The 115,343-nt window shown below is 66.6% G+C and carries 69 protein-coding genes (2 of these 69 cut by a window edge); 14 read left to right on the top strand and 55 right to left on the bottom strand.

Annotated features, from left to right (window positions below):
- From QX010_RS16395 to QX010_RS16275, 25 genes are all read right to left on the bottom strand, one after another.
- On the bottom strand, positions 1–898 hold the 5' portion of the coding sequence (locus tag QX010_RS16395; protein WP_316180569.1) for a xanthine dehydrogenase family protein molybdopterin-binding subunit. It extends 677 nt beyond the left edge of the window; only the first 898 of its 1,575 coding nucleotides appear in the window; its start codon is at positions 896–898; the stop codon falls past the left edge of the window.
- 12 nt (positions 899–910) lie between these two features.
- Positions 911–1,390, bottom strand: a complete 480-nt coding sequence (locus QX010_RS16390; protein ID WP_316180567.1) for a (2Fe-2S)-binding protein — start codon at positions 1,388–1,390, stop codon at positions 911–913.
- A 3-nt stretch (positions 1,391–1,393) separates the two neighbouring features.
- Positions 1,394–2,215 (bottom strand): FAD binding domain-containing protein, encoded by an 822-nt coding sequence (locus tag QX010_RS16385; RefSeq protein WP_316180565.1) that lies wholly within the window; start codon positions 2,213–2,215, stop codon positions 1,394–1,396.
- A gap of 15 nt (positions 2,216–2,230) precedes the next feature.
- The gene (locus QX010_RS16380; protein WP_315802954.1) at positions 2,231–2,674 is read right to left on the bottom strand and encodes an SRPBCC family protein; all 444 of its coding nucleotides are present in this window, start codon (positions 2,672–2,674) and stop codon (positions 2,231–2,233) included.
- A gap of 4 nt (positions 2,675–2,678) precedes the next feature.
- Positions 2,679–3,116 (bottom strand): SRPBCC family protein, encoded by a 438-nt coding sequence (locus QX010_RS16375; protein WP_315802953.1) that lies wholly within the window; start codon positions 3,114–3,116, stop codon positions 2,679–2,681.
- 6 nt (positions 3,117–3,122) lie between these two features.
- Entirely contained in the window at positions 3,123–6,020 is a 2,898-nt protein-coding gene (locus QX010_RS16370) for a flotillin family protein (RefSeq protein ID WP_316180563.1), read from the bottom strand.
- A 74-nt stretch (positions 6,021–6,094) separates the two neighbouring features.
- Positions 6,095–6,940: a phosphoenolpyruvate hydrolase family protein gene (locus QX010_RS16365; RefSeq protein WP_315802951.1), complete on the bottom strand. Its 846-nt coding sequence runs from the start codon at positions 6,938–6,940 to the stop codon at positions 6,095–6,097.
- A gap of 5 nt (positions 6,941–6,945) precedes the next feature.
- Positions 6,946–9,165: an ABC transporter permease gene (locus QX010_RS16360; RefSeq protein ID WP_316180561.1), complete on the bottom strand. Its 2,220-nt coding sequence runs from the start codon at positions 9,163–9,165 to the stop codon at positions 6,946–6,948.
- Positions 9,158–9,940: an ABC transporter ATP-binding protein gene (locus tag QX010_RS16355; protein WP_315717437.1), complete on the bottom strand. Its 783-nt coding sequence runs from the start codon at positions 9,938–9,940 to the stop codon at positions 9,158–9,160. Before QX010_RS16355 ends, QX010_RS16360 begins: the two co-directional genes overlap by 8 nt.
- The gene (locus QX010_RS16350; protein ID WP_409997935.1) at positions 9,933–11,021 is read right to left on the bottom strand and encodes a branched-chain amino acid ABC transporter permease; all 1,089 of its coding nucleotides are present in this window, start codon (positions 11,019–11,021) and stop codon (positions 9,933–9,935) included. Before QX010_RS16350 ends, QX010_RS16355 begins: the two co-directional genes overlap by 8 nt.
- Before the next feature lies 1 nt (position 11,022).
- The gene (locus QX010_RS16345) at positions 11,023–12,033 is read right to left on the bottom strand and encodes a branched-chain amino acid ABC transporter permease (RefSeq protein WP_315802949.1); all 1,011 of its coding nucleotides are present in this window, start codon (positions 12,031–12,033) and stop codon (positions 11,023–11,025) included.
- A gap of 199 nt (positions 12,034–12,232) precedes the next feature.
- Positions 12,233–13,057: an AraC family transcriptional regulator gene (locus tag QX010_RS16340; protein ID WP_316180560.1), complete on the bottom strand. Its 825-nt coding sequence runs from the start codon at positions 13,055–13,057 to the stop codon at positions 12,233–12,235.
- 120 nt (positions 13,058–13,177) lie between these two features.
- The gene (locus tag QX010_RS16335) at positions 13,178–14,428 is read right to left on the bottom strand and encodes an ABC transporter substrate-binding protein (RefSeq protein ID WP_316180558.1); all 1,251 of its coding nucleotides are present in this window, start codon (positions 14,426–14,428) and stop codon (positions 13,178–13,180) included.
- A 317-nt stretch (positions 14,429–14,745) separates the two neighbouring features.
- Positions 14,746–15,099: a hypothetical protein gene (locus tag QX010_RS16330; RefSeq protein ID WP_315803163.1), complete on the bottom strand. Its 354-nt coding sequence runs from the start codon at positions 15,097–15,099 to the stop codon at positions 14,746–14,748.
- Between the two features lie 182 nt (positions 15,100–15,281).
- Entirely contained in the window at positions 15,282–16,613 is a 1,332-nt protein-coding gene (locus QX010_RS16325) for a lysine N(6)-hydroxylase/L-ornithine N(5)-oxygenase family protein (protein WP_316180556.1), read from the bottom strand.
- Positions 16,614–16,631: 18 nt separating this feature from the next.
- Positions 16,632–17,693, bottom strand: coding sequence for a GNAT family N-acetyltransferase (locus tag QX010_RS16320; RefSeq protein WP_410051417.1), 1,062 nt, complete (start codon positions 17,691–17,693; stop codon positions 16,632–16,634).
- A gap of 133 nt (positions 17,694–17,826) precedes the next feature.
- The gene (locus QX010_RS16315; RefSeq protein WP_316180553.1) at positions 17,827–19,560 is read right to left on the bottom strand and encodes a cyclic peptide export ABC transporter; all 1,734 of its coding nucleotides are present in this window, start codon (positions 19,558–19,560) and stop codon (positions 17,827–17,829) included.
- Positions 19,557–20,540 (bottom strand): alpha/beta hydrolase, encoded by a 984-nt coding sequence (locus tag QX010_RS16310; RefSeq protein ID WP_316180551.1) that lies wholly within the window; start codon positions 20,538–20,540, stop codon positions 19,557–19,559. Before QX010_RS16310 ends, QX010_RS16315 begins: the two co-directional genes overlap by 4 nt.
- Before the next feature lie 7 nt (positions 20,541–20,547).
- Entirely contained in the window at positions 20,548–36,945 is a 16,398-nt protein-coding gene (locus tag QX010_RS16305; protein ID WP_316180549.1) for a non-ribosomal peptide synthase/polyketide synthase, read from the bottom strand.
- Complete coding sequence (locus QX010_RS16300; RefSeq protein ID WP_316180547.1) at positions 36,938–43,516, bottom strand: non-ribosomal peptide synthetase; 6,579 nt, start codon at positions 43,514–43,516, stop codon at positions 36,938–36,940. The genes QX010_RS16305 and QX010_RS16300 overlap by 8 nt, the downstream gene beginning before the upstream one ends.
- Positions 43,513–53,232, bottom strand: a complete 9,720-nt coding sequence (locus tag QX010_RS16295) for a non-ribosomal peptide synthetase (protein WP_316180545.1) — start codon at positions 53,230–53,232, stop codon at positions 43,513–43,515. Before QX010_RS16295 ends, QX010_RS16300 begins: the two co-directional genes overlap by 4 nt.
- A gap of 42 nt (positions 53,233–53,274) precedes the next feature.
- Positions 53,275–54,201: a TauD/TfdA family dioxygenase gene (locus tag QX010_RS16290; protein ID WP_316180544.1), complete on the bottom strand. Its 927-nt coding sequence runs from the start codon at positions 54,199–54,201 to the stop codon at positions 53,275–53,277.
- Positions 54,202–54,323: 122 nt separating this feature from the next.
- Positions 54,324–55,052 carry a thioesterase II family protein gene (locus QX010_RS16285; protein ID WP_316180543.1) on the bottom strand — a complete coding sequence of 243 codons (729 nt, stop codon included), beginning with the start codon at positions 55,050–55,052 and terminating at the stop codon, positions 54,324–54,326.
- 20 nt (positions 55,053–55,072) lie between these two features.
- Positions 55,073–55,303: an MbtH family protein gene (locus QX010_RS16280; protein ID WP_315802938.1), complete on the bottom strand. Its 231-nt coding sequence runs from the start codon at positions 55,301–55,303 to the stop codon at positions 55,073–55,075.
- Between the two features lie 355 nt (positions 55,304–55,658).
- The gene (locus QX010_RS16275) at positions 55,659–57,953 is read right to left on the bottom strand and encodes a TonB-dependent siderophore receptor (protein ID WP_316180541.1); all 2,295 of its coding nucleotides are present in this window, start codon (positions 57,951–57,953) and stop codon (positions 55,659–55,661) included.
- Positions 57,954–58,205: 252 nt separating this feature from the next.
- Between QX010_RS16275 and QX010_RS16270 the strand changes: the two genes are divergently transcribed.
- Entirely contained in the window at positions 58,206–58,550 is a 345-nt protein-coding gene (locus QX010_RS16270; protein WP_316180539.1) for a hypothetical protein, read from the top strand.
- A gap of 67 nt (positions 58,551–58,617) precedes the next feature.
- Here QX010_RS16270 and QX010_RS16265 read toward each other — a convergent pair whose 3' ends face one another.
- From QX010_RS16265 to QX010_RS16235, 7 genes are all read right to left on the bottom strand, one after another.
- The gene (locus QX010_RS16265; protein ID WP_316180537.1) at positions 58,618–58,887 is read right to left on the bottom strand and encodes a hypothetical protein; all 270 of its coding nucleotides are present in this window, start codon (positions 58,885–58,887) and stop codon (positions 58,618–58,620) included.
- Positions 58,884–60,014, bottom strand: coding sequence for a PepSY-associated TM helix domain-containing protein (locus QX010_RS16260; protein ID WP_316180733.1), 1,131 nt, complete (start codon positions 60,012–60,014; stop codon positions 58,884–58,886). The genes QX010_RS16265 and QX010_RS16260 overlap by 4 nt, the downstream gene beginning before the upstream one ends.
- Positions 60,015–60,360: 346 nt before the next feature.
- Positions 60,361–61,812, bottom strand: a complete 1,452-nt coding sequence (locus QX010_RS16255) for an aldehyde dehydrogenase (RefSeq protein ID WP_316180536.1) — start codon at positions 61,810–61,812, stop codon at positions 60,361–60,363.
- Complete coding sequence (locus QX010_RS16250; protein ID WP_316180534.1) at positions 61,809–62,567, bottom strand: ABC transporter ATP-binding protein; 759 nt, start codon at positions 62,565–62,567, stop codon at positions 61,809–61,811. The genes QX010_RS16255 and QX010_RS16250 overlap by 4 nt, the downstream gene beginning before the upstream one ends.
- Positions 62,560–64,227, bottom strand: a complete 1,668-nt coding sequence (locus QX010_RS16245) for a branched-chain amino acid ABC transporter ATP-binding protein/permease (RefSeq protein WP_316180533.1) — start codon at positions 64,225–64,227, stop codon at positions 62,560–62,562. The genes QX010_RS16250 and QX010_RS16245 overlap by 8 nt, the downstream gene beginning before the upstream one ends.
- Complete coding sequence (locus QX010_RS16240) at positions 64,224–65,099, bottom strand: branched-chain amino acid ABC transporter permease (protein ID WP_316180531.1); 876 nt, start codon at positions 65,097–65,099, stop codon at positions 64,224–64,226. Before QX010_RS16240 ends, QX010_RS16245 begins: the two co-directional genes overlap by 4 nt.
- A 75-nt stretch (positions 65,100–65,174) precedes the next feature.
- A complete protein-coding gene (locus QX010_RS16235) occupies positions 65,175–66,395 on the bottom strand; it encodes an amino acid ABC transporter substrate-binding protein (protein ID WP_315802931.1) in 1,221 nt (406 codons plus the stop codon).
- A gap of 219 nt (positions 66,396–66,614) precedes the next feature.
- Here QX010_RS16235 and QX010_RS16230 point away from each other — a divergent pair, with 219 nt between their 5' ends.
- Both QX010_RS16230 and QX010_RS16225 read left to right on the top strand, forming a co-directional pair.
- Complete coding sequence (locus tag QX010_RS16230) at positions 66,615–67,508, top strand: helix-turn-helix domain-containing protein (RefSeq protein ID WP_316180529.1); 894 nt, start codon at positions 66,615–66,617, stop codon at positions 67,506–67,508.
- Between the two features lie 1,069 nt (positions 67,509–68,577).
- The gene (locus QX010_RS16225; protein WP_316180527.1) at positions 68,578–71,643 is read left to right on the top strand and encodes an ATP-binding protein; all 3,066 of its coding nucleotides are present in this window, start codon (positions 68,578–68,580) and stop codon (positions 71,641–71,643) included.
- A gap of 8 nt (positions 71,644–71,651) precedes the next feature.
- Here QX010_RS16225 and QX010_RS16220 read toward each other — a convergent pair whose 3' ends face one another.
- The 3 genes from QX010_RS16220 to QX010_RS16210 all read right to left on the bottom strand — a co-directional run bounded on the left by QX010_RS16220 (position 71,652) and on the right by QX010_RS16210 (position 77,239).
- A complete protein-coding gene (locus QX010_RS16220) occupies positions 71,652–74,777 on the bottom strand; it encodes an NAD(P)-binding protein (RefSeq protein ID WP_316180525.1) in 3,126 nt (1,041 codons plus the stop codon).
- Positions 74,778–75,137: 360 nt separating this feature from the next.
- Positions 75,138–76,514, bottom strand: a complete 1,377-nt coding sequence (locus tag QX010_RS16215) for an ATP-binding protein (protein WP_316180523.1) — start codon at positions 76,512–76,514, stop codon at positions 75,138–75,140.
- Between the two features lie 2 nt (positions 76,515–76,516).
- Positions 76,517–77,239 (bottom strand): response regulator transcription factor, encoded by a 723-nt coding sequence (locus tag QX010_RS16210; RefSeq protein WP_316180520.1) that lies wholly within the window; start codon positions 77,237–77,239, stop codon positions 76,517–76,519.
- A 322-nt stretch (positions 77,240–77,561) separates the two neighbouring features.
- On the opposite strand from QX010_RS16210, the gene QX010_RS16205 reads away from it, so the two are divergent.
- Entirely contained in the window at positions 77,562–79,925 is a 2,364-nt protein-coding gene (locus QX010_RS16205; protein WP_410051958.1) for a polysaccharide biosynthesis tyrosine autokinase, read from the top strand.
- A 66-nt stretch (positions 79,926–79,991) separates the two neighbouring features.
- On the opposite strand, the gene QX010_RS16200 is transcribed toward QX010_RS16205, so the two are convergent.
- The 3 genes from QX010_RS16200 to QX010_RS16190 all read right to left on the bottom strand — a co-directional run bounded on the left by QX010_RS16200 (position 79,992) and on the right by QX010_RS16190 (position 82,606).
- Entirely contained in the window at positions 79,992–80,252 is a 261-nt protein-coding gene (locus tag QX010_RS16200) for a hypothetical protein (protein WP_316180516.1), read from the bottom strand.
- Between the two features lie 119 nt (positions 80,253–80,371).
- The gene (gene opgC / locus QX010_RS16195; RefSeq protein WP_316180515.1) at positions 80,372–81,406 is read right to left on the bottom strand and encodes an OpgC domain-containing protein; all 1,035 of its coding nucleotides are present in this window, start codon (positions 81,404–81,406) and stop codon (positions 80,372–80,374) included.
- 168 nt (positions 81,407–81,574) lie between these two features.
- Positions 81,575–82,606, bottom strand: a complete 1,032-nt coding sequence (locus tag QX010_RS16190; protein WP_316180514.1) for a WecB/TagA/CpsF family glycosyltransferase — start codon at positions 82,604–82,606, stop codon at positions 81,575–81,577.
- Positions 82,607–83,079: 473 nt separating this feature from the next.
- Between QX010_RS16190 and QX010_RS16185 the strand changes: the two genes are divergently transcribed.
- Complete coding sequence (locus QX010_RS16185; protein ID WP_316180513.1) at positions 83,080–84,471, top strand: O-antigen ligase family protein; 1,392 nt, start codon at positions 83,080–83,082, stop codon at positions 84,469–84,471.
- 30 nt (positions 84,472–84,501) lie between these two features.
- Here the strand turns inward: QX010_RS16185 and QX010_RS16180 are convergent, their stop codons facing one another.
- Positions 84,502–86,553, bottom strand: a complete 2,052-nt coding sequence (locus tag QX010_RS16180) for a glycosyl hydrolase family 28-related protein (RefSeq protein ID WP_316180512.1) — start codon at positions 86,551–86,553, stop codon at positions 84,502–84,504.
- A 180-nt stretch (positions 86,554–86,733) separates the two neighbouring features.
- Here QX010_RS16180 and QX010_RS16175 point away from each other — a divergent pair, with 180 nt between their 5' ends.
- From QX010_RS16175 to QX010_RS16165, 3 genes are all read left to right on the top strand, one after another.
- The gene (locus QX010_RS16175) at positions 86,734–87,684 is read left to right on the top strand and encodes a glycosyltransferase (protein WP_315802920.1); all 951 of its coding nucleotides are present in this window, start codon (positions 86,734–86,736) and stop codon (positions 87,682–87,684) included.
- A gap of 76 nt (positions 87,685–87,760) precedes the next feature.
- Complete coding sequence (locus QX010_RS16170; protein ID WP_316180510.1) at positions 87,761–89,032, top strand: acyltransferase; 1,272 nt, start codon at positions 87,761–87,763, stop codon at positions 89,030–89,032.
- Between the two features lie 206 nt (positions 89,033–89,238).
- The gene (locus tag QX010_RS16165; protein WP_315802918.1) at positions 89,239–90,015 is read left to right on the top strand and encodes an SDR family NAD(P)-dependent oxidoreductase; all 777 of its coding nucleotides are present in this window, start codon (positions 89,239–89,241) and stop codon (positions 90,013–90,015) included.
- A gap of 46 nt (positions 90,016–90,061) precedes the next feature.
- On the opposite strand, the gene asnB is transcribed toward QX010_RS16165, so the two are convergent.
- From asnB to QX010_RS16110, 11 genes are all read right to left on the bottom strand, one after another.
- Positions 90,062–92,002, bottom strand: coding sequence for an asparagine synthase (glutamine-hydrolyzing) (gene asnB, locus QX010_RS16160; RefSeq protein ID WP_316180508.1), 1,941 nt, complete (start codon positions 92,000–92,002; stop codon positions 90,062–90,064).
- A 113-nt stretch (positions 92,003–92,115) separates the two neighbouring features.
- Positions 92,116–93,147: an NAD(P)-dependent oxidoreductase gene (locus tag QX010_RS16155; RefSeq protein WP_316180506.1), complete on the bottom strand. Its 1,032-nt coding sequence runs from the start codon at positions 93,145–93,147 to the stop codon at positions 92,116–92,118.
- Entirely contained in the window at positions 93,144–94,202 is a 1,059-nt protein-coding gene (locus tag QX010_RS16150; protein ID WP_316180502.1) for a Gfo/Idh/MocA family oxidoreductase, read from the bottom strand. The genes QX010_RS16155 and QX010_RS16150 overlap by 4 nt, the downstream gene beginning before the upstream one ends.
- A complete protein-coding gene (locus QX010_RS16145) occupies positions 94,202–95,500 on the bottom strand; it encodes a glycosyltransferase family 4 protein (protein ID WP_316180501.1) in 1,299 nt (432 codons plus the stop codon). The genes QX010_RS16150 and QX010_RS16145 overlap by 1 nt, the downstream gene beginning before the upstream one ends.
- Positions 95,501–95,638: 138 nt before the next feature.
- Complete coding sequence (locus QX010_RS16140) at positions 95,639–97,138, bottom strand: lipopolysaccharide biosynthesis protein (protein ID WP_315802913.1); 1,500 nt, start codon at positions 97,136–97,138, stop codon at positions 95,639–95,641.
- Between the two features lie 175 nt (positions 97,139–97,313).
- Positions 97,314–98,471: a glycosyltransferase gene (locus tag QX010_RS16135; protein WP_316180499.1), complete on the bottom strand. Its 1,158-nt coding sequence runs from the start codon at positions 98,469–98,471 to the stop codon at positions 97,314–97,316.
- A 58-nt stretch (positions 98,472–98,529) separates the two neighbouring features.
- A complete protein-coding gene (locus QX010_RS16130; protein WP_316180498.1) occupies positions 98,530–99,849 on the bottom strand; it encodes a DUF4910 domain-containing protein in 1,320 nt (439 codons plus the stop codon).
- Between the two features lie 24 nt (positions 99,850–99,873).
- Positions 99,874–100,842, bottom strand: a complete 969-nt coding sequence (locus QX010_RS16125) for a phytanoyl-CoA dioxygenase family protein (protein WP_316180496.1) — start codon at positions 100,840–100,842, stop codon at positions 99,874–99,876.
- Positions 100,843–100,945: 103 nt separating this feature from the next.
- Entirely contained in the window at positions 100,946–101,488 is a 543-nt protein-coding gene (locus QX010_RS16120) for a dTDP-4-dehydrorhamnose 3,5-epimerase (RefSeq protein WP_316180494.1), read from the bottom strand.
- Between the two features lie 42 nt (positions 101,489–101,530).
- The gene (locus QX010_RS16115) at positions 101,531–102,793 is read right to left on the bottom strand and encodes a class I SAM-dependent methyltransferase (protein WP_316180492.1); all 1,263 of its coding nucleotides are present in this window, start codon (positions 102,791–102,793) and stop codon (positions 101,531–101,533) included.
- A gap of 61 nt (positions 102,794–102,854) precedes the next feature.
- On the bottom strand, positions 102,855–103,892 hold the full coding sequence (locus tag QX010_RS16110) for an SDR family oxidoreductase (RefSeq protein ID WP_315802907.1): 1,038 nt from the start codon (positions 103,890–103,892) through the stop codon (positions 102,855–102,857).
- A 390-nt stretch (positions 103,893–104,282) separates the two neighbouring features.
- On the opposite strand from QX010_RS16110, the gene QX010_RS16105 reads away from it, so the two are divergent.
- On the top strand, positions 104,283–105,383 hold the full coding sequence (locus QX010_RS16105; protein WP_316180490.1) for a hypothetical protein: 1,101 nt from the start codon (positions 104,283–104,285) through the stop codon (positions 105,381–105,383).
- Positions 105,384–105,492: 109 nt separating this feature from the next.
- Here QX010_RS16105 and QX010_RS16100 read toward each other — a convergent pair whose 3' ends face one another.
- Positions 105,493–106,146, bottom strand: a complete 654-nt coding sequence (locus QX010_RS16100; protein ID WP_316180488.1) for a PIG-L deacetylase family protein — start codon at positions 106,144–106,146, stop codon at positions 105,493–105,495.
- Positions 106,143–106,940, bottom strand: coding sequence for a glucose-1-phosphate cytidylyltransferase (locus tag QX010_RS16095; RefSeq protein WP_315802904.1), 798 nt, complete (start codon positions 106,938–106,940; stop codon positions 106,143–106,145). The genes QX010_RS16100 and QX010_RS16095 overlap by 4 nt, the downstream gene beginning before the upstream one ends.
- Positions 106,941–107,427: 487 nt before the next feature.
- Here QX010_RS16095 and QX010_RS16090 point away from each other — a divergent pair, with 487 nt between their 5' ends.
- Positions 107,428–108,900 carry an undecaprenyl-phosphate glucose phosphotransferase gene (locus tag QX010_RS16090; RefSeq protein ID WP_315802903.1) on the top strand — a complete coding sequence of 491 codons (1,473 nt, stop codon included), beginning with the start codon at positions 107,428–107,430 and terminating at the stop codon, positions 108,898–108,900.
- A gap of 209 nt (positions 108,901–109,109) precedes the next feature.
- On the opposite strand, the gene QX010_RS16085 is transcribed toward QX010_RS16090, so the two are convergent.
- The 3 genes from QX010_RS16085 to QX010_RS16075 form a co-directional block, all read right to left on the bottom strand.
- The gene (locus QX010_RS16085) at positions 109,110–109,496 is read right to left on the bottom strand and encodes an H-NS histone family protein (RefSeq protein WP_315802902.1); all 387 of its coding nucleotides are present in this window, start codon (positions 109,494–109,496) and stop codon (positions 109,110–109,112) included.
- Between the two features lie 988 nt (positions 109,497–110,484).
- Positions 110,485–110,829 (bottom strand): hypothetical protein, encoded by a 345-nt coding sequence (locus QX010_RS16080; protein ID WP_316180485.1) that lies wholly within the window; start codon positions 110,827–110,829, stop codon positions 110,485–110,487.
- A gap of 487 nt (positions 110,830–111,316) precedes the next feature.
- Complete coding sequence (locus QX010_RS16075; RefSeq protein ID WP_316180484.1) at positions 111,317–111,643, bottom strand: hypothetical protein; 327 nt, start codon at positions 111,641–111,643, stop codon at positions 111,317–111,319.
- 669 nt (positions 111,644–112,312) lie between these two features.
- Between QX010_RS16075 and QX010_RS16070 the strand changes: the two genes are divergently transcribed.
- The 4 genes from QX010_RS16070 to QX010_RS16055 form a co-directional block, all read left to right on the top strand.
- A complete protein-coding gene (locus QX010_RS16070; RefSeq protein ID WP_316180482.1) occupies positions 112,313–113,422 on the top strand; it encodes a polysaccharide biosynthesis/export family protein in 1,110 nt (369 codons plus the stop codon).
- Between the two features lie 237 nt (positions 113,423–113,659).
- Positions 113,660–113,962: a hypothetical protein gene (locus QX010_RS16065; protein WP_315717381.1), complete on the top strand. Its 303-nt coding sequence runs from the start codon at positions 113,660–113,662 to the stop codon at positions 113,960–113,962.
- Between the two features lie 117 nt (positions 113,963–114,079).
- Positions 114,080–114,961: a sterol desaturase family protein gene (locus tag QX010_RS16060; RefSeq protein WP_316180480.1), complete on the top strand. Its 882-nt coding sequence runs from the start codon at positions 114,080–114,082 to the stop codon at positions 114,959–114,961.
- Positions 114,958–115,343, top strand: partial view of an alpha/beta hydrolase family esterase gene (locus QX010_RS16055; RefSeq protein ID WP_315802898.1) — the 5' end (the start) only. Its footprint extends 508 nt past the window's final position; 386 of the gene's 894 nt are visible here — the first part of the coding sequence; its start codon is at positions 114,958–114,960; the stop codon falls past the right edge of the window. The genes QX010_RS16060 and QX010_RS16055 overlap by 4 nt, the downstream gene beginning before the upstream one ends.

Raw genomic sequence — 115,343 nt, 5'->3', positions numbered from 1 at the left:
CGAACTGCATCTCCTCCTCTCGCCCGAGCACGTAGCGCACCGGGCGCCCCGTCAACATCGCAGCGAGAATGGCGAGCGGCTCGGTCAGCGTGTCGACCTTGCCACCAAAGCCGCCACCGACCGTGCCGCCGATGAAGTGGAATGTGTTCGACGGCAGATCGAGGATCTTGGCGCAGGTGTCGAGCGAGAAGAACAGCGCCTGGGTCGAGGTATAGACCACGTAGCGGCCGTTGGTGTCGGGCGCGGCTATCGAGCCGTTGGTCTCGACCGGCGCATGCTCGATCGGAGACATCTGGTAGCGCTGTTCCAAGACATGATCGGCGCCGGAGAAGCCACGCTCGACGTCGCCGAAGCGCAGCTTCTGATGATCGTAGCGCTCGTGATAGGTGAATGTGTTCTTCGGATAGGACTCGTTGACGACGGGCGCCCCCGGCTTTAGCGCCTCCTCGACGTCGAACACCGCCGGCAAGGTCTCATAGTCGACGCGTACCCTGGCCGCCGCCTCGGCCGCCGCGCGCGGCGTCTCGGCGACCACGGCGACGATCGGCTCGCCGCGGTACCGCACCTTGTCGACGGCGAGCGTCGGTTCGTCGTCCTTGCCGAAATTGATCAGGCTGAGCAGCGTATTCAGATTGCGCGGCACGTCGGCGCCGCGGATGATCCGCCGCACGCCCTCGCTCCGCTCGGCCTCGCTGGTGTCGATGCGGCGCAGCCGCGCATGCGGCTGCGTGGATCTGACGACCTTCAGATGCAGCATGCCCTGCAGCTTGTGATCGTTGAAATAGGTCGAGGTTCCCGTGACATGGCCCAGCATGTCCTGGCGCTGGGTGCCCTTGCCGACCTCGTTGAGATTGTCGTCGCGCTCGTCGGCGAAGATGTCCTTGCGCAATTCCAGCATGGCGATCTCTCCTCACGCGCTCGCGCGCAGCGACGCGGCCGCCGCCAACACCGCATTGATGATCGGCTCGTATCCGGTGCAGCGGCAGATATTGCCGGAGATGGCCTCAACGACCTGCTCGCGGCTCGGCTGCGGGGTCTTGTCGAGCAGGGCCTTGGCCGCCATGATCATGCCTGGCGTGCAATAGCCGCATTGCGCGGCGAAGCCGTCGGCGAACGCCCGCTGCAGTGGATGCAGGTTCGGCCCGGCCTTGATGCCGTCGAGCGTTTCGACCGCACGGCCCTCGACGGACTCCGCCAGGGTCAGGCACGCGAGATGAGCATCGCCATCGATCAGCACCGTGCAGGCACCGCAGCCGCCCTGGCCGCAGCCGAATTTCGGCGTGACGTCGCCGATCATCTCGCGTAGCACGACCAGGAGGTTGGTGCCACCTTCGACGAACAGCGCGACGTCGCGGCCGTTGTGCCGGAATTGAAGGGGAGTCTTTGTCATGGCCTAGCTCTCCTGCCCCGACAACAGCCGCCGCAGATGCACGCCCGCGACCTCGCGGCGGTACCACGCGCTGGCCAGCGAATTGTCCGTGGGAGCCGTCCCCTCGCCCGCCGCCGCAGCCGCCGCGCTGATCGCGGTCGCATCGAGCGGCCGGCCTTCGAGCGCGCGCTCGGCCGCCTTGGCGCGGATGGCGGTCGGGGCCATCGATCCCAGCGCGATCCGGGCCCCCGTCACGCGACCGCCGCCGAGGGGAACATGCGCCGCGATCGTGATCACAGATCCGCCCTTCGGCTTGATGCGGGCGATCTTGCGATACCGGAACGCATCCACCGATGCCGGCCGAATGCAGGAGACCGCGACGACCAGCGCACCAGCCTGGCGATCGCGCGACTGCAGAAACTCTTCCAGCGGCATGTCCCTGACGCCGAAGCCGCCCTGCACCGAGACCGTGCCGTCCAGCGCCAGCAGCGCCACGGTGAAATCGCCGAATGGCGCAGGCGCGAACAAATTGCCGCCGACGGTGCCCATGTTGCGGACCGCCGGCCCGCCAATCGAGCGCGCCGCCGGATGCAGGAACGCAAGCTCGCGCTCGGCCAGCACGCGGGCAAAAGTGACCGCGGCGCCGATGCGGATGCGCGCGCCCGCCGCATCGATGCTCTGCAGCGCGCGGTCGGTCGCGCGGACCACGGTCGCAATCGAGACGTCGCCTTCGTTCAGATCGCGCATCACCAGCGTGCCGCCGCCGAGATAGCGGGCTGCGCGATCGGACGACAGCGCCGACGCCGCGTCGCTCGCGGCCTGAAACGTCTTCACCGTGACCGGCATCGGTTCACCTCTTGCTCATGCCGCCTGCTTCAGATGCGATCGGATCGCCTCGAAGCCGGCCTGGTAGATGTCTTCCGCCACCATGCGCGTCAGAGCCTCGGCCTGCTCGGGCCGCGTCGTGAAGCGGCTCTCCCAGTGCCAGAAGGTGCGATCACCATCGGTGACCGGCAGCAGCCGGACATGGGCGACGTAGTTGAACAGCTGGATCGGCGTGTCGAGCAGGCAGTAGCTGAAGCTCTGTTCGAGATCGGACAGCGCCAGCAGTTGCTCGCGCAACTCCGACCCGTCCTTGAGCCGGAAGCGCCTGACGCAGCCGATCTTGTCGGACGTCTGCGAGCGCTCGATCGCCGAGGTCGCCACCGCCGGGTGCCAGCGATCATGACCGTTGAAGTCGCGCAGCACCTCCCACACCCGGTCAGTCGGCGCGTCGATGATGGTGCTCTTGACGACGTGCGGCACGGCGTCAGCCTCCGAACGCCCGCTTGAGCGCATCGAAGCCGCCCTGGAACACGCCGCCGCCGATCGAGCCGGCCAGGTCGGCCTCGCGCTCCGGGGCGCAGTCGAACTCGGCGGTCCATTCCAAGAAGGTCTTGTCGCCGTCGGTAACCGGCGTCAGGCGCAAGGTCGCGACGTAGTTCGACACGCCCATCGGCGATTCCAAAATCGAATAGGTGCAGAACATGTCGTAGTCGGACAGGCCGAGCAGCTTCTCGCGGATGCGGTCGCCATTGCGCAGCCTGAAATCCCTGACACAGCCGATCTTGTCGGCGGGCTCGCCGCCCTCGATGCGGCTCTCGGCAATCGCCGGATGCCAGTTCGGCAGGCCGTTGAAATCGCGCACCCGCGCCCACACCCGGTCGTTGCGGGCATTGACGACGGTGGAGACGTAGACTCTCGCCATGGTGCCTCACCCCTTCTTGCGCGGACCGCGGTCGGCTGGCGGCTCCGATGGGCTGGCATCATTTGCTCCACCTCCGCCGCCTGCATCCTTGCGCGCGGACGTCTCTTTCCGGATGCCCTGCATGTCCCTGGCTTCGCGGATCAGGCCGGGCATCTTGGCGAGGCTGCCGCCCTCGACTCCGATGTCGGAGAGGATGGAGTCGATCAGCGGCGCCTGCACGCGGTAGCGCAGCGCGGAGTCGATCACCTCGTCGGTCGCGCTGCGGCCGCCATTGCCGTTGCCGCCATTGCCGTTCAAGCCGTCGACCTGCAGGATGCGGATGCCCTCGATCTTCTCCATCGGCTTGACGCTCTCGCGCACGATGCCCTCGATGCGGTCGAGCAGCTTGCGCCGGAACAGCGAGTAGCGCGCCTGATCGGTCAGGACGTTCTCGGCCTCGTTGAGCAGCTTCTGCGCTTCGGCTTCGACCGCGGCACGAACCCGCTCGGCCTCGGCCGCGATCCGCGTCTCTTCGGCCTGCTTCTCGGCGAGCAGCACCTCGACGGTCTTACGGCGGCGGGCGATCTCGCTCTCGCGCGCGGTGACCACTTTCTCTGCCGCTTCCGTTGCGCGCGTGCGCGCCTCCTCGGCCGCGACCTTGGCTGCGGATTCCTCCAGCGACTTCTGATACAGCGCGATCGCCTTCTCCATCAGCGCAGTCTCGACGTCCTTCTCGCGATTGACTTCGAGCTTGCGCAGCTCGCGCTCGCGGCCGATGCGGGCCTCGTCGAGACCGCGATCGGAGGCGATGCGGGCGCGTTCGACCTCCTCACGGGCCGCGATCTCGGCCTCCTGCAGCGACTGGACGCGCGCGACCTCGAGCTGCTCGATCGCCCGGCGACGCTCCAGCCGGACGGCCTCCAGCGCCTGCTCGCGCGAGATATCGGCGGTCTCGACCTGCTTGCGCGCGACGATCTCGGCTTCCTTGACCTGGCGATCCGCATCGATGCGCTCGGCGCGCTTGGCAGCGAGCTCGATCACGCGGGTTTCGTCGGCGAGCTCGATCGCCTTCTTCTGGTCGATGTTGAGCACCTCGCGCGTCCGCGACGAGGCGATGCGCTCGGCCTCCAGCGCCAGCTCGACCTCGATGCGACGCCGCTCGACCGCCTCCCGACGCTTCAGATCGGCGGCCTCGACGGCCTCCGTGCGCTCGATCTCCAGGCTGCGCGTCTCCTTCTCCGACTGGATCCGCTTGGCTGTTACAGCCAGCTCCTGGGCGATGCGGGCCGCTTCGATCGCCTCGCGCGAGGCGATGTCGGCCTCCTCGATGGTCCGGATGCGCGCGATCTCCAGCGCACGCACCCGCTCCTCCTGCGCGATGCGGCTGGCTTCCGTCGCCTCGCGCGCGGCGATGCCGGCGATCTCGACGCCCTGGTTGCGCTCGATCTCCAGCTTGCGCGTGGCGTGCTCGGCAGCGATCCGTTCTGCCGACAATGCCTGCTCGCGCGCGATCCGGGCGGCCTCGACCGCCTTCTGCGCCTCGATCTCGGCCTCCTGGATGTTGCGCACCTGGGCAATCTCGGTGGCGCGGGTGCGCTCGTCGGAGCTGATGCGCTCCAGATTGACGGTCATGGTCTGCGCGATGCGCGCCTTCTCGGTCGCCTCGCGCGCGGCGATCTCCGCCTGCTCGACCGCGCGGGTGCGTTCGATCTCGCGGCGGCGTGTCTCCTCGTCATTGGCGATGCGCGCATCGGAGACGACGCGATCCTGCTGGATCCGCGCCTTCTCGACCGCCTCGCGCGCCGCGATCTCTGCTTCCTCGATGGTGCGGGTCCGCTCAATATCGCGTTGGCGCACCTCGCGCTCGGATTCGATCCGCGCGGCATCGATGGCCCGCTGATTGGCGATACGAGCCTTCTCGATATCCTCGCGCGCCAGCAGCTCCCTCTCTTCGACGGCACGCGTCCGCTCGATCTCGCGCTGCCGCGTGTCGCGCTCGGCCGCGATTCGGGCCTCGGCAATCGTCAGCTCGTTCGCGATCCGCGCCTTCTCGATCGCCTCGCGCGCCATGATCTGTGCCTGCTCGGCCTCGGTCTCGCGCAGCGCCCGCTCGCGCGCCACTTCCGTCCGCTGCAGGGCGCGGCGGATCTCGATGTCGCGCTCCTGCTCCAGCCGCGCCGTCTCGCTCTCGCGCTCGATATCGAGCGCCTCGCGCTCGGCTTCGAGGTTGCGGGTGCGAATCTTGATCATCGAGTCCTGCTCGATGTCGTTGCGCAGCTTGCGCTTGCTCTCGATGTCCTCCATCAGCCGCGTCAGGCCCTCGGCATCGAACCGGTTCGAGGGGTTGAAGAATTCGAGGTCGGTCTGGTCGAGATCGGTGATCGCGACCGATTCCAGCTCCAGGCCATTCTGCGCCAGCGCCTCGGAGGCGGCCGCCTTCACGCGGGACACGTAGTCGCCGCGCTCCTCGTGCATCTGCTCCATCGTCATCTCGGCCGCGACCGCGCGCAGGGCGGAGATGAACTTGCCGGAGAGCAACGCGTGCAGTTTTTCCGGTTCGAGCGTGCGCCGGCCGAGCGTCGCGGCCGCAATCGACACCGCTTCCCTGGTCGGCTGCACACGCACGTAGAAGTCGGCTTCGACGTCGACCCGCATGCGGTCACGCGTGATCACGGCGTCCTGCTTCGCGCGCGTGATTCCCATCGGCAGCACGTTCATGTTGACCGGCGTATAGTCGTGAATGAACGGCATCACGAAGGCGCCGCCATTGATGACGACGCGCTCACCCATGAAACCGGTTCGGACGAAGGAGACCTCCTTCGACGAACGATGATACAGCCAGTTGACGATGTAGACTGCGACCACGATGACGATGATCGCGATGATCAGCCAAAGGATCAGCTCACCGATCAGAACCCCGGACATCTCATTCCTCCCTCAGTCTCCGTCCGGCGAGCGTGGCGCCAGGCGCCAGGGCTGCCGGATCTCGTGTTGTCACCTCAGACGCGGCGTGGCCGCGCGCTGATTGCCTTGAAATGTCGTACCTGCTCCGTCAGCGCCCGCTCCACCGGCAGCCGCTCCATTGAGGAGGCGCCGTAGAAGCCGTGGCAGTTCTTGGTGTGCTTCATGATGAAGTCGGCGTCGGACGGCTCCGCGATCGGGCCGCCATGGGCCAGAACCAGAATCTCCGGGTTGACGCTGAGCGCGGCCGAGGCCCAGCTGTCGATCAGGCCGGGGCAGTCTTCGAGCTTGGGCGCGGTCTGCGCGCCGATCGAGCCGCCGGTTGTCAGACCGAGATGGCAGACGATGATGTCCGCGCCCGCGATCGCCATGCCCGCGGCCTGGGCTTCATTGAAGACGTAAGGCGTCGTCAGCAGGTCCTTGTCGTGCGCGCGCCCGATCATGTCGATCTCCAGCGCGTAGGAAATGCCCGTCTCCTCGAGGTTGGCGCGGAAAGTGCCGTCGATCAGGCCGACGGTTGGGAAGTTCTGCACACCGGAGAAGCCGAGCGACTTCAGCTCGTCGAGGAACACATCCATGTCGCGGAACGGGTCGGTGCCGTTGACGCCCGCGAGCACCGGGGTCGACTTCACCACCGGCAGCACCTCGCTGGCCATCTCGACCACGATGGCATTGGCGTCGCCATAGGCCATCAGGCCGGCGAGCGAGCCGCGGCCGGCCATGCGATAGCGGCCGGAATTGTAGATCACGATCAGGTCGATGCCGCCGGCCTCCTCGCATTTGGCAGACAGGCCGGTGCCGGCGCCGCCGCCGATGATCGGCACGCCACGGCGCACCATGTCGCGAAACTTCTTCAGCAGCGGTGCGCGCTCATATCTCGGCATCACCATCACCTCGCCTGTCTGCGCCGCGCCGGCAGCCGCCCGAGCAACGGCCTTACGGCACCGACGATCGCTGCTGCGAACTCATTGTCGATGATGTGATGCGGCACGCGGATCAGGCGCCGGCTCGACGTCTGCCGCACCGTCTGTTCGAGGCTGCGAAACAGCGCCTCGTCCGCCTCGCGATCGAAGAACGGCTGTCCCTGTGCATCGAGGGCCGACACGCCCTTCTCGGGCAGGAAGAACCTGACCGGCCCGTCCATGCGGTTGAGCCGCTCGCCGATCCAGCGCCCCATCTGCGCGTTCTCCGCCGCCATCGTCCGCATCAGCGTGACCTGCGGGTTGTGGACGTGAAACTTGCGGCCGCGATAGCGCTCCGGAATGGTCTCGGGCGCGCCGAAATTCACCATGTCGAGCGCGCCGACCGAGCCGACATAGGGCACGCGGGTGCGGATGACCGCGCCGAAGCGATCCTCGGTCGCCGGAAACACGCCGCCCATCAGCAGGTCGCAGACCTCAGTCGTGGTGAGATCGATGACGCCGGCGAGCATGCCGGAATCGACCAGCTTCTCCATCGAGCGGCCGCCGACGCCGGTGGCGTGGAAGACGAGGCACTCGTAGTCGTCGCGCAGCTCGGCGGTGAGCTTCTGCACCGCCGGCGTGGTCACGCCGAACATGGTGATACCGATCGCGGGACGTTGCGGTCGGGTGCGATCAGCGACAGCGGACCGTTGCTCGCGCGCCATCACCATGCCGGCAAGCGCATGCGCGCCATTGCTCAGCACCATCAGCGAAATCGAATTGAGTCCTTGGACGTCGGTGACCGAGTACATCATCGCGATGTCGGCCGGCCCGACATAGGCGCCGACGTCTCCCGAGGCGACCGAGGAGATGATCAGCTTGGGCACGCCGACGGGGAGCTCGCGCATGCCAGGTGCGACCAGCGACGTTCCACCGGAGCCGCCCGCCGAGATGATACCTGCGACATTGTCCTGCCGGCGCAGCCAGCGCGCGAACGCGTCGGCCATCGCGGTGACGGATGCACCGCGATCGGTGCCGAACACGGCGGAGCCGCCGCGCGGATGATTGAGCGCGATCTCCTGGGCCGAGACGTCGCAGCTCGTATGGCGTCCGCTGGTGGAGACGTCGACCAGCCGGGTGCGCAGCCCGTGGCTCGCGACGAGATCGCGAATGAAGCGCAGTTCGTCACCCTTGGTGTCGAGCGTGCCGGCGACGATCACCGCGGGCGGACCTGACGCGATCGGCACGGCGCGCTCACGGCCCTGGCGCGCGGCCTCGTCAAGCCGGCTGACGCTGGTGGAGAGCGTGCGCGCCTTGGCCTCGATCTGCGCGATCGGCACCGGCTGCGACCAGCGCGTCGGCAGCACGGGATTGGAGACGTAAACCTTGACGGGCGCAGCTTTCGGCGTCGTTGGCACCGCCGCACGTGCGGCGGGCGCGTCGCCGTCCTGCCCCGTGCCGAGATCCGTCTCGTCGCCGGCATGCTGGCCGACGCCGAGCAGGCGCTGCTGCAGCTCGCGGTCGGCGGCGAGCCGGGCCGAGTCGATGATGCGGTTGATGCGGCCATTGACCATGATCGCGACGCGGGCCGAGATTGCGGTTGCAACGCCGATGTTCTGCTCGATCACGAGCACCGCCATGTCGCCGTCCTGGCCGAGCCGGATCAGCATCTCCTCGACCTGGGCGACGATCACCGGCGCCAAGCCCTCCGTCGGCTCATCCATGATCAGCAGCTGCGGATTGGTCAGCAGCGCGCGCGAAATCGCCAGCATCTGCTGCTCGCCGCCGGACAACTGCCCGCCGCCATTGTTGCGGCGCTCGGCGAGCCGCGGAAACGTCTCGTAGACGCGCTCGACAGTCCAGGCGCCGCGGCGCTGGCCGGCCGCGAGCCGCAGATGCTCGTCGACGCTGAGCGAGCGCCACAGACGCCGCCCCTGCGGCACGTAGCCTACGCCGAGCCGCGCGATGCGCGCGGGATTGAGGCCCGTGATATCCTCTCCCCGCAGCCGCACCGTCCCTCCGGACGGCCGCAGCAGGCCCATGATGGCCTTGCACAGCGTCGTCTTGCCCATGCCGTTGCGGCCGACCAGCGAGAACACTCCGCTGTCGAGCCGGAGGTCGACGCCCTGCAGCGCATGCGAATGGCCGTAGTAGACGTCGAGGCCGCGGACCTCGAGCGCAGGCGCGGAGCGGCGGATATCATTCATGGCCTCCTCCGAGATAGAGCTCCTGCACCTCCGGATCGGATTCGATCTCCTGCGGTGCGCCCTCCTTGAAGATGCGGCCGTTGTGCATCATCGTCACGCTCTCGACGACGCGCAGCGCCACGTCCATGTCGTGCTCGATGATGATGTAACCGATGTGCGGCGGCAGCGACGTCAGGATCTCGACCAGCTCGCGCCGTTCGGTCGGCGACAGACCCGCCGCCGGCTCGTCGAACAGGATGAATCGGGGCGCACCGGCCAGCGCCAGCGCGATCTCGAGCTGCCGCTGCTGGCCATGGGCGAGCTCCGAAACCAGTTGATCGCGCACGGACGTCAGATGCACGGCCTCGATCAGGCGCTCGGCCGCCTGCATCAGGGCGTCATTGGCGCTGGGACGCAGCATCGAGAAGCGCGCGCGCGAGACGCCACGGCATGCCAGATAGACATTGTCGCGAACCGACAGACCGAGGAACAGTGCCGAGATCTGGTAGGTGCGGCGCAGCCCGCGGCGGATCCGCTCGTAGGGCGGAAAGGCGGTGATGTCCTCGCCGAAGAAGCGGATCGTGCCTGACGTCGGCAGGAAGTCGCCGGTCACGCAGTTGAACAAGGTGGTCTTGCCGGCGCCGTTCGAGCCGAGCACCGCGCGCCGCTCGCCAGGCCGCACCGTGATCGTGATGTCGGTCAGCGCGGCGAGCGCACCGAACATCCGCGTCACGCCGCGCAATTCGAGGGCTGCGGTCGAGCCGAGCGCTGAGAGCCGGTCCGCGACCCTATCCATGGCCGTGACCTCCCGGACGGGGCCGCTCCTCCGTGCGCTGGCCGCGTTTGCGCCACCGCTCATAGAGACCGATGACGCCGTCGGAGGACCAGAACACGATGGCGAGGAAGCCGAGCCCGATCAGCAGCCGGAACCGGTTGCCGTCGAGCCCGACCTTGACCAGGAAGTCGAGCGCGAAGGTGCGCAGGATGACGAAGATGAACGCGCCGATATACGGCCCGACCGGCCGGGTGATTCCGCCGACGACGGCAACGATGAGAATGTCGATGCAGCGCTCGACCGCGACCGATCCGGGCGAGATCTGCCGATAGTTCCAGACCTGCAGCACGCCCCCCATGCCGGCGATCAGGGCCGCGAACGCATAGGCGGCGATGCGATGCGCATTGACGTTGAAGCCGAGCGCGGCCATGCGCCTGGGATTGTCGCGCACGCCCTGCAGCGCCAGGCCGAACGGCGCGCGCGACAGATAGAGCACCGCGAAATAGCACAGCGCGGCCACCGCAAGCGTCAGGTAATAGAACGCGATATCCGTGCGCCAATCGACGCCGAGAACATGCGGCGTGGCGATCGTGTTGATGCCGGTGTGGCCGTTGAAGATCGCCCAGTTCTGGTTGGTGAAATAATAGAACGCCGCGCCGATCGCGAGCGTGATCATGATGGTGTAGATGCCCTCGGTGCGCACCGCCAGCGCACCACCCAGCGTGCCGAACAGCACCGCGAGCACCAGCGCCACCGGCGTCGCCAACCACCACGGCCAGCCGAGGCTGATATTGGCGTTGCCGCTGACGCCGAACACGGCAACCATGTAGCCGGCAAAGCCCGCGATCGTCAGCTGCATCAGACTGACCATGCCGCCATAGCCGGCGAGGAACATCAGGCTCAGCGCGATGGTGCCGAGGATCAGGGTCGTGCCGAAGATCTCGATCAGGAAGAAGCCGTTGGCGATCAGCGGCATGATCAGCAGCAGCGCGGCGACCGCCCAGGCCCAGGGCTGCTCGGTGGCCGACCATGCGACCGGCTGCCGTGCGGCGCCGCCTGCCAGCATGCTCTCCCGCGCGCGTGCCTCCTGGATCAGCGACATCTCATCGCCTCGCCAGCAGGCCCTGGGGCCGCAGCGCGAGCACCAGCACCATGATCAGGAAGGTCACGACGATCGCATAGGTTGGGATGTAGACCGAGCCGAGCTGCTCGGCGAGCCCAATGATCAGCGCGCCGAGCGCGGCTCCCGGGATCGATCCCATGCCGCCGACGATGACGACGACCAGCGAGGCCAGCAGAAAGCGCGTGTCCTCGCCGGGTGAGATGGACTGGAAGGTTCCGCCGACCACGCCGGCAATGCCGGCCAGCCCCGCGCCCAGTGCGAACACCAACACGAAGACGAGCTGGATCTGCACGCCGGTTGCCGCCAGTATCTCGCGATCATCCACGCCGGCCCGCACGATCATGCCGACGCGGGTGCGGTTGAGCGCGAGCCACATCGCAATGCCGATCACGACCGAGCCGCAGAAGATCACCAGCCGCACCAGCGGATATTGCAGGAACACAGCCTCGCCCGACGATTTCATCGCCGTCATCAGCGGCAGCTGCACCGGCCCGATCAGCCAGGCCGGCGTCTGGATCTGATAGAAGTCGCCGCCGAACGCCCACAGCATCAGATCGGCGAACACAATCGAGAGGCCGATCGTCACCATGGTCTGGCGCAGGTCCTGCCCCTCCATGCGGCGGAAGACAAGCAGTTGCAGGAGAACACCGATGGCCGCGACGACGATGAAGGCGGCGACGAAGGCGAGGATCCACGACCCCGTCGCGGCGGACACGCCGTAGCCCACATAGCCGCCAAGCAGATAGAGCGAGCCGTGCGCAAGATTGACGTTGCGCATCAGGCCGAAGATCAACGTGAATCCGCTCGCGACAAGGAAATACAGTCCACCCAGCGTGATGCCGTTGAAAACCGCACTCAGGAACACCTTCTTGCGGCCGATCGCCTCCTCGAGCCCCGGCGGCCACACGGCGAAGATCAGCCACGCCAGCAGCGCCAAGGCGAGGAGAATGATGAGGGACCAGATCGGGTGACGCTCGATGAAGCGGCTCATCACCCCTCCCTCAGGATACGAGGGACGGATCCGTCGTCACAGCGGAAAGGCGCATTCAGCCGAAGATCGCCGGGTCTGCCGGCCATCGCTCGTCCTCCCTCGTCGGATCCTTTTGCGGATCACGTTGCCCAGAGTGTAGCGGCAGACGAGAGTGCGCACTTGATCGACAGTCTCTTTTCGCGCAACGCGCAGCAGCAGGTCAGGCGCGCAGAACTTTTGCAGCGCGGCGATAGTCTGTCGGCGCCATGCCGACATTGCCGGCGAAGAACCGCGTGAAGCCGCTCTGCGAGGTGAATCCGAGATCGAAGCCGATATCGGCGATCGGCGCTTCCGTTGCCACGACGGCATCGAGCGCTCGCTCCATCAGCAGCGTATTCAGATAGAGATTGGGCGTCACACCGGTCTGGCTGCGGAACAGCCGATAGAAATGAGGCCGTGACAGTCCTGATTCGCGGGCGATGTGATCGAGCTCGATCTCGGCGCACGGACTGTCCGACATCAGCTTGATGCACTTGCGAACACGAAAGTCCGTCACTTCCGCGCATGGCCGTTCGGGCATCTGCTCCGAGACGCGCCAGCTTTCCTCGTAGCAACTGTCGATGAGCTGCCTCAGCTCGCCATCGAGACAGCCGAGCGATGGCGCGCCACATACCAACGCTGCGGTGCGGCGAATACAGCGATCGAGCGCGGCAGTCCGCCGGAAGCAGGTACGGCCAAACCGCAGGCCCTGCTCGCGCGCAGCCGAGGGCGCGAACCACTCCGCATTGACGTAGAGCACAAAAAAGATGGCGCCGTTGTCGATGTCGTTCGGCAGGAAATTGTGCGGTTCCCACGGATTGACCGCGACGATCCAGTCCTCACCGATCTGATAGTGCTGGTCGGAGACATCGATATCGGCCGGCGTCCCGCCGACGTGAAAGATCAGATGTCCCTCGCGATGGGCATGCACATTGAACGGCCGATTGAGCTGATAAACCGTCGCACGGCCGAAGCGAGCATGAAAGACGGCGAGCGCCCTACTCATCACTTCCTCACCGAAATGGTTCTTATTATTCGTCAAGGTCGATCATTGCTTGGCAGAAAGCAAGGGACGCGACGACGCGGCCCGAGCCCGCTCGAGCCGCGTCGCTCCCGGCAGAAAAGGTCAATACTTCTTACATTCAGGCACGGTTCGGCTCGGCAGGCCGATCTTGGCGAAGGTGGCAGCATCATATCCCAGCGTCTGGTTGACGTCGGGGATCACCTTCACGACCTTGCTGAACAGCGCGCCCTTGCCGTCGTCGACCACTTCGGTCACGAAGTTGGTGCCGATGGCCTGGCGGTTGGCGTCGAGCTTGATCTTGCCGTTGGGCGCGTCGATCTCGATCTTCGCCAAGGCCTCCTTCAACTTGGCCTGGTTGTTCGACAGATCGCCATTGACCTCGCGCAGCGCCAGGATCAACGCCATGGTGGAGCCATAGTAGTTGGTCGCCAGCAGCGACGGGCTCGGGAAGCGCTTCTCCGGCGGGAACGAGTCCTGATAGGCCTTCACAAACTTCTGCCAGCGCGGATCCTCCCAGGTATCGGCCTGGCCGGATGCCGCGATCGTTCCGATCAGGGCGTTCTTGGCATTGCCCTTGGACGACAGGATGGTCTGGTCGATCATGATCGAGCCGCCCATCAAATGCGCCTTGCCGCCCGCCTGTTGATACTGGTTGAGGAAGTTGACGGCATCGGCGCCGCCGAGACCGAGATAGATCGCATCGACATCATCGGGCAGCGCCGCGATCACCGACGCGAAATCCTTGGTGCCGAGCGGGACCCATTGCCGGCTGGTGATCTTGCCGCCCAGGCCGCAGAACTCCAGCGCCAGGCCGAACACCTGGGTGTAGATGAAGGAATAGTCCTCGCCGACGGTCGCGATCTTGCGGTAGCCCTTGGTCTCATAGGCGTATTTGCCGAGGCCGACCTGCCATTGGGCACCATCCATGTTGAAGCGGAAGAAGTTCGGCGCAGGATCGACATAGGTGGTCTCCTGCGCACCGGACGCGGCGTTGACGAAGGTCAGCTCGGGGTGCGTCTTGGCGAAGTTCTTGACGGCGATGCCCTCGTCGCCCGACAGCGGCGACAGCAGGATCTGCACCTTGTCCTGCTCGATCAGCTTGCGCACGGCACGGACGGCCGAGTCCGGCGTGGCGTCGGTCGACGCGACGACGAATTCCAGCTCCTTGTCGCCGACCTTCTTACCCAACACGTTCAGCGCGGTGACATGTCCGCGCATTCCGTCCTCGCCGAGCACGGTATAGGTGCCCTCCAGCGTCGCGGTGACGCCGACCTTGATCTTCTCCTGCGCGAACGCTGTGCTGGACAGCAAAAGCGCCGTGAACACGGCGATACCTACACTTCGCATGTGCATCGAACTCCTCCCTTGTCGCCCATTGCTGGGGCACACGAGCGTGTGCCGGCCACTGTTTTCTTGGCCATGTTGGCAGTGGCCCTTCCCGTCGCCTCGCGTCATCTCTGACGAGCGACGGTGAGCCCCCATCGACCGCGGAGGCTAGCGGATGAGCCGAGCCCCCGCGCAACCCGCCCCGCCTCGACCTTGACGACGAGTCTCATTTTCCATGATGCGACGCGATAACGCCCGCGGTGCATTCCGTGTGCATCGCGGTCCCGTCAGTGCCTCGATGGGAGTCTCCGGTGGGCTCGCCGCTCAGGCAGAGCCCGAGCCGTTCAGCCGCCTCGGCCTGGCTCCCTGGGGAGCGTCCTGCCGTTCAATCGTCGCGTTCGTACCGCCACCCGGGAGCGCCGGACACGCCGCTTCCGAAACTCCAATCCGCACATGACGATATCGATGCTTTCATTCGGACGCCGCAAACGGCGCCCATGGAACGCGAGCCATTTCTCGACCTGCCGCACGACCACGCGGCCGAGGTCCAGCCGCCGCACCAACTCGTCGCGCGTATGCAGCGAGGCGATGTCGACGATGTAGTCGAGCCGTTCCGACATGGTCCGCCCCACGAGCCGCGCGTATTCACTCGACACCAGCAAGGTTACGGCCCGCTCAGGCAGATGCGGCTCACCCATTTCCATTCCTGCACTCCACCGCGCCCGCCGGCCGACCCGAGATGTCGGCAATCCAGCAATTGCAGGCACGGCGCCCTCCGATGACAATTCGACCGAGACACGCCAGGGAAGGCCCGATCGTTTCGTCTCATTTCATGACGCCGCGCGCGGCGCGCTCCTCGCGGCTTGCATTCGGCCGTCCATCACGAATACACGCGCTCAGCCTGGTCGTGAGACGGCGCCGCGTCCTGTTCTCTCGCTGTTGCCGACACCAGCGACTGTGTGATCTCCTGTGCCCGCATCGGCAGCACCGACAAGAGTGTGTCGCTGAGGCCGTGCGAGGTTTCGGCGCAGCCCTGCACGTAGACCTGCGGACGAAACGCCGGGCTCGTCTGCAGACGATAGTCGCGGTCGAGCGACGCCGATTCGATGTAGCGGCTGATCGGACCAAGACACGCCGGGATCGGAGATCGCTCGTAGCCGGTGGCGAGCACGACAGCATCGTACGCGGCCCGGCGGCGAACCTCTTCGTCCTTGTTGACGATCTCGAGCGCCATCCCCTCAGGGGAGGCATAGGCTGCGACGATCTCGCTGCGCGGATGGAGAGCCAGTTTCCGAGCGCCGGCAACCCGCTGCTGGTACGTCATCCGGTAGAGCTGATCGAGCAGATCGGGGTCGACCACCGCATAATTGGTATTGCGGAAGCTGCGGACGATCGTCTCGCGCTGCCGATCGGACCGCGAATGAAAATAATCGGTGTAGTCCGGATTGAAGATCTCGTTCACGAACGGGCTGCTGTCCGCCGGCTTGAGCGCGTGCCCACGGAAGACCAGATCAATCTGGGCGTCCGGAAGCCGCTCGCTCAGATCGAGCGTGACCTCAGCCGCACTTTGCCCACCGCCGATGACTGCCACCCGCGGCGACCGGCCATCCGATCCTGCCGCAAGCGAGGAACTCAGATAGCCGCTGGTGTGCACGACCCGCGGATCCCCCGCGATCGGTTGAAATATGGAAGGGATGTGCGGCACACCGCCGACGGCCGCCACGAGGTGACGCGTCACGCGTGATCGCTCCTTTCCGTCAGCCATGCGCGTGAGCACACGAAGCGCGGTGACGGATTGACCGCTATGCACGGGCTCGACAGACTCGACCGTTTCTCCGTAGGCAACCGTGGTGCTGAACTGGCCTGCGACCCATCGGAGATAGTCGTTGAACTCGATCCGGCTCGGATAGAACGTCTTGCAGTTGGTGAAGTCGAGCAGCCGGCCGGATTTATGCAGGTAGTTGACGAAGGTGAACGGACTGGTCGGATCGCGCAGCGATACCAGGTCCTTGAGGAAGGAGATCTGCATGTTGCTGCCGGGCAGCAGCATTCCGCCATGCCATTTGAAGTCCCGCTGCTTTTCCAGGAACAAGGACCGGCATTTCAGACGCTGCTGTCTGAAGCAATCGTCGAGCGCGATCGCCAATGCGAGGTTCGATGGCCCGAAGCCGACGCCGACGACATCATAGTCAGGGGCAGGATGATACGACATGGTGATGCTCCGTCCGCGCTAGGCTTCTGTGGGTGCTTCCTTGGCCGCCGGCTGCCACAGCCGATCGCCGAAGAAGCGTTCTCGCAGCAACATGACGAGGGTTGCCCGCTTGTGGGGGAAATCGAAATTCTTGATCCGGGCAAACCCCGCCAGATCCAGGTTGCGAAGCTGCTGGGAATGTGCCGCCGCCGGCTCGCCGACGACACGTTCGGTGCGACAGTCGTCGAGGAACATGTAGTGCATGAGTGAGGGAAGCCAGGCCGTGATGAAGCGGCGGCCCCGGAAGCCGTCCTCGCCGACGATCACGTGCCATCCACGATCATAGTCCGCCGCATCATAGAACGGCGCGATACGATTTTCCTTCGCCCAGTAGAGCTCGAAATAGCCGAACGGCCGATCCCCGAAGCAGCCGATCAGCGGCACCATGTGCGGGTCCGACATGATCCGTGACAGATATTGCCGGTGCTTGTCGATGTCCCCCGCTTCGTTCCAGAACGAGTCCACCCGCGGATCGTTGAGCCAGCGGTGGACCAACGGGAGATCGTGAGCGATGTCGATGACGCGAAAGCTGACGACGTCGGACAGCCAGGGAATGAAACGGGCGTAGACGGTGCCGACCGGCTTGGGCGGCCGCCGCGGATGGCGCCTGCCGTCGGTCATCGCGTAGGACTGTGGAAACGCCGGGCGCGCGGCGTCCGTCAGCCAGTTCTCGCGAAACTGCATCACCATGTCCGGATACAGCGCCAGCCTGCCGTCGGTCACCACCGCGAGGCCATCGTTCGCAAGGGCCGATGCTGCTGCCGGGTTGTCGTCGAGTGCAAGGTCGAGCCTCTGCAGCGACGGCGTCCAGGCAAAGACCGCTTCGGCCATTGCCGCGGCTCCGCGCGACAGCCGGCGCCAATCATCGACCCCGTCGTGCACGATCAGACGCGTCAGTTCGCCATCCGGCCGAAGCGCCAGCAGTGGCGCGCCGTCCGCGATCACCCGAAGCCCGTCATCGTCGCGAACGACCGACATTGTCGCGTCGGTTGCGACAGGGAATGTCCGGATACTGCCCGTAACGCTCGCGGTCGCGCTCATGCGAACTCCCTCCCTCTCATTGATCTGCACGGGCGCCATCTCTGTCCACTCCCGCTCAGGATGTAGATCGGCCGGCACGACGAAGACAACAAAGTCCGTAGCGCTGTTTTTAGATTAACTACAAAGATGCGGCTCACGGCTTCGATGCTCCAAGCGATGCAGCGGGTTCATGCAGAACAGTCGTAAGCGTGCGCTGCCTTTGTGCCGGCTCGCGGCGTTCCGCGGCGTCGCTGGCGTCAATCCGACCGTCGCGCAGACGCACGATCCGATCGGCGCAGTGGAAGTAGCGATCGTCGTGCGAGATCACAATGATCGTCTTGCCGAGACGTTTGAGGTCGGCGAGCAGCTCGGTGTAGAAGATTTGGCGGAACGCTGGATCCTGATCGGCCGCCCATTCGTCGAACACCAGCACCGGCCGTCCCTCGATCCAGGCATCGATCAGGGCGAGCCGCTTGCGCTGGCCCGTCGACAGGTCGGTGGTGGAGAACGCGCCGCCATCGATCGAGACCTTGTGAGCGAGCTCGAGTCGATCGAGATAGCGATGTGCGAGGTCAGGCGGCTGGTTGCTCTGCTGCGCCAGGGTGTCGAACAGGAAATAGTCCGAGAATATCGTGGTGAAGAGCTGCCGATAGTCATCGCGGGTCTCGCTGACGACGGGATTGCCGTCGCGCAGCAGCACGCCGCGGTCCGGCACATAGAGTCCAAGCAGCAGCTTGATCAGCGTCGTCTTGCCGCTGCCGTTCTCACCGACGATGAAGACGATCTCGCCGCGGCGAATGCGAAGGTCGATCGGTCCGATGACAAAAGGGCGTTCGGATGACGACGCAGGGAATGCGTAGGAGACGCCGCGCAGCTCGATGGATTCGATCTGCTCAGCGGTCCGATCCTGGGGATCATCGAGCAGTTCAGCCTCTGCGGCGGTGAAACGCTCCGACAACTCGGCGATCCGGCGCATCGCAACCTGGGCGCGGCCGAGCGACGGCAGCATGCCGATCAACTGGTCGATCGGTCCGCGCATGAACAGCAGCACCAGCACGAAGCCGCTGGACACCGAGGCCGGGCTGTCGGGCCACAGCAGTGGACGCAGCACCAGCGCGGTCCCGATCACCAGAAACAGCAGAACCGTCCCGAGCGCACGCGCCGTCACCAGCAGATTGATCGCCTTGATCTGCACGTCGCCGATCCGGTCGACCGTCCGTCCGATCAGATCGACATGGACATGGCGCCGGCGCTGGCGATGAAGACGGAGCTCCTTGGCACCGTCGGAGATCGCGCGGTAGTGCTTCTGCAGATCGTCTTCGTATTGGCGCGCGAGATTGAAGCCCGTCATTCCGCGCTTGCGGGCGAGGTAATGGACGAACGACCCGAGCGCGATCAAGATTGCCGTGACCAGGAACAACGGCCACGACAGCACCGCGAGGTAGATCAGGCAGCCGGCGACGATGACGCCGGACACCAGGAAGGCGGGAAAGAAGAAGGCGAAATCGCTGATGGCATCGACGTCCTTGGTCAGGACCGGGATGAGGCGGTGCGACCGATAGGCTTCGAGCTGGTCGATCGGCGCCATCAGGATCTTGGCGGCCAGCGACTTGCGCAACGAGGCCACGATCCGCTGCCCGACGATATTGGCGCTGATGTCAGAGCCAACCGACCCAATCACGATCAGGATGCAGAGACCCGCGAACGAGGCAATCAGGCCGCCGACGTCGCCTGCGCCTGCGTAAAGGCCGCGGTTCACCACGGCGAGCAGACCCGCAACGCTGGCGCCGCCGAGCAGGCCGAGCAGGATGGCTGCCGCCAGCAGCAGCCAATACGGCCGCAGCAGGCTTCCGACGTTGGCAATTGCCGGATTGGATGGCGTCATCATCGGCCGCCGGCTCCCATTCGTGTGGCGAAGACAGCGGCGAGCTTGTCGCCGATGTCGGCGCGGGCCTGGAGGGCGTCGGGCACGACGTTGCCCATGCGCAGGAACTCGTGGACCATGCCGGGATAGACCTTCAAGTCCACAGCGACGCCGGCCTCGCGCAAGCGTGCGGCATAGGCCTGCCCCTCGTCGACCAGCGGATCGAACTCGGGCAGCACGATCAGCGCGGGCGCGACGCGCGTGAGGTCGGAGGCCGCCAGCGGCGCAAATCGCCAGTCGTGGCGATCAGTGCCTTCGGGCAGATAGTGGTCGAAGAACCAGTCGACGGTCTCGCGCTCGAGCAGATAGCCCGAGCCGTAGTTCTCGTAGGAGTCCGAGATCTGCTGCGGGCTGAGCCCGGGATAAGCGAGGACCTGAAGGATCGGCTGCGGCAAGGCCCGGTCGTCACGCGCGGCGATTGCCAGCGCCGCGGCCAGCGTTCCGCCCGCGCTGTCGCCGCCGATCGCGACTCGCCGCGGGTCGAAGCCAAGCGCCGGCCCCTCGCGCCCGATCCAGGTGAGCGCATCGACGCAATCCTCGAACGCCGTCGGAAACCGATGCTCCGGCGCCAGCCGATAGTCGATCGACAGCACCGCCGCGCCGCTGTCATCCGCGAGGCCGCGGCACAGCGGCTGGTGCGAGTCGAGGCTGCCGACGACGAAGCCGCCGCCATGCATGTAGAGCAGCACGGGCATCGGATCGGCGACATCCAACGGCCGCGCTGCATAGAGCCGCCCTGCAATCTCCGTCCCGTCGCGCATCGGCAGCGCAAGCTGCCTCTCGAACGCGAGCGGCGGTGGATCGACATCCAGCAGCGGCGAGGAGGCGTCGAAATCGGCGCGCGCCTGCGCCGGCGTGAGTTGCGGAAACGGGATGCGCGCGCCGGTTTCGGTTCCGAGCTGGATCATCTCGAGCAACGCGGCGATATCAGGGTGAAGGCTCATGACCACCTCATTCAGCCGGTTCGGACTGCAGCGCCGGCGATGTCTGCGCCGCCTCGTCCGGCTCCAGCCACGCGCCGAGCGCCGTCAGGAAGGATTCGTTGCTCAGGATCGCGAAGTGATCGTCGCCGATCACGCCGAGGTCTGCCGCCTGCGGCAGCCGCGCCGCGAGCCGATCGCGCTGTCGAAGCCGGCCCGAGGTCCACCAGCAGCCGGGCGCGACAGCGAGATCAGCCGGCCATTCGGCCGTTTGCGCCAGTTGCGCGAGATGGCGTCCGACCCTGAAGGCCGCGACGATGTCGTCGATGCCGAGAAGGCCGTCGCGCGGCTGCAGCGGTGCCATGCCGATCGCATCGGCGACGAGGCCCCGGATCACCTCGTCCGTCGCCGGCGCATCGGCGGAGCGGATCGCCGTCACCTGCGACGCGATCGCTGACAATTGCACGCCCGGCGCCGTGACCGAGAGCAGCGCGAGCAAATCATCGGTCCAATGCCGCGACGGCTGCTGGCCACCATGCGGAACGAAGCTGTCGATCAGCGCCAGGCGCTCGACCCGCGCGCCGCGCCTTTGCAGTTCGGCGGCAACCAGACCCGCGAGCAGCCCGCCGAGTGACCAGCCGATCAGACAATACGGCCCTTTGCTCTGCGTCCGTACGATCTCGTCGGTATAGTCCACGGCCATCGCCGCCAGCGAGCGATCGATGAAGGATGGCTCGATCAGCGTCCGGCACTGCAGACCGATCAGTTGCCGTTCTCCCTCCATGCGCCGCGCCAGCGGCGCATAGTCGAACACCGTGCCGAAGCCGCCGTGAAGGCAGAACACCGGCGCCGCGCCGTCGACCGGCGAACTCAGGGGCAGCAGCGCCGACGGCCGCGCGGATGCTGCGGCAGTGCCAAGCAAGGCGCGAATGGTCGGCTTCTGCAAGAGATCCCGCAGCTTGATCTCGCCGTCGAGGACCGGGTCGCGGCGAAGCCGCGCGATCACCTTGAGGCTGAGAATCGAGTTGCCGCCGAGCTCGAAGAAGTTGTCGGTGACGCCGACTTGCGCGACGCCGAGAACCTCCGCCCACAGCTTTGCCATCCCGACCTCGGCCGGACTTGCCGGCGCGACGAATGCACGTTCGGCTGCAATGTCGGGCGCGGGCAACGCCTTGCGATCGACCTTGCCGCTCGACAGCGTGGGCAGGCGCTCGAGCACGATGATGCGGGCCGGCACCATGTAGGCCGGCAATGTCCGGCGCAGCGCGGCGGTCAGCGCCGCCGACAGGCGCTCGGCCGCTGCAGCGGCGGCGTCACCCGGCGCCCGTGGCGCCACATAGGCCACGAGCTGACTTCCTCCCGCACCCGCCACCGCGAGCACGGCAGCCTGTGCGACTGCGGGGTCGCTCAGCAGAGCCGATTGGATTTCGCCAAGCTCGATCCGGAAGCCGCTGACCTTGACCTGGTCGTCGCTGCGCCCGAGATACTCGATCGTGCCGCTCGCATCCCATCGGGCCAGGTCGCCGGTGCGATAGAGACGTGCGCCCTCCTCCGTCGAAAATGGATCCGGCACGAAGCGTTCCGCCGTCATGCCTGGCTTGGCGAGGTAGCCGCGCGCGAGCCCGAAGCCGCCGACATAGAGCTCGCCGGCTGCGCCTGCCGGAACGAGATTCAGCGCGCCATCGAGGATGTAGGCGGTGCGGCGCCCGACGGGAATGCCGATCGGCGCATAGGCCTTGTCGCATGCCGTGTTGCCATCGACCTTCCACACCAGCGGTGTTACGACGGTCTCGGTCGGACCATAGCCGTTGATCAGGATCCGCGGCTTCAGCTCCCGCCTCACCTTGTCGAAGCCGGTCTTCGGCATGGCCTCGCCACCGAACGAATACAACCGCACCGGCGGCGGATTGCCGGTCTGCTCCACCCATTCGGCGACCTGCTGCAGGTAGGCCGGCGGCAGGCCGATATGCGTCACGCGCTGCGCATGAAGCTCGGCGACCGTCTGCTCCGGCGTCCACAGCTCCGCATCGCGCATGACCAGCCGTGCGCCCTGCGACAGCACCGTGAGCCACCGTTCATGCGCGCCGTCGAAGGCCAGCGACAGGAAATGCAGCTCGGTTGCGTGCTCGTCGAGCTCGTAGAGCGCAGCGGTCGCCCGGCAATGCATCGCCAGCGGTCCATGCGCGACCGCGACGCCTTTCGGCCGCCCGGTCGAGCCGGACGTGTAGATCACATAAGCCAGATTCTCCGGATGCAGGCCCGGATCCGGCGCATGGTGCGGACCGCTGTCGAAATCGAACGAGGCCAGATCGACGGCCTGGACGCCTTCGGTGGCGGCGATCTCATGCGCGCCGGACAGCAGCATGCTCATCCCGGAATCGCGCATCAGATGGGCGATGCGGTCCGGCGGCAGCTCGGGATCGAGCGGCACATAGGCTCCGCCGGCCTTCAGCACGGCGAGCAGCGCGGCCATCGTCACTTCGTTGCGCTCGACGACGACGCCGACGCGCTGGTCTGGCTGGAGCCCGGCGCCGACGAGGCGGAGCGCGAGCCGATTGGCGCGACGATCGAGCTCGCCGTAGGACACGTTCCTGCCGCCGATCGTGAGGGCGACACGTTCCGGGTCACGCTGGGCATGACCGCTGATCATCTCGTGCACGAGCGGACGCGTCGCGGAAGACGCCGCCCGGCCATTGCAGGCGTCAGCGCGCTGCACATCCAGAGCGGTAGCCGCATCGATTGCGCCGAGCGCGGCTTCCGGACTTCGCATGATAGCCGCGAGCAGATGTTCGAATTGCGCCCTCACCTGCTCCGCCTGATCCGGCGTGAAGTGGCTCGGCATATAGGTGAACTCGACCTGCAGCGTATCCTCGACCATGATGGACAGGTCCATCGGATAGTTGGTGACGTCGACATTGCGCAGCTCGCCGAATTGAAGCGAGCCGTCGCCCTGCAGCAGGCCCCGGTCGACGGGATAGTTCTCGAACACGATGATACTGTCGAACATGCTCTCGCCAGCACGGCCGGCCCAGCTCTGGATGTCGTAGAGCGGCGTCTGCTCGAAATTGCGCATCGCCGCGTTACGGTCCTGCATGGCACGCAGCCAGTCGCCGATCGTGGTGGCCGGCGACGGCGTCTCGATCACCGGCAGCGTATTGATGAACAGGCCGATCATCTGCTCGGCCCCGTCGAGACCAGCCGGACGGCCGGCGACGGTGACACCGAAGGTGACGGTCTGCTGGCCGGTGTAGCGTTGCAGCAGCAGCGCCCAGACGCCCTGGATGAGCGTGTTCAGGGTGATGCGCTCGCGCCGAGCAAACGCCTTCAAGGCCGCGGTCGCGTCTTCGTCGAGCCGCGTGTAGCAGCGCTGGTGCCCGTGCGCATCGTGGCGCCGTGCTCCGAAGGCATCGGCCAGTTGCGTCGGCTGGTGGAAGGCCGTGAGCTGTCCGCGCCAGAAGCGCTCGGCGGCCTGCGCGTCCTGGGCGAGCAGCCAGGCAACATAGTCGCGATAGAGCGCCGAGTGAGAGACGAGCGCACGCCCGGAATAGCGCTGCAGGATTTCGCCGATGAAGCGGGCCGAGCTCCAGCCGTCCATCAGGATGTGATGGTAGGTCCAGATCAGGCGATGACGATCCTGGTCGAGGCGCACCAGGCGGACACGCTGCAGCGGCGGCACCGCGAGATCGAACTCGACGTCACGCTCCGCGGCCAGCGCCGACGACAGAAGCGCTTCATCGACGGCCTGCCCGCGCCAGTCTTCCGTCGCGAACGGCACGCTCGCTACACGATGGACGGCCTGCAGCGGTGCGCCGGACAGCTCGCGCCAGAGAAATCCGGTGCGCAGCATCGGATGGCAAGCGGAGACCTCCTGCCACGCGCCGCGCAGCCGCTCGACGTCAAGGCCGCGGATCTCGACGCTGATCTGGTTGACATAGGCACCACTGCCGGCATCGCGCAGGCTGTGGAACAGCATGCCCTGCTGCATCGGCGAGAGTGGGTAGACGTCCTCGATGCGATCCCAGTCGACCCCGAGCCGGGCGACCTCCTCGCTCGTCAGCCCAGACAATGCGCCGCGCGCGAGCGCAATCGCGGGCTGATCTTTCCGCGCCACTCGGCAGGCCGGCGCGAGCAGCTCGATCGTCTGCAGCCGGAAAACGTCTCTCGGCTCCAGTTCGAGACCGGCGCGGCGTGCGCGACTGACCATCTGCAGCGAGATGATCGAGTCGCCGCCGAGCTCGAAGAAATTGTCGGTGACGCCGACGTTCGGCTGGTGCAGCAGCTCGGCCCAGATCGCCGCGAGTGCGGCCTCGGTCGGATTGCGTGGCGCGATGCGCGGTCCCTGCCCGGGCCGGCTATCGGGCAATGGCAAGGCCTTTCGATCGATCTTGCCGTTCGGCGTCAGCGGCAGAAGCGGCAGCACCATCACGCGCGACGGCACCATGTAGTCCGGCAGCGCCGACGCGAGCGTCGCGCGCAGCTCAGCTCCGTCGAGCCCATCGTCGCCGCTGACATAGCCGACGAGCTGCCGCCCGCCGCCGAGCTCTTGCGCCACCACGACGCTGTCGCGGACGCCGGGCTGCGTGCGCAGCCGCGCCTCGATCTCGCCGAGCTCGATGCGGTGGCCGCGGATCTTCACCTGATGGTCCGCACGGCCGACATAGTCGAGCAATCCATCGGCCCGCCACCGCGCCAGATCGCCGGTCCGGTACAGCCGCGCACCGGGATCGCCGAATGGATCGGGAACGAAGCGCTCGGCGCTGAGCGCCGCCCGGCGCCAATAGCCGCGGGCCAGGCCTTCGCCGCCGATGAAGAGCTCGCCCGTCACGCCGACAGGGGCGCGGTTGAGATCGCCGTCGAGCACGTGGAGCGTGGTGCTGCCGATCGGGCCGCCGAGGACGGGTGCGGGATCGCGCGCATCGAGCCGATGACGTGCCGACCACACCGTGGTTTCAGTCGGCCCGAACAGGTTCCATACCTCGCCGCCGAGCGCGAGCAGCCGGAGCGCCAGATCGGGCGCCAGCGCCTCGCCGCCGCTCAGCAGGCGGCAGCCTTGAGGCAGCCATCCATGCGCGCCGTCGTCATGGTCGAGCAGCATGCGCCAGCTCGACGGCGTGGCTTGGATCATTGTCGCGCCGTGACGGGCCACGATCGCTTTCAACGCCGCGGGATCATGGGCCGAGGCGCGGTCCGCCAGCACGATCTGCGCGCCATGAGTCAGCGGCAACCAGAGTTCGAGCACCGCGATGTCGAACGACAGCGAGGTCAAACCGAGCACGCGGTCATCGCGCGCAATGCCCGGCTGCTCAGCCATGGTCGCCAGGAAATTCGTCACCGCGCCATGGCGCACCATCACCCCCTTGGGCAGGCCGGTCGAGCCCGAGGTGTAGATGACGTAAGCCAGGTTTTCAGGATGGACGGCGACATCGAGATTGCCGACGTCGGCAACTTCCTCTCCAGGCGCCTCGTCCAGCAGCCAGACCTCGGCGTGGCCGTCCGCCAGCACCGGCGCGAGCCGGTCGTGGAGCGCCGCCTGCGTCAGCAGCAGCTTGGCGCCGCTGTCGGCCAGCATGTGCGCGAGACGCTCAGCCGGGTAGTCCGGATCGAGCGGCAGATAGGCCCCGCCCGCCTTGAGCACCGCGAGCAGCGCCACCATCATCGTGACACCGCGCTCCAGCGCCAGTCCTACCACCACGTCGGGACCGACGCCGTGCTCCCTGAGCCGATAGCCCAGCCGGTTCGAGCGCGCGTTCAGCGCGGCGTAGCTGAGCGTCTCCTCACTGTGCACGAGCGCGATCGCATCGGGTGCGCGCTCCGCCTGCGCCTCGAATTGAGCGACGACACCGGGCGATATCACGGCGGCCGCCGTCGCGTTCACCCGTGCCAGCAGCGCGATATCAGCGGGATCATCAGCCGCAATGCAGCCGACCGCCTGCTCCGCATCGCGAGCGATGGCCGCGAGCAGTTGCACGAACGCCATCTGCAGCCGACGGATCTGGACGTCGTCGAAATGTTGCTGCTGGAAATTGAACACCAGCCGTAGCTCGCTTTCGAGACCGACACTCACGAACAGCGGGTAGTTGCTGGTTTCGAGGATCCTCGTCCGGCTGGCGCTCAGACGGCCATCTCGGGTCTTCAAGGCCGCGTCCACCGGATAGTTCTCGAACACGAGGATGCTGTCAAACAGCGGACGCCCGGCCCGGCCGGCGATCCGCTGGATGTCGGCCAGCGGCATCCAGCCGTGATCCCGCAGGGCGAGATTGCGATCCTGCAGGTTCCGCAGCCACGCGCCGACGCGCTGCTCCGGATCCGCGGTGTCGACCACCGGCAAGGTGTTGATGAACAGGCCGACCATCTCTTCGGCGCCGGCGAGCCCGGCGGGCCGGTCCGATACCGTCACGCCGAAGCAGACCATAGGTTGGCCGGTGAACCGACGGAGCAAATGCGCCCATGCCGCCTGCACCACCGTGTTCAGCGTGACCCGTTCGCGGGTCGCGAAGCGTTGCAGCCGCTCGCTGAGATCGGCGTCCACCGCCATGGCGAGCGAGCCATGGCCGACGCGAGCGCCGGCCGCAGGCTGCGACAGCAGGCTCGGCTCGTCGAGTCCAGCCAACGCCGCTCGCCAGAACTCGACCGCCGCACCGTGGTCCTGCGCCTGCAGCCATCCGATGTAGTCGCGGAAGCGCGGCGGCGGTCCCTGCAGCGCCCCCTGCCCCTCTTGCTGGATCACCTCGGCAATGAAGCGGGCCGAGCTCCAGCCGTCCATCAGAATGTGATGATGGGTCCAGATCAGCCAGTGCCGGTCATCGGCGATCCGGACCAGCCGCACGCGCTGCAGCGGCGGCCGCGAGAGATCGAAGCCGTCGGCGCGCTCGCGATCTGCAACTGCCATGAGCTCAGCCTCCAGCGCCGCCGGAGTAAGCCCCGCCGCACGTTCCCGCCAATCCTCCGCGACGAAGGCAACGTCGGCATTGCGATAAACGACCTGCTGCGGTGGTCCGGGCAATTCACGCCAGAGGAAGCCGGTGCGAAGCACGGCATGGCGATGGCTGACCGCCTGCCAAGCGGCTTGCAGCTTGCCGGCGTCGAGGCCGCGGATCTCTGCTGCAACCTGGTTGACGTAGACCCCGGTGCCGTCGTCGTGCAGCGCGTGAAACAACATACCTTGCTGCATCGGCGACAGCGGATAGATATCCTCGACCTCGCGCCAATCCAGCGCCAGCGCATCGAGCTCGGCCTGGCTCAGCTTCGACAGCGGCACATCGGACGGCGTCAGGCTATGGACACCGCTCGTGCAGTGGTCGACCAGCTCACGCAGCGCCGCTCCGAAACAATCGGCGACGCGGGTCACGGTCTCGCGTCGATAGCGCTTCCTGCTGAAGCCGAACGACAACTGCAGACGGCCGTCGAGCACCCTCGCATTGATCGCGATATGGTGGCGGAGCGGGCTCGACGCCGCACGCGAAGGTCCTGCGCTCTCGGGCGCGATCGAGAACAGCGCCGTCTCGTCCGCGCTGCCATCGACCTGACCGAGATAGTTGAACCCGATGCGCGGCTGCACGCCCGTCCTCAGCGCCGCACGCTGGGCATCAGACCCCAGGTAGCGCAGCACGCCGTAGCCAAGTCCCCGGTTGGGGACGGACCGCAGCATCTCCTTGGTCGCCTTGATCAGCTCGGCGGGCGGCTGCGATCCAGCCGTCAATTGCACCGGAAAGGCGGTTGTGAACCAGCCGATGGTTCGCGACAGATCGAGCCCGTCGCCGAGATCCTCGCGGCCGTGGCCTTCGAGCTCGATCGCCATGATCTCGCGGCCCAACCACTGCCACAACGCACGCGCCAGCGCCGACAGCAGCAGATCATTGACCTGGGTTCGGTACGCGCCGTGCGCCGCGCCCAGCAGGCGCGCGGTCAGCTCCGCGTCGATCGCGAGCAGCACGTCGTCAGCGTCGGCGCTCGTATCCCGATCCGCATGATCGACATCGCACGGCAGGTCATCCGTCTGCCGGAGACCGGACCAATGATCGAGCTCGGCAGCCAGCACATCCGAGCACGCGTGCGCGTGCAGTGCTGCGCCCCATTGGGCATAGGCGTGCGTCTTGGGCGGCAGCGTCGCCTCCTGCCCACGCATGAGCTGATCATAGGCCGCCGCGAGATCCTCCAGCAGCACACGCCACGACACGCCGTCGATCACGAGGTGATGGATCACGATCAGGAGGCGCTGCCCGCCGTCCGGCAGATCGATGCCGACCATCTGCACCAGACGACCCTGCGCGAGCGAGAGGCTCGCCTGGACCTCAGCGGCCAGCGCGGTGACCGCCTCGCCGTCGGCCAGCTCGCACGATCGGAACAGACCGGAGGCGGCCGGCGCCGACGCGTGCTCGGCGCGCCAAGTGCCGTCGATGCGTTGGAAGCGCAGCCTCAGCGCATCATGATGGGTGACGACGGCCACCGCCGCGCGCCGCAGCACGTCCCAGTCGAGCCGCTGCTGCGGCCGCAGCAGCAAGGCCTGGTTCCAGTGATCGGGCGCGTCCAGCTCCTGCTCGAAGAAGCGGAGCTGAATCGGCAACAACGGCAGTGGCCCGGAGACGAGGCCCTGCTCCGCCGTCGTCTCCAGCCGAGCGATCTGCCGCGCGTCGCGCGCCAGGGCTTCCAGTGTCTGATGCTTGAAGACGTCGCGCGGATCGATCAGAAGGCCGGCTCGCCGCGCGCGACTGACCATCTGCAGCGAGATGATGGAATCGCCGCCGAGCTCGAAGAAATTGTCGGTCATGCCGACATCGGGCTGATGCAGCAGCTCGGCCCAGATGGCCGCCAGCGCAGCCTCGGCCGCCGTCCGCGGCGCAATCCGCGTGACTGATGCGGGCGCCTCCGGCGCTGGCAGCGCATTGCGATCGACCTTGCCATTCACCATCAGCGGCAGACGATCGAGCACCACGATCCACGCCGGCACCATGTAGTCCGGCAGCGTCGCGGACAAGGCGTCGCGCAGCACCGCAGCATCGAGCGTGCCGTCACCGCAGACATAGCCGATCAGTTGGCGGCCTGCCCCGAATTCCCTGGCGATGACGACGGCCGCAGTGACCGATGGCTGCTGCCGAAGCCGCGCCTCGATCTCGCCGAGCTCGATGCGGAAGCCGCGAACCTTCACCTGATGATCGGTGCGGCCGACATAGTCGATGGCGCCGTCGCTGCGCCAGCGCGCCAGATCGCCGCTCCGGTACAGCCGCGCGCCGGGAGGTCCGAACGGATCGGGAATGAAGCGCTCGGCCGTCAGCGCCGCGCGACCGAGATAGCCGCGCGCCAGCCCGTCGCCGCCGATATGGAGCTCGCCCGTCGTACCCTCGGCCACCGGATTGAGGTCGGCATCGAGAATGCGCAGGATCGTGCCCGGGATCGGCACGCCGATCGGCACGCGTGGCCCGCTCGCCTCGCGGCAGCTCCAGAAGCTGGCATTGATGAGCGCTTCGGTCGGTCCATAGCGGTTGTCGAACCGGATCGCTGGAAATACCGCGTAGACTTGGTCCCTCAGCTGGACCGGCAGAGCCTCGCCGCCAGAGAACAGGCGTTTCAGGCTCACGCATCGGCGCGCCTCGGGCTCGGCCACGAATTGCGCGAGCATCTGGGGCACGAAATGCAGCGTCGTGACGCCATGCGCAATGACCGCATCGATCAGCCGCTTCGGCTCGCGATGGGCGCCCGGCGCTGCGATCGCAAGCCGCGCGCCGACCGTCAACGGCCACAGGATTTCCCACACCGCGACGTCGAAGCTGAACGGCGTCTTCTGCAACAGCGTTTCGCTAGGAACGATCCCGTACTCCCGCTGCATCCACCCCAGCCGTGCCGCCAGCGCGCCACGCGTGCAGGCCACGCCCTTCGGCATGCCGGTCGAGCCGGACGTGTAGATCACGTAAGCGAGGCTCTCGGCGTGGATCGGACTGCGGAGATCCGAACTGCCGGCATCGATCCCGTGCGAAGCGCGGCTGTCGTCGACGGCCATCAGCTCGGCGCCCGCCCCTGCCATGATCTCCATCAGCCGATCGCGCAACTGCGGCTGCGTCAGCACCAGTCGCGCGCCGCTGTCGCCCAGCATCGCGGCGAGCCGCCCGCTCGGATAATCCGGATCGAGCGGCAGGTAGCCGGCCCCCGCCTTCAGCACCGCCAGCACGGCCACGACCAGATCGGCGCTACGCTCGAATGCGAGGGCGACGGGAGCATCAAGAGCGACGCCGGCCTGCCTGATCTGTCGCGCCAGTCGGTTGGCCCGCGCGTTCAGTTCGGCGTAGCTGATCCCCTCCTGATCAGAGATCAGGGCGACGGCCGCGGGCGACCGTGCGACCTGCTGTTCGATCTGCGTCATGACGTCGACGAAGCCGTCTTTCGCCGTCGGCGCGGCGCGTCCCGAGCTCCAGCGGAGCACCCGTTGCAAAGCGTCGGCGTCGAGGCCGTGCAGCTCCGCGACCGGGCGGCTGCTGTCGTCGGCGATGCGCGCGAGCAGACAGGCGAACGCCGCCTGCATCCGCTCGATCTGCGGCCGGTCGAACCGGCTGCGATCGTAACGGAATCCGAGCCGGATGCCGGCGTCGGTCGCGAACACCGCGACCGTCAGCGCATAGTTGGTGATCGAGATCTGCTCGGCGCGGCTGGCGCGCGGCCCCTCGCCGGCCTGATCGCGCAGCGCCGCGTCGACCGGATAGTTCTCGAACACGAAGATGGAGTCGAACAGCGGCCGGCCGGCCCGGCCGGCAAGACGCTGGATCTCGTGCAACGGCATCCACCCGTGCTCGCGCAGGTCGACGTTGCGGTCCTGCAGGCTGCGCAGCCAGTCGCCCACCAGCGTTTGCGGTCGCGCGTCCTCGAGCACGGGAACGGTGTTGATGAACAGGCCGACCGTCTCCTCCACGCCCGCGATCTCGGGCGGCCGGCCGGAAATCGTGGCGCCGAAGCAGACGACATCCTGCCCGGTCAAGCGCCGCAGCAGCTGGCCCCAGGCCCCCTGCAGCAGCGTGTTCAAGGTCACCCGCTCGCGCCGTGCCACGAGCTGCAGCCGCTCGGTTTTCGCTGCATCGATGACGAGGTCGATCGAGGCATGGCCTTCGGCTGGTGCGGCCGGCCCGCCAAGCGCATCGGCCAGCAGGCTCGGCTCGCCGAGCGTCGAGAGCGAGCGCGACCAGAACGCAATCGACGCCTCGCGATCCTGTCGCTGCAGCCAGGCAATGTAATCGCGATAGCGGCCGCGCGGTGCGCCCAGCGACGCGCCGCCGACATGCTGCATGATCTCCCCGATCAGCCTCGCCGCGCTCCAGCCGTCGAGCAGGATGTGATGATGGGTCCAGATCAGGCGGCAAACGCCGCCGCCGAGATCGATGAGACGGACCCGCTGCAGCGGCGGCCGTGACAGGTCGAAGCCGGCGCGCCATTCGGCCGCCGCCACCTCGGCCAGCGCCGCGCCACGCGTGGCTCGATCCATCGAGTCCGCACGGTCGCGCCAATCCTCCTCGACGAAGGGAACAGGAACCTGCCGATGGACGACCTGCTGCGGCGCGCTCGATAATTCCCTCCACACGAACGCGGTCCGCAGCACCGCGTGTCGTGCCGTCACCGCCTGCCACGCCGCGCGCAGGCGCGCCGCGTCCGCGCCTTCGACGTCGACGGCGATCTGGCTGACATAGTTGCCGCTCTCGCCGTCGCGCAGCGCGTGGAACAGCATGCCCTGCTGCATCGGCGACAGCGGATAGATATCCTCGACATCGCGCCAATCACGCGTCGCGCCGAGCAAATCGAGCTCCGGCTGGCCGAGGCGCGACAGCGGAACGTCGGACGGCGTGAGGCCGTGTGCGCCACCGGTGCAATGCGCGACCAGCTCGCGCAACGCCAGGGAATAACACGCGGCCAGCCGCTCGATCGTCGCGCGGCGATAGCGGCGGCGGCCAAAGCTGAATGTCAGCTTCAGCCGGCCGTCGAGCACCTGGCCGTTGATGCTGAGCCAGCGGCCGAGCGGCGCGCTGGCGCTGCGCGACGGCCCCGCGCCTTCCGGCGCGAGCGCGAAGGCAAGGTCGGAGCCGGCGCCAAACTGGCCGAGATAGTTGAAGACGATCCGCGGCTCGGCTCCATCCGCCAGGGCGGCGCGCTGCTCGGAGCTGCCGCAATACCGCAGCACGCCGTAGCCGAGCCCGCGCGCCGGGATGGCCCGCAATTCCTCCTTAATCGACCTGATGAGGGTGGCGTCGTCGCTCGCGCCAGCGGAGAGCCGAACCGGAAATGCTGTCGTGAACCAGCCGACCGTGCGCGACAGGTCGATGCCTTCGAACAGATCCTCGCGTCCATGGCCCTCGAGCTCGACCAGGCATTCACCGAGTCCGCACCAGCGGCTGACCGCGCGGGCCAGCGCCGCCAGCAGCAGATCATTGACCTGGGTCCTGTAGGCGGCGGGCGCCTGCTTGAGCAGTTGCCCGGTCACGTCGGCATCGAACGACACGGCGACGTCTTCGCCGTCGGCGACGCGATCGGTCTCCCCGTGATCGTCGTCGCACGGCAGATCGTCAGCGACGCTGCGCTGTCTCCAATAGACGAGCTGGTCGGCCAGCTCCTTGCTCGCGGCGTAGTCTTCGAGCCTCTTGCCCCACGACGCCACGGACTGGCTCTTGGGAGGCAAAACAATCGCGGCCGCGCCCTGCGCCGCCTGTCGATACGCCGCGGCGATGTCCTCGAGTAGGACGCGCCACGACACGCCATCAACGACGAGATGATGCACGACGATCAGAAGCCGCTGGCTGCCGTCCGCAACGTCCATGCCGACGAGGCGCAGCAACGGCCCCTGCAAGGACAGGCTCGCCTGCGCGGCCGCCGCAACCGAGGTGATCTCCGCCGCGTCCTGAACAGTGCGGATCCAGAGCAGATCGGCGCTCGCCGGCATCTTGCCGTATCTCGCGTGCCACGTGCCGTCGCCTTGCTCGAATTGCAGCCGCAGGGCATCGTGATGCGCCACCACGGCATCGACCGCCCGCGCCATCACGCGCCAGTCGAACCGCGCCGAGGGTACGAGCATCAAGGCCTGGTTCCAGTGATGCCGTTCGCCCGCGTCCTCGGCAAAGAAGCGGCGCTGGATCGGCAACAGCGGCACCGGATCGCCGTCGCGCGCGCCGGGCTCAGCGGAGACAATGACCGCCCGATCGCGGCGCGCGACCCGCGCCAGCTCCTGCAGCGTCTGATGCCGGAACAGATCGCGCGGCTCGATTGACAGGCCACGCTGCCGCGCCCGTCCGACCACCTGCAGTGAGATGATGGAATCGCCGCCGAGCTCGAAGAAATTGTCGGTGAGCCCGATCCGCGAATGGCCGAGCAGTTCGGCCCAGATCGCCGCCAGCTCCAATTCCACGGCCGATTGCGGCGCGACATAGTCTGTCTCGGCACACAATGACTCGGGCACCGGCAGGGCGTCGCGATCGACCTTGCCATGCGCCGTGAGCGGCATCTGCGACATCGGCACGATGCGGGCCGGAACCATGTAGTCCGGCAGCTCCTCCGTCAGCGCCGCGCGCAGCGTTGCCTCGTCGAGGCCATCCTCGCCGCAGACATAGCCGATCAGCTGCTGGCGTCCGCCGATCTCGCGTGCCACCACCACCGCCGACTGAACGCCCGTCTGCCGCGTCAGCCGTGCCTCGACCTCGCCCGGCTCGATGCGGAAGCCACGGATCTTGAGCTGATGATCGGACCGTCCGACATAGTCGATGACGCCGTCGGCACGCCAGCGCGCCAGATCGCCCGTGCGATACAGCCGCGCACCGGGTGCGCCGAACGGATCGGGAATGAAGCGCTCCGCCGTCAGCGCCGGCCGATTCCAATAGCCGGCCGCGAGCCCCTCGCCGCCGATATGAAGCTCGCCGATGACGCCGACCGGAACGATGTTCAGATCGCCGTCGAGAACATAGGCCGAGCGCCGGCCGACCGGACGGCCGATCGGCGCATAGGCGCAGTCGATCTCGGCATCGGCGTCGACCTTCCAGACCAGCGGCGTGACCACCGTCTCCGTCGGACCGTAGCCGTTGATCAGCTTGCGCGGCCGCAGCGCCTGCCTGACCTTGTCGAAGCCCGATTTGGGCATCGCCTCGCCGCCGAACGAATACAGCGACACGGGCGGCGGATCGCCGCGCCACGCCGCGAATTCGGCGAGCTGCTGCAGGTAGGCCGGCGGAAAGCCGGCATTGGTCACGCGCTCCGCGCGCATCACCTCGAGCGTCTTCTCCGCCGACCAGAGATCGGCGTCGCGCATCACCAAGGCCGCGCCGCAGCTCAGCGCGGTCCACAACCGCTCATGCGCGCCGTCGAAGGTGAAAGAAAGGAAGTGCAGTTCGCGCGACTGCTGGTCCATCTCGTAGAGACCGGCCGTGGCGTCGCAATGCATCGCGAACGGTCCATGCGCGACCGCGACGCCCTTCGGTACACCGGTGGAGCCGGACGTATAGATCACGTAGGCGAAGCTCGCGGGATGGACATCGACCGCGGGATCAATCTCCGTCGTCTCGGCCGGGATCACGCCGAGATCGACGACTGCGATGCCCGGCATCGGCGGCCATTGCGATCGTCCCGCCGCATCGACCAGCACGACGCGCGCGCCGGCATCGCGAACGGTTGCAGCAAGCCGCGCTGGTGGATGATCGGGATCGAGCGGCAGATAGGCGGCGCCGGCCTTGAGGACGGCAACGAAACCGGCGACGAGATTGGGCGAACGCTGCATCGAGAGCGCGACGAGCTCGCCGGGTCGAACGCCGAGCGCCAGCAGATGCTGCGCGATGGCATTGGCGCGGCGATCGAGCGCCTGATAGCTGATCGTCTCGGCTCCGAACACCAGGGCTGTCGCGCCCGGCGTGTCCTTGGCGTGCCGCGCGAACATCCGGTGCACCGACTGGAAGGCCGCGCGCGCGGGCGCGCAGGCATTCCACTGCCTGACGTCGTCGCGCTGCCGGTCCGACAACAGCTCCAGCGCCGCGATCCGGCGCGTGGGATCTGCGACCATTTCCTGCAGGATCGTCAGCCAATGGCCGGCGAGCCGCGTGATGGTCGACCGCTCGAACAACGCGGTGGCAAAGGAAAACAGCGCCGAGACGTCCCCCGACGGCAATTCCTCGCTGTCGAGCGCGAGGTCGAATTTCACCGTCTCAATCTCGGCCGCGATCGTCTCGATCTGCAATTCAGAGCTAGCCGGCGCATGCGCCGGCCCGCGCCGATGCTGATGGTTGTAGAGCACCTGGAACAGCGGCGTCTGGCTCAGGCTGCGCTGTGGCTGCAACACGTCGAGCAGCCGTTCGAACGGAAGGTCCTGGTGATCCCTGGCCTCGAGCGAAGCCGCGCGCAGCGTTTCGACGACGTCGGCGATCGTCCCCAGGCTGTCGATCCGCGTCCGCAGCACCTGGGTGTTGACCAACAGTCCGATCAGGCGCCGCGTTTCCGGCCGATCGCGATTGGCGAGGGGAACACCGATGCTGATGTCGTCCTGGCCGCTGTAGCGATAGAGCACCAGCTTCAGTGCCGCGAGCAGCACGACGAACAGCGTCGTGTGATGTTGCCGCGCAAGCTCGCGCAGACGATCGGAAAGCTCGGCGCCGAGTGACAGGCGTATGGCACCGCCGGATTGGTCGGTCTGGGCCGAACGCGGCCGATCGAACGGCAGTTGCAGCATCGCCGTGTCGTGCAGCCGGCCGGTCCAGTAGCGGAGCTGCCGCTCCTCCTCCACCGCGCCGAGCCACAGCCGCTGCCAGGCGGAGAAATCGGCGTAGTCGATCTCGAGCGCCGGCAGCGAGGCGGTCTCGCCGCGGACGGCTGCGCGATAGAGCTGCCAGAACTCGTCGGTGAGGACCTGCATCGACCAGCCATCGGCGACGATGTGGTGCAGCGTCACCGAGAGAACATGGTCGTGCTCGTCGAGCCTCAGCAGCGCCGCGCGCAGCAGCGGTCCGGATTCGAGATCGAACGGCAGCGCCGCTTCCTCACGCAGCAGCCGGCGCGCCTGCTGCTCGCAATCATCGCCGGCAATCTCGATGCGGCGAAGCGCGACCGGCGCCGGCGGCCCCACGATCTGCTCCGGCTCGCCGCCGTCCTGCCGGAACGTGGTGCGGAGCGCGGCATGGCGCATGACCAGCTCGTCGAGCGCCCGTTGAAGCGCGGCGGCATCGAGCCGGCCCCGCAGCCGGATCGCGACCGGCATGTTGTAGGCGGAGCCGTCCGGATCCATCCGCCACAGGAACCAGAGGCGGGCCTGCGCGAACGACAACGGCGCGCGCTGCAGCTGCTGCCGGGCGATCGGCAGAATCGAAAGATCGATGCCCTTGGCCGCCAACTGCGTCAGGAAGGCGCGCTGCTTTGGCGTATCGAGACGCGTCAACCGGCGCGCGATCTCGCTGAGCTGCTGGGCCTGAAGTCCGGACTGATCATTCATTGGCGAACTCGACTTCTTCAAGCAGATCGAACATGGCGGCGATGTCGTCGCTGCGCCTCGGCGGCGGGTCCGCGGCGAGCGCGGATGCCATGGTCTCGACCGTGGTCAGTTCGAACAGCCGCTTCAACGGCAGCTCCCGCGCGAGATCGCGCTTGATGCGGCCGACGAGCTGGACGGCCACCAGCGAGTCGCCGCCGAGCTCGAAGAAATCATCGGTGACGCCGACCGCCGGCCTGTGCAGCAGCTCGGCCCAGATCGTCGCGAGCGCAGCCTCGGTCGGATTGCGCGGATCGACGCGCCGCGCCCCCGGCGGCGTCGCATCCGGCCGCGGCAGCGCCTTGCGGTCGATCTTGCCGTTCGGGGTCAGCGGCAGCTCCGGCAGCACGATGACGCGCGAGGGCACCATGTAGTCCGGCAGCGCCGTTGCGAGCGCGGCGCGCAGCTCACTGCCATCGAGCGGGGCCTCGCCGCCGACATAACCGACCAACTGACGGCTGCCGCCGAGCTCGTGCGCGACGACGACGCTGTCGCGCACGCCCGGCTGCTCCCGCAGCCGCGCCTCGATCTCGCCGAGCTCGATCCGATGCCCGCGGATCTTCACCTGATGATCGGCGCGGCCGACATGGTCGAGCACGCCATCGGCCCGCCAGCGCGCGAGGTCCCCGGTCCGGTACAGCCGCGCGCCGTCGTCGCCGAACGGATCCGGAATGAAGCGCTCGGCACTCAGCGCCGCGCGTTTCCAATAGCCGCGCGCGAGCCCGTCACCACCGATGAAGAGCTCGCCGGTGACGCCGACCGGCGCGAGGTTGAGCTCGCCGTCGAGCACGTACAGTGCGGTGTTGCCGATCGGGCTGCCGAGCAGCGGCACCGGATTCGCGCCATCGAGGCGGTGGCGCGCCGACCACACCGTGGTCTCGGTCGGCCCATACAGATTCCAGACCGCGCTGCTCTCTGCGTTCAGCCGCCGCGCCAGATCCGAGGCCAGCGCCTCCCCGCCGCTCAGCAGGCGGCAGCCCTTCGGCAGCCATGGATCAGGATTGGCCGCGTCGTGATCGAGCAGCATGCGCCAGCTCGATGGCGTCGCCTGGATCATGGTCACGCCGTGCCGTGCGACCATCGCCTTGAGGGCCTCGGGATCATGGGCCGCGGCACGGTCGGCGAGCACGACCTGGGCGCCATTTGTGAGTGGCAACCACAGCTCCAGAACGGCGATGTCGAAGGACAACGACGTCAGCGCGAGCACGCGGTCGCCGGCCGCGATGCCCGGCTGTTCGGCCATCGTCGCCAGGAAGTTCGTCAGCGCGGCATGGCGCACCATCACGCCCTTCGGCAGCCCGGTCGAGCCGGAGGTGTAGATGACGTAGGCGAGGTTCTCGGGGTGCACGTCGAGGGAAAGATTGTCGGTCTGGCCGAGGCCATCGCCGGCCGCGACCTCGAGCAGCCAAGCCTCGGCCTCGCTCCGCTCCAGCACCGGCGCGAACCGGTCGTGCAGCGTGGCCTGTGTCAGCAGCAGCTTGGCACCGCTGTCGTTCAGCATGTGCGCGAGACGCTCGGCGGGATAGTCCGGATCGAGCGGCAGATAGGCCGCGCCCGCCTTGAGCACCGCGAGCAGCGCCACCATCATCGCGACGCCGCGCTCCAGCGCGAGCCCGACCACCACATCGGGGCCGACGCCGCGATCCCGCAGCCGCCGCGCCAGCCGGTTCGCCCGCGCATTCAGCGCACCGTAGCTGATCGTCTCCGGTCCATGCACCAGCGCGACCGCATCGGGCGTTCGCGCCGCATGCGCCTCGAACTGTCGATACACGCAGGGCGCATTCGCAGCGTTGGTCGCCGTCGCATTCCAGGCCTGCAGCAGCCGCGCGCGATCATCGTCCGGAACGACGTCGATCCGGCGCACCGGCGTATGGGGCGCCTCTTCCAGTGCCAACGCGAGTTGATCGAGCGATTGCTGCATCATCGCGCCGACCCGCTCGGGCGCGACCGGCGCCGCGACCTGGACCGTCAGGTGAAGCCCATGGCCGTCATCGTCCACCGCCAGCATCAGCGGATAGTTGGTGCGCTCCTCGCCGCCGAGCCATTCGACGCCTTGCGGGAGCTCAGCATCCACCTGCGCATCCTGTCTCCGGCCGTGCCGATAGTTCAGGATCGCGGAAAACAGCGGCGTCGGCGGCGCGACACCGCTGCAGCGCTGGGCCATCGCCAGCGAGGCATGCTCATGCGCCATCAGCTCCGCCAGCCGCGCATGCGCCGCGCGAACGCTGTCCTCCACCGACGTGCCGTCGAGATCGAGCCGCACCGGCAGCGTGTTGATGAACAGGCCCAGGCTGCGGCCGGTATCGTGACCGGCCTGCATGCGGCCGAGCAGCACGGTGCCGAACACGACCTGCTCGCGCCCGCTGCTGCGCGCCAGCACCTGCCCCCAGGCGACATGACAGAGGCTGGCGAGGCTCGCGCCAAGGCGCCGCGCCTGTGCACGCAGCCGCGCGTCGAGCGCGGCCGGCAGGGGCAGCCTTGCCTCGCGCACGCCGTCGCCGTCGCTGCGCACCTCCATCAATCCGAACGGTGCCGTGGGCGCATCGATGTCGGCGAGCATGCCGCGGAAGAAACGCTGCTGCGCATCCTGCCCGGCGGGCTTGCGCGTTTCGGCGACAAGATTGCGGAATGGAATCGGCGGAGGCAGATCAGCGCGGCGCCCCGACAGAATCAGCTGCACCTCCTCATGCAACGCCTGCAGCGTGGTATGGTCGCCGACCATGTGATGCAGCAGGACCAGCAGCAGCAGGCGATCATTTTCCTCGTCACGGGCGACAACCAGACGCAGCAACGGCGCCCGGGTCAGATCGAGCCGGCAGGATCCCGGATCGAAGCGGCGGGCCAGCTCGACCTGAGCCGGCGCGTGACCTTCGAGCGCGACTTCGGTGACGCTCAGCGGTGCGTGGCGCCAGACCACCTGCGCCGGAACCGACAACCCATCCCAGAGGAACGACGTCCGCAGCACGTCGTGCCGGTCGATCACGTCCTGAACCGCGGCGAGATAACGATCCAGCAGATCGCGGCCCGCGAATGCCATCTGTGCGACCAGCACGTAAGGATCGCCCTCGGTCGCCAGCAGATGATGGAACAGGATGCCTTCCTGCAACGGCGACAGCGCGTAGATGTCCTGGACGTTGGCGACGCCGCCCGGCACCTGGGCGACCACGCGGTCGATCTCGGGCTGGCTCAGCGCGATCAGCGGCAGCATGTCCGGCGTGATGGCCGCGCTCTCCGGCGTGATCAGGTTGGCGGGGATCGCAATCTCCTCGCCGGGCCGCAGGCTGGCCGCGAGATCGCGCAGCACCGGCCTGGCGAACACCATGTGCGCATCGACCGTCAGTGCATGGCGCCTCAGCCGGTCCAGCATGCGGACGACGAGCAGCGAATGGCCGCCGAGCTCGAAGAAATGATCGTTGCGGCCGACGCGCTCGATGCCCAGCAGCTCGCGCCAGATGGCCGCGAGGGCCTGTTCGATTTCGCCCCGAGGTGGATCATAGGCGCCGCGGCCGAACGCTTCGTCGTCCGGCGCCGGCAGCGCCTGCCGATCGACCTTGCCGTTGGGTGTCAGCGGAAACGCATCGAGGCGGACGATCGCCGAGGGAACCATGTAATCCGGCAGGCACGCCTGCAATTGCCCGCGCAGCTGCGCGGCCCATGCGGCGGCGTCATCGGTGTCGTCTGCCGGCACCACATAGGCGACGAGCCTGAGATCGCCCTGCGCATCGCGCCGCGCCAGCACCGCCGAGTCCCGCACGCCGGCTTGCGCATTCAGCCGATGCTCGATCTCACCGAGCTCGATACGGAAGCCGCGGATCTTCACCTGATGGTCGTTGCGGCCAAGAAATTCGATATTGCCGTCGGCCAGATGGCGGCCGAGGTCACCGGTTCGATACATCCGCGCGTCGGCCGACAGCCCGAAGGGATCGGCAGCAAAGCGCTGCGCCGACAGATCCGGACGGTTGAGATAGCCGCGCGCAACCCCTGCCCCGCCGATCCAGATCTCACCCACGGCACCGCGCGGCACCGGCATGCCCTGGGCGTCGAGCAGATAGATGCGCGCATTGGCGATCGGGCGCCCGATCGGGACGATACCGCCGGCAAAGCCGGCTGGACGACGCCACGCGGTGGCGCAGACGGTCGCTTCCGTCGGGCCGTAGGCGTTGAAGACCGCAATCTCCGACGGCAAAACCTCGAACAGCTCCGACTTCGGCAACTCGCCGGCAAGAACCAGCACCTCGAGCCCGGAGAGCCGCGCGAGGTCCGAGCGGCCCTGCAGCATCGCGGGCGGCAGGGTGGCGTGGGTGATGCGATGGTCGGCGAGATAGTTCAACAGCTCGGCTGCGTCGCGATGCTCGCGGCTTCCGAGCAGATGCAGCTCGGCGCCGGCGCAGAGCGCCATGACGATGTCCCACACGCTTGCGTCGAAACTGAAGGAGGCGAACTGCGCGACCCGGCTGTCCGGACCGGTGTCGAACAGCCCGATCTGGGCCTGCGCGAGATTGACCAGGCCATGGTGCTCGATCATCACCCCCTTCGGCCGCCCGGTGGAGCCCGAGGTGTAGATGACATAAGCGAGATTGCGCGGCGTCACGCCGCGGGCATCAACATCCGGCGCGCTGTCCGGCAGCCCGCTCCAGGCCGGTGCATCGCTTTCCACATCGACCACGGGGCATGCCACGTCGCCGAGCGCACCGGCGCTCTCGCGGTCACGGAGCAGCAGCATCGGCTGGGCATCGGCCACGATCTCGCGCAGCCGTTGCGGCGGATAGGTCGGATCCAGCGGCAGATAGGCGGCGCCGGCTTTGAGGACCGCGAGCACGCTGACGATCGTATCGACGCCGCGCTGCTGGCAGATCGCGATCAGCCGGTCCGGACCGGCGCCCAGCGCGACGAGGTGATGCGCGAGGCGATTGGCGCGCAGCTCGAGCTCCCGATAGGTCAGTCTGACCTCGTCATGGACCAGCGCCACCGCTGACGGCCGGCGGCGTGCCTGCTCGGCAATGAGATCCTGGATGCAGCAGTCGGCCGGCGTGAACGATCGGGTGCAATTCCAGCTGTCCAGCAGCAGCGCACGTTCCTCGGCCGGTAGCAGCTCGATGCGGTCGACCGGCTGGCTGGTGTCAGCGACCATGGCGCGCAGCGTAGCCAGCAGATAGCCGCGATAGCGCCGCACGGTCTCGGCGTCGAACAGCGCCGTCGCGTAGTTGATCTTGCCGGAGATACGGCCATCGCTCTCACTGAGATCGAGCTCGAGATCGAACTTGACCTTGTGCTGCTCGGTCGCAAGGCGCTCGACCGCAAGGCCGGGCAGCGCCAATGAGCCGAATTCATTGCTCTGCCAGGCGAACACAACCTGGAACACGGGCGTGTATTCCGGATGCCGCGGCGGCTGGAGCGCCTCGACAAGATGCTCGAATGGCAGGTCCTGATGATCCTGCGCCGCAAGAACGGCCGTCTTCACTCGCTCGATCAGTTCGGCCACAGCGTGACCGCGCGAGAGGTCGAGCCGCAACGCCAGCATATTGACGAAGAAGCCGGCCAGGCCTTCGAGCTCCGACCGCATCCGATTTGCTGTCGGCGTGCCGATGACGAGATCCTGCTGGCCGGCCAGCCGCGACAGCACGATGGCCCAGGCGGCCAGCACGACGACGAACGGGGTGGCGCCGAGCGCGATGCTCAACTCCCTGATATCGGCCGTAAGACCGTCGTCGATCTCGACAGCCACAGCAGCGCCGGCGTCGGACCGCGGCGCGGGACGCGGACGGTCCGTCGGCAATGCCAGCACGGATGGCGCGTCCCGCAGCACGGTCGTCCAATGATCGAGCTGCCGCTTTAGTCGGTCCGCCGTCAGCGCGTCGCGCTGCCATGCCGCATAGTCCGGATACTGAATCGCCAGCGGTGGCAAAGGATCGTCGCCGCCTCCGGCGAAGGCGCCATACAGCGCCGAGAGCTCGCGGACGATGACGCCCATCGACCATCCGTCGGAGATGATGTGGTGCTGGCTGAGCAGAAAGACGTGATCATCGTCGCCCAGACCGATCAGATGGCCGCGGATCAACGGACCCCGAGCGAGATCGAACGGCGCGCGCGTCCACGCATTCAGCAGGTCGGCCAGCCGCGTCTCGCGGTCCGGCCGGCTGCGAAGATCGTGCATCTCCAGCGGCAGGCCGGTATCCGGCGGCAACAGCATGGCTCGCGGCTCGCCCTGCTCGGCAACGAAGACCGTCCGCAGCGCCTCGTGGCGGGAGAACAGCCGATCGAGGCTGCGGCGCCATGCGCCGATGTCGAGCCGGCCCCGCAGCCGCAGCGCGACGTCGATGTGATAGTTCGTGCCTCCGCCCTCGAGCTGTGCCAGCAGCCAGAGCTGCTGCTGCGCGAAGGAGAGCGGTAGCCGACCCCCGCGATCGATGCTTGGGATGGTGTTGACGTCGCGTCTGCCGGCGTTGCGGCCGCGCTGCCGTGCGCGCGAAGCCAGCTGGCGCAATGCGTCCGGATCGAGGTCGCGCAGTCGAGGCTGTCCTGATTGTCCGCTCATGATAGCTCCGCCGTCATCAGGTCCTCGAGCTCACCTTCGGCGAACTCCTGCTCGATCAGCCTGATCGAGAGGACGCGCGCGAGCTCCGCCAATTCGGGATGAGCGAACAGCTCGGACAATGGCATCGACGTGCCGAACTCCTGCGCGACGCGGCTGAGCAGCCGTACCGCCAGCAGAGAGTGGCCGCCGAGCTTGAAGAAGTGATCCGCCCGCCCGACACGGTCGAGACCGAGCAGCTCCGCCCAGATGCCGGCCAGCGTGCTCTCGATCTCGCCGACCGGAGCCTGATGGTCGTCCCGCGCCTCGCCTTGCGACATCGTCGGCAGCGCCTTGCGGTCGATCTTGCCGTTCGGCGTCAGCGGCAGCCGCGGCAGCACGACGACGCGCAACGGCACCATGTAGTCCGGCAGCACGGCCGCGAGCGCCGCGCGAAGCTCGCCGCCATCCAGCATGCTCTCGCTGCTGACATAGCCGACCAGGGTCCTGCCGCCGCCGAACTCCTGCGCGACCACGACGCTGTCGCGGACGCCGGGCAGCGCGCGCAGCCGCGCCTCGATCTCGCCGAGCTCGATGCGATGTCCGCGTATCTTCACCTGGTGATCGGCGCGGCCGACATAGTCGAGCGCGCCATCGGCACGCCAGCGCGCCAGATCGCCGGTCCGGTACAGCCGCGCACCGGGGCGGCCGAACGGATCCGGAATGAAGCGCTCCGCGCTGAGCCCGGCGCGCCTCCAATAACCGCGGGCCAATCCCTCGCCGCCGATGAACAGCTCGCCGGCCACCCCGGGCGGCAGCAGATTGAGATTGGCGTCCAGCACGTAAAGCGTGGTGTTGCCGATCGGACCGCCGAGCACCGGCGTTGGATCATCGGAGTCCAGCCGGTGACGCGCGGACCACACCGTGGTCTCGGTCGGCCCATACAGGTTCCACACCTCGCCGCTCAGCGCGACGAGCCGCCGCGCCAGATCGGGAGCCAGCGCCTCGCCGCCGCTGAGCGCGCGACAGCCAGGCGGCAGCCTCGCGGCCCCGTCATGATCGAGCAGCATGCGCCAGCTCGACGGCGTCGCCTGGATCAAGGTCACGCCGTGCCTGGCCACGATCGCCTTCAGCGCCGCCGGATCCTGCGCCGACGCCCGGTCGGCCAGCACGATGCGTGCGCCCCGTGTCAGCGGCAGCCACAGCTCCAGCACCGCGATGTCGAACGACAACGAGGTCAGGGCCAGCACGCGGTCGTCGGACGTGATCCCCGGCTGCTCGGCCATGGTCGCCAGGAAGTTCGTCAATGCGCCGTGGCGTACCATCACGCCCTTGGGCAAGCCCGTCGAGCCCGAGGTATAGATGACGTAGGCAAGGCTCTCAGGATGAATGGAAAGGTCGAGATTGTCGGTGTCGCCGCCCTCGTCGGCACGATCCAGCAGCCAGGCCTCCACTCCGCCGTCGGCCAGCGCGCGCGTGAACCGATCCTGTAGCGGGGCCTGCGTCAGCAGCAAGTTCGCGCCGCTATCACGGAGCATGTGGGCGAGGCGCTCGGCGGGATAGTCCGGATCGAGCGGCAGGTAGGCGGCGCCGGCCTTCAGCACGGCGAGCAGCGCCACGATCATCTCGGCGTCGCGCTCCAGCGCCAGTCCGACCAGGACATCGGCGCCGATCCCGCGCGCGCGCAGTCGCCGCGCCAGCCGGTTGGCGCGTGCGTTCAACTCGCCGTAGCTGATCCGGCGGTCGCCGCTGACGATCGCAACCGCGTCCGGGATGGCCTTCGCGCGCGTCTCGATCTGCGCCACAAGGCCGGGCACCAAATCGCTGAACGGCGGCCGGCATGAGGTCTCGCCGACCGCTGCTCCGCTCCAGCGCAGGACGCACGCCAGTGTCTCACCGTCGACCATTCGAAGGCTGCCGACCGGACGGGTGGCATCCGCCGATATCTGCGTCAGCCAGTCCCGCAACGACGCGCTCACCTGGCGGACCGCATGGTCGTCCAATTGCGCGCGATCGTAGTTGAAGTCGAGGCGCAGGCCCTCGGGTCCTTCGAACACGATGACCGCGATCGGATAGCTGGTCGGTGTCACGTGTTCGACGCGCCCGATCTGCGGCCCGGCCCGGTCGCGCGCGGTGAGCGCCCGATCGATCGGATAGTTCTCGAACACCATCAGGCTGTCGAACAGCGGCTGCCCGGCCCTGTCGGCCAGGCGCTGGATCTCGTGCAGCGGCAGCCACTCATAGTCGCGCGCCGCGACGCTCTGCGCCTGTAGGGCGCGCAGCCAGTCACCGGTCGCGATGTGCGGAGGCGCATGGTCGATCAGCGGCAGCGTGTTGATGAACAGGCCGACCATGTGCTCGGCGCCGGCCAGCTCGGCCGGACGGCCCGAGACGGTCACGCCGAAGCAGACCGCGCTTTGCCCGGTATACTGCCGCAGCAATTGCGCCCAGGTCCCCTGCAGCAGCGTGTTCATCGTGATGCGCTGCTGTGTCGCGAACCGCCGCAGGCGGACCGCGAGATCGCCGTCCACGCGCAAAGTCAGCCGGCCATGGCCGCTCGCAGCGTCGATCACGCGGCTGGCGCGCAAGGCACCGGCCAGCGGCGTGGGCTCGAAATCGCGCAAGGTCTCGCGCCAGAAGTCCGCGGCTGCCGCCTGGTCGCGCGTCTGCAGCCAGGCGATGTAGTCACGATAGCTGGCTTGCGCCGCCGACGACGCATGGCCGCCGATCTGCTGAAGGACGTCGGCAAGCAGCCGCGCCGAGCTCCAGCCGTCGAGCACGAGGTGATGATGCGTCCAGATCAGCCACAGCCTGTCATCACCGAGCCGGACCAGCCGCAGCCGCTGCAGCGGCGGCCGCGTGATGTCGAAGCCGGGCTCGCGCTCGTGCATCGCCGCCTCCGCAAGCGCCGCATCGATCTCCGCCGCCGCGGCCCCATCCGCGATACGGCCACGCCAATCCTCCTCGACGACGGGCACGTCGAGCTGGCGGTACACGATCTGCTGGGCCGCGCCGGACAATTGCTGCCAGACAAACCCCGTCCGCAGCGCCGCATGCCGCGCGCTCGCCGCCTGCCATGCCGCACGCACCTGCGCCGGCGTCACCCCGCGGAGCTCGATCGAGAGCTGGTTGACATAGACATCATCTGCGCCGTAGCGCAGCGCATGGAACAGCAAGCCCTGCTGCATCGGCGACAGCGGATAGATGTCCTCGACGGAGCGACTGTCGATCGTCGCGCAGAGCCTGTCCAACGCCGCCTGATCGAGCCCCGCGAGCGGAACGTCGGACGGGGTCAGACCGCCGGCAGCGCCGAGGCAGTGATCGACGAGACCATGCAGCGCCGCGCGATAGAGCTCCGCGAGCCGTTCGACGGTGGCGCGCCGATAGCGCCGGCTGCCATAGCGGAAGCCGAGACGCAGCTGTCCTTCGCGCACCTCGCCATTGATGGTGAGCCAGGCCCGCAACGGCGTGTCTGCGGCCCGCATCGGTCCCGGATTCTCCGGCGCGATCCGGTACGGCGCCGACGCGCCGAGCTGCCCATCGAAGCGGCCGAGATAGTTGAAGACGATGCGCGGGCTTGGCGTCTGCGATAGCGCCTCACGCTGCTCCTTCGCGCCGAGATAGCGCAGGACGCCATAGCCGAGCCCACGGTCGGGCACGGCGCGCAAGCTCTCCTTGACGCGGGCGATGAGCGCACGGTCGGTCTCGCTGCCGCCGTCGAGACAGACCGGAAATGCGGTGGTGAACCAGCCCACCGTCCGCGTGAGATCGACGTCCGCAAAGACATCCTCGCGGCCGTGGCCCTCGAGCTCGATCGCGACGCCATCGATCCCGCTCCAATTCCAGAGCGCACGCGCCAGCGCCGCCAGCAGCAGGTCATTGACCTGCGTGCGATAGGCCGCAGGCGCGGCATCGAGCAGCTGTTCGGTCAGCTCCGCCTCGACGTTGAGCACGACCTCCTCGGCCTCGGCCTCGACATCGGCGCCGCCATGATCGTCGTCACAGGGCAGCTCGCTGCCGCGCGAGGACGCCAGCCAGAAGGCCATCTCGCCGGCCAGCCGATCGGACGCCGCATGCGCGCGCAGCCGCTGCACCCATGACGACGGAACGGAGCTCGTGGACGGCAGGGTGACGGCGGCCGCCTGCCCTGCCAGTTGCTCATAGGCCATCGCGATGTCTTCGAGCAGGATCCGCCATGACACGCCGTCGACGGCGAGGTGATGAATCGCGATCAGCAGCCGCTGGCTGCCGTCGGCCATGTCGAACCCGACCGCGCGCAGCAGCGATCCCGCCGCCAATGACAGGCTCGCCTGCGCCGCCGCCGCGATCGCATCGATGTCGGCCGGCTGGACCGCCGTGCGGATCCAAAGCAGCTCAGCCTCGGCAGGCAGGTCGGCCGGCGCCGCCTGCCATTCGCCCGCGACCTGACGATACGTCACGCGAAGCGCGTCGTGATGCCTCACCACGGCATCGAGCGCCCGCTGCAGCACGCTCCAGTCGATCCGGTCCCGCGGGATCAGCAGCACCGCCTGGTTGAAGTGATCGCGGTTGGGAATGTCGTCGGCAAAGAAGCGCAATTGGATCGGCAGCAGCTCCGCAGCGCAGGCGTTCATTGCGTTGCGTGCTGCTGCCGGCGGCGTCATGGCCGGTGCGGAGGTGGTCGCAACCACACCGGCCAGCGCCGCTATCGTCTGCTGCGCGAACATCTGCTTCGGCGTCAGCCTGACGCCGCGCTTGCGCAGCCGCGCGATGATCTGGAGGCTCAGAATGGAGTCGCCGCCGAGCTCGAAGAAATTGTCATTGCGGCCGATCCGCTCGCGGCCGAGCACGTCCTGCCAGACCTCCGCGATCGCCTGCTCCACCGCGCCGACAGGGGCGGCATAGGACAGCACGACGTCCTCGTCCGGCTGCGGCAGCGCCGCGCGGTCGAGCTTGCCGTTGGCGGTCAGCGGCAGCCGCTCGAGCACGACGAAGCGCGAGGGCACCATGTAGTCCGGCAGCATCGCCGAGAGCTGGTGCCGCAGCGCCTCCGGCTGCAACACGACGTTTGTCGCGGCAACACAATAGGCCACGAGCTCCTGGCGTTCCCGCTCCGCGTCGACGGCGCGGACCACGACGGCGGCATCGGCGACGCCATTCAACGAGCAGACGGCGCGGCCGATCTCGGCGGGCTCGACGCGGTAGCCGCGCAGCTTCACCTGATCGTCGCGCCGGCCCACGAACACGACCCGACCCGCCTGATCACAGCGCACCAAATCGCCGGTGCGGTAGAGGCGTTCGCCTGAGACTCCGAACGGATCGGGGACGAAGCGCTCGGCCGTCTGTCCAGGCGCGCCGCGATAGCCGCGCGCCAGCCCGGCGCCACCGATGTAGAGCTCACCAGCGACACCGGCCGGCACGATATTCAACGCATCGTCGAGAACGTAGGCGCGCAGGTTCGCAAGCGGCAATCCGACCGGCACCACACCTTCGGCGTCGGCGTCCGTCCACTCATGGGTCATCACGCCGACCGTCGTCTCGGTCGGGCCGTAGTGATTGACGATCCGGCAGTGCGGCCGCAGCCGACGGACCTCTGCGATCAGGCCGGGATCGCAGGCCTCGCCGCCGAGGATCAGCACGTCGCGTGGCAGGATGTCGGCCGAGCGCCGCGCCCGCAACAGGCCGCGCAGATGGCTCGGCACGATCTTGAGGACGCCGATCTCGCCATCGCGCATCGCTTGCGCAAACGCATCCGCATCGAACGCAGCATCGGCCGGCAGCAGGTTCAAGGTCACACCGCTCGCGAGCGCGCCGAACAGCACGGTGTGGCCGAGATCGGCGGCGACCGTCGAGACCATCGCCATGCCGCCGCCGGCAGGCGGCTGCAGTCGGGACAGCAGCGCCTGCACGTAGTTGGCGAGCGCGCCGTGCGAGACGGCAACTCCCTTGGGCGCGCCGGTCGAACCCGAGGTGTAGATGATGTAGGCGGTCTGCGCCGGATGGGGCCGCGGGGCATCGAACGCGGACGCATCGCCGCGCTCAGTGCCGTCGAGTGTACGACAGGCCAGCGCCCTCGCCGCAGCCAGATGCTCGCCGGTTGCGATCAGGATGCCAATCTCGCCGTCCCGAAGGATGCGCGCAACGCGCGCCACCGGCCAGGCCGGATCGAGCGGCACGACGGCGCCGCCCGCCTTGAGGACGCCGAGCAGCGCCGCGACGAAGGCCGGCGACCGCTCGATCCACAACGCCACCGGCGTCTCGCGCGTGACGCCGGCCGCGACGAGCGCGCCCGCGATGTGGTCCGACCAGCGCGCCAGCCCGGCTGCGCTGACAGTGTCCTGTCCCTGACGCAGCGCGACCCGGTCGTCGCGGCCCGCAAACGCAGTGCCGATCAGATCGAGGATATCCGTCGCGGGGAAGCTCTTCGCCTCCGCTGCGACGGTCTGCCTGACGTCCCGCGCGATCGCGAAGTCGCGCAGCGGCCGGTCGGGACCGGCCGCGATCTGCCGCAGAAAATCGACGAGCTGGCCGCCGATCCGCTCGACCGTGGCCGCATCGAACAGATCCGTCGCGAAATTCAGGCTCGCATTCATGCCCGTCGGGCCGTCGGCAATGTCGAGCGCGAGATCAAAATGCGAGCCGGCGAGATCGACGATCCGCGTCTCGGCGCGCAGGCCGTCGCCGAGCGCAAGTCCGGCCGGCGCGGCCATGTAGTTGAACTTGACCTGGAACAGCGGATTGTGGCCGCCGGAGCGGGCCGGCTTGAGCGCATCGACGAGACGGTCGAACGGCAGATCCTGATGCGCGAGCCCGGTGATGACCTCCTCTTTCGCCTGCGCCAGCAGTTCGGCGAAGCTCATGCCGTCGGCCACGTCGGCCCGCAACACCAGCGTATTGACGAAGCAGCCGATCAACGATGCCAGCTCGGCCTGCCGGCGTCCGGCGACGGGCACGCCGACGCGCAGGTCGGAGCGGCCGGAGTAGCGGAACAGCAGCAACTGATAGGCGGCGAGCAAAAGCATGAACATGCTGACGCGATGCTCCCTGGCGAGCGCGCGCAGCTTCAGCGCCAGATCGGGCGGGATCGCGAGGTGGATGGTGTCGCCGCGATAGCTCGGCACCGCCGGTCGCGGCCGGTCGAACGGCAAGGCGAGCGGCGTATCCGCATCGCCGAGCCGCCCGCGCCAATAGGCGAGCTGCTGCGCGGCCTCGGGGCCGGCGAGCCACTCCCGCTGCCAGGCGGCGTAGTCGGCATATTGGATGGCGGATGGCGGCGGCAGCGCGACTGCTCCGCGCCGGAGCCCGTCATAAAGCGTAGCGATCTCAGCCAGCAGCACGTCGAGCGAGAGGCCATCGGCGACGATGTGATGCGCCGACAAAAGCAGTTCGTGGCGATCGTCCGCGAGCTGCATCAGCACCGCGCGCAGCAGCGGGCCATCGACGAGATCGAACGGCCGCGCCAGCTCCTCGCGTGTCCGCGCCGCGGCCCGCGACGCGCGCTCCGCTGCCGGCCTGCGCCGTAGATCCTCGACCGCGACGGGAATCTCGGTTGCCGCATGGATCACCTGCACGACACGACCGTCCGGCGCGGCAAAGCTGGTGCGCAGCGTCTCGTGTCGCGCAATGATCTCGGTCAGCGCCTGCACCAGCAGCGCCTGATCGAGCGCGCCGTCGAAGCGGAGCGTGCAGGCGATGGTGTAGGCCGTGCTGGCCGGGTCCATGCTCCAGAGGAACCACAGCCGCTCCTGCGCGGGCGACAGCAGTTCGCGCACGCCCGCCGGGGCCGGCTGCAGAGGCGCCAGCGCTCTTGCATCGATGCCGGCCGCATCGACCAGCGCCGCAAGCGCTGCGAGCGTCGGCGCATCGAAGAAGCTGCGCAGCGCGAGCTCGATTCCGAACTGCTCGCGCACCATCGCCGCGACCTGGGCGGCTGCGACCGAATTGCCGCCGAGCATGAAGAAGTCGTCGCCGCAGCCGACGGCCGTGACCCGGAGCACATCCCGCCAGATCAGCGCAAGACGGCGTTCGGTTTCCGTTGCAAGCTCCGAGGACGGCGACCGGTCCGCCGCCTCACGACGCCGCTCGAACACCCTAAAACTGTCGAGCGTGCCGTGCGCCCACCCGGCGCGGCAGGCGGAGCGCTGCAGCTTGCCGCTGGTGGTCAACGGCATGCCCTGCGGGTTCAGCAGCACGACCACCGCCGGATAATCTTGCGTCTGCCGCATGACCGCATCGCCGATCGCCTTGATCAGCACATCGGCCGGCGTCCGCCGCAGCACCGCCCTGCTGAACTCGGCCGCCACGCCGATGCCTTCGGCGCCATCGATCTCGACCGGGAAGGCCGCGACGCGCCCCTTCCGGACCGAGGCCACGTCGGACTCGACGGCCTGCTCCAGGTCGAATGGATAGATGTTCTGGCCGCGAACGATCAGCAAATCCTTGAGCCTGCCGGTGACGACGAGCTCGCCGTCGCGGACGAAGCCGAGGTCGCCGGTCCGCAGCCAGCGCGCGCCGTCACGCGCGACGAAGGTCTGCCGCGTCGCCTCCGGATTGTTCCAATAGCCCTGCGCGACGCTCGGACCCGCGACCCAGATCTCTCCGACTTCGTTCGCCTCGGCCTGGGCGGACGCATCGGTTCTCATGATGCGGACGGCGTGACCGTCGGCCACGGTGCCGCAGACCATCAGGTCCGTCCCTGCGTCGGTATCGGCAACACGGCCGCCGGCGAGTGCTGCGGAATCGAGCGTATGACAAGCCGCCAGGCTCGCGCTGTCGCCTGCGGTCACCAGCAAGGTCGCCTCGGCAAGGCCGTAGCAAGGCGTCAGAACGCGAGGATCGAGGCCCGCAGGCCGGAAGCGCGCGGCAAAGCGATCCAGCGTCGCGCGCCGCACGAACTCCGAGCCGGAGAACGCGAAGCGCCAGCGGCTAAGGTCCAGGTGCGCGATCGCCGCATCCGAGATCCGGTCCGCGCAGAGCGCGAATGCGAAGTCCGGCCCGCCGCTGCAGGTGCCGCCGTGGCGATCGATGGCCTCGAGCCATCGCCGCGGCTGCTCGAGGAAATTGCGCGGCGTCATCAGCACCGCGGCGAAACCCGTGAACAGCGGATTGAGCAATCCGCCCATCAATCCCATGTCGTGATAGAGCGGCAGCCAGCTGACGAACACGTCATCCCGGGTGCCGCCGAGCACCGCCTCGATCGCAATCTCATTGGCGACGAGGTTTCGGTGGGTGACGCAGACGCCCTTCGGCTGCGACGTCGAACCCGACGTATATTGGAGGAACGCGATCGCATCGCCGTTCAGCTCCGTCTCGCGCCAGGAGACGGCCGCGCCGACCGGCACCTCGTCGACGGCAACGACATCGGCCCGGGTCTGGCCCACACAGGCCGTGACGGCGTCGCGAAGCCGCGCCTGGGTGAGAATGAGCCGTGGCGCCGCATCGCGCAGGATGCCGTCGAGGCGGCTGGCGTAGCGCTCCTTACCGGCCTCCGGCGGATAGGCCGGCACGGCAATGACCCCGGCATAGAGACAGGCGTAGAACGCAACCGCATAGTCGGGCCCGTTCGGCAGCAGGATCACGGCACGTTCGCCGGCACGCGCGCGCTCCTGCAGATGCGCGGCAAGAGCGCGGATGCGCAGGTCCAGCGCCGCGAATGACAGCTCGTCGACGACGTCGTCACCTTCGATGAAGCGCAACGCCGGATGGTCGGCGCGCGAGGCGGCATGCTCACGGAGTCGTTCGACGAGGGTCTGTGGCGGCATCTTGCGGAGGTCCGATCGCGGCTGGTGGTCGATTGCGCGGCTTCAGTTCACGCGATGGGCTTGCGCCATCGCGACGATCACCCTGCGCGGCCCCTTGAACGGCTCGCGCGCGTGCGCCGTCAGCATGTTGTCGAGCATGACGACGTCGCCGGTCTGCCACGGGAAGACGATCTTGTGCCGGTCGAGCACGCGGCGGACCGTGGCCAGCGTCTCATCCTCGATCGGCGCACCATCGCCGTAGAACGCATTGCGCGGCAGCTCGAGCGGATCGCCGACGATGTCGAGAAGACTCTCCCGAACCTCGGGCGCGAGGCTGGAGACGTGGAACAGATGCGCCTGATTGAACCACACCATGTCCCCGGTCACGGGATGCACCGCGGTCCCCTGGCAGACCTGCCGTGTCCGCAGTTCGTCGCCATCCTTCCATTCGCAGGCGATGGCATGCGCGGCGCAATAGGCCTCGACCTCCGCCTTCGACTCCGTGCCGAACACCTGCCGCCAGTCGACGTCGAGACCGCTGCCATAGTTGCGGACATACATGACGCCGCGCTCGGCGAAACGGTTGCGGATCGCGGCAGGCATGTCGCGGTGAATGAGCCGGCTGTCGGCGACCGGCGTTTCGCCACCCTGCTGCGCCGCCTGCTCGCAATAGAACCAGATCTTCATCGGCCAGTCGCGCGTATAGGCCTGCTCGTTGTGCAGCGGGATGCTCTGGTGCGGCGGATATTCGGTCGATGTGTAGACGCCGGCGCTGACCTTCGATCGCGGCGTCGAGCCGAATTCGTAGGACAGCAGCGGATGGCCGAAGCTCGCGGCAAAGCTCCTGAACGCCTCGGCGCCATCGAGATGGAAGCCACGGAAGAGAATTCCGCCGCAGGCGTAGAGCTGGCGCTCGATCATGTCGCGGACGTCGCTGACGGCCTCCATCAGCGGCTGCTGCTCGCGGCTGGCCCGCAGAAGGAACGGCAACGAATCTTGTTCTACTTTAGATTGTATTGCGAACATGACCTCTCCCCGTCTCCCGTCGATTTCAGCATCGAAGTCTCATCACCAGACGGCTCGCCGGCTGGGCCACGCTTTCGGCACGCCGCTCAAGGCCCCGCGCGAGCAACGGCGAGTTCCGGCCGGGCCGCGCGTGCCAGCAATGCGGCAAGGAGATTCAGCAGATCCGCCTGCCGGCTATGGATGAAGAAATGGTCGCCCGGCAACGTGTCGCGGCCGAACGCGCCGGAGGTCTCGGCCCGCCACGCCTCCAGCGCCTCGGCGCGCGTCTCGTCGAGATCGCCGCCGAACACGTGCAGCGGACAGGGCAACGGCTGGCGCCGCTGATAGACGTAGTTCCCGCACATCAGGAAGTCGGCCCGCAGGATCGGCAGCGCGCTGCGCATGATCTCCATGCTTTCGAACGCCTCCGGCGGTGTGCCGTTCAGCCTGAGAAGCTCGTCGCGCAACGCGTCGTCGCCGAGCGGCTCGCGCCAGCGGCTGCCGTCGCGCACGGCCGGCGCTTCCGTTCCGGACACGAGCAACATCTGCGGCCGCGGCGCACCGCGCGCGAGCAGCCGGTGCGCGAGCTCGAAGGCGAGCAAGCCGCCAAGACTGTGCCCGAACAGAGCGTAGGGCTGCGCCAACGGCGCCCCGATCAGTTCGGACGCGAGCTGATCGGCCAGCACGGCCGCATCCGTCTGCAGCGGCTCGTCCATCCGCGCCCCGCGTCCTGGCAGCTCCAGCGGCAGGACCTCGATCCAGGACGGAAGACCTCTCCTCCAGCGCGCGTAGACCATGGCGCTGCCGCCGGCATGGGGCAAACAGATCAGCCGCATGGCAGCCATCCTCCCTCGCTTCAGGATTCGGCAGAGGCCTGCGTGTTCTCCTGCATGAATTTCCGCAGCGAGAGCGGCCGCATGTCGGTCCACACCTGTTCGATATGGTCCAGACATTCCTTCTTGTTCCCGGTGACGCCTATGGCCGTCCACCCGTTCGGAATGTCCTTGAATGTCGGCCAGATCGAATATTGCTCTTCGTGATTCACGACGACGGTGAAGGTGACGTCGTCCCTGTCGAAGACCATCATGAGCGGCTACTCCCTACTAACAAGCGACGTTGATGAACTACGAGTAATGCAGTTGATAATGACAGTCAAAAGGATACCGCCGATCGAAGTTTTTAATCTCTCCAAGGTGACACGCAGGTGACGACTCAACATCTGGATGCATCGGCTTCAAGTCGGCGATTCCGGCGGCTCTACAGCAATTGCCGTGTAGTTCGGTGTTGAATCACGCTCCATTCGCTTGCCCGCCTTGGCATGCGCGCCACGGACCGCACGCTCTCCGTCGCTTGGACATGCAACTCTACGCGTCGCTCCAACTAACCAAGCCGCCGCACATCTGCCGTGCGGCGGCCTGGTCGCCCTCATGCACGTCGACGCTTCAGAAGTTGAACGTCGTGGAAACGAGGTAGGTGCGCGGCGCGCCCAGCGTGATCACGCCACTATAGGCGGACGCCCAATAGGTCTTGTCGAACACGTTCTCGACGCTGGCGCGAACGATGATCGGCTTGCCGTTCCACGGCGAGGTGAACTTGTAGCGCGCGCCCAGGTCCACTCGCGTCCAATCTGGCAACGAGAGCGTATTGGTTGCGTTGACATATTGCGCGGCCGTGTAGACGACCCGGCCCGTCAGGGTCAGGTCGCGTGCGAACGGCGTGTCCCATTCGGCGCCGAGATTGACCGTCAGTTCGGGCACACCGATGGCGCGCTTGCCGTCCGTCGTGCCGCCTTGCGTCTTCTCCTGCACGCCGTGGGTGTAGGCCGCGCCTCCGAGCAGGCGCAGCTCCGGCGTGATCTCGCCGAACACGTTGAACTCAGCTCCGGTATTTCGCTGCAAGCCGTTGAGCACCTGGGCGGGCAATGCCACCCCTGCCGTTGCGACGCTGATGATGCTCGGGCGCGAGATGTCGAAGGCGCTGAGCGTCGTCGTGATGCGGCCGAAATCGACCTTGATTCCGGTCTCCACCTGCTTGGTCTGCCCCGGAGGGAACACCGTGCCGACATTGCTGAAATTGCCGGTGACGACGGCCGGGGTCTGCAAACCCTCGATATAGTTGGCGTAGAGCGCGACCTGCTGGACCGGCTTGACGACGAGCGCATAGGCCGGCGTCCAAACCGAGGTGTCCGCGAACGGCCTGCTCGACCCCGGCGCGACGAAATTCGTTATCTCGGTCCCCGCGGTCTGGCGGCGCGCACCGACGGTCAGTTGGATCCTCTTGTCGAGAATGGACATCGTGTCGGAGACGCCGACGCTCCAGAGATTCGCGCCGACGATCTGATTGGCTGCCAGCGTCGACGAGAATCCCGGCAGCGCGATGTTCGAGGGATCACGATAGAGATTCCAAGGCGTCGCCGCCGACAGCGTCCCCGTGACCACACGCTGGGTATAGGTGCGATCGGTGACGGAGTAGCCGACATTGATGGCGTGGTTGACGGGCCCGGTGTCGGCGGTCAGCCGAAGGCCGGCTTCGCCCGCCAACGTCTCATAGGTCTCGCTCCCCGTAAGCGGGGTTCCGGTGAGAACGCCGTTATTGCCGAGAACCGGCGACGTATAGCGATAGTTGATGTTGCTGTCGTGATAGCCGAACCCTGCGTAGGCCGTGATGTGATCGCTGAGATCGACCTCGCCCTTGACCGTCGAGAAGAAATCGGTCGGCGCATAATAGGCCCACGGCATCTGGAAGTTGGTGCCGGACGGCGGCGGCGACGCGATGCTGGTCGTGGTCGGGCCGACCGTGAAGAAGCGAAGCGGCGGATTCAGCTTGTCCGCCTGATAGCCGATATCGGCATCGACGCGGACGTTCTCGCCGTGATAGTCGACCGCGAGGTGAGCATTTCCGAACTCGTCGGTCTGGCGGTCCCACGGCGTATTGCCGTTGGAATACTTGCTGTTGAGACGGACGCCCCACTCCTTGTGCTCGCCGTAGCGGCGGCTGACATCGACCTCCTCGCCGAACTGCGATCGCGACGCGAAGGTCGCCGTGAGTTGCGTGATGTCGGTGTCGGGCGCGTGCTTGGTGATGAGATTGACGCTGCCACCGACCGCACCGCCGCTCGAGGCGCCGGTGCCGCCGACCGTCATGCCGTTGAGCAGAGCCGCCGGCCCCTTGAGCAGCTCGACCCGCTCGATGAAATTGGCGCCCGTCGAATAATACGGCGCAATGCCGGCGAGGCCGTTCAAGGCGTAGTCGCCGCTGTCATAGTAGAAGCCGCGGATGAACAGGCTGTCGGCGCCGCCGCCGGCCGCCTGGATCGTCCGCACCGAGGGATCATTGATCAGCACGTCGCGAATCGTGCGGGCCTGCTGGTTCTGGATGAGCTGCGAGGTGAAGCTCGTCTGGTTGAAGGGCGTGTTCATGATGCCGCGGTTGCCGAGGAGTCCGAGGCCGCCGCCGCTGGCGACCTGGCCGCCGGCATAGGGCGACGGCGGCGCGCCGACTGTTCCCGTCGACGGCGTCACGTAGGCCACCGGGGCGGTCGGCGGCAGGTTGCGCGGGGCGACGCGGCGCTGCTGAGCGGTTCGCGTCGCGGTCGCCTGCGGTCTCGAGGCGGTCTGCCGGACTTTCGGCTTCGGCGCGTCGACGGTCACGTCGGGGAGCTTGGTCTGCGCGAAGGCCGGTTGAACGCCTCCGACATTCAGCGTGAGCGCCAATGAGCTCACAAGTCCCAACGACATCGTCAATCCAACGTCTTTATCCAAAATGCGACAAACCATCCTGACACCCCGATCATTCCAAGTTCCAACTCGGCTCGTCGGTGGTCCTAACACACAGGTATTTGAGGATGGCGTCGCGCGACGTAGAACCCGTCTAACGAGCGACAGTCTCGCCGAATCGGTCAGCTCAACAGATTGCCGCTACTACGAGATTTTTTTCCCGCCGCTTCTTTGAAGCCTTCCAAAGAAGCGCATGTCGCGCGGAAGGCCGACGTGATCGTGTCGGCTGATACAACTCAGGACACCAATCGTCTCGAACTCATCGAAATCATTTCGATCAATCGTACGATGATAACTAATCACATTGCCACTTTTGAATCAATCTTTGCGTTCAAATGCGCCGCATCTCCGCCGCGCCGCGCGCAGATCGGAGAGAGCATCGTGACCGTTGTATCTGTTTGTTTCCGGGGCGGAGAGACGCCGCTCGCGGCGGCGCTCACTGCGCGAGACCGATCACGCGCCGCCGACGCAGCGTGCGGCCATCGCGATGACGCGGCGCGCGAGAGAAGACGCGTAAGAGAAGAGATGCGTGGGATCGTTGGCCGGCCGAGCGCGTAGTCCCGCGGCCCGGATCGAGGTCAATGATGCGGGGCGTCTTCCGCCGACCGGCGGCGGACGTCAGCGCTCAGAGCGGCCCATCCTGCGTTCCGGCCTGAGCGCCCTGCGTTCCGGCCTTCGCGCCGCGGCTCCGTCTCGTGCCGTAGGCGAGCGACAACAGGATCGGAATCGACAGCCCGAGCCAGCACAGGCCATCCCACAGGCCGTCGCCGAACAGTCCGAAGGCGAGCCCGGCTGCGGCGACGAGGCCGATCAGCAGCGGCGCACGAAACACCTGCCAGGTCGAGAGTTGCGCGACGCGGGAGGACGGCGTCGCCGAGGCAGCGGAGGAGCTCATGTCGACACCACTGCCGGCGCGGCCGATGCCACGACACCTGACGCCTTCCTGCGGAAGCCCCAGCGCTTGGCGGCCCACAGATAGAGTCCACTGCACAGCACGATGATCGTGATCACGTCGAGAGCGGCCCAGATGATCTTCAGCGGCAAGCCGCCGTAGTCACCGAAGTGCAGCGGCCGCGATACCTGCAACGCGGTGAGGTACCAGGCGAGCTCGGGCACGACCATCTTGCTGCTGTCCTGGGCGTCGACCAGGACCGGCTTGAACATGCGCGCGGTGAACGGCGTGCGGCCCTTGGTCCAGATCATCAGGTGCTGCGGGCTGCCGAACCGCGTCGTCGTCGGCAGGGTGATGGACGTCACCAGCCGGTCCGGGAATGCGGTGCGGACGGCGCCGACGGCGGCCTCGATCGACTTTGCTTCCGCCAGCGGCTTGCCCTGATAGGGCGCGAGCAGCGCCGGCATGGTCTTTGCGCGCCAGAGGTCGAACAGCGGCACCGCCAGCGTGTTGATGGTGCCGGTCAGACCGACCGCGAGCGCCCAGCTCACCGTGACGATGCCGAGCAGATTGTGCAGGTCGAGCCATTTCAGCCGCGCCGAGCGATCCCGCACCGTGCCGAACTGCAGGCGCCGCATGAAGGGCCAGTAGACGACGACGCCCGAGACGATGGACGCCGCGAACACCAGTCCCATCAGTCCGAGAAAGAGCTCGCCCGGCAGGCCGGTGAACATGTCGCGGTGGATGCGCAGGATCACGTCCATGACGTCCTGATGCGGCGCCTCCTCGCCGAGCACGACGCCGGTGCGCGCATCAACGGTGAGCCGATGAAACTGCCCGGGCACCGGAATGGCGGTCGGCGACATCGCGACCACGATCAGCGGCTCCGCCTGCTTCAGGCTCACGAACAGCGCATGCTGCTGCGGCAACTGCTGCTTGGCCGCCGCGATCAGGCGGTCGAGCGGCAGCAGCGGCGTGTCGGCCGGCATCGCCGGCGCGGCGATCTCGTCCTCGAACAGATGATCGATTTCCTCATGGAAGATCAGCGGAAGCCCGGTCAGGCACAGCATCAGCAGGAAGATCATGCTGATCAGCGACGTCCACGTATGAACCTGAACCCACAGCCGCATGCGCTCGAACCCACCCTTCGTCATCGACGTTGCACGTGTTGAGCCGAACGTCCGGCAAGAGAAGGGCCGCAGCAAACTGAATCGATCTAAAGCCGTTGGAATTTCTTTAAAGTAGCGCGCCTGTCTGCCGCAACCAGCGGAGCCGCAACGTGAATTTCGATCGCACCTCGCACCATCGATGCCCGGCGGGGGCGCGTCTCACCGCCGCGACGTCGCGCGCCGACGTCGCTGCTGCCGATGTCTCGGACACAGTTCGAATCGTTTCCGCGCATGGCCGCGCGGAATGCAACCGGCTCCGGCTGCATCCGACGATGCGCCAGAGCCGGGCCACGGATGAGTTCCCGCCTCAGAATGGGTAGTGCCGCTCGCCGGTCTGCACCGTGATCCAGCGCAGCTCGGTGAACTCGTCGATCGCGGCCTTGCCGCCGAAGCGGCCATAGCCGGAGGCCTTGACGCCGCCGAACGGCATCTGCGGCTCGTCATGCACCGTCGGCGCGTTGACGTGGCAGATGCCGGATTCGATCCGCTTGGCGACAGCGATCGCGCGAGCGATGTCGCGGCCGAACACCGCCGACGACAGGCCATATTCGGTGTCGTTGGCGACGCGCACGGCCTCGTCGACGCCGCTGACGCGCACGACGGTGACGACGGGACCAAAACTCTCCTCGCCATAGATGCGCATCGCCGGCGTGACGTGATCGACGATGGTCGCGGGCATGATCGTGCCGCTGCCGCGGCCGCCGGCCGCCAGCACCGCGCCCTTGGCCACCGCGTCCTCGATCAGGCCGCCGACACGGTCGCAGGCGGCGGCGCTGACCAGCGAGCCCAGCACCACGTCGCCCTTGCGCGGATCTCCGTAAGGCAGGCTGTTGGCCTTGGCGGCGAACTTCGCGACGAATACATCCGCCACCTTGTCGTCGACCACGATGCGCTCGGTCGACATGCAGATCTGGCCCTGGTTCATGAAGGCGCCGAACGCGGCGGCATTCACCGAGGCGTCGAGATCGGCGTCGTCGAGAATGACCAGCGGCGCCTTGCCGCCGAGCTCGAGCAGCGCGCGCTTCAATTGCCTGGCACAGGCCATGGCGATGAGACGGCCGACGCGGGTCGAGCCGGTGAAGTTGACGCGGCGGATCGCGGGATGGGCGATCAGCGCTTCGACCACGGCCTGCGCATCCTCGGGCGCGTTGGTCACGACATTGACGACGCCGTCGCCGAGACCACCTTCGGCCAGGCACGCGCCGATCAGCCGATGCACGCCCGGGCTCATCTCCGAGGCCTTCAGCACCACGGTGTTGCCGCAGGCGAGCGGCATCGCCACCGAGCGGACACCGAGGATGACCGGCGCATTCCACGGCGCGATGCCGAGCACGACGCCGACCGGCTGGCGATGCGCCAGCGCGATGTTGTCGGGCACGTCGGTCGGAATCACCTCGCCCGCGATCTGCGTCGTCATCGCCGCGGCCTCGCGCAGCATGCCCTCGGCGAGATGCACGTTGAAGCCGGCCCAGCCCGCGGTGGCGCCGGTCTCGGCCATCATCAGCGCGACGAACTCCGGTGCATTGCGCGCCAGCGCATCGGCTGCCGCATTGAGCCGCTTGCGGCGTTCGCCAGGGCCGAGCCGGGACCACGCCGGAAACGCCGCCGCGGCGGCATCGGCGGCGCGCAGCGCGTCGTCGATCGACGCCGCCGCGACGATGGTTGCGATCTCGCCGCTGATCGGATTGAGGCGCTGGAAGGTGCGCTGATTGGTGGCGGACTGATCCTTGCCGCCAATCAGGAGATTGATCGCGTTCATGGAAGACTCCCGGATTCGCTGGAGGTTGCTGGAGATTTCGGCGCGCGCGACTGGCCGAGATAGGCGCGCTGGATGTCGGGATTGTTCTTCATCTCGGACGCCGCGCCTTCGCCGGCATTGCGCCCCTGCTCGATCAGGTAGACGCGGTCGGCGATGTCCAGGCTGGCGCGCGCGTTCTGCTCGACCATCAGGATGCCGACGCCGTCGCCGCGGATCGTCTTGAGCGCCCGGAACACCTCGCGGCTCAAGAGCGGCGACAGTCCGAGCGACGGCTCGTCGAGCAGCAGCAGCTCGGGCCGCGACATCAGCGCGCGGCCGATCGCGACCATCTGCTGCTCGCCGCCGCTCATGGTCCTCACGGCCTGGCTCATGCGCTCGGTGAGGCGCGGGAACAGTTGCAGCACGTGCGCGAGCCGCGCGGCCTCGCCGTCGCGGGCGCGCGCCGGATAGGCGCCGAGCTGGAGGTTCTCGGCGACGGTGAGATCGCCGAAGACGCCGCGGCCTTCCGGCACCAGCGCGATGCCGCGCTCGACGATCAGATGCGGCGCGAGCGAGGCGATGTCCGTCCCGCCGAGCCGGACCACGGCCCCGGGCGACGGCCGGATCAGTCCCGCGATCGCCTTCAGCAGGGTCGACTTGCCGGCGCCATTGGCGCCGAGGATGGCGACGATCTCGCCGCGCGCGACCTCGAGCGCGACGTCGGTGAGCGCCTGGTGCTTGCCATAGGCATGCGACAGCCGCGTGATCTCAAGCATCGGGCTCTCCGAGATAGGCCGTGATTACGGTGGGATCGGCGAGCACCTCGCCCGGCGTGCCGCGCGCGATCACGTTGCCGGCGCTCATCACCACGCAGCGGTCGCACAGCGCGCGGATCGCATCCATCACATGCTCGACCATCACGATGGTGATGCCGCGGTCGCGCAGCGAGGCGATCAGCCCGATGCCGGTCTCGAGCTCGGTCGGATTGAGCCCGGCCAGCCATTCGTCGAGCAGCACAACACGCGGATGCAGCGCCAGCGCGCGGGCGAGCTCCAGCCGCTTCTGGTCGATGTAAGTGAGATCGCCCGCCAGCATCTCCGCCACGCCATCGAGGCCGACCAGGGCGAGCAGCTCATGGATCGATTCCGCGGCCGCACCGGTCTGGCGCGTGCGGAACAACGCCGCCGCCGCGACATTCTCGGCGACCGTCAAGTCCGGCATCACCCGCACCAACTGGAAGGTGCGGGCAAGCCCGAGCCGCGCGATCCGGTGGGCGGCCATGCCGTTGATGACGGTGCCGTCGAAGCGGATGGTGCCGTCCGACGGCACCAGCGCGCCAGAGAGCATGTTGAGCAGCGTCGTCTTGCCGGAGCCGTTGGGACCGATGACGCCGAGGATCTCGCCGGCGCGGACGTCGAGACTGGCCTTGTCGACGGCGCGCAGGCCGCCGAAGGATTTGCCGACGGTCTCGGCGATGAGCAGCGTTCCGCCCTGCTCCGGCTTGGCGCCGGCGACCTTGGGCTCGCGCCGCCAGACCCGATCGACCACCCCGATCACGCCCTTCGGCAGCGCCATCACGATGCCGATGAAGACGAGGCCGAGCACGATGCTGAAATGGTTCGGCAGCGCGGCTGTCAGCACCTCGAACAGCAGCACCAGCGGGATGACGCCGAGCACCGGGCCGATCAGCGAGCCGGCGCCGCCGAGCAGCGCCATGATCACGACCTGGAACGAGATCATCGGATTGAACGCGATCGCCGGATCGATATAGGTCCAGCGCGGCGCCATGATCGCGCCGGTCACCGACATGAACATCGCGCTGAGGATGAAGACCCCGAGCTTCACCGCCGTCGCATCGATGCCGGAATGGCGCGCGGCGGTCTCGTCGGCGCCGATCGCGCGCAGCGCGAGGCCATAGCGCGAGCGCGTCAGCAGAAAGCCCGTGAGGAAGACCAGCGCCGTCAGCGCGCAGAGCTGCCAGTACAGCATCTCCTGGGTGATGTCGCTGAACAAATAGCGGCCGACCGATTTGTGGATGTTGACCTCGTACCAGATCACGAGCTGGCGGATCAGCTCGGCCAGGCCGAACGAGAAGATGATGAAGTAGATGCCGGACAGCCGCAGCGTCGACAGGCCGGTGATGGCCGCGACGACGGCGCCGACACCCGCAGCGGTCATCAGTTGCAGCGGCCAGCTCAGCGTCTCGCCCGTCGCCGCCGCCGTATAGGCGCCGATGCCGAAGAACGCAGCCGTCGCCAGCGAGACGTAGCGGGTCGGTCCGGAAAACATGGCCCAGGCGGTTGCCAGCACGGTGAAATAGAGAATGCTGATGCCGAGCGCGAGATAGTAGCCGTTGGCATAGAGCGGCAGCGTGACCGCTGCGGCAACGCCGACGAGCCCGATGCACCAGGCGAGAATCTTGCCAGGGCTGATCACGACGCCGCCTTTCCGAACAGTCCGGTCGGCCGGATCAGCAGCACGGCGAGAAACATCGCAAACGTCGCGGCCAAGGTCAGCCCGGGATCGACCAGCCGCGCCACCGCGGTCTCGACGACGCCGAGCAGCAGCCCTGCGGCCAGCGCGCCCATGACATTGCCGACGCCCCCCATGATCACGACCACCAGCGCCTTCATCGTGAAGACGACGCCCATCGAGGCGTTGAAGGTGAGGAACATGCTGACGAGCACGCCGCCGGCGGCTACCAGTCCACCACCGAACGCAAACGCCAGTCCTGCGAGCCAAGCGACATCGATGCCGACGAGCCGCGCGGCATTGGCATCGACCGCGACGGCACGCACGGCCGTACCGATCCTCGTCCGCGTCAGCGCGAGATAGACGCCGGTGCCGATCAGCGCGGCGAAACCGAGCGCCACCAGCCGGTTCACCGCGAGCGTCGAGCCGAGCACCGTCACGGGAATGGAGAGATAGCTGTAGCTGTAATACTGCCCGCCAAAAGCGACCAGCATGATGCCCTGGATCACGAACAGCACGCCGAAGGTGACGAGGATGCTGTCGACCTCCTGGGCACCGGCGTCCTTGCCGCGGCGGATCAGGCGCTGCAGCAACAGCCTGTAGAGCAGCCAGTTCAGCAGTCCCGCGGCGGGCATCGCCAGCAGCAGCGCCAGCAGCGGACTCAGTCGCAGGCCGGAATAGAGCGACAGCGTGCCGAACGCGGCCGCGACCAGCGACTCGCCATAGGACAGGTTCATGATGCGCGCCACGCCATATTGCAGCGTCAGGCCGAGCGCGATCAGGGCATACATGCCCCCCAGCACCAGACCGGGCAGCAGGATGTCGAACAGCAGCATGGGATGGTGCCTCTTGCGCGAGGCCCGCGGACGCGCGCATTGACGCGCGTCCGCAAGCTCACGACCTCGTTCCCGCTATTTCCACTCGGGCTTCGGCACGACCGCGGCGCGTGCGCCGGGCAGCGAGGCCGGCGCCAGGGCGTAGAACTCGCCGTTCTGCCACTGGCCGACGCTCCAGACCTCCTGCAGCAGGCCGTCCTTCAGCTTCACCTTGCCGATGATGGTGTCGAAAGAGCCCTCGCGGATCTCCTTGGCGACCGCGGTACGGTCGACCTTGCCGACCTTCTCGATCGCCTGCTGCAGCACCTGCAGGCTGGCATAGGTGATCGGGCTCGCCCAGCGATCCGGCTCCTGCCCGGTCGCCGCCTTGTGGCGGGCGAGATAGTCCTTGAGCGCGGGCGCGTCGGCGTTCCAGCCGCCGATGCCCATCACGCCGTCGCTGCCCGCGCCGAACTTGCCCTTGAACAGCGGGAACGCCGTGCCGACGCCGACATAGAAGACCTTCGGATTGTACTTGAGCAGTTGCGCCTGCTCGGTCAGCCCGATCGTATCCGGCGGATAGCTGAAGGCGACGAAGGCATCGGCTTTGCTCGCGATCGCATCCTTGAGCAGCGGCTGCAGATCCTGCGAGCCCATCGGATAGGTCTTGTCGTAGGCGACGGTCAGTCCGGCCTTCTTGAAAGCCTCGCGCCCGGCGGCGGCCAGCTCGATGCCGAACTGATCGGCGACGCTGACCATCGCGACGGTGCCGCCGATCTTGCCCTCGCTCTTCAGCTTGCCGAGCAGCTCGGCGAGCCCGTTGGAGATCTGCGCCGACGTGCCGAGCCAGAAGGTGGCATTAGCCCAGCGCTTGGCGAGCTCTGGCGCCTTGTCGGTCACCGACGTCACCGCGAGATGCGGATAGCCGAGCCGGTTCAAGGTCGGACCGACCGCAAGGTTGAGACCGGTGCCCCAGGGCGGTAGGATGAAGTCGACCTTGTCCTGGTTGGCGAGGCGCTCGATCGCCTTCACCGCCTCTTCCGACGAGCTGCGGTCGTCATATTCGACGATCTCGACCGGCAGCCGCTTGTCGCCGAGCTTGATGCCGCCGGCCGCGTTCACGTCCTTCACCCAGAGCTGATAGTTCGGCAGCGTGGTGATGCCGGCGCCGCCGGCATAGGGGCCGGTCTTCGAGATCGCATAGCCGATGCGGATCTTGTCCTGTGTCTGGGCCTGCGCGGCCGATACGGCAAAGCCGGCTGCGATCGCCGCCGCTCCCGCGATCCGTAGCACCTGACGACGGTTGGTCGAAGTCATGTCCTTGTCCTCCTCCCATGTTCACGCGCGCGGACCGCGCGCGTGAATCGGTGACGTTCCTCTGCCCCGGCGTCGTCCGCGGTTTTTTGTTTGCGGTCGTCGGGACTTGACGAGGGAAACACCGCAAGCTTGGGTGGCGCAATGGACAGTTCCGGCAAAAGAGTGCACTTTTCTGGGGCGACGACTGCGCGTAATGCCGCGCCTCGGACGCTGCCGCCGGTGGCTCGCGGCACCCCGGCAGCGCTCGGCGCCGAAGCCATTCCCACGCATTTCGAGGCACGGCGCTGGGCCCTGCGGTCGGATGCCGCGCGGCCGTTCGTCCACCTGCTCTGCCTCTCCGCCGGGGCTGCCTCGGCGCGCTTCGCCGATGACGAAATCCAGACCTGGTCCGGTCCGGCGCTGGTCTGGCTGCCGGCGGGAGAGGCCGAGCATCTCGACGTCGCGGCCGGCTCGGCCGGCCATCTCCTGCGGCTGCGCTCCGGGCTCTGGCACCGCCACCTACCCTCCTCCGCCGAGCCCGCCTATCTCGACCTCGCAGGCACCGAGGCCGTCCTGGCCTTCTCGGTCACGGCCGAGTTCGCCGCGGTCATCGCGCGCTCGATGGCGGCGATCGCAGCCGAGATCGAAAATCCGTCACGGCGCGGCGCGGCCTCGATCACGTCATCGGAGCTGACCCTGTGCGTGCTGCGCTTCTGGCGGCTGTTTGCCGACGACAGCGCCGGCGAGGCGCAGGGCTCCAGCGCCGAGATCCTGAGCCGCTTTCGCCGGCTCGTCGAGGAACGCTTTCATCAGCAACTGCGGGTCGCCGACTACGCTGCGTTGCTCGGCGTGACGCCGGATCGCCTGCACGCGCTGTGCACCCGGGTGCTGCAGCGGTCACCGAGCGCGCTGATTCAGCAACGCGTCATTCAGGAGGCGGCGACCCGGCTCGAAACCACCACCGCGACGATCAAGCAGATCGCCTTCGCGCTCGGCTTCAAGGACAGCGCCTATTTCAACCGCTTCTTCGTCAGGCACACCGGCCAATCACCGGGCGCGTGGCGCAAGGGCGTTTCGTCGCAGCGGACCAAAGGCCAGTCGCGGGCCATCCTCAACTTCGCCGACTGGCCGTGACGGAGCGGCGCAGCCAGGCGCCTCGGTCGTCCTCCTTGTCGGTCCAGGACGACGCGTCAGCGTCGAACCAGAAAATCCCGAGGTTCGGACGGGCGGCGCAATCGTTGGATGCTCGATGCGCCGAGAAACTGATTTCCGCTGCGCGATCAAGCTGATTTGGCCTGTCCAGTCCCCGCGCCGAAAATATTCCTCTTTCGTTTTTCCGAAAATCATGGTTCTATTCCTACATCCCGTCTCGAGCTGAGGGGCGTATCGCGGTCGTCACGACATGCGAGGCGGGGAGCGGTGGGCGTGGTGGATTGCAGCGCGGGTTGCTCGCGCCGACGAACAATTCGCCACGCACGGTCAAGTCGCGCGGTCCTGATATCCCGATGCTGATATCAACTCACGTCGAGGCCCTGGCTTCGCGTGGGGATGGTGGCCAGAAAGCCCGGCGCACCAGGGAGAACGCGAAGCAGCCGTTCAACCATCGCGCAGGGAGGGCCGGGTTTCCGGCTGACCTGTGGTACCTGCCGCCTGCATTTTTTTCGCAGGCGGGCCACGGGCCTCAGTCGAGGTCCGGCCTTCCCTGCGCCCTCACGCTTTCCGAGGGCCTCACGACGCATCACCCGGACGGGCCATCCGCCGCGGGATCGCGCGATCATGCGCGCCTTTCCGCAAGCGAGGCGGCCTGATGCTTCCACATTGATGTCAAATCGTCGCAGGCTTGAACGGTCCCGCCGGCATCGAGGACACCCGAGGGAGCCGTCCGACATCGTTCCCCCCTCCCCGGAGCGACCGCGAGCAATCCGGCACCGTTGCTACTCTGCCACGAATGCGCTATGAGTTGAACATGATCAGCCGGTCCTGGTCGCACTCGAAATGCCAGTACCGCAAACCGATGCTTCGCGCTCGGCGCGCGACGTCGGTCGATACGGGCGCCGCGATCGCGCCCTCATCGCAAGCTCCGCGCTTCGCGCTCATTCGCATTCCGTAGTCGTGTCCGGGAGCCCGAACGCAGATGGATTGTGAAACCTGTGGTCGGCCCAATCCACCGGGCTCGGACGTCTGCGGCGGGTGTGGCGGGGCGTTGCGACAGCCGTCATCCGATACGACGACGAGCTCGCGCCTGCTCGGCATGCATCGCGCCGAGCGGCGGCAGGTCACGGCGCTGATCTGCGATCTCGTCGGCTCCGTCTCGCTCACGGTCAGGCTCGATCCGGAAGATATGACCAGCGTCATCGACGCCTTCCTGACGACCTGCGAAAACGTCATCGGCCACCATGGCGGCGCCATCACGCAATATGCCGGCGACGGCGTGCTCGCCTATTTCGGCTATCCGCGCGCGGGGGAAGACGATGCAGCCACCGCGATCCGCGCCGCCATCGCGCTGCGCGACGCCGTCGGCCGGCTCGAGGCCCCGCATGGACAGAAGCTGCGCCTGCGCATCGGCATCGCCACCGGCCTCGTCGTGGTCAGCGACCTCATGCCCCGCGCCGACGGCCGCCCGGTCGACATCGTCGGCGAGACGCCGAATCTGGCGGCGCGGCTGCAATCGATCGCCGCCCCCGACAGCATCGTCGTGGCCCGGACCACCGAGCGCATCGCGCGCGGCATGTTCGACTTCCGCGATCTCGGCACGTTCGCGCTGAAGGGATTCGCCGCACCGGTCGAGGCGTTCGAGGTGCTGGAGGAAGCCGCCGTCGCGAGCCGTTTCCACGCCCGCATTCGCGGCGAAAGCTCCCCTCTGGTCGGGCGCGACCAGGAGCTGGCGCGTCTATTCGATTGCTGGGCGGCGGCGCGGTTCGGCAGCGGACAGGTGGTGCTGCTCCATGGCGAGCCGGGCATCGGCAAGTCGCGGCTGGTCGAGGAGCTGCGTCGGCGCGTGGCCGACGTCTCCCAGCTCCAGATGATCTGGCACTGCAGCCCCACCCGTTGTGACAGCGTGCTGTATCCGATCTCGGAGCAGCTCGCGCTCATCGCCGGCTTCGACCGCTCCGACGGCGCAGCGACGCGTCGCGACAAGCTCGATCGCTTCATGAACGCGCACGGCGTCGGCGACGCCACGGCGCGCGCCGTGCTCGCCGATATCCTGGGCGTCGCTCCCGAGCCGGACAGTCCGCTGCAGACGATGACCGTCGAGAAGCGCTCGGAGGTCACGCGGGAGACGCTGCTCCGGCTGATCGACATGATGGTGCCGACCGGGCCCGCGCTGCTGGTGCTGGAAGACGCGCATTGGAGCGACACGACCACGCTCGAGCTGCTCGATCGGGCGATCCGGCGCGCCGCACAACGCCGCTGGCTGATCGTGGTCACGGCCCGGCTCGAATATGAGCCGCCCTGGGCCGCGAGCCCGCAGGTCACGCGGCTCCCGCTCGGGCGATTGAGTCACGGCGACGCCGAGCGGATATGCACCCATGTGGCCGCTTCGGCCGCGCTGCCGGCAGCGACGCTGCGCCAGATCGTCAGCCGTGGCGAAGGCATTCCGCTATTCCTGGAAGAGCTGGCGAAGTACGTCGTCGAAGCCTCCGCGGCGCCCGCACGGGACGGCCATGCGAGCGTGGCCATTCCTGCCTCGCTGCAGGACTCCCTGGTTGCGCGGCTCGACCGATTGGGGCCGGCGCGCCGGATTGCCAATCTCGGCGCCGCCATCGGTCGCCGCTTCAGCTACGATCTGTTGTCGGCCATCGTGGCGGAGCCCGAAGCCAGGCTCGGCGAGAGCCTGGATCAGCTCGTCAAGTCCGGCCTCGTGGAGAGCAGCGGCGCGCCGCCCGACGGCCTCTACACGTTCAAGCACGCGTTGATCCGCGACGCCGCCTACGAGTCCCTGCTCCGGCGCGAACGCCAGACATTGCATGGCAGGATCGCCGCGGTGCTGCGCGATCGCTTTCCCGAGACGCGGGACACCGAGCCGGAGTTGCTGGCCTACCATTTCACCGAGAGCGGCGCGATCGCCGAAGCCATCCCGCTATGGGCGGCCGCGGGCCGGCGCGCCGCCTCGCGCGCCGCGCATGTCGAAGCGGCGCGACATCTGCAAACGGCGCTCGACCTGCTGCGTCATCAATCCGCCGACGGCGAGCGCGCCGACTTGGAGCTCGAGCTCCTGATCGGGCTTGCCGTCAGCCTCGCCGCCTCGCGCGGCTACACCGTGCCCGAGGTCGGCAAGGCGCTGTCCGAGGCACGGGCGATCTGCGACGCACTCGGCAACACCGCCGGCCTGTTCGCCGTGCTGCGCGGCATCTGCAGTTTCCTGATCATCGCGGGCGATCTCGACGGTGCCGAGGAGATGGCGCATCTGTGCCTGGGAATCGGCGAGCAGACCGGCCTTCCCGAGCACCGCATCGAGAGCGGCGTTGCGTTGGGCTACATTCTCTTCGCCAGAGGCGACCTCCCCGCCGCGCGCCGGCTGCTGGCCGCCGCGGTGCAGCTCTATCAGGCGTCGGACGGCGCGCGGCTGCCGCAACTGTCCTCGCAGGATCCGCTGGTCGCCGCCCAGGCCTCGCTGCTGCAGGTGCTGCATGCGATGGGCGACGACGCTGGTGCGGCCGCGGTCGCCAGCGATCTCATCGCGCATGCGCGCCGGCTCGGACGTCCGTTCGACCTCGCCTGGGCGCTGTCGTGGCTCGCCTTCTATCAGCTCGCACGCGGCGACTACGAGGATGTCCTCCTCGCCACCGAGGAAGCCCTGACCATCTGCCGCGACCATGGCTATCCGCTCTATCAGCTGGTGGCGGGCAGCCTGCAGGCGCACGCCCGCGGCCATCTCGGCAGGAATCCAGACGAGGCGCTGGCGGCGGCGTGCGAGGCGCTGCCGGCATTCCAGACGCTCGGCATGATGCATTTCTCCTGCTTCTATCTCGGCGAGGTCGCCGGCCTGCAACTGATCGTCGGCAACACGGCCGAGGCGATGCAGACGATCGATGCGGCGATCGACGCCGCGCGGCGCTATGGCGACGGCTATTTCCTGTCGCCGCTGCATCGGCGGCGCGCCGAGATCCTGGCCGCCGTTCCGGATCATGCGCCGGGCCAGGTGACGGCCGCGCTGCGCGAGGCCGTCACGGTGGCCGAGGCGCAGGGCGCGGCGGCGTTCCTGCGCCGGGCGGCGGCGCGGCTCGCCGCCGTCGATGATGACGCGCCGAGGCGACAATCGGCGTGACGACCTGTTCAGGCCATGGGGGTGGCCGTCGCGACGGTGAAGTCGATCTCGGCCCAGATGCGCGTGGTCGCGGTCAGGACGAGCTTGCCGTCGACGGGCGTGCCGAGCCCGAGGTCGCGAATGAACGGCAGGCTGTCGAGCGCGCTCATCTCGATCGTCCAGTTGCCCGATTGCAGTTGCCAGCTGCGCAGCGCCGTCAGGTCAAGCGCGCCGTTCAACAGCGTCTTGTAGCTCGCCGCGGTGAGACTGTCCGCCGACCGCGCCTGCTTGAGATAGAACACGGGAATCGGCAGACCCCAGACGCCGCCCAGGAACGACGCCATGCCGGGCCCGGTCGTCACCTGCTTCAGCCGCTCGTCGTCGGCTCCGGCACAGAGCCGCCGGAACGCATCCGCCGGCGAGGCCACCGCGGTCGCGGTCGGGGGCGATCCGTCCGTGCCTTCGATTCGGATGACGCGCTGCTGGCAGGCATGGGCATCCGGCCCGTAGCAGGCAATCGCCAGCCCCGAGACGTCGAACGGGTCGTTCGATGGCGCGCTGGCCGGCTGGACGATGGTCGCGTGATATTTGGGAAAGCCCCAGACCTCCTGCCCCGCAACCACCGACCAGGCATTGTCGACGAACAGATAGGCAGGCACGAAGCCGATCGATTTCGGCAGCAGGGCACCCCGCTCATAGCTGCCGACCAGGAGCCACAGCCCGATATCGGTCTCGGACATCGTCCCCTGCTCCGCGAATGGCGGCGTCGCGGCCTGGCTCTTGCGCACCTGGATGACGTTGACGAACGCCATGTCCAGCATCACGCGGAACTGGTCGCGGCCCGCGACGCGGTTGAAGGAGCGGTCGAGGAATCGCTGGCAGGCACCGAGGTCGGCCGGCACGGCGAAGCCGTAGAAGGTCGAGTCGTTGCAGAGATAGGGCGCCGGCGGAAGCGTGATCCATCCGGCGTAGTTGACATAGGCGTTGGTGATGTAGGGTTCGGGACTCATCGAGACGATCGGAATGTAGACGCCCGACAGCGCCGACGCCGCGGCAAGGCCGGACATCGCCGCGACCTCCACGCATCCGGCGTTGATCTCAGGCACACGGGTCCAGTCGCCGGCGAGGAAGAGATTGTCGTAGCCGGACTTGCCGGGCTCCATCCGGTGCCGCAGCGTGCCCGGCAGGCTCAGCACATAGCGTTCGCTCGGATTGATGTTGGCGCGCCAGAACTGGAAATCGAGCCGCGCCGATCCGCTGATGTCGCTCGGCGCGTGCAGCAGATCCCAGCGGAACGTGCTGCCGCTGCCGATGTTCGTCCACAACGTATCGAGCCAGGACGTCATCCAGTCCTTCGATGCGTTTTTCACATAGTCCGCCGCCAGTTCCTCATTGTCCGGCGCGCTCTTGTCGCTCATGATGGCACAATAATAGGCGATCGAGCGCGGCCCCGGCGCCGGCCAGTCCTCGGCCGGCAGCAATTGCGACATGTCGGAATAGGTGTCCAGCGGCGGCTTGCAGGTGGTGACGATCGGCCCCATCGTCTCCAGCGACGGTCCAGGCGCCACATAGGGGCCGCCGAGATCCCCGACCGGGCAGTCGAGCCAGAGCTGCAGCGCCATGGTGCGCACGGTTGGGAGATTGCCGACCATGTCGGCCCAGGCCGGCTTCTGCTGCACCAAGGGCCGACAGATGTCATCGAGTGCGCCGACCGCGATGCCCAGCACCACCTGGTCGAAATCCTGACCGAGCTGCAGGCTGAGCCGCGCCGCCGGAGGCGGCTGCGGCGGGTTGGGAGGACCATAGGCGTTCTCGAAATTATAGCCCTTCAGCGCGTAGTACTCACCGTTCTCGATCTCTGTCCATTTGGGCTCGGACGGCCAGCACCAGTAGTTCTTCACCAGGACCAGCGGATCATATTTGCCATCGACGAACTCGACCTGCTTGTCGATGTTGATGATCGCGATGTTGCTACCGTCCTCGGTCGGCTCGAGGCTCGTGACCTTGTGGAAGAACTTGAAGTTCACGCCGCGCCGCGCCAGCAGCTGGTAGATCGGGGTGCAGATCGTATCCCCCATGCCGACGACGGACTTATAGAAGAACGCCCCCTTGTAGGTGAAGAACAGCCGCAGCAGTCCCTGAACGGCCGAGCAGGCCGACACCTGCTGCTCCGACGGCTCGCGGGAGCCGCTGCGAAAGGCGAAGATGTACTCATAGAGAGCGGTCACGATGGCGTTGTTGGCAGCCTCTTCATCCTGCTGCGCCAGAAAGCTGCGGAATTCGAACCTGTCGAGAACCTCCAGCCCATCCGTCAGGCAGTCGTTCTCGATGATGCCGAGCAGCATGCAGATGCCGAGATTGGCGAGGATCAACAGCCGGCGCAGGCCTTCCTCGAGGCCATCGATCTTCTGGTGCTCCTTGACGATGCGGCGGAACGCATGGAGCAGCGCCGCCATGTCGCCCTGGGCATCGCGGCGGATCGCTTCGACGTCACTGTGCAGATTCTCGCCGACGCGGTGAGCCAGAAGAAGCAGCGGATGGCCCTTGCCATTGGACGGGACGGCCGCCAGCCGGGCCCGTCGCTCGGCCGGCATGGCGGCGATCGCCTTCGCCAGCTCGGCATTCTGGTCGCCCGGCCAGTCCTCGAGATAGTAGTTCAGGTTGAATATGATGCTGGCGATGGTCCGGAGCAGCAGGGTCGAAAGCGGTGGCACGATGTTGTCGGCGGGCGCCCACAGGCTATCCCGGCCGGGATAGACCGATTCGTCGACATCCGGCTGAAACCAGAATGGCCAGGGCAGCCATTGGTTGTCGGTATACTCGGCGTAGAAGATCTCGTTCTGCCGCTTGAACGCGTCATCGATCGTCCTGATCGGATCGCTCGGCGGTGCATCGAGTGCCTTCAGCGCGGCACGCAGGATGGTGAAGGCGTTCTCGTAGAAGCCGGCCCAGATATGCAGCCCATGCTCCTCGATGCGCTGTCCCTGCTTGGCGTTGCGTCCGCTGGCGGTCTTGCCTCCGAGACGCCAGCCGAGCTGATACAAGGTGATCTCGTAGAGCTCGCCGCGCGGATCGATCTCGCTCAAGGCAAAGGCCGCACTCAACGCGCCGATGCCGCCGCCCAATATCGCCACGCGGGTCTTTCTTGCTGCCATGTCGATGATCCTGCCCTGACCTCGGACGTTCTCGCCCGGGCGAGCCGGAACGACGTCGTCCATCGGCGCACGAGTCCGCGGTCCGCGCGGCCCGTGCGGTTGAATGACATTCGGTACGATGGGTTTACAAAATCGGCGCCGCGCCCAGTTCAATCCGCGTGGCGATGCAATGAGGATGCATCGAATACCTATCACAATCTCCACGCGATCATCAAGCGGGCGCATCGTCGACGTCGCGTAAGGCGAAGACCAAGCCGCCGCGTCCTTCCCGCCCGCTACGTCGTTATCTCAACTTTTGCGGGAATAACGGCGAATTGCCACCGCTTGAAGACAGCGCTCCGATCACCACGCTGCCATCGATCACGTCAGATCGGAATGCACATCGCCGGGCCCGTCGAGAAACAGCGGCAGCCGCACGACGATGCGGGCGCCGCGCGGCGCGTCAGTGATCTCGATGCTGCCACGATGCGCCTCCACCAGCGTCCGCACCACCGCCAGTCCGAGCCCGGCTCCTCCGGTGCCACGATTGCGCGACGTGTCCAGGCGCGTGAACGGCTCAAGCATGGCCTTGCGCTGGTCGCCGGGAATCCCGGGCCCTTCGTCATCGACCGTCAGCACGGCGTGCTCCGGCTGGCGTTGCAGCGAGACATGCGCAGCCTCGCCATATTTGAGCGCGTTGTCGATGATGTTGGCGACGATCCGGCGCAGCGCGACGCGGTCACCGAGCATCAGCAGCTCGCGTCCATCGCCCGCAGCGTCGAGACGCACCCGCGCCCGGTGCGCACGGCGATCATCGACCTCGGCCCGCACCAGCTCGTCGAAGGCGATGAGCTCCTGCGGCAGCTCGCCGGCCCCCGCCCGGCTCGCGAGCAGCGCGTCGTCGAGCAGACGGATCATGTCGGAGATATCGACCACGGCGCGCTGCCGCTCGGCGTCGTCCGGGATCTGGTCGATACGCAGCCGCAGCCGCGTGGCGAAGGTGCGGACGTCGTGAGCAATGCCGCCGACCAGCGCCATGCGCGCCTGCATCAGATCGGCGAGCCGGTCCTGCAGCCGCCCGAACGCCGTGACCACGGCGCGCACCTCGGGCGCGTTGCGGCGGACGTCGGGCAGTGGCACCGCCGCTCCGCCGAGGTCAACCCGGTCGACGGCGGCGGCAAGGCGTGCCAGCGGTCGCGTCTCGCGCTGCATGATGAGAAGCGCGAACAGCGCGACCACCGTTCCGAACAGGCCCGCGCCGAGTCCGATCGGCAACCCCTGCTGGGTCAACACCAGCGACGAGCGCGAATCCACGACGAGCACGTCGCCGCCGTTCAGGCCGATGCGGAACTCCAGGGCATTCTGCGGCGCCCGCGAGAGCCGCGGAAACCACCGCCCCTCCGGCTCCGGCACGGAGGTGATGGCCAGCGGGCGCGCACCGAGCGCCTCGGCATAGGCCTCGCGCAATCCGGACCGGACCGGCGCGGGCTCCGTCCGCGGAAGCCGGACCGCCGCGTCGGCCCCGACCAGCCGGACCTCGAAGCGGTCGGAGGACACGGCATCGACGACCCGGCCCCGCTCCGTCCGGGGCGTTCGCTCGATCAGCTCGGCGAGCGCGGCCAGCCGCATCGGCAGCGGCGTCGCGCCTTCGAGCTCCGCGGTACGGGCGCGGTAGAACCGCGCCAGGGTGACGATCCAGATCGCCAACAGGCCGATGATGACGATGAGGCCGATACGCATCGCAAGCGTCAGCCGCATCATCACGCCACCGGCCTCACCGTCGCCGTGAACAGGTATCCGCCGTTGCGGACGGTGGTGATCAGGTTCGTTCCCGGGCTTGCGGCCTCGAGCTTGCGCCGCAACCGCGAGATCAGCATGTCGACGGTGCGGTCGAAAGGCTCGGCGGAGCGGCCGCGCGTCCAATCCAGGATCTGGTCTCGGCTCAGCACCCGCCGCGGCCGCTGCACGAAGCAGGCGAGCAGGTCGAACTCCGCCGAGGTCAGCTGGATCGGCGCGCCCTGCGCATCCGGGATCTCGATGCTGCGGGCATCAACGTCGAGCACGAAGCGGTCGAAACTGAAACGCCGGCTCGCGTCTCGCGGCGGGCTCGCCTGGGCGCGCCGCAACAGCGCGCGCACGCGGGCCAGAAGCTCGCGCGGCCCGAACGGCTTGACCATGTAGTCATCGGCGCCGAGCTCCAGCCCGACCACGCGATCGATCTCGTCGCTCTTGGCCGACAGTATCAGGATGGGAATGTCGTCGCTCGCCCGCAGCCGGCGGCAGATCGAAAGCCCGTCCTCTCCCGGCAGCATCAGGTCGAGAATGATGAGATCGGGGCGCAGCCGCCGCAGCACGGCATCCATCGCCGCCGCCGTGGCGGCGACCTCGATCTCGAACCCTTCCCGGCGCATGAAATCGCTCACGAGCCGGCTGATCTCCGGGTCGTCCTCCACCATCAAAAGCGTGGCCGCAGGCATGCTCATCGCCAGGACTGATGCCCAAAACCCGTGGCTTGGCAATGGTCCGGCGACGGCCGTTACACACCGTTACGCGACGGCCAAAGACCGAGACCCAGGCGAGCGGGACGCCGGTATCCGGCTGGAGAAGCCCTCGCGGCGCAAGGGCGCGCTCCACACCGGCGATATTTAATTCGAAAGGCCACTTGCTGAGCAAAACCTTATTTAATATAAATTAAATCGCGCGGCGGTCCCAGATCATTTAATGGTTCCGAATATATAAATTCTCGTTCTCGCAGGCAATCGGACGGCTCCGACGTCCGAAACGCAACTGATGAAGCTTCAAAACATGCTGCACAATCCCAACGCGAGCACGGCTGCCTACCCCCCTCAGCAGGAGCAGGGTTGGGACCGGAACGGACCCGGGCCGTTCGACATGGCGCTGGGATTCCTGCGCCGGCACTATCTGGTGATTGCGATCACCACGGTGCTTTCGCTCCTGGCCAGCTTCGCCCTGCTGAAAATCCTGCCGCCGACCTACTCGGCGGACGTCAAGATCATGCTGGGCACCTCCAAGGCCGCGGTCGTGCAGCCGCAACCTGCGGTTCAGGACGAGCCCCCGCTCGACATGGAGTCGCAGATCGAGATCCTGAAATCCAAGTCGATCGCGACCAGCGTCATCAACCAGTTGAACCTGGCCGACGACCCCGACTTCAACGGTAAAGGCAGCCCGCTGCACGGTGCGGTCAACGCGGTCCGCAGGCTCGTCGGTTTGGCGCCGGAGCCAAACGCGCCGTCCATGGACGATCTCCTCGACGAATTCCAGCGCCGGATGAACGCCTTCAGGATCGGCACCAGCTCGGTCGTCGAGGTCGATTTCAGCGCCAGCGATCCCCATCGGGCGGCGATGATCGCCAATGCCATCGCCAAGGAGTATTTCGATCAGCAGCTGAAGGCGGAGGCCAACGAGCAGCGCACCATCACGGCCTGGCTCCACGACCGCCTGCAGGATCTCGGCAACGACGCGACGACGGCCGAGCGCGCCGTCAACGAGCTGAAGAGCCGGTACAATATCGTATCGGCAGACGGCAAGCTCATCGACCAGCAGCAGGTCACAGAACTCACCAACCGTCTGGTGGCGGCGCGCACCCATACCGCCTCGCTGATGACCCGGCTCAATCGGTTCGACGACATGCTCGCGACGAGCAATGCCGATATGCCGGTCGACCGCATTGCCGCCGTCTCCGACTTCTCCCCGGCGGAGCTCAGCGGCAATCTCAATCCGCCGGACGGCCTCTCCTTGAGCAATTCGAACAGCACGACGATCATCAACAGCCTGCGTCAGCAATATCTCGATAACGCCAAGCGCGAGTACGAATATGCTGCCAAATATGGCAACGATCACGTCGCCGTCGTCAATATCCGTGCGACGATGAAGAGCATCCGTCAGGCCATGCTCGATGAGGTGCGGCGCCTTGCCGACGTCGCCAAGCATGACTATGCGGAGGCCAAGCAGCAGCAGCAGGAGATCGAGAGGCAGCTGGCGCAAGCCGTTGGCAAGTCGCAGGACACCAGGGCCGCGGAGGTCAGCATCCGCGAGCTGGAGACGAGCGCCAAGAGCTATCGTGCCCTCTACGACACCTTCCTTCAGCGCTACATGGGCTCGGTCCAGCAGGGCTCCTTCCCGATCGCCAAGGCGCGTGTGATCTCCGCCGCCACACCACCGAAGAAGAAGATCAAGCCGAAGTCCATCGTGCTGATGGCGATCGGCCTGTTCGGCGGCCTGGCGCTCGGCGGCGGCTTTGGCCTGCTCGCAGAGGCCAAGGACCGCAGCTTTCGGACGACCGATCAGGTCGAAGATCGCCTGCGCCTGCCCTGCCTCTCGGTCGTCCCTCTGCTCAAACGAGGCGAAGTCGACAAGTTCACCAAGAAGGCGACGGCCAACGCCGTTGCCAAGGTCGAACCGGACGGCAGCCGGCGAATGGTCTCGAGAGGCCCCGGGACCTGCTGGGCCGCATCCGCGATGCCCACCTCGCGCTTCGCCGAATCCATCCGCTCGTTGAAAGTCGCCATCGACCAGGACCCGAACCGGACGTCGCGGAAGGTCTTCGGACTGACGTCCGCCCTGCCGAACGAGGGCAAGTCCGTCATCGCCGCGTCGCTGGCGCAGTTGGTCGCCAATTCAGGCAAGCGGGTGATCGTGGTCGACTGCGACCTCAGGAATCCGTCGCTCTCCGCCATGCTCGCCCCCGATGCCGGGACCGGGATCGCCGACATCGTCTCGGGAGGGCGTCAGCTCGCGGACGCCGTCTGGACCGACCCGGTGACGCGCCTGGATTTTCTGCCCGGAATGGGCGCCGCACAGCGCGACACCAGCGATATCCTCGGCAACGAGCAGATGCGCAAGCTGTTCGAGCAGCTCCGCGAAGCCTATGACTACGTCATCGTCGATCTTCCGCCGCTCGCCCCCGTCGTCGATGCGCGGGCCATCTCGGCGCTGCTCGACAGCTTCGTCCTTGTCGTGGAATGGGGACGGACGCCCGCCGAGGTGGTCGAGCATGCGCTGAACACGGCGCCCAACGTCTACGATGCCCTGTTCGGCGTCGTGCTCAACAAGACCGACATGAAGGCGCTGAAGCGCTACGCCAATCACTTCGGCGACTACTACAACCATAAATACTATGCTCGTTACGGGAGCGTGATGGCCGAGTAGGTCCATCGGCGCGCGCCGGCCGGTGCGCGCCATGGACGGCAACCGATGACGGAGATCGATCGGCCGTCAGCGCTGGTGCTCGGCGCGAATGGATGGCTGGGCGATGCCGGCACGCTCCAGAGCGCTGCGAACGTAGATCCCCGAGAGATAGCCGACCTGGACTGCAACCAGACCGGCGCCGGCATAGAGCGCGGCCGGCAGCCCGCTGATGATCGACGCGGCGATGCACTCCATGAAGACGATCGCGGCAAGCGCCAGCAGCGTGCGCACCGTGAACATCGTCCCGGCAACCACTCCGGCTGCAAAATGAAGCGCTATCACCCACATCAGTTCATGCCTCCTCGGGCGTCTCGAGAGGCTAGCGGCCAATGGTTAGCGATGAGCTAAGCCGCCCGGGAGGATTCGAACAAGCGCATCGGAGCAACACTTTCAGGCGAAAGATGCGCCTACGGCCCGCTGAGCGGGTGCAGCATTGTCTGGCGGTTCTGCCAGTGCGCCCGGTAGAGCCAAAGCACCGCGGTCACCAGGACGACATCGAACAGACCCATCACGGTCTGGCCGTAAACCTGCGGGTGGACGCCGCCCAGGAGGAGCGCGAGTTTTACCGATTGCCGCACCACCTCCGACCCGAGGAACGCGATCAGCGAGTTCTGGCCGACGTTGAGGATGAGCGCGACTGCCGGCGATCGCCGGGTGCGCGCGTACACCGCCCACAGCAGCGCCAACAGCAGCGGCAATGTCCAAAGCAGGTTGAGGAGCTTGTCGAACCGATAGGGGTATTTTTCGCCGTTGCTGGGAAAGCCGAGGCTGTAATCGAGCAGCAGCCCGAAGATGAAGATCCCCGCCAGCGCCGTGTAGAACGCGGGTCCGATCAGACGGTTGGACCGATGAAGATCTCCGAGCCAGATACCGACCACGAAGAACATCTGCGCCTGGAGCGAGAACAGCAGCAGAATGACGGCCGGATTCTCGAGCTCGGCGGCCGTGCTCGTGTTGCTGAACCAGGTGCACGCCACGAAGATCGCAGCCGACAACGCGAGCACCTGGAGCCTGCCGCGCTTAAACACCGGCAGGATCACCGGCAGCAGCAGGAACATCAGCCCGTAGAACTTGAGGATCGTGATGGCGGTCGGCTCGGACTGAAACGTCAGCACGTCGAGAATCGCCTGCCCCACCGGCTCTCGCTTCTTCCCCAGAACAGCCATGCCAACCGCGACCGGCACCGAGATGACGAAATAGGCGGCGAGCACCTTCAAGCCGCGGGCGACGAGCTCTCCGTGTCTCTCCTTGTGCAGATAGACGTACCCGACCATGAACCCCGAGATCACGACGAACAGCTCGGCGAAGGGATTGAATTTCGTGAACAGATCGACGGAGTCCGGAAAGACGTTGGCCGTGTGATGATAGAACACGAACAGCATCGCGCAGCTTCGATAGAAGTCGATCAGAAGCTCGCGCCGCTTTCCGCCGGCTGCGCTCATCGCTCGAGCTCCGAACATGCGCCGCTCCATGGGCGACGATCGGCCGATGGGCGCCAGCCGGACTGACGACTCCGACAATCCTTCGCAACGCGGGCAAGCGTCGCGGCGGCGATCATCGAACCACCGACTGCTGAAGCCGTGATGCCACCGATGACAGGCCTCTCCCTCTCATTGCCGGTCCAGACCGCCGAAGCGGAAGATGCGGGCCATCAGCGGCGAAACGCCCACGAAGGTCGCGGTACAGCCCTGGGCTTCCAACTGCTTCCTCAGCATCAGCAGCAATCCAAGGAAGCGCGCATCGATGGCGCAAACGTTGGAGAAATCGACCGTGACCGGCTTACGGGACGCCGTCGCGGCGCGGAAAACCGGAATGGCCCGGTCGACGTGGCGCGAGTCGGCGGGCCCCGACAGGCTGAGCGTGACCGCGCGTGTCCCATAGTCCTGCGTGATGGTCAGCGCCTCACCCCGCTCATGCGTGCGGCGCATCCACCAGGTCCACACCACGAACGGCAACACGTGGGTGAGCATGAGGCCGAGCATCGCCGTGCCGTCGTTCCAGTAGCGGCGCCAGAGATAGGGCTCCTCCTTGATGCGCCACAGCCACTCGAAGCCTGATCGGCGCAGGAACGCCGGTGCTCGCTTCACGGTGCCGGCCTGGAAGTTGAGCGCGGCGCCGAGGTGGGCGCGAACTGGAATCTCGAGGCGCTCATGGTTGCGCTGCAGCCATGATTGTCCCTTCACGCTGCTGAGCGAGGCAACCAGGAAGTCCGCCCCGCTGGAATTGATCTCGTCGATGATGTGATCCCGGCTCAGCTCCTCGGCCGACAAATAACCGGGGTTCGACCAGCCCACGCACTGCAATCCCGCCGACTGACCGTTCAGCGTCCGGGCGGCCCGTTCGGCGGCCCCCTCCGGGCCACCGAAAAGAAAGAGCTTCAGCGCGCTTGCCGGCGCGGCCTCCGACTTCAGCGCGTCGAAGATGTCCGCGCCGGCCGTCCGGCTCTTGATCGGAATCCCGAGCAGCCTGGCGATCCAGACCACCGGCATGCCGTCCACCGTGCAGAGATCGCTCAGGATCAGCGACTCCCTGAAACTCCTGTTCGACTGGCTGGCGACAAGGAAGTTGAGATTGGGGGTCGAAATGAGAAGCCGCGTTCTTTGTTGAGCAGCATCGCGGATGCGGCGCAGCACGCCGCGCATGTTGATGGCATCGACCGGTATTCCGAGGACGCAATAGACGTCGCGCGCGAGGTCGTCGGGAATTGCGGCGTCGGCCGGGGCGACAGCATCGACCTCCGGCCGATCGCGACCCGCCCCGGAGCGCCCCACGCGATAAAGGGAGGATCCCGGCTCCTGCAATTCATGCGTGGTCAGCATCAACCGCTCTCCCTCAATCTGCCCCGCCGCACGAGGATGCCGGGCCGCGGACCCTTGCCGCACCTCCCCGACCGAAAAACGTGCGACCTAAAAGCCACTATTTAATTTTAAATCACATGATTTATTTAATACGATTTATTTGTGAATGCCAGAGCAGATTTGCGGCGCGTCCGCAGCGATACCTTCCGAGCACGCGTCGAAGGTTCTTTTATTTAATTCCATCTCTAGATAATATCATGGACGGTATTCCCGGCGGCTGCCGGGGGCCGCCCCGTTCGAATATCCGAGTGAGATTGATGCCGAGAATTGCAGCGAGCACGTCGATGTCGGCCGGGCCGCAGGCCTCCGCGGGGACGTTCGACGTCTGCGCGCTGATTCCGGTCCTCGCCTTCGCCTACTCGTCGCTCATTCAGCCGCTGATCTATTTCAGCTTCCCGCCATCGCCCGGACTCCAGGGCTTGCTCGAGAGCAGGGTCGAGAACCGGGTCTTCTGGCCTGTTCTCGCGGCCGTCGCCATCATCGTTACGATGCAACGCCTCGCCCGCGGCGAGCGGTTTGCCGTTCCGCCCAACATCATCAGTCTCTGCGCCTATTTTGGATTGGCTGGCGCCAGCATTGCGTGGGCATTCAAACCCGAATTCGCCTTCGTCCGTTTCGTCCAGGAAGCGATGGTCCTCACCGCCATCGTGCTGCCCGCCCTGCTATCGAGGCCGAGCGCCGACATCCTGCGCGGCATGTTCCTCTGCTTTGCAGCGGGGGCGATCCTCAATGTTCTGCTGATCCCCGGCGGCTACGCGACCTACGCGCAGTACGGCAACGCGCTGGTCGACATCGGTTATCAGGGCTACTTCTCGGGCAAGAACCTGCTGGGCGAGTTTGCTGCCATCGCCTTCCTGCTGTCGGTTCACGAGCTGCTCTATCCCGGCACGCGCCGCGCGCTTGGGATCGTCGTCGCCGCCGCTGCCGTCGTCCTGATCTTCTTGTCCAGTTCGAAGACCGCGCTCGGCCTCGCTCTGGTCGCCCCGATCCTGGCCGTCCTGACGCTGGCGCTTGCGAGAACGCTGCGGGTTGCACCGCTTCTGATCCTGATGGCGATCATCCTCGGCTACTTCGTGGTCGGCGAGCTCGCGGGCTTCACGACCGGCCGCATCGCCTATCTGCTGACGGGTGATTCCAGCTTCACCGGCCGGACGACCATATGGGCCTTCTCGAATCTGGAGATCGCGAAGCGGCCGCTCCTGGGATGGGGCTATCAGAGCTTCTGGCTGGTCGGCGCCGACGCACCAAGCATCACCGATGCGCCCGGCTGGGTGAAGGCCATGCCGAACTCCCACAACGGCTACTACGATGCGATGCTGGAGCTGGGCTATGTGGGCTTTGCCTTTCTCCTCGTCTTTCTGGCGGCCACCGTTCACGTCATCGGCCGCGTGATGAAGCACGACTACAAGCGGGCGTGGATCCTGCTGTCCGTCGCGCTGTTCGTCATGCTCTACAACCTGCTCGAAACCCTGTGGCTGCGCGCGTTCGACGTGACCTGGGTGGTGTTCGTGCTCGTCACGGTCGAGGCCGCGCGATACTGGCGGAGGTCACAACAGAGCATGCCCGCCGCTCAGCCGGCGAACAGGCGGCCGGCTCGTTGGAGCCGTACACGGCCGGCTTGGCGCCCGCGGCTCGGCGTCCGCACCTGACGGAAACCCGTTGGACGTCTCACGCCGGCTCTATTGCGTTGATCCCGGCGCGGCCGCGAATGGCGCGCCCGCCTCGAATCTCGCCTTGGCCGGCAACGTATGCAGCTTGGTATCGCTGGTCGGGTCCACCCAGGGCCACGGATGATCGCCGAAAAAGCCGGGTTTGGCTCTGAGATACAGCGACGCCGGCAGCGGCTGCGCCGCGAGAGCGTCGGTCCAGACCACCTTGCCGGTGAGATAGTCGAAATTGCCGCCGCGGATCACCGTGGCCAGCGTCTTCGGATCGGGCGCCATGGTCCATCGCTCCGGGTCGTAGCCAAGCATCCAGACGTTGCCGACACCGCCCTGCCCCCAGGCGGCCGTGCCGGCCCGCATCGATGGATCGTCGTACACCCAACCGCTCATGCGTCCCGGCTGGCCCAGCACATTGCCGGCGAACGAATCCCACCACGAGCCGTAGGCGAGACCCACGGCCCGGATGCCCGAGCGATCGACGAAGCGCTGGCGCTGGCCGGTGAGATGGTTGCGGAAAAAAGTGAGATAGATCGCGTTGCCGTGCGTGTAGTCGCTGTCGGCATTGTGGGACAGATTGCCTTCGAACAGGACGTGATGCGCGCCGGCCATGTGCGAGGCGTTGATGCCGACCTCGACCCAGCCGGGATTGTCGAAATCGAACGAGTCGTCGGCATAATTATAGCCGACGACGCTGCCGGCGCCCGACGACCGAAACACCATGTTCTTGCAGACATCGACCAGGATGTTGTTCTCGATCAGGACCTCCGAGGAGCCCGCCGCCAGGCTGATCGCGTAGCCCGCCCCGCCCGGCTGCGGCCACGAGCCGGCGTGAATGTAGGAGTCGCGGAGCTCGATCCGGAACGAATTGTTGATCGCCACGCCCTCGCCGAGCCATTGTGTCACCTCGACGGATCTGGCCCAGGAATAAGCGGCGGCTTCGAACCGCAACGCGCCGTCCGCCCCGCCGATGATGCTCAGATCTTCGACACCCACCCTGGCAACGTGGATGTCGCGATTATTGGCGGCGTGGCGACCGCTGTTCGGGTCGGTGCTGTAGGGCGTGAGCTGCGCCTGGTGATCCCTGCGATAGCTGATCGTGAGCGGCGAGGTGAATGTCACCGTGCTGCCGGTGACCGAGGCGATCTCCTTGATCTCGGCGGTCGCCCGGTCGGTCCGGGCGAACCACGACATCGACTTCGGCAGCACACCGGGGGTCTGGTCATATGGACCTCCGGCATTCGCGCCGGCATTGTCGTCCCCCGGCTGAACCGGATCGTGCATGTTCCAGGCGACCCGATCGCCTTGCCAGACCTTCGCTCCCGCCGGAAAGCCGGCCGGCGTCGCCTGCCACGATGCGCCTGAGACCTCGTCGAGCAGAACGAAATCCCCCGGCTTCAGGTTCGCGGTGTTGGCGAGGGTCACGGTCGACGTTCCCTGAACGCCGTCGGCCAGCAGGTCCTGCGACGCGCTGCTGTCGGGGCCATTGTTCCAGCGCGAAGGTCCGACGATGATGATCGGCTTGGGATCATAGCTGTACGTGCTCGGATCGACCGGCGTCAGGATTCCCTTGGTGCCGGCAATCACGGCCGACGTTCGTGCCCGTGCACCGTTGGTTTTCACCAGCCTGGTCACACCCGCGCCCGCGCCGCGCAGCGTCACCGGCCGGCTGATCAGGAGCGGCTCGTTGACGATAAACGTCCCGGAGCCGAGCATCACCACCTGGCCGGCGGGCGCGGCGGTCAGGGCGGCCTGGATCGCGCCGCTGTCGTCTCTCCCGCTCGGAGACAGCGTGCGATAAATGATGGTGCGGTTCGGAATACCGCCGGCTGACATCAGCCCGGGATTCCAGGCTGCGAGACGCTCCACCGGCAGCAGATTGCCGGCCAGTGACGGCCCGGCGGACGCGGTCGGCTCGGCGGCTGCGGCAATGCCGCGGACAGACAGCAGGGCAAGCGCCGCCGTGAGTAGCGCCCGGATGCAGGCGGCGTCGATCCGGCGCGTCCCACGCGCGACCGGCCGGGCCGAAGCCTGGGTGCAGCCGGGGATCACGGGGCCGATGCCATCCATGTTAACCTCTCGCAGGACCGGTCACAGCGAACGAGGGCGCCGATTTAAAAACACCATGACTTTGACACGCGCCCTGACATAATATTAATTCACGATTTAATTTATTGAAAGGCGGCCGGCGACGCCCCTGCTCGGCAGAGATTCGTCGCAATCTTCCGCCTTCGGCAAGGGATTTGATACGTGACGCCATCGCGCCGCTACCTGCTCATCTCGCCCTGCCGGGACGAGGCCCAATACCTCCGCCGGACTCTCGACAGCGTCGCTGCGCAATCGGTGCCGCCGGCGCTGTGGATCGTGGTGGACGACGGATCGACCGATGACACCCCGGCCATTCTCGACGAGTACGCCCAGCGCCTGCCTTATCTGCGCGTGATCCGCCGCGCCGATCGCGGCGGACGCAAGGTCGGACCTGGCGTGATCGAGGCCTTCTATGCCGGCCTGGAGAGCGTGCGGCTGGAGGATTTCGACTATCTCTGCAAGCTCGACATGGACCTCGATCTGCCCGCGCGCTACTTCGAGCTGCTGATGGAGCGGATGGAAAGCGATCCGCGGGTCGGCACCACCTCGGGCAAGCCCTGGTTCGTCCATCCCCAGACCGGCGCGCTCGAGCCGGAGGTCTGCGGCGACGAGATGTCGGTCGGGATGACCAAGTTCTACCGCGTCGCCTGCTTCCAGGAGATCGGCGGTTTCGTCCGCCAGGTGATGTGGGACGGCATCGACTGCCACCGCTGCCGCATGCTCGGCTGGATCGCCGAGAGCATCGACAGCGAAGCGCTGCGCTTCATCCATCTGCGGCCGCAGGGCGCCAGTCACAAAGGCATCTGGACCGGGCGGCTGCGCAAGGGTTTTGGCCAGTACTTCATGGGAACGTCGCCGTTGTATCAGTTCGCGGTGGCGGTCTATCACCTGCCGGCCTATCCCGCGCTGATCGGCAGCACCGCGATGCTGTGGGGCTATTTCCGGAGCTGGCTGACGGGCCTGCCGCGCTACGACGATCTCGAATTCCGGCGCTTCCTCCGCGCCTACCAGCACGCCTGCCTGCGCCTGGGCAAGCGCGCCGCCACCGCCCGGATCAACGCGGAGCGGGCCCAGCTCTGGCGCGCCAGCCACGCCGCGGCCGACACGCGATGACGCTCGGCGGCCGATCGCCGCGGCACTGACACGACGATTACGAAGCTACGTGTTTCTCCGACTCCGTCTGGACAGCATGGCCAAGATTCTCGAGCTCAGCCGCCTTCGTGCCGCGTCCGCTCTACCGCCGATGACGGCGCCCGGCGACGGGACGACCGCGCCAGCGGCATCACGCGGAACGAACATCAAGGGCAGTGCATCCACGCTTATTCCGTCACTCGACGGCATCCGCGCGCTGTCGGTGCTGATCGTGGTCCTGGGCCATTCCGGACTTCAGGCCATCGTCCCCGGCGGCTTCGGCGTCACCATCTTCTTCTTCCTCAGCGGCTTCCTGATCTCCACGCTTATGCTGGCCGAGCATGAGCGAACCGGGGGGCTCGACGTTCCCAGTTTCTATGCGCGGCGCGTGTTCCGGCTGATGCCGCCTCTGCTGCTGTCCCTGGCGATCGCCTACGGCCTGACCGCCGCCGGCCTGCTGGACGGCGGAATGACCGTCAAGGGCCTGGCCGCCCAGGTGTTGTATTTCGCCAACTATTACGGCCTGTTCTTCGATCCCGGCAACACGGTGCCCGACGGCACCGGCATTCTCTGGTCGCTCGCGGTCGAAGAGCATTTCTACATCGTTTATCCCTTGCTGATGACGCTGCTGCTCGGATCGGCGCTGCGGCCGCGCACCATCGGCGCGCTGCTCGGGCTCGTCTGTCTCGGCGTCCTCGCCTGGCGCTTCCATCTCGTGCATGCGCCTGGGTTCTTCTCCGACCGCACCTATTACGCCTCGGACACCCGCATCGACTCGATCGCCTATGGCTGCATTCTGGCGCTGGTCATGAACCCGGTGCGGCAGCGCTCTGCCTCGGGGCGGATGTCGGCGGCCCAATGGGCGCTGCTGGCCGGCGCCGTCGCGGCGCTGCTGGTCTCGCTGGTCTACCGTGATCCGGTGTTCCGGGAGACCGCGCGCTACAGCCTTCAGGGCCTGGCGCTGATGCCGTTGTTCTATTTCGCGGTGCGTTTCGCCGACGCGCCGCTGTTTCGTGATCTCAACCGCTCCTGGGTGATGACGCTCGGCACCTATTCCTATGCGATCTATCTGATCCACAACGTCGTGATCCGAACGATCGACAAGAACCTGCCCGCGATCGCCGCCAAGCCGTACCTCCTGTTTCCGCTCGCGCTCCTGATCTCCGTCATCTACGCGGCGGCGATCGAGCGCTTCATCGAGCCGTATTTCAGGCAGCTCCGGCACAAGTTCAGGCCTGCGCCTGCTGCCGGAGCGGTGCATGACGCGTCCGGCGCAGACTGGCCGCTCGGCAACCGTCTCGCCGAGAGTCCGACGCCGCGCGCATCCTGAGCGGATCGGCCCACGTCACCGCTCGATCGGCTGCGGCACAAATGCGTCAAATTGTGCAATTTAAATAATTAGTCCCGCATTTAATACTGCGACCCGGGCGAATGAATACTTTCGGGGACGGGTGGATGCGGATCGCGCGCGCGGTTGCACGACGAATTCGGCGAAACACGCTCGGTCCCCTGCCGGACGATCCGGCGCTGCGCCCGTTGAAGTCCCCGCTCCAGATCAATCTCTCGGGCAAGGTCGCGCTGGTCACCGGAGCGGCCGGAGAGCTCGGCCGGCCGATCGCCCGGACGCTCGCGGCCTGTGGTGCGAAGGTCGCGATCCATTATCTGACGGCGCGGGCTGCCGCCGAAAGACTGTGCGAGGAGCTGAACGAGCTTCAGCCGCAACATGCCTGCACGATCTCGGGCGACGTCGCCGAGCTCGAGGACGTGCAGGCCATGCGCCGCGCCACCGAGCGCGCGCTCGGTCCTGTCGATATCGTCGTGAACAATGCGGTGACATGGTACGACGAACGTCCCGTGGTCGAGCAGACACCCGACCAGTTCGACAAGGTGTTCCGCTCTTCGGTCCTGCAGGCCTGGGCGACCGCGCGGGTGTTTTCCGGACCGATGATCGAGCGGAAATGGGGACGCCTCATCTCTCTCGGCACGGAGATGACGAGCCTGGCCCTGCACAACCGCGCGCCATACACGGCGGCCAAATGCGCCATGGACGGCATGCTCCGATCGCTGGCGCGGGAGCTCGGAGGGCATGGCATCACGGTGAATCAGGTCGCCCCGGGCTGGGTCATCTCCGACAGGGACCGCCGCGACCGCGACGAGGTGCAGCCGCTCTACGAGCGGTCAGTGCCGCTCGGGCGGCGTGGCTACGATCAGGACGTCGCCAACATGATCGCGTTTCTGGCCTCGGACCTCGCCGGCTTCGTGACCGGCGTTCGCGTGCCGGTGTGCGGCGGAATCGTCATGCCGGAAGCCTGACCACGCGCGCTTCGATGCAGCCCGCTCACCTGATGTCGATCGCGCCTCAGTGGAAGACGCGATGACGGTGGCACCAACGCACGAACACGTAGATCGACCAGACGCGCGACCAATAGATCCCCGGCGCGCCATCGAGGAAGGCGCGCCAGAGGCGCTCCACGGCCGCAGGCTCAAGCCCCACCGGCGCAATCGCCTGCGGGTCGCGCAGGGTCCGGTCCATCGCATCCTGCAGGCCGCGCCGTATCCAGCGATCGAGCGGCAACACGAAGCCGCTCTTCGGCCGGTCGAACAACGACGGATCGAGGCCACGCAGGCCGATCCGCCTGAGCATCGCCTTACTTCGCAGCGGCGCGTAGCGCGTCGCATCGGGCAGCCGGTCGACGCTTTCGAACAGCACCTGATCGACCAGCGGCACCCGCTGCTCCAGCGAGGCCGCCATGCTCGCCACGTCATTGTCGCGCAACAGGCGCTCGCCGAGAAACAGGCGCTGCTCCATGACGCTGATCGCCGACAGCGGGGTGCGCGCGCGGGTCTCCGCGGTGATCTTCGCTCTCATCGCGGCGGGCAGCCCATCGTTCAGCGTGTCGACGAGATCAGGCGCGAGCAGCTCGCGCTGAAAGCCGGGGAGGAACAGCGCATAGGCCATTTGGTACAGCGCCAGGAGATCGTCGCCGCACCGGACCATCTCCGGCAGCTTGGCCCAGCGCGTCTGCGGCGCCACCGTCCCGCGCGACGGCGACAGCATCTGCGCGGCCAGCTTCGCCGCAGCGGCTTTGACGCCGGCCGGCACCCAGGCGGTGCGCTCCGACCATCGCTGCAGGATGGGCAGGTCGCGAAATGACGTGTAGCCGCCGAACAGCTCGTCGCCGCCGGTCCCCGACAGCGCCACCGTGAATCCTGCGCCGCGGATGGCGTGCGACATGAAGTAGGAGTTCAGGCCGTCGAAGGTCGGCTGGTCGAGGCTGTCGAGCGCGGCATCGAGGTTGTCGACGAAGTGCTGCTCCGTCAGCACCACCTCATGATGCTCGGTGCCGATGGCGGCAGCGATCTGTCGCGCGATCGGCCCCTCGTTCAGCTCCTGCTCCTCGAACGCCAGCGTGAAGGTGTGGATCGGGCTCCTGGCCGCACGCTGCGCCAGATTGGCCATGACCGAGGAATCGATGCCGCCCGAGAGAAACACCGCCAGCGGCACGTCGCTGGCGAGGTGCAGCCTCAGCCCCTCCTCGAGGATCTCGGCAAGCTGGTCCTCATCCATCGTCGGATCCGGAGCCCGCTCCGGGATCGACCAGAAATCCTCATCGCGGACGGTGTTGCCGACGCCGTCGAATGCGGTGAGATGGCCGGGAGGCAGCAGCTCGACGCCCTTCACCGCGGTACCGGGGCCGACCACGAAACCGTTCCAGACGCCGCTGGCGACGGCCTGCGGATCGAGCTGGGCCCTGCCCAGAAGGCCCGATGCCAGGAGAGCACGCAGCTCGGATGCGAAGGCGACCGACCACCCCGCGTCTGGGTTCGAGGCGCGGGCGACGTACAGCGGCTTGATGCCGAGCGGATCGCGCGCCAGCAGCAGCCGGCGCTGCTTCGGATCCCAGCAGGCGAACGCGAACATGCCGCGCAGCCACGCCACCGCCTCCGGCCCATGCAGGCCGAGCGCGCGCAGCATCACCGCGGTATCGCCCGTGGAGCTGAAATGCTGGCCGTCGGCGACCAGACGCTGCCGCAGGTCGGCGAAATTGTAGATCTCGCCGTTGAAGACGATGACGTGCCCGGTGACCGGGTCGATCATGGGCTGCACACCGGCCGGCGACAAATCGAGGATCGCGAGCCGGCGGTGCGCCAGCAGCGCGCCCCAGCCACGCTCGTCCGCGGGCGAGGTCCAAATTCCGCCGGCATCCGGACCGCGATGGAGCATGGCGTCGTTCATCCGCTGCAGCGCGGCGCGGTTGTCGTCGTCCACCCGTCCGATGATCCCAGCGATGCCACACATCAGAACAATCCGTTTGAGACGCGCGACGTCAAAATGACGGACGGCAGGGAATGGCCTCGCCCGCGAGATCGCGGACTAACAGGGCACGGGCATCGCTGGACCATTGTCGGCCCTCAAATGGAAGCAGCCGTTCCGGACGACCAGGACGCCGGCGCTGGTGCCGACGCCGGCAGCGGACCGTAGGTTCGCGCCAGGCATTGTTCGTAGTCGAGCGGCGGCGTCCAGCCGAGCGTCTCCCTCAGCTTGCGATTGTCGAAGCGCAGCGGCTTGAGCATCGCATCGAATTTCTTGGGCGTCAGGATCGCCGGCACTTTCGTGGCCCGCCTGAACACGGTCGCAAACGCCAGCCGCACGACGCTGCTGGCCAGCCAATGAGGGATGGGCAACCGCAAGCCGCGCGCGCCGGTGCCGCGCATGTAGTCCGACAGATAGGACCAGACCCGCTCGCCGGGACCATCCACGACGTTCAGCGTCTGGCCGATCGCCCGCGGATCCCTGGCCGCCAGCGCGAAGACGTCGGCGCAGTTCTCGACATGGGTCATCGGGATGCGGGTCAGCGGCCCGATCACGACGTGGTGGCGTCCGATCTGCTGGCCGAGCGCGGCGAGATAGCCGTGGCCGCGACCCCAGATGAACCCGGGACGCAGCACGGTGAGATCCCAGCCATGCGTCTCGACGTAGCGGCGCGTCACCCGCTCCTGCCACCATTTGGCGACGGTGTATCCGCCACGGGTGTAGACGTCAGGTGTCTGCTGCAGCGGCGCGCGTTCGTCGAGGACATCGCGCGTCGCCGTGTAGTCGTAGACCGAGAAGCTGCTGCACAGCACGAGCCGGCGGCAGGCACTGCCCGCCATCGCCTCGAGCAGCCGCTCGGTTCCGCCCACGGTGCCGGCGAATTGCGCGTCCTCGCCGCCGGAGACCACGGCCGCCAGATGGATCAGCACGTCCACATTCTCGAACGCGCCGACAAGGTCGCGCGAGGTGCGCAGGTCGGCCCTGACGACGTCGACCGACGACGGCCAGCCGAGCGCATCGACGCGCGTCGCCGGGCGGACCATGGCACGAACCTCGATACCGCGGGCGAGCAGCGCATCGACGACATGCCGGCCGAGAAAACCGTTGGCGCCCGTGACCAGGGCTCTCATATCGCCAGCTCCCTCATGTCCGCCTGCTCGGTCGGCTTCATTGCCTCGACCATCCGATTGACCGCGAGGACGTCCTCGATCGTGATCGGCAGGGCCGTTCCCGCGTTGAGCGCCTGATAGGTGCGCGCCAGGCACTCCCACAGCCCCTCATAGGCGCCCGGGCCCTTGAACTTGCGCAGCAGGGTCGAGAGCGCCGCGCGGCGGATGTCGCGGCCCTCCTCCAATCCGCTGAAGAACGGGCGCAGCGGCTTCGGCACGTTGCGCGGGCCATCGAAGGTCAACCGCGTTTCGAACAGATTGGCGGTCGCCTGCATCCGCTCGCCATAGACCCGCAGCCAGAACGCGTCGGGCTGAGCGCTGGCGCTGAAGCCGAGCGTCGCCGTGCCGCGCTCGGCTTCGACCACACAGCGAAACTCGTCGTACGGCAGCGGCGACGGCTTGCGCTTGCTCCAGACCGTCTCCGCCTTGCGGTGCGGGCCGACGAACGCATGTGACAGCGAGGCGAGATGCGGCAGGAAGTCGGCGATCGCGCCACCCGCCAATTTGAGCGCCGGATGCGGCGAGTTCGGATCGGCAAAGCCGTCGGGGCCGAGGATGTCGAGGCAGATCAGCACGTCGACATGGGTCACGGCGCCGAACTCGCCGGTCTCGATCCGGCGCAGGATGTCCTGCGGCGCCCGGTTGAAGACGTAGTTGTAGTCCTCGACGACGTGGCGGCCGGTCTGCTTGGCGCGCAACGTCAGCGTCTGCAGCTCGTCGAAGGTCGAGGTCGCGGGCTTCTCGACGATCACATGCGCGCCGGCCTCCAGCGCGTCCATCGCGAGCCGGAAATGCGAGGTCGGCGGCGTCGTCACATGCACCACATCGGGCCGCACGGTCTGCAGCATCGCGCGATGATCGGTGAACCAGGACGGGATCGCGTAGCGCTCGGCCGCGGCCTCCGCGGTCACCGGCGACAGGTCGCAGATGCCGGCCAGTTGAACGCCCGGCAAGGTGTTGAGGCAGGCAAGATGCTGGCGGGCGATCTGCCCTGCCCCGATGAGCACGGCCTTCATCACGAACTTGCCTCCAGGATCTCGCAATAAAAGTCTTCCAGCGCCTGCGCCGCCGCGCTCCAGGCATACTTCTCGACCGCGACCTGCCGCGCCGCGCCGCCGATCCGCGCCGCGAGATCGGGCTCGGCGAGCAGCCCGCTGACCGCATCTGCAAAGGCATCCGGCTCGTCGGCGATGAGGATGTCGCGCCCGGGGACGGCCTCGATGCCCTCGGCACCCAGGCTGGTCGAGACGATCGCCTTGCCCATCGCCATGGCCTCGACGATCTTGAGCCGCGTGCCGCCACCGAGACGGAGCGGGACGATCACCGCCGCCGCGGCGGCGAGGTGCGGCCGCAGGTCCGGCACGAAACCGGTCAGCTCGATCCGCGGCCCGGCCAGTGCCGTCAACGCCTGCGGCCGGCCGCCGATGATCTTGCAGCGCGCATCCGGGTGCCGCGCGGCGATGCGGGGCCAGATGTCCTGCACGAAATGCGTGACCGCATCGATGTTGGGCACCGTCGACAGCAGGCCGAAATAGACCAGCGTACGGCCGTCGGGCGCGGGATCGGTACCGCGCGGCTGATAGAAGTCGACATCGGCGGCATTGGGGATGACCGCCGTGCGGGCGTTCGGAATGTCGTCATGCAGACGCTTCTCATCGTCCGTGCTGCAGAGATAGACGCCGTCAGCTTGGCGATAGGCTGCGATCTCCTCGCGGCGCAGCTTGCGCCAGTTCGCGCCGGCATAGAGCCGGCGGCCCAGGCTCGCCCCCGTGGCCGCGAACTGCCGCGCCAGATCGTAGGCGATCTCATGCGAGTCCACGATCAGCCGCGGCGGCGTTGCGCCTGCCGGCGCCTGACGGAACAGGCAGTGACCGAGATAGGGAAATTCGAGATTGACGATGTCGAACCGCGTGGACCGCAGCACCCGATCCAGCACCCGCTGCAATTCCGGCAGGGCCACGCGCAACCGGTCGAAGCTCCGCACCGAGACCAGCGAGCGCAGCTGCAGCAGCCGCTTCGCGAGACCGTCACGGCCGTAGGGGTTCGGCACCAGCACCACGTCGCGGCAATAGGACTGCATGGCCAGCCGGCACTCGTCGATGTCGAAGGCGTCATCGACCAGCATCACCGCCGTGAGGTCGTGGCGGCGCGCGAGCTGGGTCATCAGCCCGTGCATGCGCGCCTGTGCCCCGAACCGCGGCGGGCTCGCCGGCATATGCGAGACGCAGAGGATGCTGAGCCGCCGTCGGTCGGCGAAACCGGCCACCGACCATTCGGGATCGCGCTGCGCCGGCGGCGCAGGCTCGACCTCCATCACATCCAAGCCTTGGTGGTTGTCGCGGGCCATGACCATTTAAAGCATTTAAATCACGGGATATTTTATATGTGGCATTTAACGATTGCGATAGTTAATCGCGACGTGCGGTGCTGTCCGAGGCCCCTTCGTTCCATCTCAGCGCCTGCCGGCGAAATCATGGATGATCGTACCTGCGATCCTGAGCGGCTCGCGGACCCGGAACATTCCGACCACGATCGCGAGATAGAGACAGCCGCAGAAGCAGCCGGACAGAACCATGCGCACGAGCGCGGGATAGGCTCCGAGAAGCGTCGCTTGCATCCACCAGCCCGCAGCCGCAGTCGCAACGGCGCCGACGGTCTGCGGACCGACGGCCCGGATCACCAGTTCCGCACCGATCCCGATCGGACGTCCGGCATACATCACCGACGGCAACGCGATCAGCGAGTATCCGGCCACGACGCCCCAGGCGACGCCGACCGGCCCAAAGGGCAGCCCGGCCAGCACCGCAACGACCTGCGCAAAGAGAGAGATGATGCCCCAGGTCTGCCAGCGGTCCGCCCTCCCGAGCGACAGATGCAGCCAGCCCTGCGAGCCCTCGACGACGTGCGAAATGCCGCGCAGCGCAATGATGCTGAGCAGCCCTCCCGCAGCCTGCCACTTCTGCCCCAACAGCGCGACGGTGAGGTCCTCCGCGGTGACGGAGAGGATCGCCGCCGCCGGCATCAGGAAGAACGCCAGCATCGAGAGTGCCACCTCGTACTTCTGCCGAAGCGCAGCCGGATTCGCCTGCAGCTTGCTCAGCGCCGAGCTTCCCACCGCATGCGTCTGATTGAGCGCCGCATAGATCGAGTTGTCGTACAGGTTCATCGCATTCTGGTAGTAGCCGACCTGATCGGGCCGGTAGAGCAGCCCGAGCGCGATCCGGTCCACCGCCCGCGACAAGGTATAGGCCACGGTGAAGCCGACCACGTGCAGCCCGAACCGGACCATCGACCTCACCTCAGCATCGAAAACGGGGACGCCGGGCCTCCAGCGACAGGCCGACCACGCGGCGACCACGACGCAAATCGATGTCACGACGGGACGAATGACCAGCGCCCAATAGCCGTAGCCCTCGAACGCCATGGCGACGGCGGCAACCGTCCCTGCCAGCGTGCCGAACAACTGGATCCGGCCGATGCGACCGAACTGCAGCGTGCGCCGGAGCAGCGCCATATGCTGGTTGGTCAGCCCGGACAGCACGAAGGTGATCGCGACGCAAAGCGCGATCGGCTCCAGTCGCGGATCACCGTAGACCCAGGCAATCAGCGGACTGGATGCCGCGACGACGATCGCCACCGCAACGCCGATGCCGGTGCTGACCCAGAACAGGCCGCTGACCTGGGCCGGCGTGATCCTGCTGCGCTGAGCGGTGGCATCGAGCAGGCCGAAGTCGATCAGCAGCGGCGCGAAGCTCGTCAGCACGGTGACGATGGCGACGAGCCCGAAATCCTCCGGCGCGAGCAGCCGGGCCAGGACGATGGCCGCTCCGATCTGGAGCACGGCATTGCCGTATTGGATGACGATGGAAATCAGGCCGCCGCGCAACGCACGGCGTCCGAGATCGCTCGATTCCCGATGTTCCTCGAAGTAAGCGGCGACGGCTTCCGACATCTCCGTTCAATCGCTTTCAATCATCGTAACCAACCTTTCGATTCCCAGTCACGGCCAAACAGATCCGTCCAGGGCAATGAAAATCCGATCGTCGAAAATGCAGCCGGTATAAAATAGCTCGCGGAGGCCGCTGGAGCGATGACGCCACTTTGTGGCGGAGAAAAGGATTGAAACGTCACTGCGCCAACAATACCGGCTTGCGATTTAATTCCTGCTCGCGAGCCATCCCCGAGCCAGCCGCCATCTCCGCCAGCCTCTTCAGCCGATCCTTGCGGGCAGCGAGGCCCGGCATCGGCTGCAGACCCGTGGCCTCCAGGATCGTCTCCCACCGATACACCCAGTCGTGCCGCATCAGGGTCTGGGCCATGCCGGTTCGCCGCATCCGGTCCTGGCGGACCGGATCGCCGTCCAGCTCCCTGATGACCCGGTCGATGTCGGGCGATGTGTGCGGCACGTCGATCATCACCTCGGGCCAATCGAACAGCCGCGGAAACAGGTCATTGTCGGGACGCTCGCCGAGCATGATGGCGCCCGCCGCCGCGCCCTCGAAATACCGGTAGCCGAACTCGACCTGCCGGCCGGTCTCCTGCGGCTCGTCGAACTTGCCGGGATTGACCAGAAAATACCTGCTTCTCTTGGCGAGGTTTGCCATCTGCGTCCGGTGCTCCCGGAGGTCGATGGCCTGGCTGCCGCCGATCGTGTCGTGGAGATAGAACAGGCCGCTGTCCCGCGCCATCGCGAGCAGCGACTGGTGGGTGACACGGGAGCGGCGCCCCATGCTGAAGACGTCGATGACCCTCTCGGGCGGATCGGGATAGGGACAAAAACGGATGGTGTCGATGGCGAGCGGAAGATGCACGCAAGCCTTGCCGATCTCCTCGCCGAGCGGCTTCACCGTGCCGATCTGGAACGGCATCACGACGTCGAACTTGGCGAGGATCTTCAGGAAATGCCGGTGCTTGGCGATCTCCTTGATCCAGAGCTCGTCCAGCAGACACACCGAGGTCCCGCACGCGCCTCTCAGATCCTCGATCGCGTCGAACATGATCAGGTCCTGCGGGAACCCGCAGATCGCGAACAGAACGTCGTATTGCTGCTGCGGCTTGATCCGCGTGAGCCCGGGATTCAGCAGCACGGGCGCGTGGTAGCCCAGCCGGGTCGCGAAGCTCGCCCGTCGGCTCGACGGGTCGAGCTCGGGTGCGAACAGCTCGGCGGAATCGACCTCGCAGATGATGTCCTCGAACTCGACATGGGGACCGCGGTTGAGGGCTTTGCCGAAGATGTTTCGGAGTGAGAAGACGGCGATGCGGGGCTTGCCCGGCTGCGAACTCATGACGCCTCACTCTGGTGTTGTTGGACCACTTGCACGGTGCTGTACGAAGGCGGCGACGTCACGATGATGAAACCGGTGTTCTGATGAGATCGGCGTCCAGCGCGATCCGCGCAGCGGCCTCGATGCGCGCGAACGGAACGTCGGCCCGGATTGCCATGTCGAGCAGGCTGTGCCTGCCATCCGCGAGGTTGAGGACCCATAGCAGGTCCATCTGCGTCGCCCCGCCCGCCTCGCGCTGGCCGGCAATCGCGCGATACAGGCCGCGCCGTCCCAGTTGCGGCTCCCCTCGCCCATCGACGCGCTCATAGATGCGGTCGCGATCGAGCAGATCCAGCACCTCCTCGATGACCGCGTAGGACTGCTCGAGACAGTCCGGCTTGACGAAATCCAGATTGTCCGCCGAGGTGTGATATTCGGGAAACGTGCCGTGCACGCCGCGCATCAGGCACCCGACCGGCAGATCGAATCCCGGCGAGCAGAACTGCCGCTCGTCATATCCATAGGGGCTGAATGGCAGAATCTCATGAGGATGGCCTGAGTGCTTCAGGACATGCGCGACGGCGCGATCGATGCTCGCCCCGCTCCGGCTCTGCTTGTAGTGAAATCCACTGGAATCGCCGAGACAGGTGAGGACGAGTCCGTGTTCGACACGTCCGAGATTCCGCTCGTTGCGGTCGAGCCACGCGAGCGCGCCGATGGTCGCCGGCAGGAACAGAAATCGGTATCCGAGTCGGCGCGGCTGCTGCGCCTGCCGCATCGCCAGCGCCGTCATGACGGCAATCCCTGAGAGATTGTCGTTGGCGAGACTCGGGTGACAGATATGGCAGGTGATCAGGACTTCCTTGTCCGTCTGCCCGGGGACGAAGAATTCGCCGTAGGTCAACGCCCCCTGCGAGAGCTCGCTGTCGATCTCGACGCGGTAGCTGTCGTCCGTCATCCCCCGCCACAGACGATCTTGCAGGCAGAAGCCCCAATCGTCGGCATAGTAGCCGGTCCGGTAGGGAATGAGATCAGGCTGGTCCGGCAAGGTATGGACGTGCTTGGCAAGCTCGGCGCGGCTGAGCACCGCCTGGACTGGCTTGCTGTAGCCCATCACGTGCAGATTGTTGTCGGCGAAGTCGACGAGAACGCGGCCCGACAGGGTCGAGATCGTCGCGCGACGAATGTTCCACTCTGCCGGCACGTGCCAGTCCAGGACCGGCGTGCCGGACGGCACCTCGTGAATCGCAATCCCGACATTCCGCGCGACGATGCCGAGCGTCTGACGGACACCCGCCCCGGTGAGGCTGCGGTTGATCGGAAACAGTTCGGCGACCAGATCGTGGAGATCGATCGCCGGCGTTCTCGGACCAGCCGGGGATTTGAGGATGTCCAGCATGACGCGTCAGCCCTACTTCATCGGTCAGGCCGACGCCTGCGCGGCATCGGCCGCGAGATCGCCGGCCGGCAGCGGCACGATCGTCGGCTGGTAGACCAGATGCTCCGCGGGGGCTTCCACCTGATCGTATGGCGTGACGATCTCCTCGGGCAGCCGCGCGAGATCGGCCACCCGCAGGAAGTCGCGCAGGTTCGTGCCGGTCGATTCCGAATCGATGTTGACGGCGCCGCGCCGGCTGCTGACATCGGCAAAATGCACGGTACGGAAATCGATGCTGAAGCGCGTCACGCCCGAGGTGTTCGGGACGGACGAATGCAGATGCGCTCCGGAGAAGATCGTGACGCCGCCGCTCGGCGCGATCACCCGGATCTGCGGATCCAGTGCAATCTCCTGCTCCGGCTTCGGCTGCACCCGTGTATCCGTCTTGATGTGCTGCGCCGCCGACGCACGCGAGGTCCTGTTCCACTCGTAGTAGTTATAGGTCCTGGAGCCGTTCTTGATCGCTTCATCGAAATAGCGCGGATGAAATGCAAGGCCGTTGTCCGGCGCGATGTCATACACCGGCAGCCACCAATTGAGCTGGCACGGCGGCGCCGAGTACCAGGTGTCGCGATGAGGGTGGAATGCGAACGCGATCCCGGTGGTGAGATAGTCGTTGCTGGTTGCCGACCGCAGCCGCGGCACGTCGAAATAGGTCAACTCGGGATCGCAGCCGAACTCGCGGAGCGTGCCCTGCACCAGCTCCTTCGACCGGGCGTGATGGATGAAGAACGGCTTCAGCCTGGCGAGGATCTCGACGTAGCGCTCGACCGGGAGCTCGAATTGCGCCGTCCGGGGATCATAGGGATGAAACGCCTCCTCGATCAGCTCCCTGGCGAACGCGACCAGCGCATTGAGCGAGGGCGTCGGCGAATGCAGGAACAGCGCGCCCTGATACAGTTTCTGGCGCCGCTCGTCATCGGGCATCGTGGCATCAACGAAAATGTTCGTCATTCCGTGATCCTCCTCGACAAATCGTCAGAACGTTCGAGACGATCGGGCCGCTCCGTGGCCGCCAGATCCCTCCCCCAGGATACCGCGCTGTCGTCATGCTGCTTCACCAAAGACCCCGTTCGGCAAGCGAGGGCCAAGCGGCATCCTTGGCTGACAACACCGTCACCGGCTGCGGCCATCGGATGCCGATCATCGGATCGTCGTGCCGGAAGCCGTCCGAGAGCTGCTCGACATAGTCTTCGCCCATCAGATACTCGACCGTGACGTCGTCGGTCAGCGTCTGGAATCCATGGGCAAAACCGGCGGGAACGTAGAGCATCCGCGCCGTCGAGGGGCCGAGCTCGCAGGCATAGACCTCGCCGCGCGTCGGCGAGTTCGGCCTGATGTCGACGATGACGTCATGGATCAGCCCGGCGCTGCAGCGGACGATCTTGGCGTCAGGCTTCGGCGCACGCTGGAAATGCATGCCGCGGACGCTGCCGCGGAGACGCGTCACCGAGCTGTTGCCCTGCATCGGGACGAACGCGATGCCCTGCTCGGCAAAAGTCTTCGCGCACCAGGTCCGCGTGAAGCTGCCGCGCTCGTCGGAGCGAACGGTCAGCTCGATCAGCCGCGCATCCGACCGTCCAAGCGGGACAAACCTCATGGCTCAACACTCTTCGCGCATATGGTGCGGCAATGCCCTGCTCTACTCCTCGATCGTCGCCTTGGGGACCGGCACGATGAAGCGGCCGCCCCAGTCGCGGATCGCCGCCATCTGTGCCTTGATCTCGCTCTTGATGTTCCACGGCAGGATCAGGACGTAATCCGGCCTGGCTTCGAAGATCGCTTCCGGCGGCAGGATCGGAATGCGCACGCCCGGCATGTAGCGGCCCTGCTTGGACGGGGCGCGATCGACCGTGAAGTCGAGAAAATCGGTGCGGATGCCGCAATAATTCAGCAGCGTCACACCCTTCGCCGGGGCACCGTAGCCGACGATCTTCCTGTTATCGCGCTTGAGCGCCGTCAGCAATTCGAGCAGCGCACGCTTGGTCTCTTTGACCTGCTCGTTCCAGGCCATGTAGATGGCATCGTCATGCAGCCCATAGGCCCGCTCCCGCGCCAGGACATCGGCAACGTTCGGGCTCTCCGCATGAGCGGCCTCCGCGTGGCAGACGAAGAACCTGATCGAGCCGCCATGCGTCTCCGGAAGCTCGACGTCGAACACCCGCAGGCCCGCTTGGGCGAAGATGCGCAGGCCCGCGATCAGCGACAGATACGAGAAATGCTCGTGATAGATGGTGTCGAACTGATGCCGCTGCATCAAGGTCAGCAGGTGCTGGACCTCGAAGGTCGCGACGCCCTCCGGCGCCAGGAGGATTTTGACGCCGCCGACGAAGTCGTTGATGTCGGGAACGTGCGCGAGCACGTTGTTGGCCGTGAGGAGATCGGCCGACCAGCCCTCCTCCCGGAGACGGGTCGCATAGTCGCGGCCGAAGAATTCGACCCGGGTCTCGATGCCCTTGGCGCGCGCGGCCAGCGCGACGCTTTCGCAGGGTTCGACGCCGAGACAGTTGATGCCCTTCTGGAGCGAGTATTGCAGCAGATAGCCGTCATTCGACGCGATCTCGACATGCCGCGAGGCCGGGCCGAGCTTGAAGCGATCGGCCATGGCTTCGACATAGCGGCGCGCGTGCTCGAGCCATGAGGTCGAGTGCGAGGAGAAATAGGCATAGTCGGCGCGGAAGATCTCGGACGCGGCCAGGAGGTCGCGCGTCTGCGCCAGACGGCACTCGCGGCAGACGAAGGTCTCCAGCGGATAGAACGGCTCCGCCCGCATGTAGTTGGCCGGATCGATGTAGTCGTTCGCGACCGGCGAGGCGCCGAGATCGATCAGCTTGAGGGTCAGGTCGTCGCCGCAGTGCCGGCACTTGGGCGCGACGCCGACGGCGGTGGGAAGGGTCAGTTCCATGGTGTCTCCGTCACTGTCCTTGCCGGCTGAGGCGAGCATCTGCCCGGCGCGGCCGGCGCGATCACGTCCATTGCAGCCTGTCGTTGATCCGGGCCGTCTCCATGTGGTCCTGCAGGACCTTGAGACGGATCAGATCGGACGAGCGAAACTCGGCATCCTTGAACTGCATCCTCTTGAGACCATCGACAAGGTTCTGGATCGACTGGTCCAGGGTGACCTGCGGCTGATGATCGGGGGCCAGCGAGCGGTACAGGCCGAAATCGACCTTGTAGGAGCGGCTGTCCACCGGCGCGGAGGTGTTGATCGACACGCTGGTCCCCGGCACGCGCGCGGCCACCGCGTTGGCGAGATCCTTGACCTGGTAGTTGCGGTCGTCCGAGCCGGCATTGATGGTGAGGAAGCGGCCGCCCGTCGCCGCCGGCCGGTCGATCGCCCAGTCGATCGCCCGCGCCATGTCGGCCACGTCGATCAGGGGGCGCCACGGCGTGCCGTCGGAGAGCACGCTGATCTGGCGGCGGGTGAGCGCGCAGGCCACGAAATCGTTGAGGACGAGGTCGAGCCGCAGCCGATCCGACATGCCGCAGGCGGTCGCAAAGCGCAGACAGGTGATGGTCATGCCGGTGTCGATCGCGGCGAGCTCCTGCTCCGATCCGATCTTCGACTTGGCGTAGGCCGTGATGGGATTGAGCGGATCGCCCTCCTTGCGCGGCGGTCCGTCGGCGATGCCGTAGACGCTGCAGCTCGACGCGAACACGAAGTTCTTCACGCCGGCCGCCGCAGCCTTCCTGGCGAGCGACACGGTGGTGTTCTGGTTGATGTCGAGCGTCACGTCCTGGAAGCGATTGCCCATCGGATCGTTGGAGATCGCCGCCAGCTGAACCACGGCATCATAGCCGCGGAGGTCGAGCGACATGTCGCGGACGTCGCCATGGATCTGCTCGTCGAGATATCGCTCGGGAACGACAGGCGCTCCGGTCAGGCAGTGGGCGAAATAGGCATTGTCGAAGCCGTGCAGCGTCGCATCCGGGCGCTGCGCCCGCAGATGCCGCGCGACGACCGGACCCACATAGCCCATGTTTCCGGTGATCAGGACCTTCAAAATCTCACCCTCTACGATACCGACCAAAACAAAATTTAAATCACCTGCAATCGATTATAATTTAATATTCCAGCCGGCGTCCAGTGAATCCGTCGGCAGCGGCGGTGCCGCCCGCCTTCTCCGGCGAGATACGCAAAACTCGGTAAAAATCCCTTCTCCGCCATCTCGATCCGCCTGTTACCGTGCCCCATCCGGACGGCGCCGATCGATGCGGCATCAGGCAACCTCTCCCATTTAATTTATTCCACCAAATTAAATAATGCCACAATAGGAACAAATGTTGACCGCAAATCTCGGCAGCTTTAATTCGATCCATGGAAATGAGGACGTCCCGCGTGCGGGAACGCCCCGGCCTGACGACGCATTGATTGAAGCATTGAAAGACAGAGCATGACACTATCCGCCGGCGACTGGGTCGAAGTGCGCAGCAAGGAAGAGATCCTGGCGACGCTCGATGCCAACGGGCGCCTCGAAGGGTTGCCGTTCATGCCGCAGATGTTCAAATGGTGCGGCCAGCGCTTCCAGGTCTACAAGCGCGCCCACAAGACCTGCGACACGGTCACCGGATACAACACCGGCGAGTGGCTCGGACGGCGCCTCCCCAACGCCGTGCATCTCGAGCATCGCTGCGACGGCGAGGCCTATGGCGGCTGCCAGGCGGCCTGCCTGATCTTCTGGAAAGAGGCGTGGCTGACCCCGGTCGATCCGGCCAAGCCCGCCGCGGCCATCCCGGACCGCGCCGCTGCGCTTCAACCGCCCGGCGGATGCACGGTGCGCGCGGTGTGGGATGCGACCAAGTCGCCGGACCAGCAGCCGGGAAAAGGCCCCCGCTATGCCTGCCAGGCGACCGAGCTCCCGACCTACACCCAGCCGCTCAAATGGTGGGACGCCCGGCAGTACGCCGAGGACATCGCGTCCGGCAATGTCTCGCTCGCGAAGATGTTCAAGGGCCTCCTCTACTTCGCCTATGTCGGCGCCACCATGGCCCGCCGTCCGCGGCTCGGCCGGCCCGCGCGCTGGATCTACGACCGCATCCAGTCGCTGTGGGGCGGCGTACCGTTCCCGCGCAAGCGCGGCGTCCTCCTGACCGACAAGGACGCGCCGATCGCCGATCTCGGGCTGCAGCCCGGCGATCTCGTCCGCGTGCGCCCGCACCAGGAGATCCTGGCCACCATCGACAAGCAGACCAACAACCGCGGCATGGGCTTCGACGCCGAGATGGTGCCCTATTGCGGAAAGGTGTTCCGGGTACGGACGCGGGTCGAAAAGTTCATCGACGAGCGCACCGGCTACATCCGGCGGATGAAGACACCGGCCGTCATCCTCGACGGCGTCTATTGCCAGTCGCGCTACAGCGAGAACCGGTTGTTCTGCCCGCGCGGCATCTATGCATGGTGGCGCGAGGTCTGGCTGGAGAAGGTGCCGGCCACCGCGATCGAGCGTCCGCCGGCAGAGGAGATCGTCGAACTTCCGCGGCGGGCGGCCGGCTGACGGCAGGCCGCCGCCGGGCAAAGCGGCCGGGCGCCGCTCATCGCCTCGCCCATCGGGCATGGATAGACCGTGCGCGAGGACCTCGCGGCAAGTCGGCTTCGGCCGCCGTTCACCCCAATGACAGCTTGCGCGCAACAAATCCCTCGGCGTAGCGCTCGGGCGCGCGGCACTCCATGCCCCGCAGCCGCGCCAGGCCCATGAACGTTTCCGGATCGAACCATTGCTTGGAGCGCTGGCTGCCGAAATGCGTCATCAGCAGCGCGACCTTCCGCTTCATGATCCGCTCGGAGAGGGGCATGTAGACGTTGGGCCGTCCGAGATCGCCGTCCCATTTCGGAATCTCGTATTCCAGGACGAGATGATCGCGGAACGTGTTCCAGACCAGGCGGTTGACCTGACGGTGGTCCTGATGGGCGTCGTCGCGGCGGTGCGCGAGAATGACGTCCGGGTTGATGCGGCTCTTCAGCTCCTCGAACCAGGCCTTGATCTCTTCACCCTGCTCGGGGAAGAAGCCGTCGCGGAACTGCATGATCTCGAGATTGCGGCCGGCGGCTTCGGCGAGGAAGTCGTCGGCCGACGCCCGCGCCTCGACACCGCGCTCGCCGTTGCCGCTGAGCACGCACCAATGAACATCCAGGCGGATGCCCTGGTCGAGCCAGGACAGCAGCGTGCCTCCGGCGCCGATCTCGATGTCGTCGGAGTGGGCGCCGAGACACAAGACCGACAGCCGGTCGCCGCGACCGGCGAGCTGCAGCGCCCTCATCCGTTCACCACCGCCGGAAGACTGGAGCCGAGATGCCAGGGCGTGTCGCCGCGCTCGATCATCTCCTCGAGCACCTGGCGGTCGCGGAGCGTGTCCATGGCCCGCCAGAACCCTTCGTAGCGGTAGGCCATCAGCTCGCCGCGGTCGATCAGCCGCTTGAACGGCTGCACGACGAGCTCGTCCCCCTCCTCGATGTAGTCGAAGATCTCCTTGCGGAAGATGAAGTAGCCGCCGTTGATCCAGATATCGGAATCGTTGCTCGCGGCCATGCGGCCCACGGTGCCATCGGCGTCGAATTCGGCGAGGTGAAAGCTGATCGGCGGATGGATGGCGATGAAGCAGCCGATCTTGCCGCTGCGCTTGAAGCGATCGATCATCTCCGGCAGCGGCGCGTCCGTCAGGCCGTCGCTGTAGTTGGCGAGAAAGATCTCCTCGCCCTCGACCAGGTGCCGGACCGCCCGCAGTCGCTGGCCGATGTTGCGCCAGATGCCAGTGTCGACCAGCGACACCCGCCAGTCCGGCGGGCGGTCGCCCAATAGCTCGACCTTCTTGCCGAACTGCGAGATCGTGCAGTCGGTGGTCGCCGCCTGATTGTAGTTCAGGAAATAGTCCTTCACCACATTGGCCTTGTAGCCCAGGCACAGAACGAAATCCCGGTGTCCGTACTGGCTGTAATACTGCATGACGTGCCAGAGGATCGGCTGGTGGCCGATCGGAATCATCGGCTTCGGAATGCTCTCGGAATATTCCCGGATCCGCGTCCCGAGTCCTCCACAGAACAATACGACCTTCATGGCGCCACGTCCTTCGGGTTCTCAATCTCTGAAATGAGCAGCACTATCTTCAACCTCGCCGGCGGGCCTCGACGACAGCTCGCCGTGCCCTCGTGTCGCCCTTCCGTCCGCGCAGGGAAAAACTCCCTCCGCATCCGGTCGGCTACGGACGCCACCCGCGTCACGGGCACCCGGCACCGGATTAATAATCCAATTATATCTCTTTTTAAATGCCATTCTTGGCGGCAAGCATCGAAATATCCGTCGCCTCAAACATTAATTTTACTACCTTAATTTTCCGGAGCCGCTTCCGTAGCGGGCACGGGCGGTATCTTTCGGCGCCTAAGCGCCACCGTCAGGCGTCACGCTGCCCGCGACGCAGGTATCGGGGGATAATCCGACCGCGCGAATAAATTCCAATGGCAATTTTTCATTGTTTAAATTAAATGCCAAAACATATAATAAATGGCTAATCGCTATTTAACCGAGTTTCGAACACCGACATCCCATGCATTACGTGGATCAGCCCGAGACTCTCGATCGAAACGGCATGCCGGCCGTCCTGGTGGAACGGCAGTTCCAGGGCCGCAAATGGCCCGTCCACTACGACTCGGTGGAGCCGTTCGCGATCGTGGCGGACATTGCGACGATCACCATGTCGAGCGTCCTGTCCGGGTTTCTGTATCACCTGCAGGATGCGGCGGGCGCCAACGACGTCAGCAAATCGCTCGGCCTGGCGATCCTCGTGTCGGCGCTGTTCGTCTCGCTGATGAAGATCCGCGGGATGTACCGGCCGGCCGAGCTGCTGATCCTGCCGCGCCAGATCCGCGCGGCCTGCCTGACCTGGGTCACGGCGTTCCTCGTGCTGGCCGGCGCCCTGTTTGCGCTCAAGATCGGCAGCGAATTCTCGCGCGGCACGAGCATCGTCTTCGCGATGTTCGGGCTCGCGGCGCTGATCCTGCATCGCCGCACCACCGCATATCTGCTGGCAAAGGGCTTGGCGGAGAGACGGTTCTCGGGCCGAAACATCGTTCTGATCACCGATGAAGCAAGCAAGGACAACGCCGGGCTGACCCAGGTGCTCACCGACACCGGCTTTCGCGTCCAGCGGCATTTCCTGCTTCCCGAGCCCGGTGCGGATCCGGATCAGCGGCAGCGGATCGTGTCCAGCGTGATCGACTATGTGCGCGGCTCCGACATCGAAGAGATCGTCGTCGGCGCCAATCCCGAACCCTTGTCCGACCTGCGCACGCTCGGCGCCGAGCTGAGAGTCCTGCCGTTTCCAGTGAGCTTCGTGCCGGTCGGAGCGGCGTCGGACATCTTCAAGCGGCCGTGCCGCGAGCTCGGCAATGCCGTCTCCATCGAGCTGCAGCGCGGCCTGCTGAGCCCGCTCGAACACGCCACCAAGCGGCTCATGGATGTCATGCTGGCCGGCATCGCGCTGACCTTGATGTCGCCGCTGCTGCTGCTGGTGGCGATCGCCATCAAGCTCGACTCGGCCGGACCGGTGCTGTTCCGGCAGCAGCGTTGCGGATTCAACGGCCGGGCGTTCCAGATCTACAAGTTTCGCACGATGTCCGTGCTCGAGGACGGGCCCTCCATCGTCCAGGCCCAGATCGGCGACAGCCGGTTCACCCGGCTCGGGACCTGGCTGCGCCGGACCAGCATTGATGAGCTGCCGCAGCTGCTCAACGTTCTGGACGGCAGCATGTCGCTGGTCGGCCCCCGCCCCCACGCCTTGGCGCACGACAACGAATTCGACAAGCTCGTGCGCAACTACGCATTCCGTCGCCGCGTCAAGCCCGGACTGACCGGCTGGGCGCAGGTGCATGGCTGCCGCGGCCCGACGCCCACGCGTGCGTCGATCGAACAGCGCGTCGAATTCGATCTCTGGTACATCGACAATTGGAGCCTGTCGCTCGACGTCGCGATCCTGCTGAGGACGCCGATCGAGCTGATCCGCGGCAACAATGCCTATTAGCGCATATTCGCAAGGGATTATGATCGCAAGCCTACCGGCGGAGCCGTGCGGGCGGATCGGACCGATCTCAGGCTCGAGACTGCGGATCGCGACGCGGGGGCGTCAGACCGCTCACATGTCGTTCGCTGATGTTGAGGGAGCGAATCAGGTGCAGAACCGACGCTGCGCGTCGCTCGGGCTATCGACGGGCTTGACTCAGTCGGCCCCGATTAGGCCCGCTGACGGCGACTTTTCGAACCGCCCGCCGCTCCATTGATCGCAAACTCCTCGATCCGATGCCCGGTCTTGATCGCCGCCACCAGCCAACGCGGCTGCTTGCCTCGGCCGGACCAGGTCTCGGAAGTCTGCGGGTTGCGATACTTCGGCAGAACCCGGGGATATTTGCGCCGCGCCTTGCCGCTCGTGGTGTAGGACTGCCCACCCTCACTGCCGGCACCTTCGATGGCACCGCGGCTGCGGTTGAGAACCGCCAGACGACGTTCGAGCTCGCGCTTCTCCGACGTGATCCTCACGGCGAGGATCTGACTGATCTGCTCGTGGAGAGACCAGAGGTCATCGAAAGACATCGCCTCGAAATCGATCTTCTTGGTGGACATACAGCGACCTTTGTCTGTGATCTCTATCCTGCCGGATTAACGTCATATAATTCGGTATTTCGTTCCGCAAGTGGCTCGCGGTCGGAAAAACTGAATATTTGAGTTATACCAACCCGGCCAAGCCATATGGTTGTAACTCAAATAAAACTCAACCCGCAACCCCATTTCCGAAACGATGTCGCGCCGCCTTCGAGATTGCGGCAGCATTCGTTTGCACGCCGGAAGAAGCCACCGAATCAACACGATCTGCAACGGATTCGTTGCATACTACGGCAAGACCGCGTCAAAGTGACGTAGTTTCGATGATCGAACTTGCGCGTATTTGATAGCTGACGTTCTCACCACGACATGGTTTTCAAAGCTGCCGCGACGGACTTACAACCTTTTCGAGCGAGCCCCCTGAAGACCCGGATCGAGATATTTTTGCATGCGCACAAAATGCCGCCACCGGGTTTAATTGAGCACGCCACCGTGAATATGCCGCAAAGCAGCCGACATCGTTCCGGCGAATCAAACGCCTTCCCTAAATATTGGATCCTTCAGATGCGCTCACGCAGATCAGACTTGCGCACGTCGCGCCGACAGCGGGGCGCGCGGCGTCAGACAGGCACACACCGGCAGCGGAACTAACTGCCGCTGCGATCGGCCGTGAGGTTGAGGACGGCTGCGGACACCCGCGGCCGATCCCGAAACCCGTTGTCCAAAGTCATCGTCCGTGGAGGCGACATCAGCGGCCTGTGCGCCAGGTGAAGCGGCCGCATCGCACGGCTCGCCGCAATATGGTTTCGGGCCCGTCTCGGAGCGCCGTCCTTGCCCGACACGACGGCTGAAGGACGTCCAGATGACGTCCGGCCGTCGAGCGGCCGCCGACAGCAGCACGGGGCGACCTGACGCGTCATCAGGGTCAATGCCGAGCGGCTGTCGCCTCGCGCCGGCAAGCGGCGCGGCCATGACGGCCGGCCGCCGCAGCGATCAAATTCCGATGCGATTATTTCTGCTGCCTGGTTCGACCCGGCACCGCCGGCCGGGGCGGAATCACGTGCGCCGTCCCGCGGCCGTGCCGCGTGGCCATCGGGCGACGCCTGGGTGCCGCGGACTTCTTCGCGCGTTTGCCGAGGCTGGTGCTGATGGATTGGATCTCATCGAGCAGGACATCACAAAGCTCGATCTGCGACCGCAGCACGGATTGCTGCGAACGGCCCGACCTTGGCCGGCCGAAACGTAATTTGGCAAGGCGTATTTTATTCAGCGATTTCAGGACGGCATTCAAAGCGCGACCGCCGCCATCCATCTCAATATCCTCAATCAACGCGGCACCAAGCTCGTCACACAAGGACGGACCCCACTCGTTGGCGAGTTTTGAGGGCATCTTCCCCGAATGCCGAACCGTCATCGCGATGATGCACGGATTCGATTTTCGGCATTAAATTAACCACTCGCGACAAGTTAATTTACCATCTGACAGCAAGACATTAAATACTTCTGGCACTCGCTACGGTTTGCCGTAAAATGCTACCGCGTTGCCAGAAAGACCTTTTTAAGCACCTTTCGTCCGGTACAATTGAAGCTTTAGTTTGTTCAGTCTACCCTTTTATGTCTCCGACCGTGCAGAATCGTCTCTACACAATTAATTTAATTCTAGATTACGTAAGAATACGGTGTGGAACTTGCCCATTTAATCGTCTGAGCGACGATCGACGTTGCCGAACGCGGCCGGACCGGCCGAGCACGGCCCTCATCAGTCCTCGCCGCCAAGCTTGACCATGACTCGGCCGAGCGGAGCGTCCAGCTCCTTCGGAGACGACGAGGAAGGGGTCGGGTTACCACACCATGGGCCGCTCCGGCGCCCCGCACACCACCGCGCGGCGGTACAGCACGCCCTGGGGCGTCTCGACGGCGACACGCCGAATGCACCCGGGATGAATCGCAAGATTGTAATGAAACGGAGTGGCCTCGAATGTCCCGTGCAGCCGGCAGAGTCTGCTGAGATCCGGCCCGCACTCCGTCAGCGGATAGAGGCCGCGCGCCGACGCGGGATCGGATAGGCCCGTGAAGGCGATCGCGAAAGCGGCTGCGGCGATCCTGATCACGTTCGACAATTGCGTGCTCCGTTGCAAAAAGAGCCTCAAGGGCTGGCGCAGCAGCATAGACTTGATCGGCGGCCTTGGACAACCGGCCGCCGCTTGCAGTCCCGACGCCCGCACGGCCTTCGAATCTCGCCAGCTACAGCCGCCTTGGCGGCGCCGGTCCCGCCTCCCTCGGCTGTCCGGCTGCCTCGGCTCACCGACGCGCTGCGCGGGCTGCGATGTCGTCGCCCCCTGCGCGAGCAAGCGACTCGGGCTAACCGTTGCGCAACGGCTTTGTGCTTAAAATTGTTCGGACCCTGTTAGGTCGAATGGATCATCCCTTCACCGTGGGACCTCCGGCGGCGCCGACAGCTTGGGGCGGTAATATGGTGATGTCAGACTGTGACCTAATTGGCACGGCCGGGCAAAAGCGGACCAATCCGAACGGCCGTACGCTTTCGTCCAGTATGGCCGCCGGGTAGGTTGAAACACGTGGGACGTTCTCCCTTCTTGGTGGAGGGAGCAGCGTGGGGAAATGTATTTTTGCTGTATTCGGGGACGCGTTTGAAGGCCTTGATCAATCCGCCCGGGCCGACCGGCGGCGGGGGGTCTCCTGTGCGCAGCAGTACAGTGGACCCGCGCAGCTTTCATGGCCTTTGCCGCCGCTCGCGCGCGCTCCTCACCCTGGCGATCTTGGCGCTTCTGCCCGCCTGTTCCTTGCTCCCCGGGACAGGACCGACCAGCGACGCCGTGAACGACAATGCCACGGCCAGCGTGCGGTCGAACACGGCGCTTCCCTATGCGCTGGTCGACGTCAGCTCCGAAACGATCGGCTTCCTGTCGCAGCCCAATCTGATCACGTTCCAGGGCGTATTCCCGGACAAGCGGCCGAAGCCGGTGCAGGTCGCGGGCGTTGGTGACGTGCTGAACGTTTCCATCTTCGAAGCGGCGCCCGGCGGACTGTTCACGCCGCCCACGGCCGCCGGCGCCCGCCCGGGCAACTTCGTGGATCTGCCGGCGCAGGCGGTGGACCAGCAAGGCAATATCCGCGTGCCCTATGCGGGCGAGATCGCCGCCGCCGGCCGGACGCTGCCGCAGATCGAGCAGGAGATCGTCTTCCGGCTGCAGAAGCGCGCGCTCGAGCCGCAGGTCGTGGTCAGCCTGAACCAGCAGCATTCCAGCGTGGTCAGCGTGCTCGGCGACGTCAATACGCCGGGCGTGCTTGCCCTCAACAGCGTGGGCGAACGCCTGCTGGCCGTGATCGCACGTGCGGGCGGCCCGAAGCACGAGGCCATCGAAAGCTATGTGACCCTGCAGCGGGACGGCAAGCGCGTGCGCGTGCTGCTCAGCCGCGTCGTGCAGGATCCGCGCGAGAACATCTTCATCCGTCCGAACGACGTCGTCTACATCACGCGGGAATCCCCGACTTTCACGGCCCTCGGCGCCCTCAATCAGAACGTCTTCGGCTTCAATTCCGAGATTTCGTTCGATACCGAGACCCTCACGCTGGCGCAGGCGATCGGCAAGGCGGGCGGCCTGAACGATCAGCAATCTGATCCGGCCGAGGTCTTCCTGTATCGCTACGAGGAGCGCCCGCTGCTGCAGAAGCTCGGCGTCGATACCAGCCGCTTCATCTACGACCGCATCCCGACCATCTATCACATCAACCTGCGCGATCCCTCCGGCATGCTGCTGGCTTCGGGCTTCCAGATGCGCAGCAAGGACGTGATGTACGTCGCCAATGCCAAGGTCGTCGACTACTACAAGCTTCTGACCCTGATCAACACCACGGCGACGACGACGTCCAACACGGCGACTTCGGTGATCAACGTCAACACGGCGACGAAGACCCGGTGGTGAAGCGCAACGGCGGGCCGGTAGCGGCCTGAACGGGCGCCGGAGCGTCGAGGGGCGGCGGGCCGAAGTCCGCCCCGCGCGATGTCGTGGCATCGGACGGCCGTCGTGTGACAAGCCGTTACAATCCAGCCAATCACCGCGACCAAACGACACCGGCGGTGCATCAGGCCGCGACATCGAACGCGCAGTATCCCTCTGCAGGCGACGCGATCGCCCGCGCGAACGAATTGGGAGACTGACGTGAAGACATCCATCGCGACATTTCTGCTCGTGGCAGTGCTTTCGGCGGCAGCAGCGGTCGACGCGAATGCCTGGACCCGCAGCGGCTCGGTCACCGGACCGCGCGGCACCACCTCATTTGGCGGCTCAGGCAGCTGCTCCGGCGGTGCCTGCGCCTGGCAGGGTGGCGGCACCGGTCCCGCCGGCCGCAGCTGGTCGCGCTCCGGCTCCGCGAGCTGCAGCGACGGCAGCTGCACCCGGCAGGGCCAGGGCACGGGACCGCGCGGCAATTCCTACAGCTACAGCCGCACCGTCACGCGCTGAGCGGACGCCGCGGCGCCGCTGGCCGCGGCCCTCCGGAAGCATTGACATCGCCGGTCCGCCTGCTGTTCCGGAGCGGGCCGGCGCGCCGTCTCCATCCGATGACGCCGGACACGCGCCATGCCCATCCTCTCTTCCCTGCCCCCGTCGACGCGCATGATCGTGCTGCTGACGGCGATCGGCTTCATGACGCTGGAATATGGGCTCAGCCGGCTCGCCGGCCGGGAGACTCACGACCTGCGTGAGACCGCAGCCTCGTTCGCCGTCGCGGTCGGACAGCACCTGATCCGCGCAATGGTCGCGCTCGTCGCGGCCGTTCCCTTCATCATCGCCTATCGCCACAGGATCTTCGATTTCGATCCGAGCCGGCCGCTGGCCCTGCTCGCATTGTTTCTCGCCAGCGAGTTCGTCTATTACTGGCACCATCGCGCCTCGCATCGGGTTCGCTGGCTGTGGGCCACGCATGCCGTGCATCACTCTTCCACGCGTCTGAACCTGACCGCAGCGATTCGTCTCGGCTGGACGAGCGAGATCTCCGGTCATTTCCTGTTCTATCTGCCGCTGGCGCTGCTCGGCTTCCATCCGCTCGCCATCATCGCCATGCTCGGCGTCAATCTGCTCTACCAGTTCTTCATCCATACCGAGCTCGCGCCGCATCTCGGTCCGCTCGAATCTGTGCTGAACACGCCGCGGCATCACCGCGTCCACCACGCGGCCAACGCGTCCTGTCTCGATCGCAACTATGGCGGCGTGCTCATCATTTTCGACCGGCTGTTCGGCAGTTTCGCCGAGGCCCCGGCCGGCGAGACGCTGCGCTATGGCCTCGTCGGGGTTGAACCGAGCTTCAATCCGTTGCGGATCGCATTTGGCGAATGGATTGCGATCGCCCGCGACCTTGCGGCGGCGCGGAGCTGGGCCACGCGGCTGCGCGTGCTGACCGCGGCCCCCGGAGACAAGCGCCACCGCCGGGAGTCATCCGACAACCGAGAAGGATGCTCATGACGTCACATCTCCGATCGTCCATGGCCGCCATGGCGGCCGTTCTGCTCGTCTCGACCACGGCCGTCGCCGCGGAGCGCGGCATCACCATCGACACAAGCGACGGTCCGCGCCATGCGCTGGTGATGACCGCGGGCAGGACGCCGCAGCCGACCGTGATCGTGCTCCATGGCGCGCTCGGCAGCGGCGCCGGCACCGCCCGCACGACGGGCTTTGCCGAAGCTGCGGCGGCCCATGGCTTCGCCGCGGTCTTTCCCGATGGCATCAACCGGCAATGGAATGACGGCCGCGACGGCCGCTCCGGCGGTCCCGATGATATCGGTTTCATCCGCGCCCTGGTGCGGCAGCTCGTCGCCGACGGCACAGCCGATTCCCGGCGCATCTA

It is taken from the genome of Bradyrhizobium sp. SZCCHNRI1009 (genome assembly GCF_032487575.1).
GTDB lineage: Bacteria > Pseudomonadota > Alphaproteobacteria > Rhizobiales > Xanthobacteraceae > Bradyrhizobium.
This window is presented reverse-complemented; position numbering and strand designations above follow the sequence as displayed.

Excerpts from the sequence above, each read along its gene's own strand:
- QX010_RS16390 (WP_316180567.1), bottom strand. The coding sequence starts at position 1,390 with ATGACAAAGACTCCCCTTCAATTCCGGCACAACGGCCGCGACGTCGCG.
- QX010_RS16385 (WP_316180565.1), bottom strand. The coding sequence starts at position 2,215 with ATGCCGGTCACGGTGAAGACGTTTCAGGCCGCGAGCGACGCGGCGTCG.
- QX010_RS16375 (WP_315802953.1), bottom strand. The coding sequence starts at position 3,116 with ATGGCGAGAGTCTACGTCTCCACCGTCGTCAATGCCCGCAACGACCGG.
- QX010_RS16370 (WP_316180563.1), bottom strand. The coding sequence starts at position 6,020 with ATGTCCGGGGTTCTGATCGGTGAGCTGATCCTTTGGCTGATCATCGCG.
- QX010_RS16365 (WP_315802951.1), bottom strand. The coding sequence starts at position 6,940 with ATGCCGAGATATGAGCGCGCACCGCTGCTGAAGAAGTTTCGCGACATG.
- QX010_RS16360 (WP_316180561.1), bottom strand. The coding sequence starts at position 9,165 with ATGAATGATATCCGCCGCTCCGCGCCTGCGCTCGAGGTCCGCGGCCTC.
- QX010_RS16355 (WP_315717437.1), bottom strand. The coding sequence starts at position 9,940 with ATGGATAGGGTCGCGGACCGGCTCTCAGCGCTCGGCTCGACCGCAGCC.
- QX010_RS16350 (WP_409997935.1), bottom strand. The coding sequence starts at position 11,021 with ATGTCGCTGATCCAGGAGGCACGCGCGCGGGAGAGCATGCTGGCAGGC.
- QX010_RS16345 (WP_315802949.1), bottom strand. The coding sequence starts at position 12,033 with ATGAGCCGCTTCATCGAGCGTCACCCGATCTGGTCCCTCATCATTCTC.
- QX010_RS16340 (WP_316180560.1), bottom strand. The coding sequence starts at position 13,057 with ATGAGTAGGGCGCTCGCCGTCTTTCATGCTCGCTTCGGCCGTGCGACG.
- QX010_RS16335 (WP_316180558.1), bottom strand. The coding sequence starts at position 14,428 with ATGCACATGCGAAGTGTAGGTATCGCCGTGTTCACGGCGCTTTTGCTG.
- QX010_RS16330 (WP_315803163.1), bottom strand. The coding sequence starts at position 15,099 with ATGGGTGAGCCGCATCTGCCTGAGCGGGCCGTAACCTTGCTGGTGTCG.
- QX010_RS16325 (WP_316180556.1), bottom strand. The coding sequence starts at position 16,613 with ATGTCGTATCATCCTGCCCCTGACTATGATGTCGTCGGCGTCGGCTTC.
- QX010_RS16320 (WP_410051417.1), bottom strand. The coding sequence starts at position 17,693 with ATGAGCGCGACCGCGAGCGTTACGGGCAGTATCCGGACATTCCCTGTC.
- QX010_RS16315 (WP_316180553.1), bottom strand. The coding sequence starts at position 19,560 with ATGATGACGCCATCCAATCCGGCAATTGCCAACGTCGGAAGCCTGCTG.
- QX010_RS16310 (WP_316180551.1), bottom strand. The coding sequence starts at position 20,540 with ATGAGCCTTCACCCTGATATCGCCGCGTTGCTCGAGATGATCCAGCTC.
- QX010_RS16305 (WP_316180549.1), bottom strand. The coding sequence starts at position 36,945 with ATGAATGATCAGTCCGGACTTCAGGCCCAGCAGCTCAGCGAGATCGCG.
- QX010_RS16300 (WP_316180547.1), bottom strand. The coding sequence starts at position 43,516 with ATGAGCGGACAATCAGGACAGCCTCGACTGCGCGACCTCGATCCGGAC.
- QX010_RS16295 (WP_316180545.1), bottom strand. The coding sequence starts at position 53,232 with ATGCCGCCACAGACCCTCGTCGAACGACTCCGTGAGCATGCCGCCTCG.
- QX010_RS16285 (WP_316180543.1), bottom strand. The coding sequence starts at position 55,052 with ATGCGGCTGATCTGTTTGCCCCATGCCGGCGGCAGCGCCATGGTCTAC.
- QX010_RS16280 (WP_315802938.1), bottom strand. The coding sequence starts at position 55,303 with ATGATGGTCTTCGACAGGGACGACGTCACCTTCACCGTCGTCGTGAAT.
- QX010_RS16275 (WP_316180541.1), bottom strand. The coding sequence starts at position 57,953 with ATGTCGTTGGGACTTGTGAGCTCATTGGCGCTCACGCTGAATGTCGGA.
- QX010_RS16265 (WP_316180537.1), bottom strand. The coding sequence starts at position 58,887 with ATGAGCTCCTCCGCTGCCTCGGCGACGCCGTCCTCCCGCGTCGCGCAA.
- QX010_RS16260 (WP_316180733.1), bottom strand. The coding sequence starts at position 60,014 with ATGCGGCTGTGGGTTCAGGTTCATACGTGGACGTCGCTGATCAGCATG.
- QX010_RS16255 (WP_316180536.1), bottom strand. The coding sequence starts at position 61,812 with ATGAACGCGATCAATCTCCTGATTGGCGGCAAGGATCAGTCCGCCACC.
- QX010_RS16250 (WP_316180534.1), bottom strand. The coding sequence starts at position 62,567 with ATGCTTGAGATCACGCGGCTGTCGCATGCCTATGGCAAGCACCAGGCG.
- QX010_RS16240 (WP_316180531.1), bottom strand. The coding sequence starts at position 65,099 with ATGCTGCTGTTCGACATCCTGCTGCCCGGTCTGGTGCTGGGGGGCATG.
- QX010_RS16235 (WP_315802931.1), bottom strand. The coding sequence starts at position 66,395 with ATGACTTCGACCAACCGTCGTCAGGTGCTACGGATCGCGGGAGCGGCG.
- QX010_RS16220 (WP_316180525.1), bottom strand. The coding sequence starts at position 74,777 with ATGGCAGCAAGAAAGACCCGCGTGGCGATATTGGGCGGCGGCATCGGC.
- QX010_RS16215 (WP_316180523.1), bottom strand. The coding sequence starts at position 76,514 with ATGCGGCTGACGCTTGCGATGCGTATCGGCCTCATCGTCATCATCGGC.
- QX010_RS16210 (WP_316180520.1), bottom strand. The coding sequence starts at position 77,239 with ATGAGCATGCCTGCGGCCACGCTTTTGATGGTGGAGGACGACCCGGAG.
- QX010_RS16205 (WP_410051958.1), top strand. The coding sequence starts at position 77,562 with ATGCTGCACAATCCCAACGCGAGCACGGCTGCCTACCCCCCTCAGCAG.
- QX010_RS16200 (WP_316180516.1), bottom strand. The coding sequence starts at position 80,252 with ATGTGGGTGATAGCGCTTCATTTTGCAGCCGGAGTGGTTGCCGGGACG.
- opgC (WP_316180515.1), bottom strand. The coding sequence starts at position 81,406 with ATGAGCGCAGCCGGCGGAAAGCGGCGCGAGCTTCTGATCGACTTCTAT.
- QX010_RS16190 (WP_316180514.1), bottom strand. The coding sequence starts at position 82,606 with ATGCGCGGCGTGCTGCGCCGCATCCGCGATGCTGCTCAACAAAGAACG.
- QX010_RS16185 (WP_316180513.1), top strand. The coding sequence starts at position 83,080 with ATGCCGAGAATTGCAGCGAGCACGTCGATGTCGGCCGGGCCGCAGGCC.
- QX010_RS16180 (WP_316180512.1), bottom strand. The coding sequence starts at position 86,553 with ATGGATGGCATCGGCCCCGTGATCCCCGGCTGCACCCAGGCTTCGGCC.
- QX010_RS16170 (WP_316180510.1), top strand. The coding sequence starts at position 87,761 with ATGGCCAAGATTCTCGAGCTCAGCCGCCTTCGTGCCGCGTCCGCTCTA.
- asnB (WP_316180508.1), bottom strand. The coding sequence starts at position 92,002 with ATGTGTGGCATCGCTGGGATCATCGGACGGGTGGACGACGACAACCGC.
- QX010_RS16155 (WP_316180506.1), bottom strand. The coding sequence starts at position 93,147 with ATGAGAGCCCTGGTCACGGGCGCCAACGGTTTTCTCGGCCGGCATGTC.
- QX010_RS16150 (WP_316180502.1), bottom strand. The coding sequence starts at position 94,202 with ATGAAGGCCGTGCTCATCGGGGCAGGGCAGATCGCCCGCCAGCATCTT.
- QX010_RS16145 (WP_316180501.1), bottom strand. The coding sequence starts at position 95,500 with ATGGAGGTCGAGCCTGCGCCGCCGGCGCAGCGCGATCCCGAATGGTCG.
- QX010_RS16140 (WP_315802913.1), bottom strand. The coding sequence starts at position 97,138 with ATGTCGGAAGCCGTCGCCGCTTACTTCGAGGAACATCGGGAATCGAGC.
- QX010_RS16135 (WP_316180499.1), bottom strand. The coding sequence starts at position 98,471 with ATGAGTTCGCAGCCGGGCAAGCCCCGCATCGCCGTCTTCTCACTCCGA.
- QX010_RS16130 (WP_316180498.1), bottom strand. The coding sequence starts at position 99,849 with ATGCTGGACATCCTCAAATCCCCGGCTGGTCCGAGAACGCCGGCGATC.
- QX010_RS16125 (WP_316180496.1), bottom strand. The coding sequence starts at position 100,842 with ATGACGAACATTTTCGTTGATGCCACGATGCCCGATGACGAGCGGCGC.
- QX010_RS16120 (WP_316180494.1), bottom strand. The coding sequence starts at position 101,488 with ATGAGGTTTGTCCCGCTTGGACGGTCGGATGCGCGGCTGATCGAGCTG.
- QX010_RS16115 (WP_316180492.1), bottom strand. The coding sequence starts at position 102,793 with ATGGAACTGACCCTTCCCACCGCCGTCGGCGTCGCGCCCAAGTGCCGG.
- QX010_RS16105 (WP_316180490.1), top strand. The coding sequence starts at position 104,283 with ATGACACTATCCGCCGGCGACTGGGTCGAAGTGCGCAGCAAGGAAGAG.
- QX010_RS16100 (WP_316180488.1), bottom strand. The coding sequence starts at position 106,146 with ATGAGGGCGCTGCAGCTCGCCGGTCGCGGCGACCGGCTGTCGGTCTTG.
- QX010_RS16095 (WP_315802904.1), bottom strand. The coding sequence starts at position 106,940 with ATGAAGGTCGTATTGTTCTGTGGAGGACTCGGGACGCGGATCCGGGAA.
- QX010_RS16090 (WP_315802903.1), top strand. The coding sequence starts at position 107,428 with ATGCATTACGTGGATCAGCCCGAGACTCTCGATCGAAACGGCATGCCG.
- QX010_RS16085 (WP_315802902.1), bottom strand. The coding sequence starts at position 109,496 with ATGTCCACCAAGAAGATCGATTTCGAGGCGATGTCTTTCGATGACCTC.
- QX010_RS16075 (WP_316180484.1), bottom strand. The coding sequence starts at position 111,643 with ATGCTGCTGCGCCAGCCCTTGAGGCTCTTTTTGCAACGGAGCACGCAA.
- QX010_RS16060 (WP_316180480.1), top strand. The coding sequence starts at position 114,080 with ATGCCCATCCTCTCTTCCCTGCCCCCGTCGACGCGCATGATCGTGCTG.